This window comes from Paenibacillus sp. FSL W8-0187 (genome assembly GCF_037969755.1).
Taxonomy (GTDB): Bacteria; Bacillota; Bacilli; order Paenibacillales; family Paenibacillaceae; genus Paenibacillus_AQ.
Window position 1 is genome coordinate 4,373,000 of sequence record NZ_CP150206.1, and the last position, 115,343, is coordinate 4,488,342.

119 protein-coding genes, 1 pseudogene and 1 riboswitch (2 of these 121 running past the window's edge) are annotated in these 115,343 nt (G+C 47.6%); of the genes and pseudogenes, 21 read left to right on the plus strand and 99 right to left on the minus strand.

What is annotated here, in order from left to right; all coding sequences use genetic code 11:
* The 4 genes from MKY48_RS19470 to MKY48_RS19485 all read left to right on the plus strand — a co-directional run.
* A protein-coding gene (locus MKY48_RS19470; protein ID WP_215163014.1) for an ROK family transcriptional regulator crosses the window boundary here: on the plus strand, window positions 1–408 show its end. 765 nt of this gene lie to the left of the window's left edge; 408 of the gene's 1,173 nt are visible here — the last part of the coding sequence; the start codon falls outside the window, past its left edge; its stop codon occupies window positions 406–408.
* Between the two features lie 18 nt (window positions 409–426).
* On the plus strand, window positions 427–1,707 hold the full coding sequence (locus tag MKY48_RS19475) for a hypothetical protein (protein ID WP_339265617.1): 1,281 nt from the start codon (window positions 427–429) through the stop codon (window positions 1,705–1,707).
* Between the two features lies 1 nt (window position 1,708).
* Complete coding sequence (locus MKY48_RS19480; RefSeq protein ID WP_215163016.1) at window positions 1,709–2,890, plus strand: MFS transporter; 1,182 nt, start codon at window positions 1,709–1,711, stop codon at window positions 2,888–2,890.
* Window positions 2,891–3,116: 226 nt separating this feature from the next.
* The gene (locus MKY48_RS19485) at window positions 3,117–4,325 is read left to right on the plus strand and encodes a peptidase (protein WP_339290437.1); all 1,209 of its coding nucleotides are present in this window, start codon (window positions 3,117–3,119) and stop codon (window positions 4,323–4,325) included.
* Between the two features lie 121 nt (window positions 4,326–4,446).
* On the opposite strand, the gene MKY48_RS19490 is transcribed toward MKY48_RS19485, so the two are convergent.
* Complete coding sequence (locus MKY48_RS19490; RefSeq protein ID WP_076321809.1) at window positions 4,447–5,166, minus strand: YebC/PmpR family DNA-binding transcriptional regulator; 720 nt, start codon at window positions 5,164–5,166, stop codon at window positions 4,447–4,449.
* A gap of 509 nt (window positions 5,167–5,675) precedes the next feature.
* Here MKY48_RS19490 and MKY48_RS19495 point away from each other — a divergent pair.
* Window positions 5,676–6,881 carry an MFS transporter gene (locus tag MKY48_RS19495; protein ID WP_339265622.1) on the plus strand — a complete coding sequence of 402 codons (1,206 nt, stop codon included), beginning with the start codon at window positions 5,676–5,678 and terminating at the stop codon, window positions 6,879–6,881.
* 49 nt (window positions 6,882–6,930) lie between these two features.
* Here MKY48_RS19495 and MKY48_RS19500 read toward each other — a convergent pair whose 3' ends face one another.
* The 4 genes from MKY48_RS19500 to MKY48_RS19515 form a co-directional block, all read right to left on the minus strand.
* A complete protein-coding gene (locus MKY48_RS19500) occupies window positions 6,931–8,058 on the minus strand; it encodes a DUF4179 domain-containing protein (protein ID WP_339265623.1) in 1,128 nt (375 codons plus the stop codon).
* Window positions 8,051–8,602, minus strand: coding sequence for a sigma-70 family RNA polymerase sigma factor (locus MKY48_RS19505; protein WP_339290440.1), 552 nt, complete (start codon window positions 8,600–8,602; stop codon window positions 8,051–8,053). Before MKY48_RS19505 ends, MKY48_RS19500 begins: the two co-directional genes overlap by 8 nt.
* Before the next feature lie 155 nt (window positions 8,603–8,757).
* Window positions 8,758–10,476 carry an assimilatory sulfite reductase (NADPH) hemoprotein subunit gene (cysI, locus tag MKY48_RS19510; RefSeq protein ID WP_339265626.1) on the minus strand — a complete coding sequence of 573 codons (1,719 nt, stop codon included), beginning with the start codon at window positions 10,474–10,476 and terminating at the stop codon, window positions 8,758–8,760.
* A 37-nt stretch (window positions 10,477–10,513) separates the two neighbouring features.
* The gene (locus tag MKY48_RS19515; RefSeq protein WP_339265628.1) at window positions 10,514–12,352 is read right to left on the minus strand and encodes an assimilatory sulfite reductase (NADPH) flavoprotein subunit; all 1,839 of its coding nucleotides are present in this window, start codon (window positions 12,350–12,352) and stop codon (window positions 10,514–10,516) included.
* Window positions 12,353–12,597: 245 nt separating this feature from the next.
* Here MKY48_RS19515 and cdaS point away from each other — a divergent pair, with 245 nt between their 5' ends.
* On the plus strand, window positions 12,598–13,218 hold the full coding sequence (gene cdaS, locus MKY48_RS19520; protein WP_339290442.1) for a sporulation-specific diadenylate cyclase CdaS: 621 nt from the start codon (window positions 12,598–12,600) through the stop codon (window positions 13,216–13,218).
* A gap of 218 nt (window positions 13,219–13,436) precedes the next feature.
* Here cdaS and bshB2 read toward each other — a convergent pair whose 3' ends face one another.
* The 32 genes from bshB2 to MKY48_RS19680 all read right to left on the minus strand — a co-directional run bounded on the left by bshB2 (window position 13,437) and on the right by MKY48_RS19680 (window position 35,709).
* Window positions 13,437–14,093, minus strand: a complete 657-nt coding sequence (gene bshB2 / locus MKY48_RS19525) for a bacillithiol biosynthesis deacetylase BshB2 (protein WP_076321817.1) — start codon at window positions 14,091–14,093, stop codon at window positions 13,437–13,439.
* Between the two features lie 22 nt (window positions 14,094–14,115).
* Window positions 14,116–14,460 carry a YojF family protein gene (locus MKY48_RS19530; protein ID WP_076321818.1) on the minus strand — a complete coding sequence of 115 codons (345 nt, stop codon included), beginning with the start codon at window positions 14,458–14,460 and terminating at the stop codon, window positions 14,116–14,118.
* 102 nt (window positions 14,461–14,562) lie between these two features.
* Window positions 14,563–15,054, minus strand: coding sequence for a DUF523 domain-containing protein (locus MKY48_RS19535; RefSeq protein WP_076321819.1), 492 nt, complete (start codon window positions 15,052–15,054; stop codon window positions 14,563–14,565).
* A 184-nt stretch (window positions 15,055–15,238) separates the two neighbouring features.
* Window positions 15,239–16,033, minus strand: coding sequence for a helix-turn-helix transcriptional regulator (locus MKY48_RS19540; RefSeq protein ID WP_339265631.1), 795 nt, complete (start codon window positions 16,031–16,033; stop codon window positions 15,239–15,241).
* Between the two features lie 189 nt (window positions 16,034–16,222).
* The gene (locus MKY48_RS19545) at window positions 16,223–17,311 is read right to left on the minus strand and encodes a Gfo/Idh/MocA family oxidoreductase (RefSeq protein WP_076321821.1); all 1,089 of its coding nucleotides are present in this window, start codon (window positions 17,309–17,311) and stop codon (window positions 16,223–16,225) included.
* A 14-nt stretch (window positions 17,312–17,325) separates the two neighbouring features.
* Window positions 17,326–18,273, minus strand: coding sequence for an AraC family transcriptional regulator (locus MKY48_RS19550; protein ID WP_339265633.1), 948 nt, complete (start codon window positions 18,271–18,273; stop codon window positions 17,326–17,328).
* A 22-nt stretch (window positions 18,274–18,295) separates the two neighbouring features.
* Complete coding sequence (locus MKY48_RS19555; RefSeq protein ID WP_076321823.1) at window positions 18,296–19,297, minus strand: Gfo/Idh/MocA family oxidoreductase; 1,002 nt, start codon at window positions 19,295–19,297, stop codon at window positions 18,296–18,298.
* Window positions 19,298–19,454: 157 nt separating this feature from the next.
* Window positions 19,455–19,979 carry a YfiT family bacillithiol transferase gene (locus MKY48_RS19560; RefSeq protein ID WP_339265635.1) on the minus strand — a complete coding sequence of 175 codons (525 nt, stop codon included), beginning with the start codon at window positions 19,977–19,979 and terminating at the stop codon, window positions 19,455–19,457.
* 91 nt (window positions 19,980–20,070) lie between these two features.
* Entirely contained in the window at window positions 20,071–20,979 is a 909-nt protein-coding gene (locus MKY48_RS19565; RefSeq protein ID WP_339265637.1) for a hypothetical protein, read from the minus strand.
* The gene (locus MKY48_RS19570; RefSeq protein ID WP_339265638.1) at window positions 20,976–21,341 is read right to left on the minus strand and encodes a glyoxalase superfamily protein; all 366 of its coding nucleotides are present in this window, start codon (window positions 21,339–21,341) and stop codon (window positions 20,976–20,978) included. Before MKY48_RS19570 ends, MKY48_RS19565 begins: the two co-directional genes overlap by 4 nt.
* A gap of 173 nt (window positions 21,342–21,514) precedes the next feature.
* Window positions 21,515–22,150 (minus strand): DedA family protein, encoded by a 636-nt coding sequence (locus tag MKY48_RS19575; RefSeq protein ID WP_339265639.1) that lies wholly within the window; start codon window positions 22,148–22,150, stop codon window positions 21,515–21,517.
* Between the two features lie 18 nt (window positions 22,151–22,168).
* Entirely contained in the window at window positions 22,169–23,410 is a 1,242-nt protein-coding gene (locus MKY48_RS19580; protein WP_339290447.1) for a glycosyltransferase, read from the minus strand.
* Window positions 23,411–23,432: 22 nt separating this feature from the next.
* The gene (locus tag MKY48_RS19585) at window positions 23,433–23,969 is read right to left on the minus strand and encodes a phosphatase PAP2 family protein (RefSeq protein WP_339290449.1); all 537 of its coding nucleotides are present in this window, start codon (window positions 23,967–23,969) and stop codon (window positions 23,433–23,435) included.
* A complete protein-coding gene (locus MKY48_RS19590) occupies window positions 23,970–24,587 on the minus strand; it encodes a VTT domain-containing protein (protein WP_215162567.1) in 618 nt (205 codons plus the stop codon).
* A 332-nt stretch (window positions 24,588–24,919) separates the two neighbouring features.
* The gene (locus MKY48_RS19595; RefSeq protein WP_076321831.1) at window positions 24,920–25,567 is read right to left on the minus strand and encodes an HAD family phosphatase; all 648 of its coding nucleotides are present in this window, start codon (window positions 25,565–25,567) and stop codon (window positions 24,920–24,922) included.
* 31 nt (window positions 25,568–25,598) lie between these two features.
* A complete protein-coding gene (locus tag MKY48_RS19600; protein ID WP_144023430.1) occupies window positions 25,599–25,760 on the minus strand; it encodes a zinc ribbon domain-containing protein in 162 nt (53 codons plus the stop codon).
* Window positions 25,711–26,409 carry a YjjG family noncanonical pyrimidine nucleotidase gene (locus MKY48_RS19605; protein WP_339290452.1) on the minus strand — a complete coding sequence of 233 codons (699 nt, stop codon included), beginning with the start codon at window positions 26,407–26,409 and terminating at the stop codon, window positions 25,711–25,713. Before MKY48_RS19605 ends, MKY48_RS19600 begins: the two co-directional genes overlap by 50 nt.
* Before the next feature lie 86 nt (window positions 26,410–26,495).
* Window positions 26,496–26,744, minus strand: a complete 249-nt coding sequence (locus tag MKY48_RS19610; protein ID WP_339265647.1) for a hypothetical protein — start codon at window positions 26,742–26,744, stop codon at window positions 26,496–26,498.
* Window positions 26,745–26,753: 9 nt separating this feature from the next.
* Window positions 26,754–27,305 (minus strand): GNAT family N-acetyltransferase, encoded by a 552-nt coding sequence (locus MKY48_RS19615; RefSeq protein WP_339273577.1) that lies wholly within the window; start codon window positions 27,303–27,305, stop codon window positions 26,754–26,756.
* A 58-nt stretch (window positions 27,306–27,363) separates the two neighbouring features.
* A complete protein-coding gene (locus tag MKY48_RS19620) occupies window positions 27,364–28,020 on the minus strand; it encodes an HAD family hydrolase (RefSeq protein WP_339265648.1) in 657 nt (218 codons plus the stop codon).
* A gap of 52 nt (window positions 28,021–28,072) precedes the next feature.
* Window positions 28,073–28,552, minus strand: coding sequence for a GNAT family N-acetyltransferase (locus tag MKY48_RS19625; protein ID WP_339265650.1), 480 nt, complete (start codon window positions 28,550–28,552; stop codon window positions 28,073–28,075).
* 15 nt (window positions 28,553–28,567) lie between these two features.
* Entirely contained in the window at window positions 28,568–29,269 is a 702-nt protein-coding gene (locus MKY48_RS19630) for a class I SAM-dependent methyltransferase (protein WP_339265651.1), read from the minus strand.
* Between the two features lie 156 nt (window positions 29,270–29,425).
* On the minus strand, window positions 29,426–30,172 hold the full coding sequence (locus MKY48_RS19635) for a GNAT family N-acetyltransferase (protein ID WP_339265653.1): 747 nt from the start codon (window positions 30,170–30,172) through the stop codon (window positions 29,426–29,428).
* A 121-nt stretch (window positions 30,173–30,293) separates the two neighbouring features.
* On the minus strand, window positions 30,294–30,851 hold the full coding sequence (locus MKY48_RS19640; RefSeq protein WP_339265654.1) for a GNAT family N-acetyltransferase: 558 nt from the start codon (window positions 30,849–30,851) through the stop codon (window positions 30,294–30,296).
* Window positions 30,852–30,887: 36 nt separating this feature from the next.
* On the minus strand, window positions 30,888–31,355 hold the full coding sequence (locus MKY48_RS19645; RefSeq protein WP_339265655.1) for a hypothetical protein: 468 nt from the start codon (window positions 31,353–31,355) through the stop codon (window positions 30,888–30,890).
* A gap of 42 nt (window positions 31,356–31,397) precedes the next feature.
* Window positions 31,398–32,042, minus strand: a complete 645-nt coding sequence (locus tag MKY48_RS19650) for a hypothetical protein (RefSeq protein ID WP_339265657.1) — start codon at window positions 32,040–32,042, stop codon at window positions 31,398–31,400.
* Between the two features lie 133 nt (window positions 32,043–32,175).
* On the minus strand, window positions 32,176–32,721 hold the full coding sequence (locus tag MKY48_RS19655; protein ID WP_339265659.1) for a GNAT family N-acetyltransferase: 546 nt from the start codon (window positions 32,719–32,721) through the stop codon (window positions 32,176–32,178).
* 48 nt (window positions 32,722–32,769) lie between these two features.
* On the minus strand, window positions 32,770–33,111 hold the full coding sequence (locus tag MKY48_RS19660; RefSeq protein WP_339265660.1) for a DUF3139 domain-containing protein: 342 nt from the start codon (window positions 33,109–33,111) through the stop codon (window positions 32,770–32,772).
* A gap of 17 nt (window positions 33,112–33,128) precedes the next feature.
* Window positions 33,129–33,755, minus strand: coding sequence for a hypothetical protein (locus MKY48_RS19665; protein WP_339290456.1), 627 nt, complete (start codon window positions 33,753–33,755; stop codon window positions 33,129–33,131).
* Window positions 33,756–33,762: 7 nt separating this feature from the next.
* A complete protein-coding gene (locus tag MKY48_RS19670; RefSeq protein ID WP_339265664.1) occupies window positions 33,763–33,888 on the minus strand; it encodes a hypothetical protein in 126 nt (41 codons plus the stop codon).
* Window positions 33,889–33,941: 53 nt separating this feature from the next.
* Window positions 33,942–35,108, minus strand: coding sequence for a metallophosphoesterase family protein (locus MKY48_RS19675; protein WP_339265666.1), 1,167 nt, complete (start codon window positions 35,106–35,108; stop codon window positions 33,942–33,944).
* A gap of 199 nt (window positions 35,109–35,307) precedes the next feature.
* Window positions 35,308–35,709 carry a NusG domain II-containing protein gene (locus MKY48_RS19680; protein ID WP_339290458.1) on the minus strand — a complete coding sequence of 134 codons (402 nt, stop codon included), beginning with the start codon at window positions 35,707–35,709 and terminating at the stop codon, window positions 35,308–35,310.
* Between the two features lie 231 nt (window positions 35,710–35,940).
* On the opposite strand from MKY48_RS19680, the gene MKY48_RS19685 reads away from it, so the two are divergent.
* The 3 genes from MKY48_RS19685 to MKY48_RS19695 all read left to right on the plus strand — a co-directional run bounded on the left by MKY48_RS19685 (window position 35,941) and on the right by MKY48_RS19695 (window position 40,108).
* Window positions 35,941–36,951, plus strand: a complete 1,011-nt coding sequence (locus MKY48_RS19685) for an ABC transporter substrate-binding protein (RefSeq protein ID WP_339265669.1) — start codon at window positions 35,941–35,943, stop codon at window positions 36,949–36,951.
* A 114-nt stretch (window positions 36,952–37,065) separates the two neighbouring features.
* Window positions 37,066–38,754, plus strand: a complete 1,689-nt coding sequence (locus MKY48_RS19690; protein ID WP_339265671.1) for a helix-turn-helix domain-containing protein — start codon at window positions 37,066–37,068, stop codon at window positions 38,752–38,754.
* A gap of 175 nt (window positions 38,755–38,929) precedes the next feature.
* Window positions 38,930–40,108, plus strand: coding sequence for an MFS transporter (locus MKY48_RS19695; protein WP_339290461.1), 1,179 nt, complete (start codon window positions 38,930–38,932; stop codon window positions 40,106–40,108).
* 98 nt (window positions 40,109–40,206) lie between these two features.
* Here the strand turns inward: MKY48_RS19695 and MKY48_RS19700 are convergent, their stop codons facing one another.
* From MKY48_RS19700 to MKY48_RS19740, 9 genes are all read right to left on the minus strand, one after another.
* Window positions 40,207–41,190: an AraC family transcriptional regulator gene (locus tag MKY48_RS19700; protein WP_339265673.1), complete on the minus strand. Its 984-nt coding sequence runs from the start codon at window positions 41,188–41,190 to the stop codon at window positions 40,207–40,209.
* Window positions 41,191–41,265: 75 nt separating this feature from the next.
* Window positions 41,266–41,736 carry a hypothetical protein gene (locus MKY48_RS19705; protein WP_098746226.1) on the minus strand — a complete coding sequence of 157 codons (471 nt, stop codon included), beginning with the start codon at window positions 41,734–41,736 and terminating at the stop codon, window positions 41,266–41,268.
* Window positions 41,737–41,750: 14 nt separating this feature from the next.
* Window positions 41,751–42,290 carry a methylamine dehydrogenase gene (locus MKY48_RS19710; RefSeq protein WP_339265677.1) on the minus strand — a complete coding sequence of 180 codons (540 nt, stop codon included), beginning with the start codon at window positions 42,288–42,290 and terminating at the stop codon, window positions 41,751–41,753.
* 10 nt (window positions 42,291–42,300) lie between these two features.
* Complete coding sequence (locus tag MKY48_RS19715; protein WP_339265678.1) at window positions 42,301–42,828, minus strand: hypothetical protein; 528 nt, start codon at window positions 42,826–42,828, stop codon at window positions 42,301–42,303.
* Between the two features lie 22 nt (window positions 42,829–42,850).
* Window positions 42,851–43,486: a hypothetical protein gene (locus MKY48_RS19720; protein WP_339273578.1), complete on the minus strand. Its 636-nt coding sequence runs from the start codon at window positions 43,484–43,486 to the stop codon at window positions 42,851–42,853.
* 232 nt (window positions 43,487–43,718) lie between these two features.
* Window positions 43,719–44,321 carry a GNAT family N-acetyltransferase gene (locus MKY48_RS19725; protein WP_339265679.1) on the minus strand — a complete coding sequence of 201 codons (603 nt, stop codon included), beginning with the start codon at window positions 44,319–44,321 and terminating at the stop codon, window positions 43,719–43,721.
* Window positions 44,322–44,336: 15 nt separating this feature from the next.
* Window positions 44,337–44,921, minus strand: coding sequence for a DUF6320 domain-containing protein (locus MKY48_RS19730; protein WP_339265681.1), 585 nt, complete (start codon window positions 44,919–44,921; stop codon window positions 44,337–44,339).
* A 92-nt stretch (window positions 44,922–45,013) separates the two neighbouring features.
* A complete protein-coding gene (locus MKY48_RS19735) occupies window positions 45,014–46,285 on the minus strand; it encodes an alcohol acetyltransferase (RefSeq protein WP_339290465.1) in 1,272 nt (423 codons plus the stop codon).
* Between the two features lie 84 nt (window positions 46,286–46,369).
* Window positions 46,370–46,966, minus strand: coding sequence for a polysaccharide deacetylase (locus MKY48_RS19740; RefSeq protein ID WP_339265684.1), 597 nt, complete (start codon window positions 46,964–46,966; stop codon window positions 46,370–46,372).
* Between the two features lie 466 nt (window positions 46,967–47,432).
* Between MKY48_RS19740 and MKY48_RS19745 the strand changes: the two genes are divergently transcribed.
* On the plus strand, window positions 47,433–49,790 hold the full coding sequence (locus MKY48_RS19745; RefSeq protein ID WP_339265686.1) for an Ig-like domain-containing protein: 2,358 nt from the start codon (window positions 47,433–47,435) through the stop codon (window positions 49,788–49,790).
* Window positions 49,791–50,800: 1,010 nt separating this feature from the next.
* Here MKY48_RS19745 and MKY48_RS19750 read toward each other — a convergent pair.
* The 7 genes from MKY48_RS19750 to MKY48_RS19780 all read right to left on the minus strand — a co-directional run bounded on the left by MKY48_RS19750 (window position 50,801) and on the right by MKY48_RS19780 (window position 56,739).
* On the minus strand, window positions 50,801–52,264 hold the full coding sequence (locus MKY48_RS19750; RefSeq protein WP_339290466.1) for a glycosyl hydrolase family 18 protein: 1,464 nt from the start codon (window positions 52,262–52,264) through the stop codon (window positions 50,801–50,803).
* A 698-nt stretch (window positions 52,265–52,962) separates the two neighbouring features.
* Window positions 52,963–53,571: a YdcF family protein gene (locus MKY48_RS19755; protein ID WP_339290468.1), complete on the minus strand. Its 609-nt coding sequence runs from the start codon at window positions 53,569–53,571 to the stop codon at window positions 52,963–52,965.
* Between the two features lie 162 nt (window positions 53,572–53,733).
* Entirely contained in the window at window positions 53,734–54,276 is a 543-nt protein-coding gene (locus MKY48_RS19760) for a GNAT family N-acetyltransferase (RefSeq protein ID WP_076321860.1), read from the minus strand.
* Between the two features lie 220 nt (window positions 54,277–54,496).
* The gene (locus MKY48_RS19765) at window positions 54,497–54,919 is read right to left on the minus strand and encodes a hypothetical protein (protein WP_339290470.1); all 423 of its coding nucleotides are present in this window, start codon (window positions 54,917–54,919) and stop codon (window positions 54,497–54,499) included.
* Between the two features lie 41 nt (window positions 54,920–54,960).
* Window positions 54,961–55,551, minus strand: a complete 591-nt coding sequence (locus MKY48_RS19770; protein WP_339290472.1) for a 2-phosphoglycerate kinase — start codon at window positions 55,549–55,551, stop codon at window positions 54,961–54,963.
* A 33-nt stretch (window positions 55,552–55,584) separates the two neighbouring features.
* Window positions 55,585–56,079 carry a 2'-5' RNA ligase family protein gene (locus MKY48_RS19775; RefSeq protein WP_339290474.1) on the minus strand — a complete coding sequence of 165 codons (495 nt, stop codon included), beginning with the start codon at window positions 56,077–56,079 and terminating at the stop codon, window positions 55,585–55,587.
* A gap of 75 nt (window positions 56,080–56,154) precedes the next feature.
* Window positions 56,155–56,739: a DUF3267 domain-containing protein gene (locus tag MKY48_RS19780; RefSeq protein ID WP_339290475.1), complete on the minus strand. Its 585-nt coding sequence runs from the start codon at window positions 56,737–56,739 to the stop codon at window positions 56,155–56,157.
* A gap of 350 nt (window positions 56,740–57,089) precedes the next feature.
* Between MKY48_RS19780 and MKY48_RS19785 the strand changes: the two genes are divergently transcribed.
* Window positions 57,090–59,354 carry a PQQ-dependent sugar dehydrogenase gene (locus MKY48_RS19785; protein ID WP_339290476.1) on the plus strand — a complete coding sequence of 755 codons (2,265 nt, stop codon included), beginning with the start codon at window positions 57,090–57,092 and terminating at the stop codon, window positions 59,352–59,354.
* A 101-nt stretch (window positions 59,355–59,455) separates the two neighbouring features.
* Here the strand turns inward: MKY48_RS19785 and sulP are convergent, their stop codons facing one another.
* Complete coding sequence (gene sulP / locus MKY48_RS19790) at window positions 59,456–61,219, minus strand: sulfate permease (RefSeq protein WP_339290478.1); 1,764 nt, start codon at window positions 61,217–61,219, stop codon at window positions 59,456–59,458.
* Between the two features lie 158 nt (window positions 61,220–61,377).
* Window positions 61,378–61,713: a metalloregulator ArsR/SmtB family transcription factor gene (locus tag MKY48_RS19795; RefSeq protein ID WP_076321867.1), complete on the minus strand. Its 336-nt coding sequence runs from the start codon at window positions 61,711–61,713 to the stop codon at window positions 61,378–61,380.
* A gap of 192 nt (window positions 61,714–61,905) precedes the next feature.
* Here MKY48_RS19795 and MKY48_RS19800 point away from each other — a divergent pair, with 192 nt between their 5' ends.
* On the plus strand, window positions 61,906–62,544 hold the full coding sequence (locus MKY48_RS19800) for a hypothetical protein (protein ID WP_339290480.1): 639 nt from the start codon (window positions 61,906–61,908) through the stop codon (window positions 62,542–62,544).
* Between the two features lie 85 nt (window positions 62,545–62,629).
* Here MKY48_RS19800 and MKY48_RS19805 read toward each other — a convergent pair whose 3' ends face one another.
* From MKY48_RS19805 to MKY48_RS19870, 14 genes and pseudogenes are all read right to left on the minus strand, one after another.
* Complete coding sequence (locus MKY48_RS19805) at window positions 62,630–62,920, minus strand: DUF6886 family protein (RefSeq protein WP_339290481.1); 291 nt, start codon at window positions 62,918–62,920, stop codon at window positions 62,630–62,632.
* The gene (locus tag MKY48_RS19810) at window positions 62,865–63,017 is read right to left on the minus strand and encodes a DUF6886 family protein (protein WP_339290483.1); all 153 of its coding nucleotides are present in this window, start codon (window positions 63,015–63,017) and stop codon (window positions 62,865–62,867) included. The genes MKY48_RS19805 and MKY48_RS19810 overlap by 56 nt, the downstream gene beginning before the upstream one ends.
* A gap of 381 nt (window positions 63,018–63,398) precedes the next feature.
* Complete coding sequence (locus MKY48_RS19815) at window positions 63,399–63,824, minus strand: NUDIX hydrolase (RefSeq protein WP_339290484.1); 426 nt, start codon at window positions 63,822–63,824, stop codon at window positions 63,399–63,401.
* 357 nt (window positions 63,825–64,181) lie between these two features.
* Entirely contained in the window at window positions 64,182–64,994 is an 813-nt protein-coding gene (locus MKY48_RS19820; RefSeq protein WP_339290486.1) for a DUF2785 domain-containing protein, read from the minus strand.
* A 126-nt stretch (window positions 64,995–65,120) separates the two neighbouring features.
* Window positions 65,121–65,651, minus strand: coding sequence for a hypothetical protein (locus tag MKY48_RS19825; RefSeq protein ID WP_339290488.1), 531 nt, complete (start codon window positions 65,649–65,651; stop codon window positions 65,121–65,123).
* A gap of 277 nt (window positions 65,652–65,928) precedes the next feature.
* Window positions 65,929–66,111 (minus strand): annotated as a pseudogene (locus MKY48_RS19830) (GNAT family N-acetyltransferase); the annotation flags it as partial.
* Window positions 66,112–66,226: 115 nt separating this feature from the next.
* Window positions 66,227–66,721, minus strand: coding sequence for a GNAT family N-acetyltransferase (locus MKY48_RS19835; RefSeq protein WP_339290490.1), 495 nt, complete (start codon window positions 66,719–66,721; stop codon window positions 66,227–66,229).
* A gap of 162 nt (window positions 66,722–66,883) precedes the next feature.
* Window positions 66,884–67,774, minus strand: coding sequence for a GNAT family N-acetyltransferase (locus MKY48_RS19840; protein ID WP_339290492.1), 891 nt, complete (start codon window positions 67,772–67,774; stop codon window positions 66,884–66,886).
* 172 nt (window positions 67,775–67,946) lie between these two features.
* Entirely contained in the window at window positions 67,947–68,336 is a 390-nt protein-coding gene (locus MKY48_RS19845; protein ID WP_339290494.1) for an NUDIX domain-containing protein, read from the minus strand.
* Window positions 68,337–68,343: 7 nt separating this feature from the next.
* Window positions 68,344–68,916, minus strand: a complete 573-nt coding sequence (locus tag MKY48_RS19850) for a GNAT family N-acetyltransferase (protein ID WP_339293530.1) — start codon at window positions 68,914–68,916, stop codon at window positions 68,344–68,346.
* 456 nt (window positions 68,917–69,372) lie between these two features.
* Window positions 69,373–70,191, minus strand: coding sequence for a radical SAM protein (locus tag MKY48_RS19855; RefSeq protein WP_339290496.1), 819 nt, complete (start codon window positions 70,189–70,191; stop codon window positions 69,373–69,375).
* 90 nt (window positions 70,192–70,281) lie between these two features.
* Window positions 70,282–70,995: a 2OG-Fe(II) oxygenase gene (locus MKY48_RS19860; RefSeq protein ID WP_339290498.1), complete on the minus strand. Its 714-nt coding sequence runs from the start codon at window positions 70,993–70,995 to the stop codon at window positions 70,282–70,284.
* Window positions 70,988–71,536, minus strand: coding sequence for a methylated-DNA--[protein]-cysteine S-methyltransferase (locus MKY48_RS19865; protein WP_339290499.1), 549 nt, complete (start codon window positions 71,534–71,536; stop codon window positions 70,988–70,990). The genes MKY48_RS19860 and MKY48_RS19865 overlap by 8 nt, the downstream gene beginning before the upstream one ends.
* Window positions 71,508–72,119, minus strand: a complete 612-nt coding sequence (locus MKY48_RS19870; RefSeq protein ID WP_339265731.1) for a bifunctional transcriptional activator/DNA repair enzyme AdaA — start codon at window positions 72,117–72,119, stop codon at window positions 71,508–71,510. Before MKY48_RS19870 ends, MKY48_RS19865 begins: the two co-directional genes overlap by 29 nt.
* A gap of 189 nt (window positions 72,120–72,308) precedes the next feature.
* Here MKY48_RS19870 and MKY48_RS19875 point away from each other — a divergent pair, with 189 nt between their 5' ends.
* A complete protein-coding gene (locus tag MKY48_RS19875; RefSeq protein ID WP_339293531.1) occupies window positions 72,309–73,247 on the plus strand; it encodes a DNA-3-methyladenine glycosylase in 939 nt (312 codons plus the stop codon).
* Between the two features lie 96 nt (window positions 73,248–73,343).
* Here the strand turns inward: MKY48_RS19875 and MKY48_RS19880 are convergent, their stop codons facing one another.
* From MKY48_RS19880 to MKY48_RS19930, 11 genes are all read right to left on the minus strand, one after another.
* Window positions 73,344–73,817 (minus strand): DUF3574 domain-containing protein, encoded by a 474-nt coding sequence (locus MKY48_RS19880; RefSeq protein ID WP_339290501.1) that lies wholly within the window; start codon window positions 73,815–73,817, stop codon window positions 73,344–73,346.
* A 225-nt stretch (window positions 73,818–74,042) separates the two neighbouring features.
* Window positions 74,043–75,089: a hypothetical protein gene (locus MKY48_RS19885; protein WP_339290503.1), complete on the minus strand. Its 1,047-nt coding sequence runs from the start codon at window positions 75,087–75,089 to the stop codon at window positions 74,043–74,045.
* Window positions 75,090–75,128: 39 nt separating this feature from the next.
* Window positions 75,129–75,392, minus strand: a complete 264-nt coding sequence (locus MKY48_RS19890; RefSeq protein ID WP_339290505.1) for an alpha/beta hydrolase — start codon at window positions 75,390–75,392, stop codon at window positions 75,129–75,131.
* A gap of 140 nt (window positions 75,393–75,532) precedes the next feature.
* Entirely contained in the window at window positions 75,533–75,856 is a 324-nt protein-coding gene (locus MKY48_RS19895) for an alpha/beta fold hydrolase (protein WP_339290507.1), read from the minus strand.
* 99 nt (window positions 75,857–75,955) lie between these two features.
* The gene (locus MKY48_RS19900; protein WP_339290509.1) at window positions 75,956–76,912 is read right to left on the minus strand and encodes an acetamidase/formamidase family protein; all 957 of its coding nucleotides are present in this window, start codon (window positions 76,910–76,912) and stop codon (window positions 75,956–75,958) included.
* 437 nt (window positions 76,913–77,349) lie between these two features.
* The gene (locus MKY48_RS19905) at window positions 77,350–78,432 is read right to left on the minus strand and encodes a glycoside hydrolase family 172 protein (RefSeq protein WP_339265740.1); all 1,083 of its coding nucleotides are present in this window, start codon (window positions 78,430–78,432) and stop codon (window positions 77,350–77,352) included.
* 100 nt (window positions 78,433–78,532) lie between these two features.
* On the minus strand, window positions 78,533–80,215 hold the full coding sequence (locus MKY48_RS19910) for a ribulokinase (protein WP_339290510.1): 1,683 nt from the start codon (window positions 80,213–80,215) through the stop codon (window positions 78,533–78,535).
* A 148-nt stretch (window positions 80,216–80,363) separates the two neighbouring features.
* On the minus strand, window positions 80,364–81,371 hold the full coding sequence (locus MKY48_RS19915) for a LacI family DNA-binding transcriptional regulator (RefSeq protein WP_339290512.1): 1,008 nt from the start codon (window positions 81,369–81,371) through the stop codon (window positions 80,364–80,366).
* A 352-nt stretch (window positions 81,372–81,723) separates the two neighbouring features.
* Window positions 81,724–82,578, minus strand: a complete 855-nt coding sequence (locus MKY48_RS19920; RefSeq protein ID WP_339290513.1) for an aminoglycoside phosphotransferase family protein — start codon at window positions 82,576–82,578, stop codon at window positions 81,724–81,726.
* Window position 82,579: 1 nt separating this feature from the next.
* A complete protein-coding gene (locus MKY48_RS19925) occupies window positions 82,580–83,113 on the minus strand; it encodes a hypothetical protein (RefSeq protein ID WP_339290515.1) in 534 nt (177 codons plus the stop codon).
* A gap of 234 nt (window positions 83,114–83,347) precedes the next feature.
* Window positions 83,348–85,228, minus strand: a complete 1,881-nt coding sequence (locus MKY48_RS19930; protein WP_339290516.1) for a beta-L-arabinofuranosidase domain-containing protein — start codon at window positions 85,226–85,228, stop codon at window positions 83,348–83,350.
* A gap of 192 nt (window positions 85,229–85,420) precedes the next feature.
* On the opposite strand from MKY48_RS19930, the gene MKY48_RS19935 reads away from it, so the two are divergent.
* Window positions 85,421–86,281: an AraC family transcriptional regulator gene (locus MKY48_RS19935; protein WP_339290518.1), complete on the plus strand. Its 861-nt coding sequence runs from the start codon at window positions 85,421–85,423 to the stop codon at window positions 86,279–86,281.
* 26 nt (window positions 86,282–86,307) lie between these two features.
* Here MKY48_RS19935 and MKY48_RS19940 read toward each other — a convergent pair whose 3' ends face one another.
* From MKY48_RS19940 to MKY48_RS19950, 3 genes are all read right to left on the minus strand, one after another.
* Complete coding sequence (locus MKY48_RS19940; protein WP_339290520.1) at window positions 86,308–87,102, minus strand: SDR family oxidoreductase; 795 nt, start codon at window positions 87,100–87,102, stop codon at window positions 86,308–86,310.
* A 118-nt stretch (window positions 87,103–87,220) separates the two neighbouring features.
* Entirely contained in the window at window positions 87,221–88,066 is an 846-nt protein-coding gene (locus tag MKY48_RS19945) for an aldo/keto reductase (RefSeq protein WP_339265758.1), read from the minus strand.
* 125 nt (window positions 88,067–88,191) lie between these two features.
* Complete coding sequence (locus MKY48_RS19950; RefSeq protein WP_339265760.1) at window positions 88,192–89,397, minus strand: MFS transporter; 1,206 nt, start codon at window positions 89,395–89,397, stop codon at window positions 88,192–88,194.
* A 191-nt stretch (window positions 89,398–89,588) separates the two neighbouring features.
* Between MKY48_RS19950 and MKY48_RS19955 the strand changes: the two genes are divergently transcribed.
* Window positions 89,589–89,993 (plus strand): helix-turn-helix domain-containing protein, encoded by a 405-nt coding sequence (locus MKY48_RS19955; protein ID WP_076321900.1) that lies wholly within the window; start codon window positions 89,589–89,591, stop codon window positions 89,991–89,993.
* Between the two features lie 241 nt (window positions 89,994–90,234).
* On the plus strand, window positions 90,235–90,864 hold the full coding sequence (locus tag MKY48_RS19960; RefSeq protein WP_339265763.1) for a dihydrofolate reductase family protein: 630 nt from the start codon (window positions 90,235–90,237) through the stop codon (window positions 90,862–90,864).
* Between the two features lie 121 nt (window positions 90,865–90,985).
* On the opposite strand, the gene MKY48_RS19965 is transcribed toward MKY48_RS19960, so the two are convergent.
* From MKY48_RS19965 to MKY48_RS19980, 4 genes are all read right to left on the minus strand, one after another.
* Window positions 90,986–91,984 carry an ABC transporter substrate-binding protein gene (locus MKY48_RS19965; protein ID WP_339265765.1) on the minus strand — a complete coding sequence of 333 codons (999 nt, stop codon included), beginning with the start codon at window positions 91,982–91,984 and terminating at the stop codon, window positions 90,986–90,988.
* 31 nt (window positions 91,985–92,015) lie between these two features.
* Window positions 92,016–93,731 carry an ABC transporter ATP-binding protein gene (locus tag MKY48_RS19970; protein WP_339265767.1) on the minus strand — a complete coding sequence of 572 codons (1,716 nt, stop codon included), beginning with the start codon at window positions 93,729–93,731 and terminating at the stop codon, window positions 92,016–92,018.
* 94 nt (window positions 93,732–93,825) lie between these two features.
* Window positions 93,826–94,860 (minus strand): iron ABC transporter permease, encoded by a 1,035-nt coding sequence (locus MKY48_RS19975; protein WP_339290524.1) that lies wholly within the window; start codon window positions 94,858–94,860, stop codon window positions 93,826–93,828.
* On the minus strand, window positions 94,860–95,915 hold the full coding sequence (locus MKY48_RS19980) for an iron ABC transporter permease (protein ID WP_339265771.1): 1,056 nt from the start codon (window positions 95,913–95,915) through the stop codon (window positions 94,860–94,862). Before MKY48_RS19980 ends, MKY48_RS19975 begins: the two co-directional genes overlap by 1 nt.
* A gap of 232 nt (window positions 95,916–96,147) precedes the next feature.
* Window positions 96,148–96,208, plus strand: a riboswitch (Fluoride riboswitch).
* Window positions 96,209–96,283: 75 nt separating this feature from the next.
* Between MKY48_RS19980 and MKY48_RS19985 the strand changes: the two genes are divergently transcribed.
* Window positions 96,284–97,606: a voltage-gated chloride channel family protein gene (locus MKY48_RS19985; protein ID WP_339290526.1), complete on the plus strand. Its 1,323-nt coding sequence runs from the start codon at window positions 96,284–96,286 to the stop codon at window positions 97,604–97,606.
* A gap of 16 nt (window positions 97,607–97,622) precedes the next feature.
* Here MKY48_RS19985 and MKY48_RS19990 read toward each other — a convergent pair whose 3' ends face one another.
* Genes MKY48_RS19990 through MKY48_RS20000 form a run of 3 tightly spaced genes read right to left on the minus strand, consistent with a single transcriptional unit; the run spans window position 97,623 to window position 99,561 of the window.
* On the minus strand, window positions 97,623–98,306 hold the full coding sequence (locus tag MKY48_RS19990) for a hypothetical protein (RefSeq protein WP_339290528.1): 684 nt from the start codon (window positions 98,304–98,306) through the stop codon (window positions 97,623–97,625).
* Entirely contained in the window at window positions 98,303–99,193 is an 891-nt protein-coding gene (locus tag MKY48_RS19995; protein WP_339290530.1) for an ABC transporter ATP-binding protein, read from the minus strand. The genes MKY48_RS19990 and MKY48_RS19995 overlap by 4 nt, the downstream gene beginning before the upstream one ends.
* A complete protein-coding gene (locus tag MKY48_RS20000; RefSeq protein WP_339290532.1) occupies window positions 99,193–99,561 on the minus strand; it encodes a GntR family transcriptional regulator in 369 nt (122 codons plus the stop codon). Before MKY48_RS20000 ends, MKY48_RS19995 begins: the two co-directional genes overlap by 1 nt.
* Before the next feature lie 234 nt (window positions 99,562–99,795).
* Here MKY48_RS20000 and MKY48_RS20005 point away from each other — a divergent pair, with 234 nt between their 5' ends.
* From MKY48_RS20005 to MKY48_RS20015, 3 genes are all read left to right on the plus strand, one after another.
* Window positions 99,796–100,929: a phosphodiester glycosidase family protein gene (locus MKY48_RS20005; RefSeq protein WP_339290534.1), complete on the plus strand. Its 1,134-nt coding sequence runs from the start codon at window positions 99,796–99,798 to the stop codon at window positions 100,927–100,929.
* 190 nt (window positions 100,930–101,119) lie between these two features.
* Window positions 101,120–103,291: a restriction endonuclease fold toxin gene (locus MKY48_RS20010; protein ID WP_339290536.1), complete on the plus strand. Its 2,172-nt coding sequence runs from the start codon at window positions 101,120–101,122 to the stop codon at window positions 103,289–103,291.
* Window positions 103,292–103,310: 19 nt separating this feature from the next.
* Window positions 103,311–103,712 carry an immunity 7 family protein gene (locus tag MKY48_RS20015; RefSeq protein ID WP_339290538.1) on the plus strand — a complete coding sequence of 134 codons (402 nt, stop codon included), beginning with the start codon at window positions 103,311–103,313 and terminating at the stop codon, window positions 103,710–103,712.
* Window positions 103,713–103,869: 157 nt separating this feature from the next.
* Here MKY48_RS20015 and MKY48_RS20020 read toward each other — a convergent pair whose 3' ends face one another.
* The 4 genes from MKY48_RS20020 to pxpB form a co-directional block, all read right to left on the minus strand.
* Window positions 103,870–104,508, minus strand: coding sequence for a pyroglutamyl-peptidase I (locus tag MKY48_RS20020; protein ID WP_339290540.1), 639 nt, complete (start codon window positions 104,506–104,508; stop codon window positions 103,870–103,872).
* A 65-nt stretch (window positions 104,509–104,573) separates the two neighbouring features.
* Window positions 104,574–105,332 (minus strand): 5-oxoprolinase subunit PxpA, encoded by a 759-nt coding sequence (locus MKY48_RS20025; RefSeq protein WP_339290541.1) that lies wholly within the window; start codon window positions 105,330–105,332, stop codon window positions 104,574–104,576.
* A 6-nt stretch (window positions 105,333–105,338) separates the two neighbouring features.
* Window positions 105,339–106,340, minus strand: a complete 1,002-nt coding sequence (locus tag MKY48_RS20030) for a biotin-dependent carboxyltransferase family protein (protein WP_339290542.1) — start codon at window positions 106,338–106,340, stop codon at window positions 105,339–105,341.
* Complete coding sequence (gene pxpB, locus MKY48_RS20035) at window positions 106,337–107,056, minus strand: 5-oxoprolinase subunit PxpB (RefSeq protein ID WP_339290544.1); 720 nt, start codon at window positions 107,054–107,056, stop codon at window positions 106,337–106,339. The genes MKY48_RS20030 and pxpB overlap by 4 nt, the downstream gene beginning before the upstream one ends.
* A gap of 235 nt (window positions 107,057–107,291) precedes the next feature.
* Here pxpB and MKY48_RS20040 point away from each other — a divergent pair, with 235 nt between their 5' ends.
* On the plus strand, window positions 107,292–107,468 hold the full coding sequence (locus tag MKY48_RS20040; RefSeq protein ID WP_213644387.1) for a hypothetical protein: 177 nt from the start codon (window positions 107,292–107,294) through the stop codon (window positions 107,466–107,468).
* Between the two features lie 83 nt (window positions 107,469–107,551).
* On the opposite strand, the gene MKY48_RS20045 is transcribed toward MKY48_RS20040, so the two are convergent.
* The 5 genes in view from MKY48_RS20045 to MKY48_RS20065 are tightly spaced (at most 26 nt apart) and all read right to left on the minus strand, a layout consistent with a single transcriptional unit that may run on beyond the window.
* Window positions 107,552–108,763: a VWA domain-containing protein gene (locus MKY48_RS20045; protein ID WP_216532099.1), complete on the minus strand. Its 1,212-nt coding sequence runs from the start codon at window positions 108,761–108,763 to the stop codon at window positions 107,552–107,554.
* A 3-nt stretch (window positions 108,764–108,766) separates the two neighbouring features.
* Window positions 108,767–111,121, minus strand: coding sequence for a DUF5682 family protein (locus MKY48_RS20050; protein ID WP_339290546.1), 2,355 nt, complete (start codon window positions 111,119–111,121; stop codon window positions 108,767–108,769).
* On the minus strand, window positions 111,118–112,221 hold the full coding sequence (locus MKY48_RS20055) for an AAA family ATPase (protein WP_339290548.1): 1,104 nt from the start codon (window positions 112,219–112,221) through the stop codon (window positions 111,118–111,120). The genes MKY48_RS20050 and MKY48_RS20055 overlap by 4 nt, the downstream gene beginning before the upstream one ends.
* Before the next feature lie 15 nt (window positions 112,222–112,236).
* Window positions 112,237–114,099, minus strand: coding sequence for a HEAT repeat domain-containing protein (locus tag MKY48_RS20060; protein WP_339290550.1), 1,863 nt, complete (start codon window positions 114,097–114,099; stop codon window positions 112,237–112,239).
* A gap of 26 nt (window positions 114,100–114,125) precedes the next feature.
* Window positions 114,126–115,343, minus strand: partial view of an SWIM zinc finger family protein gene (locus tag MKY48_RS20065; RefSeq protein ID WP_339290552.1) — the 3' portion only. The gene runs 213 nt beyond the window's last position; 1,218 of the gene's 1,431 nt are visible here — the last part of the coding sequence; its start codon lies off the right edge, out of view — the gene reads right to left on this strand; the stop codon is at window positions 114,126–114,128.

A 115,343-nucleotide genomic window follows, 5' to 3' on the forward strand; every position in this document is an offset into this window, starting at 1 on the left:
GACAAGGGACACTTTGAAATTATATGTTCCGGTTCCGGTTTGGAAGCTGCTGCGCTTAAGATTTTCGATAAGAAGCTTACGGCTAAAGAAGTATTTGAGATGTCTGTGGAGGGAGATATCCAGGCACGTCATTTGGTTTCTAGATTCGAGGAGCATTTGGCCCTGGGCATTCTGAATATTATTTCCCTGCTCAATCCGGAGAAGATCCTGCTTATGGGTGGATTAACGCAATCCCTCTCGCTCGAAGGATTGAATGCCAAAGTGGGGCTCCACACTACGGACGTGACCGATGTTACGATCGAGATATCAACCCTACAGCATCAATCCGCACTGCAAGGCATAGCCATTCTGGGCTTAAAGCAAGCTTACCCGTCACTTCAATATATGAATGACAAACAACTCTACTAACAGGAGCGTGATTATAAAATGTCAGGAATCCAATTGCACCCGCATGATATTGTAGACGAAGGTATACCGCAGATTATGTCTTATATTCGTAAGCTGAAGGATGTCCGTTACATCTTCCCTGAAGTTAATACCATTTTCGAACGAAATCCGAACCCTGTTGGCCGTTTACCGCGAAACGCCGTGCACGAAGTTGTATTCGGTACGGGAACGATGCACGCCATCCTTCCTTCTTATGAGGGCTCTGGACTTGATCAGCGAAGAGAACTCACCCTCAGCCCGGATCAGGACCCTTTGATGATGATTAAAGAATCACTGCAGGACGAAGAGTACGAGATTATCCCGTGGCTGAATATTTTAAATGGCCATTTTGAAGGCCGTTTGCTCGCCAACAACCTAGTTACGGATATGGATGGACAAGTCATACCTCACTGGCTCTGTCCCAATGCCCCTGATGTCATCGGCTTCTGGGAAACAGCATTGCTCGACTTGCGCAAGCGCTACGGATACACCACTTACATGATTGATCGCATCCGGTATCCGGATTGGGGCGGCGAAGAAGTGAACCCGAAAGGATTGTTAACTTGCTTCTGTCCGCACTGCGAGAAGAAAATGCTGAAACAGCACATGGATGTAAGCGCCCTCAAGGATACGCTGAGACAATGGACCTCCCTAATTGCAGAGAAAAAATTCGAGGAGGCCGTAACGTTTGCCCAAAACCATGTGCTTATACAAGAATGGATCACGTTTCGTCAACGAAGCGTAACCGGCTTCGTGGAACGTCTCATCGATCGCGTAAGGAAAGTAAACGAAGACTTTACCTTGTGGCTGGACCTCTGGCCTCCTGCTTACAGCTGGATGCTCGGTCAGGATTATGCAAGCATCACGAAGTTTGCGCCCGCCTTGAAACATTTTCCGTATCATAAGCTGGGCGGCGGTGCGGACGTACAAGGACTGATTCATTATTTAGCGGATACTGCAGAGGAACAGGAACGTGCATTCCGAGCTTTTAAAAGATTCTTTGAGCTTCCGTACGACCTGTCCTATGAGACGTTTAAGCGAGAAGGGTTCCCTATTCAATTTGTCGCTGATCAGAACAACAAGGTGCGAAATCTATCCGCCCCCGATACGCGTATCTATAGCGGAATTCAGATGTGGAACATCTCTCCTCAGAATCTGATCGAGGCCGTGAAGGCCGGTGAGCGTAGTGCCGCAGATGAACTGCTGTACTACTGTTACGGCTGGGCTGCGGATGAACTGTTTGAAGCCATACAAACCTATCGAGAGAAAGGAATGAACTAGCATGCAAAAAATACAGCGCCCCATTATTTACTTTCTCATCTTTGCTACCATGTTTGTACTCGGCGGAATTCAGAACACCAAGGGGCTCATTCTGGAGAAGGTCCAGACCGATATCAATCTGGATCTCAGCCAAGTCGGCGTTATGGTATCCGTCTTTCAAGTAGGATTTTTGCTGGCAAGCCTTGTGGCCGGTATATTCGCAGACCGTAAAGGCATCAAGATTGTCATGACCTTCGGTACGGTTCTGATGATTCTCGGTTTAATCGGAACCGGCTCCTCCTATGCCGTGGCCTTCTTCCTCGGATTCTATCTGATTGTCGGTGTTGGTATCGGCTCCATGACAGTCTCTGTTGCGACGCTGATCCCCACCTTCTTCAAGGAACGATCCGGCGTGGTGTTCAACCTAGCCAACGCGTTATTCGGAGTTGGAATGATTGTTACTCCGCTCGTACTGAATGCGATTTTCTCTCACAACATCAGTTGGCGGATGTTCTATATCGGAGTAGCCGTCGTGATTGCCCTCATTCTGGCTGGACTTATGATGTTTAAACCGGAACGGAAGGTCGTCTCCGAAGGACAAGATAAAGTCAGCTTGATGTCGGTTGCAAGATTGTTTAAGGATCGCCAAATCTTATACGTCATTCTGTTCATTTTGTTCTATGTTGCAGCAGAAGCCGGATTCCTGAATTTCTTCCCTATCTTCTATACGTCGCTGGACATAGCCGGGATGGACGCGGCGCAGAAAGCCTCAACGGCAGCGTATATCATTGCCAGCTTTGCTTTCTTATTTACCATTGGACGTTTCGTGGGCGGGTTCATCATCTACAAGCTTGGCGAAAGACGCACCTTGATCGGATTCTCCGTATTCGCTTTTCTAGCCTTGATTCTCGGGCGGGTCCTAGTTGTGAACGCCAGCTATCTGATGATGCTGTTCGGACTTGCCCTGTCCGTATTGTTTCCGACGGCTCAGGGCATTGCTTCGAAACTCACGAAGCAGGCCGGGTCACTGCAAGGCCTCATCTACGTTGCCTCTGGTTTGGGAGGTGCCGTTGTTGGACTCTTGATTGGAGAAGTATCCGATTCCTTTGGCATTCAGCATGGATTTAATATGATCTTTCTTTTTACAGCAATTATTACAGTGTTGGCCCTGCTTATTCGCACCCCTGGACGGACAAAAGCCTAATCATTTCTGCATAATCATTACGCTCCCCAAGATCGCCCGCAGCATCGGGCGATCTTTTTATTTTTGGACTGCCACGATGCTCACAAGAGATTTTTCATCTTCTGTGCAACATTAGCACGTCCCGTCCGTCTATGGATATATAGCAGCAAGTACATATTACCAATTCATGATAAGACTTAGCTGAATCCTAGCGTTCTATGATAATCTACATTTGGAGGATACTACCATGAAAAAAATCTACAAAGTACTAACAACCGCTACAGTTCTAGCGATGGCGGCACTGCCGATAGCAGCGAATGCACAGGACGTCCCTCCTGCTTCAGCCCATACGGGACAAGGTAACATCATGAACCAGGTGAAGAAAAGCGTGCCTGGAACGATGGGCTACATAAAGGACTTCGTAAATGACAAAACAGGCACATGGATTACCGTAGCCGGCCGGGGGTTGGCAGCAACCGACCAACAAGAAATCAGGCTCTCCGTATCCAAGGATACTAAAATCATCGATGCCCAAGGGAACCAGGTCCAGCTGCAAACGATCGTGGATAAAAACAAAGCGATAAAAGCTTTCTATAGCCCAAACATAACGAAGAGCTTACCCGCTCAAGGTTCGGCGCTTACGATTATTGTTCAGGATCACGACTTTGCCGTTATAGATGGAACTATCTCCGAGGTTAACAAACAAGGTATCCTTGTGGAGGGAACCAATCTGTACAACGACAGCCAAGAGACCATTCTGCTTCATCTGGATCCAAAAGCAAAAATCATCGATCAAAATGGCAACACAATGAAAGCAAGCGACCTGAAAACCGGCATGAGCATTCGTTCCTTCTATGGACCTACCGTTGCGTTAAGTATGCCGCCTCAATCAACAACGAATTATATTCGGGTCAACGCGGATGCCGAGAATAACGATCAGGAGCAAGCAGCCGGCATTGACGGAATCCTTACAGAAATGAAGGATGGAAGAATTAGCGTTTCCGGTAAACCAGTTAAAGCAGGTGACCTCGAATACATCGTGCTCGCTGTTGATGGCGACACAAAGATTGTAGATGCCGAGGGCAAACCATTAACAGCTGAAGCCTTGAAATCGGGTCTGCGAATCGAAGCTGAATACGTGTCCGTGATTTACCCTGCCCTGTCGCATGCAGATAAGATCGTGGTCTCCGATACCTCAGCGCCCAAAGTCGAAGGCACGATAACTGCATCCGAACGCACTTCTAAGGATCAACTGTATATCAATGTAGGTTCAGATCAATCCACGGATAACGATATCATCATCACCATCTCCAAGGATACTCAAGTGATTGGACTGAATCCCGACGAGAAGCTGGAACCCGGCATGAAAATCGTGGTCTCCCACTCCCCGATCATGACCATGTCCATACCCGCATTCACTTCCGCCGAAGTGATTATGGTTCAAGCCGACAACTAAGCTAATGTTCTGGCTGCTTACCGTAGCTAAAATAAATCGCCAAAAAACAAAAAAACATCGTACTCAGGAATTCCTGAATACGATGTTTTTTTAATGTAGTAAGATATCAATCGTTACTTAACTATTCCTCAAATTCCACGTTGTGATACACCTGCTGAACATCCTCGAGGTCTTCCAGTGCATCGATCAGCTTCTCGAACTGTACCTGTCCTTCTTCCGGTAAGGTGACAAAATTCTGAGCCAGCATGGTAAGCTCGGCAACGGTAAACTCCGTAATTCCAGCGGCTTTGAATGCTTCCTGAACCGCATGGAACTGGTCGGGTTCAGCATAGACGATCACCGCTTCTTCCTCTTCCAGGATGTCACGGACATCCAGATCGGCCTCGAGCAGCAGGTCCATAACTTCCTCAGCCGACTTACCTTCAACGCCGATTACTGCGGTTGGATCAAACATATAAGATACTGAACCGCTGACGCCCATATTGCCGCCGTTCTTATTAAAGGCAGAACGTACAGCAGGCGCCGTACGATTGACGTTGTTGGTTAAAGCATCAACAATGATCATCGAACCATTCGGACCAAAACCTTCATAGCGCAGCTCTTCATAATTCTCATCCCCGCTGCCTTTGGCTTTATCCAAGGCACGGTCAATAATGGCTTTCGGCACATTGTATGTTTTGGCACGCTCAAGAACAACCTTCAGCGCACGGTTGGACTCGGGATCCGGCTCGCCTTTTTTGGCAGCAACATAGATTTCTACACCGAATTTCGCGTATACGCGACTTGTATTAGCATCCTTGGATGCTTTCTTTTCCTTAATATTATTCCATTTACGGCCCATACATTTCCGCTCTCTTTCATCATTGAATCTGTAGCCGGTATTCAATAAATACCCTTGTCCATTATATCTCTATTAAGTCCCTTGAACAAGGTTAAGAGCGTATATCCGGAAAATAGACACATCCCCGTAATCATCAATCCGTGATGATCGCCGACGAGTAAGCTATAAGGAAGATTTTATATTCCAACAAATGAACGAGAAATTCTTGAAGGAGGCTGGAATTGCCCCCAGATATGTATGCCGGGTTGACGAACCTCCGGCTATTGCAAGTCTTGTTCGTGCTGGTCTTGGTGCTGCCCTCTTCGAATGTCTCAAAGGCACTTCCTGCTCATGAACAAATGCGGGAAGCGCTTTTTTTACGAAAAAAGTAGATGAAATAAAAAAAACAGTTGATTATTTATAGACAAAATAATATTATGTCTATGTATCAAACAACGAAATGCGCATTCGCTTGTTTTTTACGATATCCCATCTGTTAAGTACAGATCCCGAAAGGAGACACCTTCATTTTGCTTAACAATCCCTATGTTCGAACGATTGTCTTGTCACGCATTCTCTTGAATCTTGGCATTTGGGTTCGTAACTTTGCCATTCTGCTATACGTTACCGACTTGACAGGCAATAACCCTGTGTATGTATCCCTCATATCCGTAGCTGAATTTGCGCCCATTTTCTTGTTTGCCTTCATCGGCGGTACTTTCGCGGACCGCTGGCGACCCAAGCGTACTATGGTCAGTTCTGATGCATTGTCTGCGGTATCGGTATTTCTCGTACTGATCGCCGTTCATAACGGGTCGTGGCAGGCATTGCTGGTACTTACGTTCGTCTCAGCTTCGCTGTCTCAATTCTCTCAGCCCTCAGCGATGAAGCTGTTCAAACAGCATGTACCCGCTGAACAGCTGCAATCCGTGATGGCCATGTTTCAATCGATGGTTGCCTTCTTTACGGTCATCGGCCCGATCGCCGGTGCATTTGTATATCAAACGTTCGGCATAGAAGTATCGCTGATCGTAACAGGCGCGTTATTCCTGGGTTCTGGATTGATTCTGACAATGCTGCCCCGTGATTTACAGGAAGAGACACAATCCAAGCAGCAGAACCTGAAACAAGAGCTTATTGAAGGCCTTCGTTATGTGTGGAATAATCAAACGCTTCGAACCCTTGGCGCGACCTTCGCCGCGGCTGGCTTGGGAGCGGGACTTACTCAGCCGCTCGCGATATTTGTGACGATTGAGAACCTCGGTCAGGATAAGTCATTCTTGCAATGGCTGTTAACGGTCAATGGGGCGGCGATGCTCGTCGGAGGGGGCTTCGTCATGGCATTTGCTAAGAAAATACCCCCTCAAACCTTACTTGCTCTCGGCCTGAGCGTTAGTGCTGTCGGGACCCTTGGTATCGGCTGGTCAACCAGCGTCATCTTTACGATACTGCTTCTAGTGCTTAACGGATTCTTTTATCCGACCATCCACATTGGAATCAACACCATGATCCTAAACAATACGGAGGGGCCGTATATCGGTCGGGTCGGCGGCGCCCTAACCCCCATCTATATGGGAATGATGGTGCTGGGCATGTCGCTGGGGGGATTGCTCAAAGACCAACTGTCCCTGTTCGCCGTTTATGCGGCCAGCACATTCTTATTCCTGACCGGTTCGGCGCTGCTGCTCCCTCTGTTGAAAAAGAAAACGAGCACCGCAAGCGTATTGGAGCAATGAACAACAATAAGAGCCGCCTCACACATTTCTAGAGGCGGCTCTTATTCTCTTATTTTATTTTGAACTCCAGCATATGTTTTTCTACTTCTTGTTCAGATGCATACGATGAACGGGATTCAGGATACAACTTCAGTACCATAGACTCTGGATCATCCAGCATATTGCTGCTGAACGTATACTGAGACCCATCCTCCGTTCCGTGTCCCAACAAGCTGGACAATTTATAAGTTCGCCCATCTGCCGTCTTCGATACAATTTCGAATGGTTGTACCATGTCACTTATCGAAAGCTTGGTTTGAAAATCAATTTTTTTCCCAGGATCGTAAGCGAATCTTACTTGTGTCATGAGCGGAGAAATCTCAACCTCAGATAACACAATCTGATGATCGCCTAGCTTGAATGTTTGATTTGGTTGATACGTCTCCGTCTTGATTGAAGCAAATTTCGGATCCAAGTTGAACTTAATTTTCATCCTCTCGGAGTAATTCATCTCTGACTTGACCGTTCCTGTCTTGGGATCAGACAGTTTGCCTCGATCTACGGATGCAATTTGAAAATCCACTTCAATGCTTCTAGGGAAAGGTTGGCTGCGATCCAACTTTAATGTTCCACGCCCTTGCCAGCTTTGACTCTCCCAGCCTCCTATTTTTGAGGTATTTCCTAAAGAACGGCCTGTTTGCGCATCCTTCATTCTAACACTGTTCACATCATAGATCTCCTGGCTGTAATCCGTCTTGGCTGAATATAACAGTATTAATTTGTTCTCGTCCGCTGTAACAGCATCGATGTTAATCTCGTAAAGTCCCGATTTCACCGACTTGTTGATCATCTGAATATAATTGTTTCTTATCGCCGACTCCAATGTACTTTGATCGATATCATAGTCCATTCCCTTAAACTTGCTCAGTGCTCCCCAGTCCAACGTCTGCTCCTTGGCTGCCTGTGGAGCAACGGTGTCCTTGAACGGACTGAGCAGCCACAAACCGGCAGCCATAATAGTTATGAGTGTGATAGCAGCCACTTTCAAAGAAAGATTTCGAGATTTCCCGCGCGTCCGTCCCATCGCCAACCCGCGCTGAATAGCGTATGTAGCATCGATAGCATGAAGCTGCTGCCGTTGTTCCTGACGGATCTGTTCCGCATCGGCAAGCATTGCTTGTTCTTCAGGACTAGTCATCCTGCCATTCCCCCCGATTATTCATTAATTTTCGTAAATGCTCCAGCCCCTTGTACTGCCATGTCTTTACTGTTCCCTCCGGCTTGCCGAGGATCGCAGCTATCTCCTTCAGTGTCATGTCATTATAATATTTCAATATCAGCACATGTCGGTACTTGGGCTTCACCTTTTTCAGAACGGGCCACATAGCAAGCCTGTTATGATTGAACCCTCCCAAAGCTGGTTTGACAATCGCTTTTTCCAGCTCATGATCAGGCACTGGGACAGCTCGCTTGCGACGTCTCTGTTCGTCAATACAAACATAGATCAAGATGCGGATGATCCAGGCTTTGAATGCTCTCCCTTCTTTTAACGTTGAACGCTTGACCCATGCTCTACACGTCATCTCCTGCACTGCTTCCAGGGCATCATATCGGTTGCACAAATAACTGTAAGCAATATGGATCAGTGTGTCCTTGTGTTCCATAATAGCCTGGTAAAAATCGGTTTCTTCTTCCGTTGTTGTCAGTACCACCTTTTTCATCTCTGCTTGGGAGCCCATCATGATCTCCTCTCCTTCTCTCTCTATATGATGCTCTATGGGTTAAGACGGACGAACTCCCAAAACGGTTTTAATTTATCTCAATCCCATGTGCAATAAACAAAACAAACCGAAGCTCTCCTCAAGAAGAACTCCGGTTTGTTTATAACTGAGTATCATTATGCATGAAATTGTTGCCCGTCTAATACTTCCTTCACGTAACCGGCACGAATAACAAAGTCACCGAAATGCTCGCCTTGCTCGCGTTCTTGTGCAAATTGCTTCATGATGGGACGAAGGGAATCCAAAATTTCGGCCTCACCGATGTTTTCCTTATAAAGCTTGTTCAGTCGGTGTCCGGAGAAACCTCCACCCAGGTACATGTTATATTTTCCAGGCGCCTTTCCGATAAATGCGATTTCGGCCAGCATCGGTCTGGCACATCCATTCGGGCACCCGGTCATTCGAATGACGATATCCTCTTCGCGAAGTCCGTTCTCTTCCAGAATGACATCGATTTTATCCAATAACGTCGGCAAATATCGCTCGGATTCTGCCATCGCCAATCCACATGTCGGTAGGGCTACACATGCCATGGAATTTCTTCTCAGGGCAGAATCATGATGACCGTCCATAAGTCCGTAACGCTTGATGAGTTCTTCAATCTTTTTCTTCTTGTGGCTGCTGATATTGGCAATGATCAGATTCTGATTGGCCGTCAGACGAAAATCTCCATTATGGATTTGAGCGATTTCACGCAGGCCTGTCATCAGCAGGTAATCGGCTTCGTCTTTCACACGCCCGTTTTGGATGAACAGTGTAAAATGCCATTTGCCATTGCTGCCTTTAACCCAGCCGTAGCGATCACCATTATGATCAAAATGAAACGGTTTTGCCTCCTCCAGCTTCCAACCCAGACGGCTTGTGAGCTCGCCCACAAACCAATCGATTCCGCGATCATCAATCGTATATTTGAAACGAGCATGCTTGCGCACCGCACGGTCTCCGTAATCACGTTGGATCATCACCGTCTTCTCGGCCAAGTCAACGATCTGCTCGGGTTTGCAGAAACCAATGACTTTTGCCACTTGAGGATAGGTTAACGGATCACCGTGTGTCATCCCCATGCCACCGCCTACCGAAACGTTAAAGCCTTTCAATTGTCCTTCCTCAATGATTGCAATGAGGCCAAGATCTTGGGAATACACATCAACATCATTGGAAGGCGGCACAGCCATCCCGATCTTGAATTTCCGCGGCAGATACACCGGCCCATAAATCGGCTCCTGCTCCTCCTGGAGGCTGTCTACAATCTTCTCGCCGTCCAGCCAAATCTCATGATACGCACGCGAGCGCGGATCGAGATGACTGCTAAGCATACGTGCCCATTCGTATACCTCCGAATGAATTTCGGATTGATAAGGGTTCGGATTGCACATCACGTTACGGTTGACGTCACCGCAAGCAGCCAATGTACTAAGCATGGCTTCATTCACTTCTTGAATGGTGCTCTTCATATTCCACTTCAGTACGCCATGAAGCTGAAAAGATTGGCGTGTGGTCAAGCGAATCGTTCCGTTGGCATACTTTTGGGCTACATGGTCCATCATCAGCCATTGCTCCGGAGTTACGACACCGCCAGCGGCACGAACACGCAGCATGAACTGGTAAGCAGGCTCAAGCTTTTGCTTGTGTCGTTCGTTACGCAAATCCCGGTCATCCTGCATATAACTGCCGTGAAATTTCATCAGCCGGTTATCGTCTTCGGGAATCGATGCCGTAATGCGATCCTCTAATGTCTCTACAAGACTGCCACGCAGATAGTTGCTTCGACGCTTGATGTCCTCAACATCACTATGCGGCGCACTATGGGGTGATACTAGATTATTATCAGACATGTTCCTTTTTCTCCTCTCGAAAACCACAGGGATGATCTCAATACACATCCCGCTGATAACGTTTCTGTTGCTGCATGAGCGTCAGATATTCCGCAGCTTCTTCCGGACTCATGCCGCCTTCTTGCTCGAGAATGGACCCCAGGGCGGAATGCACATCATGAGCCATCTTCTTCTCATCGCCGCAAACATAGACGCAGGCTCCTTCTTGGAGCCACTGATATAGCTCCTTGCTCTTCTCCAGCATGCGGTGCTGTACGTACACTTTTTGGTCCGTATCCCGAGAGAAAGCAACATCCATACGCGTCAGTACTCCATCCTTCAACCAACGCTGCCATTCAATCTGATAGAGGAAGTCCGTTGAGAAATGCTGATCTCCGTAGAACAACCATGATTTCCCTTCTGCCCCCGTCTCTTCCCGTTCCCCCAGAAAGGCTCTGAAAGGTGCCACGCCTGTACCAGGTCCGATCATAATGATCGGAGTGTCCGAATTCTCAGGCAGCTTAAAGTTCGGGTTATGCTGAATGTATACCGGCAGCGAATCGCCAGCTTCCAGACGCTCTGCCAATTGTACGGAACATACGCCGTAGCGATGGCGGCCATGTGCTTCATAACGGACCGTTCGAACGGTAACATGAACTTCATCGGGAAATGCTTTGGAGCTGCTTGCGATAGAGTAAAGGCGGGCCGGAATCTTGCGTAGTATGGATACAAAATCACTCGCCGCCACTTGCTGCAGACCATAATCCTGTACCAGATCGAGTAAATCCCGTTCCTCAATATAGGTGCGCAATTCCTGCTCATGACCTGGCTTCAGCAATGATTGTAGTCCTTCATTCCCTGAAATCTTAACCACTTGCTCGATCAGAGGTTTCGTGAGAACCGTGATTTCATAGTGACGGAGCAAGGCATCTCGAAGCGTTCGCGCTTCACCATGCTTATTAATGACAACCACTTCATCAGCATTCCATCCCATAGCAGCGATGAGATCATCCACCAGCTGCGGGTGATTTTCCGGATAGATTCCCAAGCTATCGCCCGGCTCATACTGCAAATTCGAACCTTCAAGAGAAATTTCGATATGGCGTGTTTCACGGTCGGATCCTCTTCCGTTCAAGTTCAAATTTTCGAGGATTTCCGCTTGAAATGGATGGCTTCTTGAAAATTCCGATTCCGTACTATCGCTCAGGGCTACCGCACTCCCATTTTCAACAACGGATGATCCCGCTCCAGCCTCGTTCAACGATAGAAGAACCTGATTCATCCAATCTGCAGCCGACTCATCAAAGTCCACATCGCAATCTACTCTTGGCGTCAGCCGCTTGCCGCCCAATTCCTCGAGCCGCTTGTCGAAATCTTTACCCGTTTGGCAGAAAAATTCATACGAGGTATCCCCCAGCGCCAGTACGGAATATTGAAGATGGTCTACCTGAGGTGCTCGCTTGCTATGCAAAAATTCATAGAATGGGATTGCATTATCCGGCGGTTCACCCTCTCCATGCGTACTGACGATAATCAGGAGATTCTGTAACTTCTTCAGATTATTCGGTTTAAAATCGCTCATAGAAGACATCGTGACCTGCAGGCCAACCTCTTCCAGCTTCTTCGATAACTTTTTCGATAATCCATGACCATTGCCTGTCTGTGATCCGTATAGGATGGTGACTTCTTTAGCAGCTGTTGCCACTGGCGCCGATACAGCGGCTAACGTGTTCGCTTGCGGTGCTGCCACAACTGCTGCTGCGGCTGCCGTTCCCTGTAATGCAGCGATAAATCCGCTGAGCCAGGTCCGCTGGGATTCTGTCAGTGTGGGCAGTAGGCGGTTCAGCAGCTCCACCTGTTCCTGATTAAAAGGACTGTTCATTACTTGAAGTTCCAACAATATCCACCTCTCAAAAGCGCACATTATTAATTCCTACTATTACGATACAATTAATTTTATTTCTCCTTTGAACCTATCACAGCTTACCTGGACCGGTCAATTACAATGTTCTTATAGCATTTATCAGTTTTACTAATAAATCGGATTTTCCGAGTTTAACTATAAGTGAAACTCCACCAGCTTTAAAGAATATCGATATCCCCGAATGGTAATGATACCAATGATAAGGAGGAAGATATCGGATGCAAAATCAGGATTGTAATTTTACGCCGCTGAAAAACAAATTAAAGGAACAGCTCTCGGATATCACCAGACAATTACAGCATATCATCGTCAATTTGGACCAGGATAGTTCATGTCTGCTGGGTGAGTTAGACCTTGTCAGAACTAAATTTTTGGAAGCTGAATCGATTTCATCAACGTATTATCTCAATTGTTTTCTCTTCCCCTTCACAAGCAAATACCAAGAAATCGCGAAATCCATATATCATCTCAGTCAAAAAAAACGGGGTGCGCTCATTGTGATTCAACGGGAAGATGGTCTGGATTCGTTAATAACGCCAGGGATTCCCTTGTCTGCAGAAATCACAAGTCCCTTGCTTGAATCCATATTTGTTCCCGGCAGCCCGCTGCACGATGGGGCTGTGCTCGTACGTAAAGAGATGATTATTTCCGCCGCAAACGTGTTGCCTTTAACAGCAAAAACCTATGGTGAACGTAAGCTCGGAACCCGTCACCGTGCAGCCATTGGCCTATCCGAAATCAGCGATGCCTTGGTACTCGTTGTATCAGAGGAGGAGACAGGCAAAACCTCCTTCTGTATGAAAGGAACGCTTTACCCCTTATCCATTAGTAGCCCCTAATTAGTCAGCACATGGATCTCGGCGTGGCCGGAATCGCTGCATCCTTCATCGTGCAATACTTAATCGATAAATACCGTATTTATATCCATCCGATTTGTTCTAAGAAGGCGGCACGTCGATTCATTCTCTCCGCAATGCATTAAGACCAAACCATGCAAAAAAGAGCCGCAGAATTAGCATCTGCGGCTCTTTTTATGGATCCATCCCATGTTGGAGATTTATTCAAATGTATAGGTCCAGAAACGTTCCGTCCCGAAGCGCTGCTCCACTTCCTTGGCCTTCATCTGTTTCTTGCCCAGCAGCTCCGCTGCTTGGAATTGAGAGCGATGGGCTTGAATGGAGTTCAGCTTCTGTACCATAAACATGGATACATCTTGATAAACATCCGGTTTACCCAATTCTTGCTCACAATTGTTGGAGAATGCCAGACATTGAACGACTGGTCGATCCCCGGCAGGCATACGCTGAATCGTGCGGATTACAGCCGCTCCCGTTGCATCATGGTCAGGGTGAACGCTATATCCAGGGTAGAACGTGAACACCAGCGATGGCTTTATCTCCTGAAGCAGGGAAGCAATCGCGCTATCCAGCTTATTTTGATCCTCGAATTCAATCGTTTTATCATGGAAACCAAGCAATCTCAAATCCTGTATGCCTATCGCTTTGCAGGATTCCTCCAGCTCTGCTTTGCGAATGGTTGGAAGCGTGATACGGTTTGCAAACGGGGGAATGCCCATATTGCGGCCCATCTCCCCAAGCGTTAGGCAAGCATAGGTCACATGAGCGCCTTCCATAATGTATTTAGCCAACGTTCCGGATAAACCAAATGCTTCATCATCCGGGTGCGGCAATATGACCAGTATGTTTTGCTCCATCAATCCTCGTCTCCTCTCTCTATTAAAAAGGCTCCCGGCTCAGCTGCAAAGCGACAACCAGTTTGCCCTGACTGTCATGACCTGCCATGATCAGCCGATCGGTATCACTCTGTTCGAAATGGGTGAGTCCTTCCGTATATACCCAGCCTTGACTCATTTTCAATCCAACCCGATAGGGTCCATTGCCGGATATAGAACCGTGGCTGTAACGAATGGTTGCATTCGTAATAAAGTTAGCCGCGGGGTGCTTCGTGCTGTCATAATGGGCAGCATAAGCGCCTGTTGTCATCTCAAGGTGAATATATAAATCCTGGTCCTTCAATTTATCAATCATTTGTTGTACTTCGGTTTGATTTATGAGTTCCATAATTCCCTCCAATATAAAGAATCACAACATGTAAGCAGTCGATATGATAATTCTATCATAATTATAGAGCAGGACGAAAATATATAAACGAAGACGTTTGATTTATCTCCCAATAAAAAGAGAGGCGTATTCCGGCTGTGCTGCATATACGCTAAGGTCGTGCTCTGAAATAACCTTATAACCTTCCCTGCGCAGCAGAGCCGTAGTTACGCCATAACCGGCTATCTTCTCATTGGCAAATTCTCCATTATAAATCATGGCACTGCCGCAGGAAGGACTGCTCTCTTTCAGGACGATCAGCAATGCTCCGAGCTCTTGTGCCACTCGAAGCGCTTGGTAGGCACCATTTATATACATCTCGGTCACGTCTTTCCCGGACAATTCAACCACTCTAGCATTCCCTGCCAGTACGTCATCACCGTTTCCTCCGACGATCTCCGCAGGCTCCCGTGGAGTTGAGAATCCGCCAAGAAGTTCGGGACATACGGTCACAGCTTTCTTCGATTTGACCAGCTGCTGAATGTTCGCATCCAAACTGTCCGTAGCGTTATAACGAACCTGCAAACCGGCTAAACACGAGCTTACAACAATCACAGGTGACACCTCAAATCTCTCGTTCTTACTTACAAATAACAATACTGCCTATGCCATTCGCCCTCATTTAAGTATCAGGAATCAGAATCCAAATGTCAACGAAATGCAATGAAGAGCTGCCATGGTGTGAGGTAGCCTTCAATGCCAAAAGTGTATCAACATACGAACCGATCCTCTCCAGGGCTCAACGCAGCATGGGAGCAACCCTTTTGAGAAAATGATTCATTAATAATGGCAAAGAAATCAGAATCGGCGGATCATCCAGCCGGGGAACATGCAATGTTACATGAAGATGCGGGGTCTTGAAGTTTGGGGTAACGATAATGGGTTCCTTCGAACGGGTACGCAGCGTGGTAGACTTAGGAAGCAGGAAATCAACCGCCTGCATGCCCCATGGGACCGAAGTGGCCATCAGATAATACGTTCCGGGTCTGACGTCGCCGAACCGAAACGAGCCGACGGAGGATAACAAAGTTCCGTATAACGGTAAACCTTCGGGAATCGGCTTGGCGAACAGCCCGATCAAGATGACACCCTGAAATGGAGCCGTTGCCTCTACCGTGCCCTCAACTGTCAGATTGGGATTCACAACCGGTATGGAGTCACGCCAGCTGTTCAGTTTCTGTAGGGATAACAGATGCTCGTCCGCCTCTTCCCTCGAGTTTCGAAACTGGGAAGGGGTCACTCCTACTCTTTCCGTAAAGCGTGTTGTAAATGTACCCAGACTCTGCTGACCGATCTCCATGGCGACATCCCGGATACTCAGATGTGTATGTAATAGCAAGTCCTTCGCCTTCTCCAAACGAAGCGAGGACACATAATATAATGGAGGCAGTCCGATTCGATCCTTAAATATACGCGAAAAATGATATGGGCTGTATCCTATGTAATCCGCCAGTGTCGATAACGGAAGAGGCTCATAAATATTATTGTGAATATACGCGATTACCTCATCGATTTCAGCATATCGATCAGTCATCAGGTCTGCACCATCCTTCATTCCGGATATTATGTCTGGGTCCAATCCAACTCTTCCGAGGAACAATTGTTCGCATTTATACTATCATATCCATCTAAAAAATGGAAGCTTTTATATGTTAAAAATATCACCTCACAAGTATAAACAATCACAAAAAAAAGCCGCGCTGCACGCGCGGCTTTCTTACCATCAATCCAAGTCCGGAATATGAATCTCAACCTCTTTTTTGCTTTGGGAAGACCGCAAGATGCCGTCCAGAATCGCTTGATTCCGAAGCACCTGCTCGCCCGGGATCGGTGCCGGCTTGCCTTCGCGCACAGCGCTTACGAAATCCTTGATTTTCTCCTCAAATACGTTAAGCTCATGGTGGACCAGCGGTATTGCGCTTTCGGTATGATGACCTTGGATATCATGGAACAAGGAGATCGATCCTACCTTCCCATCCCACACACCGCTCCAAGGGCCTGAACCTGCCGGTGTAATCTTCATGCCCGCATCCGTTCCAAGGAACATGGTCGCCCCCAAGGTATCCATATGCATAGCCCACGAAGTTTTAAAGTTAAGCACAAGGTCTCCTTCGAATCGTATCATCGCTACGCCGAAATCCTCGACGTTAAACGCTCCGGATTCGGAGTGATATTTGGGATTCGTGCCAAAATAATTCGATGTATACGCGGATACCGTCAACGGTTTGGGATATCCAAGTGCGTTCAGGGCCATGTCCAAGGAATAACAGCCAATGTCCGCCATGGCACCTGCCCCTGAAATCTCCTGTCGAACAAACGTGCCACCCGGCATCCCACGGCGGCGACCGCCTCCGGTTTCCACATAATAGACTTTTCCAAGCTCGCCGTTTTGGATCAGATTCTTAATGATGCCCATGTTCGGATCATAACGCGGCTGGAAGCCTACATTGAGCATATTCCCTGTCTTCTTCGCGATCTGGACCATCTCGATGGCTTCATCCAACGTGACCGACATCGGTTTCTCGAGCATTACGTGTTTGCCCGCTGACAGCGCATCAATCGTGGTACTGTAATGAGCGACGTTTGGCGTACAGATGCTTACGCCATCCAGGTCGAGATCCAACAATCTGCGGTGATCATCAAATCCGATTGCCCCCTGAAGTCCCCAGCGCTCAATAAATTGATCGGCTCTGCCGGGTAAAATATCAGCTACGGCAACAATCTGCACATCGTCAATTTGTTTATAATACTTTGCATGCTCCCCCGCAATGCCGCCGCTTCCAATAATTCCTATTCGAATGGTTTTGCTCATGGCTGATACTCCCCCTACAATTTCACATTCATTGCTCGATATGTTGATGGCGTATATCCATATCTCTTTCGAAACACGGTATGCAAATAACTTCCGCTTGAGAAGCCTTCGTGGATGGCGATTTTATCAATCGACCAATTGGTATCGATCAGCTTCCTGCATACGGCTTCAAGCCGGACATGTTCCAGTATTTCGCTGAAGGACTGCCCTTCCGCTTGCTCCTTGAATATTCGCTGCAGCTGCCTTGAGCTGATATGCAGCTTCTCCGCGACGTCATCCAGTACAACCTCTCCCGAAGAGTTTGCATGAATATACTCCAGGGCCAATTGATAGCGGTAAGCCTTCATATCTCGTGAAGGCAGTTCCGCTTCCGATGGCTCGGATTCATATGCGCGTACAGCGCGCAGCAATATCTGAATAATGCACTGCTTAATCGTTGTATACAGACCCGAATACTTCTCCTGAGAAGCCTGATAAGCCTCAAGGAAATAAGGCATCGCACGATGGATATCCATCGTTGGCTTCAGCGGTAATCCCCTCAGCTTCTCCATACAGTCATCGGCTTCCGCCATTTCCCATGGATCCGAAACAGGCAGCACCTGGCTCTCATGCTCGGATACCTCATCGCGTGGAATAATGTCCACATGCAGACATAATTCGTCCATCGGCTCCGCTGCATCCGCCTCCTGATAATGAAGCACATTCGGACCCGTTAAATAAAACATGCCTTCCCGCAGCGGATAAGGTTCCTCTTCCATAATAACGGTCCCCTTGCCGCGGGGTATGAAATGAAACTCATACTCCGCATGCTTGTGGAAGGAGACAATCTTTCCTGGCGGAAAGGTGGTGAGATGAAACCGAAGAACCCGGATCTCATAACGCCCCCAATAGACTCTCAGATCAAGTCGCTCCAAGGCATCCTGCCGATCTTTCATCAATTCGTATGGAAAATGGTTATTCATCCTGATGCATCATCCCTGTATCTTATGCTTGCAGTTCATCCAAACGAATGGCGCGATGCTCTTTGGCCGAACGGTTGGATGCTTCCATTAGTTTGGTTAGTTCAACCGCAAATGCGATATTTTCCTCTGCAATGGTATCCTCTTGAATATGGGAAATCCATTGTTCAAATGCACTTGCACGATTCGCCGGTACCGGCAGCTCAATCCAAGCATCCTTGTACTCTTCTTTTTTCGTTGAACGAATCAGAAGTTTGCTATCCGGCGTTCCGTACAGAATCGTTCCATCCGTACCATGAATTTCAATCGTAAATGGCGAGAAGCTGTTAACAAATCCGGCTTCAACCACACCGACCGCTCCCGTAGCTGTAGAAAGCGTAGCAACGGCGTTGTCTTCCACTTCCTTACCCGTGATGTATCCGAAATTCGCATTGACATCAACCGCTTCTTCACCCAGGAACAAGCGTGTCAAATACATCGGATGACATCCCAGATCGATTAAGGCGCCTCCACGGCACTGCTCCAGGCTGTAAAAATGCTCAGGCAGCCATCCGGCAGTCGCGCCATTATGAGACAAGCGTACACGAACAAGTGTTACGGTGCCAAGCAACTCTTGCTGCAATACCTCGCGGATCGCCAAAGTATAACCGTCATTCAGTCGCGGTAGCGATACCGTTAATTTGACTTGGTTCTCATTCACGGCATTGATGATATCATTGACTTCTTGCAGGGTGGCAGCAATTACTTTTTCCGTGAAAATGTGTTTGCCTGCTGCCGCAGCTTTCAACATCACTTCTCTATGCATGGATGTCGGAGCATCCACGATCACAGCATCGATATCGTCACTTTGCAGCATGTCATCCAAGGATTCATAAAAAGGTACGCCTTGCTTCTCCGCTGCTTCTCTTCCGCGCTCTGGGTTCTCATCCCATACCGCTACGATTTGAGCATCCGGATGCTCCTGCGCTTGTTTCGTATAATCCCACGCGTGCACATGCCAATAACTAATTTTTCCGATTCTAATCATTCTCGTCACCTCAGTATCTAATATTAGGACATCATGCCATTAATCTATCACACGAACCGCCCGATTCACAGTGTAAAATTGCGACAATCAAGTTAGATATCACGACACGGTGACACGTAAAAAACTCCGCCAGTTGACGGAGCAGGCTGTGCTGTATCTAAAATTTCAATCGTTCTTTTGCAGATGTGACATGTGCAGTATGGTGCTTTCCATGCCAGGCGTACATGCCCATGGCGTATTCCAGACTGGTTTTTCGCTGGTTCTCTGGGTGATAGAACGTTCTGAGATAGTCTCCGTTATCCATGATGTCTAACAAAGCACCCCATCTGGCATGCATGCCATCAAGCAAAACAAGCGATGCCTCAATGTCCAGGATCAATGAATCTTGAAGGGCAGCCCACTTCTGCTCGTCATAAGGCTTAATTGTTGGGTTGTCTTCCGTTAAAGCAAGTTTAAACCGAATATAGCTGTTCATGTGGCTATCTGCAAGATGGTGAACGACTTGACGGATCGTCCAACCTCCATCTCGATAAGATACATTCAGTTGTTCCTGGCTTAGCCCCTGGACTGCAGCCCTCAGTTTCTCCGGCAGGCTCTTAATCTCTTGAATCCAGAGCTCCCTTTGTTCAGGCGCGGAGTGCCCTTCCCATTCAAATTGCCCTATCGGGTATCTCAAATCCATGTTCCCTCACTCCTTGACCATCATTTTTTGTAAAATTCGTATGGTAATGATATTAGCATTTTACAACGAGTCCAGTATCCCTGATCCGATGTCAATCCACCGCAATCCGTTCAAAATTACGCAGCGTCCGAAGTGCATTCCATGTCAGAACGCCCTTCCATTCCTCCTTGGCCAACGGCCATACCTCTTCGTACTGGTACCAGCTCCAATTGGGCTCCCAGGCACCATCTTCCCCTTGATTCTCTATAAGCAAATCCAGTTCCAGCGGCAGAAGCTCTTGGTATTTAGCATAATAAGGTGAATTCGGAGAATCCATAATGCTGAGAGGCGTTGCTCCGTATCCCTCGCGGCTGCCAGGATCCCTGCTTATGCAATTATCCATGAAGACCTCAAGGGTTTCTTCGATCTCGGAAGCCTGTTCTTTCGGCAATCTTTCGTTCAAGCGCAAATAACAAAACAATTCATGCATTTCATGAAGATCGCTAGATTGTTTCAGGTAGTTCACAGCATAATCAATCCTTGATTCCAAAAACTCTAAAGGGTATAACTCCCGCTCGTCGATAAAATAGGCGGTGATATCCGCATTCGGATTTCCCCAATGATCCTTGAAGGCTCCGTACTGCCACCAGATCGCCCTCGGAGACTGCTCGGCTTCCTTAGGAATAATGTCCCACCCTGACCGTTCTGGCACATAGGAGTGCTCAAGATACTTTAACGTGGATATAACCCGTTCGCTGCGCTCCGGATGATCTGGATTTAACCGAAGAATCTCAAGCGCTCTGGTTGTTGCCAGAGCAGATGACTCCTTGCAGCGAAGATCGGGCTCAAGACCATGACCAAATCCACCGTCCTCGTTCTGATAGCTATCGAGCTCGGTTAATACGTCAGTAAACGACCCGTCCTCGAATTCGTACCGGAATAGTGCCCGTTCAAGGTCCCTGGCCTGGTGCAGCATATATTGCCTGGCTTGTTCAAATCGCATCCTGTTTAGCTTCTTCACTTGGATTCCAACTCCTCGTAGAAAGTGATTCGGTTGCCGAATGGATCAACGACACATAGTTCTTTGCTGTTCCAAGGTGCAGTCTCGATTCCAGGCCTGGAATACGGATAGTTCTGGCTTAACAGCTGTTCGTGAAAATCTTCAATCCCTGCCATCTCCACGCGAATGGCTGCTCCTGGGGAACAGTCTCCGTAATGCTCCGTCAAATGAATCGTTAACAAATCCTTTGTTATTTGCATGTAGAGCGGTGCCGAGTCATCAAACCGATGTTCCCAATCCAAGGTAAAACCAAGATATTGGATATAGAATTCCCTTGCCTTCGTTTCATCGAATACCCTGAATAATGGTATGATTTTGCTCATGATCTGCCCCCTACTACATCCTTTATTTTTCAAACTCCTTATGTATGTACTGCTGACTTATTTAGAATATATCATAAATTCTGTAAGGCTCGTCCCAAAAATAAAAACCCAGCACAGATACATAAAACCACGTTTGCTGGGCCAGCTTTGGCAAGTATTCTTTTCATTTATAACTATTCATTCCTGGTCACTTTGGGCAGCTTCTTGGCTTTCTCGCGTTTAACACGACTCCACACCAGCAGAACGAGAAATGAACTACCCAGGCAGACAAAGATCACTTTCAAATAATGCTCAACCACATTCAGAATGTACTGCCACTGTTCGCCGAATATAAAGCCTATGCTGAAAAAGACCAGCACCCATGAGGCTACCCCCGTGTACCCATATAGCCACACCGTTCGATAGGGAACCCGAATCATGCCGATAAAATACCCGATAAATTGCCTGACCCCGGGTATGAAAAAACAAATAATGAGCAGCTTATTTCCATACTTGTTGTAATAGGCCTGCGTTTTCTCTACAAGGGACGGCTTAATAAACAGCCATTTTCCATAGCGCTCTATAAGCGGCATCCCCAGCTTGTATCCCAGGATATAGGTAATGGTTAGCCCCATAGCCGCTCCCATAAAAGCAGAGCCAACGGCAGGAACCATATCGATGATTCCTTTATAGGTCAAAAACCCGGTATAGGTTAAGGTACTATTTCCAGGAGGAATTGGAAGAGCAATAAAATCAAGGGGAAGCCCAATCAATAACACCAGGTAGCCGTATTGTTCAAACAACTGCTCAACCAATTCAAACAAATTCATGGGGAAAACTCCTTCATCTTACCGATAACTGTCATAGTAGTGTTGTAGAGCATCATTTACATAAACTTCTTTGTTCAGCACCTCGTAGGGCACCGGATTCATATTTTCAGACCATTCACGAGAATGGCGCTGATTCTGTTGAATATCCATCAATCTTGTGAGGACTGTTAAAGCCGAATTTTTATGCGTGTTAATGGCCGCTCTTCGCTTCATTTCTTGCAATAAGGGCGGACTTGTAATTAATGTTAGCAATTGGTGCTGCAGTTCACCCGCCATGGCTTGCCGTGCCACGCCTATTCCAACCAGGTAGTCCGCATTATCCTGTTCTTGGCCTGGCAAGGGTTTCACTAACAGCATCGGCCGTTCCATCGTTAATGCCTCGGAAATCGTGAGGCCTCCCGGCTTTGTAATCATTAGGTCCGCTATCGCCATCAACTCATGCATACGATCTACGTAACCCATGACCGTGATTTGCGGATGCTCTGAAAACTCTTCCAGCAGTGATTGATATAATTTCATATTGCGGCCGCACACGACCATAAACCGAACACCCTGCGGGTATGCCCTTGATTTCAAGAGTTCGATTATTTCTTTATCGATCATCCCTTCTCCACCGCCCATAATCAGTACGACCTGTTCGGATGGACACAAGCCGTAATAGGCTCGGAGCCGTTCCGGATCGACAGGTTGACTATACAGCGGATTAACGGGTATGCCGGTCACAGAGATCTTTTCGCTTGGCACGCCTTTGCGCTCCAATGCAACCTGTACCACATCGGAACCAACCATGTAATAATCCGTATGAGAGTGTATCCAGTAGCTGTGATCCGTATGGTCCGTCATGACGGTTGCCGTCGGCACATTTGTGAAACCCATCGCTTTCAGCAGAGACATCCCCGCTGCTGCCGGCGGAAAGGTACTGACCACGACAGCCGGATTTTCCGTTTCCAGCATCGTGCTGAGCCTGTGAAGACTGAAGGTACTAAAGCGTTTCAGCATCTGGATGAGGGTGTTTTCCTCGCGCGTTTTCTGGAATAAGTATCCATAAAAGGATGGAAAGTGCTTCATCCATTGCACAAAGAAAAACTGACCAGCCACATGCAGACGTGGATGAGTTAACTCCATGTAATCAATGACTTTCACGCGCAGATGAGGGTAGTTTCTTTTTGCTGATTCCACAATGGCCTTTGATGCCTGGTTGTGACCCTCTCCCAGACTTCCGGTTAATATGATGATTTTTTGCTCATATATGGATCTCATGAATATTACTCCTTATCTAACGTTATGTGATTCCAATGACATGCATCAGGTAAACGACCAGCCATCCAGAACCGAATCCAATCAGACTGCCTGCCAGGCAATCAGTTGGGTAATGATATCCCCAATATATACGGGATAGACCGACCAGCGCAGCCAGGATAATTAGCAGTATCGTAGGCAGCGGAGATACCAGAAACAACAATGGTGTTATGACGGCAAAGATCGCCGTGGTGTGTCCTGACGGGAAGGAATAGTCCTTCAATGGAAAATTTCCAATCTTCACCTGCTCTAGAACCCGAAACGGACGATCTCTTCTGACGATCTTCTTGATGAGGACAACAATCAGATGGCTAACGGTTAAGGCAATGGCACTCTGATATGCCGTTATGTCCCATGCTTCAAATGCAGCCCAGGCGATGAGCAGTGCGCTCAGAATCGTAAAGGTGGCTCCACCGAGATGGGTAATGCCGCCGAACAGCCGATCAAAGGCTCTGTTGCTGATCGTCTGGTTGCACCAGACAAATATCCGGTGATCAAATCTTCGTAATCGCTCGATCATTCATTCTTCACCTGCCGTTACATCAACTGAATCTTTTGAACCCTGCACGACAGGGATTTCCGAACGTTTTTTCCTGCGTTTCTTGATAAAATGAACCGTCAGCCAAATTCCTCCAATCAGAGCACCTACGGACATCAAAATAATCGTAAGCACGCTGTCCACCATATTCTCTGCAGCACGGCCATATACGTAGAAGAGCACACCTACGGTATAGAACTTCACGGCGCGTCCGATCGCTGCGTAGGTGAGAAGTTTCCATAAGGGATAGCTCATGCAGCCGGATAGAATGGTGAAGATTTTAAAAGGAATCGGTGTAAACGCACCGACAAGAATTGCGGCTTCGCCATGCTTGGTAAACAAGGCGGTGGCGGAATCGTGCCATTTTTTCTTCATGACCTTGGTTAAGACCAAATTTCCGGAAGCCTTGCCAATTCCATAACCGATCGGCGTTCCGATCAAGCAGCCGACAAATCCGATCGAGGCGAGCCAGATCGCTCGGTCCGGACTCAATGCACTTAAAGACAATTGCGAGAAAAGTGCCGGAATCGGAAAAATAATCGCATCGATCATGGCATGAATAAATAATCCGATATCGCCTAAATTACGTAAAAAATCCATCAGGTCTTGTCTCCTCTGCTAGACTACACACTGGGCAATCCCTATACTGTGCGATATCGTGGGTCAAATTTATATCCGAAATCATCCGTTCACATTCCTCTCACATATCATGTTAATGTAAGAATATCATGATTGAAGAAAGATGACTTCCGTCTTCAGACGATAATCAACCTAGACTTAGGTCTAGATACTAATAGTAGATATAATATAGTAGATATAGTATAAACGAGTTTTATGATCAATAAGTTGAGTTTATAACCATTTGGACCATAAACAAAAAAAACAGCTTAGCCGCAATATGCGGCCAAACTGCCAAGCTCTAAGACCATGAACTATTCAAATTGACAAATTTGCGCGACCTCTCGGACCGAGTTCACCACATGATCGGCCTGCGATAAGTCCTGATTCCCCGAGTTCGGGTTCACGAAGCCTATGCAATTCATTCCAGCCGCCTTCGCTGCAGCAACGCCATGCCTTGCATCCTCAAGCACCATGCAATGCTCTGGATTCACTCCGAGCAATTCAGCCGCCTTAAGATACACATCCGGTGCCGGCTTCCCTTTCTCCACTTCTTCACCGCTCACAACGCATTCAAACTGATCCAAGAGATCGAACTTACGCAAGACGGCCGATATAAATACTGGTGGCGATGATGATGCAATAGCTGCCGGTATGTTACGTGCTTTAAGCTCCGCAAGGAGCTCCCGAATGCCATCTATAGGCTCCATTTCCCGTGAGGTGAGTATTTCAATTTTATTGGACAATTGGTATTCAATGATTTCCGAAACGGATTGAGCAAGCTGATGTTCATCTTTAATGGCTGCCCACATCTCCGGATTGGTCATGCCTACATACTTCTCCAGCTGTTCATGGGTTATCGCCGATCCGTAGTCGTTCATCACCTGAATATCGACTTCAAAGTGAAGCGGTTCACTGTCAATAATGACCCCATCCATGTCAAAAATAAATGCCTGTATCATGTTCATGCTCCTTTGTTGATATGTATTTTAGTTAACGCCAGATAATATCGAGTAACGTTCCCAGCACTCCGGTTTTATGGCCTCTGAGCACATCGGGATTGAATACTTCGACGAAACCGCATCGGGTACAGGATACAACAAGATCACTCAGATGAAATAATATCGTGCAGTTCCATAAGGGAATGGATCTCATACTTAGGTTGAATGGATGTCGGGTTTGGCTTGCGCAGTGGGTTATACCAGCAGGTATCAATCCCGTAATGGATGCCTCCTTGTATATCGGAAGTTAACGAATCGCCGACGATGAGAACTTCCTTCTTGTCGGGATGATTCAACTTATCGAATGCATAATCGAATATGCCTTCGTGGGGCTTCTGGGACCCAGCATCCTCCGAAACAATGATGCATTCAAAGGAATCGCATAACGGAGACCGGCTAATTCGGTTAAACTGCACTTCCTTGATTCCGTTCGTGATGATAGCCATTCGTTGGCCGCGTTCGGCCAGTTGACTGCACAGCTCTTCTGCCCCTTCCATCAGAAAGGAGCCTTGCCCTAGATATTTTATGTATATATCGCTAAAGGCATTGGCATCCAAGGCGCACTTGATGTTGTGTTCTGCCAACAGCCGGTCAAACCTGGCCGTACGCAAGTCACTTTGTGTAACCTTCCCCTGCTCGAAATCACGCCACAACTGCTGGTTAATGCGTCTGTATCTGTCTACGATGGCATCCGTGCACTCCTGATCAATCTCGCCAAAAACGCCGGACAACGCAAAAGCCTCCGATTTGGCATAGTCGTATAATGTTTCATCTGCATCAAATAAAATAACGTTGTAACGCACGGCTGCCCTCCTTCTCATGCTGCTTAACTTCAACGATTACCCTTCTGCTACCCAGCATATCATTTTATTCATTCTGACTCATCAAATCAATGCCCGGATGTCGAAGTTAATTTGGATTGTTGGTTCAATTCCTTAATCCTTTGCCTTTGTAGATGATCTAGACGATTTCTGTTACTCTTCACCAACTCTGTCAGACGCATGAAAATTAACAATAATATCGTAATGATTACACCTGCTGAGAACACCATCATTGCCCATTCGCCCACGCCCAAGAGCGTGATCAAAAGCAATTCCGTCACAATAAAGATTCCCGCTTCAAGGGCTAGCTGTTTCATATGGCCTCCCTAATTCTCATCGCATAAATTATAGTGATGATACCGTTCCTGCTCAAGTTCGATCTCGCCGATATAGGTAAACCCGCATTTTTGGATCACTTTATTGGAGGCATGATTATGAACGACGGCTAAAGCGCTTAGCTCGCGCTCGCTTGTATTCCGGAACAAGAACTGGATTAATGCCCGTACAGCTTGCGTAGTATATCCCTTATTATAATGCTGATTCGAGATTCCGTACATAATCTCTCGATTGGGCTGAGGCAGCTCTTCCTTAGGACCTGTATTGCACCAGCCGATACATTCGCCTGTTTCTTTTAAGACCATGGCTAGCCGCAGACGCAGCTTCCCCACGTCCCCGCCGTCATGAACGGTCTGCAAGAACTGCCGATTCTCCACAATTTCATAGTTGATTAACCATTCGAGCCGCTGTTCCCTGGGTACATCCCAACCGGGCAGGAACTGTCTGATCTCAGGTTCGTGCGTGATCTTAAAGATCGCATCAAGGTCTTCCACCATATATTCCCTGAGCAGGATGTCCTCACATTCAATTGTGAAGGGCATTCCTGGGGAATGGATACTTGTCTTGTTCAATATAGTCCTCCTGCATTCATTCGCTCGCTCATTTTCCCTGGCCCATGACGAGGGCTATTAACTGATCGGGCCGAGTATAAATATCATCAGGTTCAACGCTAAATTCTACGTTCTGTACGGTATCAAACCAATGCGCTCCAATGGTGAGCACCTGGGCTGATTTGCCTGCCGCTATATCGGCATCGCTGTCGCCGACAAAAACCACGTCCGATGTACTCAGACCGAGCAATTGAACGGCTTTGAATATCCCTTCCGGGTCCGGCTTGGAACGTTCAACCTCATCACCCGTGATAGTAGCGGCAAAAAAACCGTCCAGCTCCAGATTTCTAAGACAGATATCCAGGCACCTTCTGCTCTTGCCCGTAATAATGACCATGGGTATATGTAAATCCCACAACTTCGAGATTAGATTCTGGATCGATTCCGACACCTGTACATGCTTCTGAAAATCCTTCTCAAACACTTCGTAATAATATTCTACGGCTTCGTCAACATGGGCTGGGTTCGAGAGATATTTAGTTATAATCTCTTCCTCCGTTGGACCAAAGGTCTCCACGATTTCCGCATCCGTCAACGTTTTGCCTTCATATTTCAAGAAAACCGCCCGGAACGCTTTAAACGAAAGCGGCAACGTATCTGCTAATGTACCATCAAAATCAAACAGCACCGCCTGAATGGTGGACATACCTCGCTCCCCTTTCATCCTTTCCTTCAAGAACGACTATACACCATCCCACTCAGACTAAATTCATCCTCATCTGAATGGTAATCATCTTCTGATCATCATCTAACGTCGTAATACGGACATCGAAGGGCTCAAATCCAAGCTTATGATAAAAAACCAGCCCTCTGGAGTTGGTATTATGGCAGCTAAGAGAAAAGGTTGTCATTCCATATTTCTCTTTGGCTATATCCATCATGGTCTGTAACAGCTTCTGCGCGGCTCCCATTCCCCTATGCGACGGAGCAACGATAACATTGCCGAGCAGCAGAGATTGATCAACATCCTCATAAAAATTCGCATAAGCGACAACCTGCCCTGTAGATTCTTCAACAATAACCGTAGGATCATATCGATTTTCTAGCAAACTCAAGATTTGCTCCGGCGTCCAAGGAAACTCCGATCTGGGACTCACGTAAAACAGCTCCTCCGGCGTTTGAGGAAAGCTGCATATCGTTGATAAATCCTCGTCTGCCAGCGGCCTATGGGTGTACATATTACAAGCTCCTCCTTACTTCATATTTCGTGCAATATACATGCCTCTTCCAATCAAGCCTTGCGTATCATGCTCCACGTGAAGGCCCGCTTCCTGGAATGCCTTAATCATCTCATCCACGGTAAAGAGCCCCATACGATGCTCCTCCGTATAATGTTCAATTCCATGCTCGCTTCCAAACAAATACTCGAATTTCATGATCGAAATATTGCCTTCGCGGTCCGAATGGGACATCCTGCTGATATGGATCCCGCGACGCTCAGTCATGATCGCGTCCACTCTTCCGGCGGTCCAGACATCCGGTGTAAACCACGGCTCAACCAGAATGACACCCTCCTCGTTCAGATGCTCCTTAAACTGCGTAAGGGTCTGTACCAATAGATCCAGCGTTTTCACATAACCGATGGAGCTGAACAGACACAGGATCACATCATATTTCCGATCCAAGTGAAAACGGGTCATGTCGGCAACCGAATAATTTCCCTCAGGATTTTTTGACTTCGCTATCGAGACGAATTCGGGATTTAGATCAATACCATCGATTGCATAGAACTGCTTTAAGAACAAAGCATGTTCCGCAGTTCCACAGGCAACATCGAGCATGGTCCGGTAATTCTTGCCCTGTCCTTCAATATATTCCCGGACCAGGTGCGCCTCCTGCTTATAATCCTTAAGGCTGTAAATTACATCATAATATTTCGACGATAAATCAAACATGGATTCACCAACTTTCCGCATCGGATAACATCAACTCAAGCCGGGTCATCCGTGCCAGGCATCTTCCATGATTATACAACTGTTCATCAGATTGAGTAACCCCTTGTTCACATAAGCAGCGGATTCATCAATATCCATGATTTGGGTCGCATGTGCTTACCCTTCGATACGTTTGTGTCTGTACCAATAGGAATAAATCTCTTTGTACTGAAGACGATCATACAATCGGCTTGCAGCAAGATTACTCTGTACCACCTGTAAATAGCTGCTCGTGGCTCCATTCTTCTTGGCCCACTGCAGTATATGTAACAGTAACTGTTTGCCAAACCCGCGATTTCGACATGCCGGAGCCGTAACCAGATCATATATTCCTACAAAGCCCTGCTCCAAAGCTCCGATCCCGCATGCTACAGGTTCAGCTTGATCATATAGGATGAAGAATCCATACGGTATCACGGAATAGTTAAATAGCTTTCTTTTCACAGCCTTGTTTCTCTCGGAAATTCCGGTAACATCCCCGAGCACATTCAGCCATTCATTGGTTAGCTTTTCTTCGATCTTAACCTCCTCATGGGATGGAGGCTCAATATCATCCAAGTGATCCAACACTCTAAAGCTGGTAGGATCCTGTATGGTATATCCCCTGGATTCCAAAATAGGATCGAGTTCCTGCGGATTGAATGGTGTCATTTTAAATATGACGTCAAGCCCGGCCTTTACATATAAACGCTCACATTGTTCAATCTGGCCATAAAGGTCTATCGAAGGCTCTGTATAGAGAGCATGAATGGAGTTGGATCTCTTGGTATAACCGTCTGCAAATCGTAACAGCCATCCATGATGTGTCAAGGTTTGGAGCGCTGGCCAAGCGTTTAAGGTAAGCTCTTCGATTCTCTTATGCACGTATACCACTCCTACAACATGATAGGTATAAATATACGATAATACGAATTTTTACTCAATAAATAAAAATGTCTGCTTTCAACCAGAACTTCCACTTGGCTTCGATTGTTCGAATAACCGCCTATAATCTGAACAGAACAGGAACATCCACGAGCCTTCTTTTCCATATCATATGGTCTGCTCCGCTCCCCCAATGGTCCTGAAGGACATAATCGGGTTCACCTAGCTTCTTCTTCCAGATCTTCTGTGCTTGGGTGTATCCGCTATCCAAACAAAATTCGGTCATTCCTTTATTGAGAAGCGTAAGATACATGACATTTAACATTAAACTTCCGATCCCTTGCTGTTGGTAATCAGGATGAACAAATACCGTTCCGATTTCAACCACATCACGCCATTCACCATCAGTAGCTTCCCGGATCAATGCATTGGATGGTCCAAACTCGATGCAGCTCACAATGTTGTTGTCTAGCAGTCCGATGAGAAAGTATCTCTGCTCTCCGTGCGTATCAAAATCCGCGTTCAAGTACCTATTTTTGCTGTCGATCTCCTGCTCCATATCTTCAAGTAAATCTGATAAACCTTCTTTGGCAAAAGTATCGGTAATCACGAACCTGAAAAAATCATCCATGGCATCTATATCGCCGCGATTGGGTCGCCTAACTCCTACTTGAAGCATGAAAAGCCCCCCCTTGTACCTTCAATTACAATAGACTCACAGATTTTTGGTGTGTTTCATAACATGTGCTTTAATTTCATTCTTTTGTTCATCGGTTAGCTGGACGGGTTTCCATGTTTGGTCATCAGGGATGTGGATGGTTAGAGGCTGATCAAACTCCTGTTCGAGATTGTTTGTATCCTCCGTCTGTAGATTTTTCAATCGTTTATGACTCTGATCATATACCTTTGTTATAATAAAGTTACCATTGCTATCATAATAATCTTCAATCGCCCGTACTCGTGACTGAGTTTCCCCTCGATTGTCTTCATAATTGGTAATGGAATTCACTTTTTTATAACCTGCGGGTACAGAGAATCCATCTGCATTCATCATTATATTTTCAGCGATAAAAGCTTCAACATGCTCTACCTTTTCACCTTCGCTCTGACAGGAGCACAAAACCAATACCATCCAGACAGAACAGATCCATAAACCCAATCGAAGTTTATTCTTCAGAGCCACAACCTCCTATATATCCCTAAGTAATTGTATTTTCTTTTCAATTCAACCTCCATGTTCATGAATTCCCGATGGGATGAATAATGTGTTCAACTCGGCAGCTGTGTCCTGTATGAACGTTTCCACTTTATCTAAGGTAAAATAAATCAGCTCAACCTTCGGCTCATTACGTTCATCCAACAGCCACTCTAATTTGAGCGTTCGGTACTGCTCTACCTCTGACTTTTCAACAAAAAGAGGTATGGAATGTCCTGCCGAATCCTTAAGCTTATTCAAAATGGAGTCTGTCCAATGCTCTGATCGTTTCAATTCGAATTCAAGCTGGCTGACCTCCTGGTTGTATGTATATCTTATGTTTTCTTCGTCCTCTATGTTTTCTTGCTTAAAATCAGCGTACAACGACTGAACCCACCGTAAATCCGTGTAGATATGCGCAAAATAACCGTATATATATTCTCTCCAAGCCTTCTCCGGCTTCAGATTTAGATAATGCAGATAATTCTCCTTGATGAGATTTGCATCAGGCAGCCTTCCGTCATGTACCAGATGCGTAATCCCTTTCTGTTCTCTCGTGATCTTGCCTCTAACATGAATGGCATCCGGAGCGATGCTCCCGATCAGCAAGTACGGAGACGGCTCCGGTACGCCCAGCTGCTGGGCAACCGCAAAATGGACCATGGGCCACGGCATAGCGATAACCTCCTGAACTTATCGTAATTGTGAGAAAGACCCAGCGCCCCAAATGCTCCCATCTCAGGTCTGAGTCTTGATGATCGGTTTGTCTTATAAATCATTGTAGTATATACCTTTCGTTTCCATGCGTTTACTCCAAGCGTTCATTGCGGATAACCATATGTAGGTGGTCTTCCCAGACGCCGTTAATCTTCAGGTATTTAATAGCCAGTCCTTCTTCGTAGAAGCCTAGTCGTCTCACTACATTCAATGAAGCTTTGTTTCTTGGCATGATGTTAGCTTCCAACCGGTGTAACTCCAACGTATCAAAACAATAGGCGACCACAGCCTTTAGCGCTTCGGTCATATATCCTTTCCCCGTGTGAGCCTGTGCCAGCTTGTATCCCACATGTGCCGATTGAAAGACGCCTCGAACGATATTGCTGATCGAAATCGAACCGATGATTTCATCATCTTGATGCAGCCACACTTTAAACAGAGATCCGTCAGCTATGCTTCGACTCTCCGCAGCCAGAATCTCCGCCTGTTTATCGATGGTGTAGAACTCAGCTTCTCTAGCGGGCTCCCACACCTTCCAATGGTCATCGTTCTTGACTATAAAATCCACCACATCCGCTGCCCGATCCTGATCCACGGTCTTCAACTGCAGACGCGAAGTTTGTAGTGTAATGGACATGCAAAACTCCCCCTTGAACAGCTTAAACTGAAATCAGATCATACCATATTAGTCCCTTGGGATATAATGCCTTAGCTTTGATCGGGTAATTCCACGGGCTTTCCCCTCTGGCGTCAATCGGTATTCGAACTGCATAATCGTATCATGTGCAAAATAAATATATTCGACATCAGGCTCGTCCTTGAACACCACGACGACATAAAAGGGAGGCAGCTTAACGCCCCAGACGCCTTTTACCGACTGTATCTCATCCTTGCTGTAATGTTCTTCTTCTAGCAGGTAGGCATTCACCTTCTTAGCGTAGATCATTTTATTCGCCTGCACGTACACAAAGGGAGACAGAAGCACAAGAGCTAACAATACCAGTAATGCAATTCTGATTTTCTTCATTTTATTCCCTGCTATTTTCATAGATTAAAATGCCGTTTAACCTCTTCGTAGTTCTCCTGAATGCTTCTGCTTCCGTCCACGAAGATAACCTTGAATCCCCGATCCATGGCGTCCTGGGCCACATATGCCGCAAAGCCGATATCTCGTCCCATCCAATTCTGAAACGCGGTATCAGGATCATCACATTGATCCAGAATATCATGGATCCATTCCCGCTTCGCATAATGCTCCTTCTGGAAATCCGGTACCGGCACGACCCAGATCGCCTGATGAGGGCTGGATACCAGCTCTGCTACTTTTTCCGGCAAAAGCGCTGCACCCTCCACAATGATGGGGCTCGTATCCGGCATGGCCGATACATCATCCACAATCATCCGGAATTCCTCGCGATAAAACTCCAGTTCTTCATGAACCTGCTGCTCTACAGGTCGTGACCACAACGCATTCCAGGTCATATCCTTCAATCGGAACATGGTGGGAAACTCAGACGGATTGCTTGCGTTCACATGCTTCTCGTTGAACAAATCACATTGATAATAGGTGTAGCCATAATCTTTCGTGATCATTTCAGCAATCGTGGATTTGCCTGAACAGGGGGACCCCCCGATCCAATATACGTGGGAGTAGTCTTTTTTCTCGTTCATTATATAATCACGTCCCTCTGTCGCTATCTTGTCTTAACTCGTTTCGAATCTCCAGCAATACGTTCCAGATCGCCCTCAAATATGCCACAACGAATAAAAAGCCTACTATCAATATCAATGCGAGCATTTCCATCTTCACCCCACCTTACTGCTTGGACTGGAGACCTGCATTCAACCATATCTCTTCTATATGTAATCCCTCTTGCCTTCAGCGCTTTTTCGTATTCGCAGCGTATCAAACAATCGCCCTTCATCATCGATGGCGCGCACTTCCAAGCGATCCAACGTTACAACGACTTGCAGAAAATGAGGCACCGCCAAAGACTGCGAAGTATGCCATTCCCTCTTAGGCAGCAACCAGCCCGGCATGGCTCCGGCGCCGCCTGCTACGATGTACACGATGCCGTTGTCGTAATCCACGGTTCCTTGCGTCAATGGGTGGCTTCGCTCATATACAATCGTATGCGAGTTGATAACCAGATCCACGCCATACCGTTCAAATACCGGGCAAAGCTGCCGCAAATCCTCGACTTGATAGCCACCCGAAACATATGGCGGGTAGTGAAAATATACAATTTTCCACCTGCGATTGCTTGTTGAGAGCTCGCGTTCCAAGAAATCATACTGCGCATTTCCCGGACTCATTACGCCGGAGCTGCGAGGATAATCTTCTTTTCTGATCAATTCCGTGCTGTCCAAGCAGATGAAATGAGCGTCTCCGTAATAAAATGCGTAGAAATTCTTCGGTTCGGGAAAAGCAAACAGATCGTAATACCATGACGCGTTGTCCTCATGATTTCCCAGGCAACTGTAGATAGGTGTATCCACAAAAAAATCTCGTCCAGGCCCAAAGAAATACTTGTCCCAATCCTCAGCAAGCTTCCCGTCATGGACGACATCTCCTACAAACAAGGCGATATCGGGTCGATACTGCTTCATCCGGCTGAAAATTCTCTGATTTATACGTCCTCCCGACGAATCAAACCCGCTGTAACCCCCGGTTTCACTGGTCACTGTAAAAGAGAATGGCTCACCTTGTCCTGCTGCTGTCTTGAACATATAAAATCTTGAATCAATCTTATAGGATTCATGCTGGGTGTAGATCCTGTAATAATAGGTGGTTCCGGGCTCGAGACCCTCCACCGTTATTTGATGTATCCGTGTTGGAGACTCATTAGCGAAAGTACCGAATAGGTCAACAGGCTGCTTGTAGTTCCCTTGATGTCCGCTATGTATTCTCTCAGCAAGTAGAACATCTACCCTGGAAGTTGCAGGGAGAGACGTTTCCCACATCACGGTCATAGTGTGTTCGGTCGGGTTTTGCAGGTACGGCCCTTTCATAATGGAAAGCATGTTCAGCCTCCTTCGTTCCTATTTTTCGGGAAATTATGGTAGCACGATCTCACTTCCTCTCTAATTATAACTATCCTTTCAGCTAAAAAGTTACGCTAACCTTACATTCACGCCAATGTCCTACATAACGAAAAGAACCGGCAAAAACCCCCGGTTCTTAGTGAAATTTATGATAACCATACCCTCTTGTACCCTGAACTTAGCCTACCACAGCATCCAGTTCCGTCTCACGCTGTTCATGTTCGGGGACTAACACCTCGACCACGACTCTAGTCGGCACGCAGATGATCTGCTGGTAGGGTTCCGAAATAAATCCCATATCCAGTGCAATTCTCCTCGGGGCATCCGAGTATATCATCTGGATCCCGTAGTCGTACACTTTCAGGGTGTTGTGTCCAAACTTGGTCTTAATATCAATGATACGTTCGTCCCCGGTCAGTGGGACGGTTTCGTATTCTTTGCCATTCACCGTAATCAAGGCCTGCAGTTGTCCCTGCTGGTAATCCACATGGCTATGCTTCCACCATTGCAGACCCGTGAAGGAGCCAAGGATCAGGATCAAGGCAAACAGGATCATATCTCCGCGTCTTAATCTGGACAACATGCTCCCTCCTGACATGCACAGTCTTTGGAACCCAAGTATGAACGATGTGCAAAGCCATCGAAATGAATTTTGTCACATTCGTTATCCACTTCAAACGGCTTGTACAAACTGAAAAGGAACCTTTTCTTTTGTCCATTGAGTCCGGAACAAGCATCCGCTATGATGTTTTTAACGAGAATGATTATCATTATCTCTAATATTTTTGAAAACCGTTGTGGAGGAGAAACCATGAAACCTACTAAAAAATTGCCCATAACTATCAGCATCCTTGCATTGATGAGTCTCATGTTGATGGCATGCAATGGAAGCAGCCCCCCTTCTTCTATGAAGCAGGGAACGGCAGGAACTGCTATTCAGCCAACCGTCAGCCCTAACGACTCCCCCCCATCCGATACTGGCTCGGAAGATGCTATGCGTTCCTATACGGATTATAAAGGACACAGTGTTGATATCCCCGTATCGCCAAAGCGCATCATATTCTCCGGTGAAACTTTCAGCGATTTATTGGTCTTGGATGTCCAAGTAATCGGTACCGATATGAACCGGATGAAAGGGGCCGTTTATGAAGACAGGATTCAAAATGTGGAAGACATTGGATTTCCGACCAGCTTCGAGAAGGTGCTCGCACTCAACCCGGACTTGATTATCGTGGCGAACCCAGACGAGACGGCATACGAACAACTGTCCAAGATAGCACCCACGCTTATGTTTGATACATTTGCTCCTTTGGAGAAGCGTTTGCCGGAGCTTGGCGATATTCTCGGCAGAAAGGCGCAAGCTGAACAATGGGTAACCGATTATGAGGCTAAGGCAGATGCCATGTGGCAGCAACTGCAATCCGTCGGCATGAAACCCGATGAGACAGCCTCCGTCTTCACGTATTATCCGGGGGACCGGCTCTTTGTCATGGCCAGCACGGGCTTATCTCAAGAACTCTATCATCCTAACGGCTTTAAGCCCACGCCAAATATTCAACAGTTGCTGGATGAAGACAGTGGATTCAAGGAGATCTCGATGGAGAACCTTCCCGAGTTTGCCGGAGACAGAATCTTTATCCTGAATCCGGTTCAGCCCGAAGCTCAGAAATCCACACAAGACATGATGAACAGTCCGATCTGGGCTAGCCTTCCTGCTGTCAAGGATGGGCATGTGTATACCATCGACATTGCTAAATCCGGTAGTGACGCAGCTACAAGGGAATGGTTACTTCAAGAGCTTCCGAATATGATAACCGAATAACTGACCATCTGTATGAGACAGTTCAATACTTACCTATTGAATTGTCTCGTTTTTCTATTTACAATTATCGATATTGATTATCATTATCATTAAGATTATGGAGTTGTTGCCATCATGAAGGCGAATCCCTTTCAGATCCCCTATCGTTCCTTAACTTATCATTTAGTGGATGCGGATAGCCGAACGGAGTCCATCGGATGGACATCGGGTAGTTTGACGTCGAACTCCCATACCTTGTTAATCTTTGCCAAAGGTAAAGGCAGTCTGCATATCGATCAACATGTCCTCACGATTACGCCTGGCAAGTGTTATTTACTGTGTCCCGGCACCACTTATCAGGTTCATAACGGAACGGACAACGCCATTCAATACTCCACGCTTGCCTTCGCGGTCATTCAAGTTGGTGAACAGCAGCATACAACATACAAAGACGAACTCATTCCGGGGAAGTTTGAATTATGTGCGTATCCTAGTTCTCATTTGCTCCGGCTGATTGAATCGTTACATTCTAACGGTGAATATTCATCTAATATCCACTGGGTGCAGCAGCATGCCAAGTTTCACGAATTGCTCGTCTTTTTGCTTCAGCAAAATATTCAGGCAGACCGTGAACCAACCTCTGTGCAAGCCGTAGAGAGCGTTATTCAATATGTTGACGAGCACTACATGTATCCTGATCTGACGGTAAAACAACTGGCGGAGATGGCCGAATTATCGACCTGGCGTTTCACGCACATATTCCAGGAACGAACCGGGAAAAAACCTCTGCATTACTTAACCGACTTGCGCATTAATCGCGCCAAAGAACTTCTAGCGCAAAGGAATGAACCGCTGCGAAACATCGCCCAAGAGATTGGATACACGGATGAATACTATTTCAGCCGCCGTTTCCGCCAGATTACGGGGATGTCACCGAAGCAATTCGCCGAACGCATGGACGTCAGTAAACGCGTAAACGACTGGACCGGACATGAAGTCGATATTCCGTCGGTACCAAATCGCATTCTGTATTACGGCGAAACTTTCGGTGATCTGCTCGCGATCGGAATGCGGCCAATGGCAGGCAATTGCCTGACCAATACCCATAACCAGCAGGCTGATATTCAATATGCTCTTGATATAAGCCATCGGAAAAATTCGATTGAAACCATGGAATGGAAACCGGATTTGATCATTTTGGCCCATGCCGATGAAAAAGAATACCGATGGTTCTCCAAAATCGCCCCTACTGTCACATTCAATTCCTTCGCTCCTCTCGCCCATCGTTTGCATACGCTTGGCGATTGGCTCGGAAGAGCGCATGAGGCGGATCAATGGCTCAATTGGTATCGAACCAGGACGGATAACATGTGGAGGGAACTGCAGCAAGCCATGAAGCCTAGCGAAACCGCGTCCGTCTTCGTATATGACCATGGATCCCGTCTCTTCGTTATGGGAATGTCCGGTCTGTCAACAGGTCTATATCACGCGCGTGGATTTCAACCGCCGGAGCCTATTCGCAAGGTGCTGAACGACGGGTTGGGTTATAAGGAAATTTCGACTGAGGAGTTGCCCTTCTTCGCCGGTGACCGTATCTTTATGCTTATACCGGGCAATGCCGTATCCAGGCAAGCTGCGGAAGACATGATGCAGTCCTCGCTATGGGACAACCTGCCGGCTGTCCGGAACGGCCTTGTTCATGTGTTGGGGGCAGAACGCTGGAACTACGGAGATGCCCGAACGCTGGTAAAGCTTCTGAACCTGCTGCCTGAACTATTATTGTCTACGTCCACTTCTAAAAACCGCCTTATAGTTTCTCAATAAGCAATACATGGAAGTATACGAAAGCCATTCATCCTATCCCTTAAAATAATCCGTTCCGCCACAACTTCATCCGCCAGCAGGTAGCGAATAATCGCGAGTATACTTTAGGCTTATGAGTAGCAATGTTCACAACGTAATGTTGCTTCAAATAGGAACGATAGGAGGAAACAATAGAATGGCTAGAATCCGGATCGGCATGTTCTTCAGCGTATTTGTCGCCATGGTCGGATTAATGATCATCGCTCCCGTTATGCCGCCCTTGATCAGAGAATTGGGATTAAGCGAGACGCATTCGGGCTTGATCATATCCCTGGGCTCTATCGCAATGGCCGTCATGGGACCGGTATGGGGAAATTTAAGTGATTCCAAGGGCAGGAAGCCTGTCATTGTATTTGGTTTTATCGGCATGTTCGTCAGTTATATGTTATTCACTGCGGTTATGTACCTGGGTCTTCATGATAGAATCTCCGGTGCGCTGCTTATCCTTCTGCTCATTGTTACTCGGGCTATGGTGGGTTTCTTTATTCCGGCTGTTCCCTCTTCAGCTCAGGCGTATATCGCCGATGTGACCGACGAGAAAGGGCGCTCCGCCGGAATGGCACTTCTTGGCTCGGCTAACGGCTTAGGCTTAGTATTGGGTCCTGCTATTGCCGGCGGGTTTGCGCTCATCAGCCTGATCGCCCCGCTGTATGCTGGCGCCCTTCTACCGGTAATCGCTGTGGTTGCTGTACTTTACCTTGTCCCTGCCACAAAACCGGTCATTCAGCAGAAGGCCCCCCGTGTGAATCCGTTCCAAAAAGGAGTTTGTCTTTATTTATTTGCGGGCCTGGCCACCATGCTGGGCATCATTACGGTGCAAGTCATCGGCGGGTTTTATTATCAGGATCAGCTCGATCTGACGACCCAGGAAACAGCCCGTATGATCTCCCTCAGTTTGATGATTAGCGGAGTCGCCATGATTGTCACGCAGGGCCTGCAGATGAAGAAACTCAAATGGCCGCCAAAAGCGATGATTCTGATCGGCGCTGTACTGCTTATGGCCAGTATGCTGCTGCTGCTCTTCACCGGAAGCTTGATAAGCTACTTCATCGCATTCTTCTTATTCGGTGTGGGCACCGGGTTGATGATGCCGGGATTTATGGCAGGCGCTTCGCTTGCGGTTAGCCGCGAGCAGCAAGGCGGCGTAGCCGGCCTGGTGTCTGCCGTTCAGGGCATTGCTGCCATGATCTCCCCGATTCTCAGCACGACCCTCTATCGAGTGGACAAACATATCCCGTTTGCGCTGATCGGGATCATTGTCCTTCTGATGGCATTGGTTGTGCTTGGAACACGGGATCAGCCCCTCTGCGAATGATGCTTGATTCGACGACTTAAACAAAATAAGGCGTCCCCAAACGGGGAGGCCTTATTTCGATCACAAGAAAGTTAAACGAATTCGTGTAAATCTCTGTATCAGTAGTACTTCTTAACTTCAGAAGGGCTGACACCATAGGTTTGGCGAAATGTCTGCGAGAATGCACTCACATTGCGATAACCTACGGCCAAGGCTGCCTCGGTCACGTTAGCCTCCCCGCTATGCAATAATTCCATCGCCCGCTCCATCCTGACCTTCCGGATGAACCCATATACGGTTGTCCCGTAGCATTGCCTGAAGCCCATCTTAAGTTTATAATCATTCAGCCCAATTTCTCTGGCCAGCTCCAGCAACGAAGGCGGTGAAGCATATCTCGACTCCAGAATCCCATGAGCGAGGCATAGCTTGCGTACATCAGCCGCTGATAGCCCTTCAGGCAAGGATTCATGACCGAACAGCTGCTGGATCGTTCGATCCAGCAGTTCATAGGCTGTACCTTCAACAAGCAGCATGGATCGCATGGGCTGACAAACATCATGAATCAATCTCTTGATCAGTTCTTGTTCATAGGAGCTGAAAGACAAGTGGATTTTTTGAAATTCGGAAACATCCAGCAGCTGCCTGAAATGATTCTCTTCACGTCCTGCAGTCTGGGCCACCGCAAAATTAAACAGGGAGACAGGAATGCCAAGCGAGAAAGACTGATGCCGCTCTTGGTTCGGTAGCGCAAAGCGAACGTCAATATCCTCCATCAACAGCAGGGCGCTTGTCCCACGGTCCAGGGTGCGATCCTTTCCGCCAATATGGATATGCCGTTCTCCGCTAAAATTGAACTGAATCTCGATCATCGGCTCTTTCGATTGAAACCGGTTCGTAAACCGGCGATGATATTGATAATCCGAATAGCATATCTGTAGGCCGCTATAGGTCCGCAAGCGGTAGAAGCCACCTTCTCCCGCAGATGGAGCGAGCATATAGGCATTGCTGCCGGACTTTTGAATATTTAAAGTGGCAAAATAAGCATCATAGATCATCTGCAATGATTCCGAGCAGCTGGAAGCTGCCGAAAAATCCGGCTGCATACCGGGCACCTCCCACCTTGGATTACAATGTTGATTTCATCATGAATTGCATAAATCACATACCTTATTCTTCTATCAATACAGCTCCGTTGACCTGCATGCACAGATCACATACCGCCCATAGACTTGGGCTCCCTGATAACACCAATCTCGGCCGATATAAGGGTGCACATATTGCGAGATGCAATCCTGACACTTGGCTCGATGTCCTACTGGATCACTCGTATACCACCACCCGGAAGGATAAGGACATAGACCTTTGCAATCGTTAATCACCGTCTTGGGTGTGCAAATAATATAATCGGACGGACAGGAAGCATCTGCGCCGCAGCCCGAGCAATATTGTCCATGCGGAGGCCGGCAGGGCCCCGCAGCAAACGAGATTTTGACAATATCGTCATCATCGGGCCGGACCAATACTTTGGCAAGCGTCTCGGCCGTTTTTTGCGCAAATTTATTCAGTAGCGACTTCCGATTCATCTTCCGGGTAACCCGGCTGATCAACACCTGCGTCTCTTCGTCCTTGTTCTCCGGCTTCCGCCACATACTCTCACCTCATCTTAAGAAGCCCTTGATGCTTTCGCGTACGCTTCAAGTTGTTCCCGACTGTTGACCAATCCCTTATGCCGGATGACGCCGTTCATATCCACCGCATAGGCATAGGGGGTGACCTGCACATCCAGATGATTCGCAAACTCCGAACTTACGATCAGCACCTCATCGTCATAAGCCATTTTTCGGACATAATCCGATGCTAAATCCACGGACGAGAATAACAAAAGAATGGGTTTCACGTTATTCATCTGGGCGATCCGCCTAAAATCAGGCAAAATATCGGCGCATTCCTTACACGTCGGCGATCCGAACAGCATGAGGGAAGGCGTGCCAATCAGCTCGCTCGTGGACCACTCGGCTCCTTGCAAGGTCGTCGTTGTGGCCCCGGGTATTTTTTTGCCGACCGGAATGCCGGACTGATTCACGCCTCTCGCGGTACCCATCACCATAATCCCCAACTGCCGGAACAGGACCAGGTTCAGAATGACCAACGGTACGACCAGAATCCACAGCATGGTATATGAGATCCAGAAGAACGTGTCCATCGCGGCCTCCTTACAACCTTTTTATTTTGGAAATATGTGTTGCGGCAATCTCTCGGTACATTCGGATCGCGTGCAGCGCATCCGGAACGCCTATGATGATAAACAGCGATAGCAGCAACATCATCCCCTCCATAAGCAGGCCGGTAACAGCGAAAGAGTGACTATGCGCAAACCAGACAGGATGGCTGTAGGCCAATCCCATGAGACCCATCGCCAGATTGAACCCAATCAATGGAAAGCCAAGCTTGGAGTTGATCTGAGGTCCGAGGCAGCCGCAGTCCACCCTTCCTTTTTTCCGGATGAAATAAGCGACGCCCAAGCCCTGAACGAAATAGAGTAAAGAGATGCCCCGGAAGCTGAGCCGCGATGGAAAACAATATACCATGGTAACGGACAGGACTTGCAGTAGGGTGAGCAGAACATGCAGACGGGCACTTCCGGGGAAAAGATCGGGGTCACCGAATACACGGCTCCAGCCAAAGCTCACCACCGACAACAGCATGGGCAGAGTAACGGATATCGCGAGCAAATCGTACATGGGTCCCTATGCTCCTTTCTCTTCAGTAGCTGATGATCCAGATGATGGAACCGATAATCAGCAGCTTGGATACCGTTTGCCGCACGGCCGTGAGAAGCGTGAGGTTGCGTACTCTTTTTTCAAGCATACGGTACACGATGGATCGGATCAGCGGGAGGCTGAACACGGTACCGCGAACGACTCCAAACGTTGCGCCTGCCAGCAGGCTCAACCACCATGGAGCGGCGAACAAGGAGACCAGGATATAGGCGTGAAAGAGGACGCCCACCTGCAATGTGATAAAACCCAAGCCCAGAATCTGGCCCCATAATACCGCGGAACGGTACCCTGCGTGCTTGATCCATTCCGAGGGAACGATGAAATTGCCGGATGGAAGAATTCCCGTTTTCTGAATGAACTCCAAGCCCAGGAGTATGGCAAACAGCACGACAATAAAATAGTTTTGATATAAACCAACAGGGGTTAATTTGAGCAAAAGATTGATGAACCCGATCGCCAGTCCCGTCATAGCGCCGCCCAGGGTACAGGACACGATATACACCAGCGCATATTTGGATTTACTGACCTTCGTGCCCTCCAGACTGCCTAACACATTCAGCCCACAGGTGGTGTCCACGCTGGCCACTGCAGCACCGACGGAAAATATAAAGAGCAACATCGACAGCAAGTCATGCCACCTCCCCACAATCCCTAGGAATGAACCCTTCACTTCTTCATCTTATGAGTGACAGCCTGTCGATTATTTACACAAATATGCGATGGATATGCCCGCTACATGGCTATCTTATTGAGAAAAAAAGAAACCGTCCATGGACAATCTCCATAGACGGTTTTCCTGAAAACTATATTCTTTTCGATATGGAGTGCCGTAACGTATAGGGGCTCTTTCCCTAATAGCGTGGATCAGGCTTTCTCCATTCCATAAAGATACGGTCGTTGAAGCCTTTCTCCCCTGAGTCATCCTCGGATAAACGTTTAAACTCCCGGAATCCTAATTTCTGATATAACCGAAGCGCGACCTGGTTACTGTCGGTCACTTCCAGAACATAACGCTTGTATGGCAGCTCCTCCATGACATGCTTCATTAAAGCGGTGGAAACGCCTTTGCCGCGCGCTTTTGTGGTAGTTGCCACACATTCGATATAACCCGTCTCGTCATCATAGGGCAATGCCGGGTTAAATTCATTTTTCATGACGTTATAAGCAAGTTCCCCTGTCTTGTCTCCAAATGCTTCCTGAAGCGGAGCTATTTCGACCGGCATGGCCCGCTGCCCATGATGGGAACAGGCTAAAATCCCGATCATGATTCCCTGGACCTCTGCTACATAAAACACCTCAGGACTGAAGAGACCCCGGAAGGCTTTCTTCAATGTGCTTCGGTCCTGGGTGAAATAGGACAATTCGTTATAATACCCATCAACAAACACTTCCGCCACTTCCTCGCGAATGTCTCGTTCATAATCTGCCATTCTTCTAATCGTAATGGAGCACATGATGTTTACCTCCTGTCAAAAATGTAATCTGCGCTTCATATCCTTTCGAAATCCCTTATCTGCAATCAGGCACATCCCGCTAAACGTTAATAAGGCATATACGGCCGCCGCAACGGCTGTCCATAATACGTGCGACATGCCGATGGCGTACAGTAATAAGGGCACAAACCCAAGCAAGATCAGGGTTAACAAGTAACCTGCGAACTCGCGCCAGCGCATTTTTCTGGTGCAGCATATAACGGTAATCAGCAGGGTTGCCGCCATCATCAGGAACGGAATGACGTAGCCGGTCGACCAGTAATTCGTACCCGCTGCGACGTTGAGCCAAAGCAGCATGCCGGACAGCCCTAGCAACTGTACGACGATTTTGCCGCCGAGGTGCGACTTGGACATTAAGGTATGTCTGATGAACAGCCATGAATAGAGCACGCAGGGCATGAGGTACAGACTCCACCATACTTCGTGATTTCCCAGAATATTTATAAGAACGGATAAGCCGATGACGGACACGGCAATGAAGGTAAGCCACTTGGATAAAAGACTGCTCGCACGCTGCTCCTCAACAGCCTCATAGACGGGGTACCAAGAATTATCTCCCACAGATGGTGCGTTGCCCTTACCCTGTAAATTTCTCCGGCATAAGGGACATGTTGCGTGCGCCGGGTTTACGGATACCCCACAGCTCTCACATCTCATGCACCCATCCCCCAATCGTTGCTGACGATCCTTATATCCAATCCGCTTAAGATGGCAAGCTGACGAAAAAAGTGCCTGATCACATCGCTTTCAACGATATTCCTGGCAAAGGTGATGGTCAGCTGGTCATTGATCGAACTGACGGCACAGTTCATTGGACTCTTGGCCGTAGGATACATCGTGGTTTCCATCGACTCGATATGCGCAGCCATGCTCGCAGGGATGTCGACTCGGCCCAGATTGGTAAGCGTTAGCGTTTTGGCCTCTTCACCGAAATGGTCGAATCCATAACGAATCGCCATATCCTTCAGTTTCAGCGGCGTGAATCGGGATAACAGGTTCTTCTCGTATTTCATGCTGCCGGCCATCGCTTGGCTTAGATAAGACTTCGTCGTTTTCTCTTTCATCTGTGCATGCACGATACCTTGTACATCATCCAATGTCATGCCTTCCTTCATCTGTACGCCAATGTTGATGACTGCAAAAAAGTTGCGCAGGCTGCTCGAAGGGAAGATTTTTCGCAGGTTCACCGGCATGCTAATCACGATCGGCCGGTTCTCGTTGTTGAAAGGCAACGTGGTCTCATAAACCGCCATGATCAAAATCGCTGTCAGGTAAGCGGTGAGGGTCACTCCCTTCTGCTTGGCCGCCGCATTCAGGCGCGAGGCGTGAATCATGCCGTGGATGACGTTGTGTCCATAAGGCGAGAATCGGGTGCCGGGAATTTGCAGGGCCTCCGGCATTCTGGAATCGGCCGTGACCGAAGTATAATGAGCTTTAAAGCTGTCCTGTGCTTCGGCATAACGGGCAAATGAAGCGGGCGGCAGAATCAGACCTTCCTTGTCCTCCACGTTCTCACCGAGCAGATATAAATACTGGAACACCAAGGTTTTGAGGAACTCCAGAGCCCCACCGCCGTCTGTTAGCGCATGGAAAATCTCCACGCTGATTTTGTTGCCATGATATAAAATCCTCACCAAACTTCCGTTCTCCGTCGAGAGGGCTGCAGGAGCACAGGGATAGGTGGATTCCGGTTCCACCATCAAACGTGTCTCCTTCTCCCGTAGAAATTTCCAGAACAGGCCATTTCTAAGCTCGACGTTCAATAGAGGGAATCTCTTTATTACACTATCGAGCGCCTGTTGTAAAACTGATGGCTTCACGTGACTTGTCAGCATCATCGACAATCGGTAGGTTGATGAATTCTCCCTTCCCGCAACCGCGGGAAACAGCTTCCCGACGTGGTCAAGTTTATACCATTCTTCCATCTGTTGCTCTCCTCATTTCTTGTAGAACTCCCATTTAGCAGTTTATAACTGGATTACCTTATGTACGTCGCAATGCCTTTTCACTCAAGCTTCAAGCCCAGCCGATACCAAGACGACATGACCCTCTTCATGTGGAGGCCGCTTATCCGCCATTGAAAATCGCTTCATCAGCGATGAGCGGGTATGTATTAACATCATCGGAACAAGTAATTCGGTTCTTCGATCAATCCGGCTCTTCCCATCCGGGTGCATCACCGATAACAGCATTCGCAGGTAGGAAGTGGTCAGCTTCTGGAACAAGTCCGGTTTCATCGCTTGATGCTCAAAACCAAGCCCATGAGTTAATCCACGGTGCAGCAGTGTAATCCCGACCAACGCGCTCACCTCGCTGAACTCGGACTGGTCTTCATATGCACGGCTAATCTGCTGCATGGACTTTCTTGTAAGTCTTGCTATTTTCAAAGCCGCACGATCTGGCCCTTCCGATCGGATGAGTTTCAGAATCGTTTCATTATCCAAATGAAGCTCGCCTACCAGATCTCCATTCTGAATAACCGTCGAGTCCTCGCAGACGATGCACTCGCCTCGATGCTTCTTAATCATGACCGTGCATATGCCAAAGCGCGAGATATGCGAGCTGCGGAACCTGGAAATGAAGCTGAAGATACGTTCCCATATCATCCAGGAGCTTTGCATGACGGTTTTAAGTAATTTTCGCAGCAGTTGAAACACCTCACTATATATTTTATTGAATATTTTATTGAATATTTCATTCCATGATTCTCCAGTAAAATTCCGTTAATCTCAGCATAAAGCAGATCTGCACAGGTTCACACCGTCTCAGGTACAGAGTTGCTCTCAGTCTCAAGACGTAGATGCGGATAAAAAAAGTTGCCAATCCGAACGTTTTCGAGATGAGCACAGCTCTTGCTGAAATACTCAAAGACATTCCCCTATTCCAAAATAATAACCTGACACGTCCCTAATATCGGTTCTAATCGATTTTTTTCGTAATATTAAAAAGTAAGCGCTTCATATTTTTGCAAATGTATAGCCATTGTAACTGCCGGAGAGTCCATTAGGTTTACATCAAACTGACAAGGATGTGACTACGATAATGCTTTCACATTTACGTAGGTGCGGGCTTTTGTTTCTGGCGGCAGTGCTCATCTCTACAATCTGGGTTCCACTCCCACATGCCAAGGCAGCAGCGTTAATTACAATCGATTCCCATCAGGATGGGCAAACGCTTCAGCCGGGTGTGTCTGAGTTATTCGGGACCTACAATGGTGTGTATGAGCTTCAACTCATCGTAGACGGAGAGTTTGTAACGGATGTTCAGATGGATGATCCCAATGGCGATGACAGTGGGACCTGGTCCTACAAGCTCGATACGAGTCAATTGGACGGTTCAGTCGAAATGGTGCTGAAAGCAAATGACGCGGTTACGCGTTATGGAATCTGGTCTCCTTGGATTCACCTGAACATCGATAATCCTGCAGCTCATATTCCAGAAGTGGAGATTACCAGCCCTATTGAGTATACTTTGCAGCGCAACAAAATGGATATTAACATATCCGCAGCAGGTAAAAATCCGATATCACTGGTTGAGCTCCGCATCGATGGTGGAGAATGGCTGCAGGTCTCCCCTGCCAAAAACGGCTATAAATATACATTTGATTCGCGTCAATCCCCGCGACGGGTTCACAGTCTGGAAGCCAGAGCAGCCGATTCTTATGGCAATATAGGCTATAGCCTAACGGTCTATGCAAGAACAGGGGGGCAGCCACCGGTTAACCAAGGTAATCATCCCGCGACGGTTACAGATGCCGTTTATACGAATCTCTTCCACCCAACTCCCTTCAACGTAATTGAAGAAGTATACAGTCCCTCCGCGACGAACCCTGAAACGGTAACTAGCAGCACCTATAACTCAGAACCGCTGACAGATCAAGATCGTGCGATCTGGATCTGGGAAAATGCCTCCTACCCTCTCGTTCTGAATTCGAATTCCCGCGTTGTCCTCTTGTCCATGGCAAAGGATACCGCAACCTTTAATCAACGTCCGATTACGACGCTTTATTTGGCTGTAGGTCAATATAACGGAACCAAAATGCTGGAAGATCATCGTAGTAAGGTCCAACAATTCATCGAGTGGGCACACGCCGAGGGTTTTCGGGTTCAAGCGTTGATCGCCGGTGGTACCACCCCACCTTACTTCGGAGCCTATAATCGATATCAGTCTCATGCCGTAAGGGAATTTGAGCAGATACTGAATTACAATTTGGCCTCCGGCGAGTCTGCTCGTTTTGATGGCGTGAACTTGGATACAGAACCGTATATCCTGCCGGATTTCAAAACAGCAAAGCCTTCCGTCCAGGTTCAGTACCTGGATATGCTGCAGCTGCTGATGGAACGTAAGCAGGCATCGGGACTCGCCTTGTCAGTCGGCGCAGCGATTCCTAGATGGTACGACACTTCGGCCGACGCCAGCAATATTACATGGAATGGAAAGACGAAATGGCTGTCTGAGCATATTCAGGACACGGCCGATTATATTTCGATTATGAATTATCGCGATCAGGCCGATGGGAGCGCCGGTATTATCGCACAAGCGCTGAACGAGCTGGCCTATGCAAATACGATCGGCAAGCCGAAGTCGGTTGTGATCGGAGTCGAGACGAAAGACATCGCGGATGGCGGGGATCCGGAAACCATCAGCTTCCATGAAGAAGGGCGAACTTACATGGAGCAGGAGTTAAACAAAGTGTATGACGCTTTTCTGAACGATTCAGCGTTTGGAGGCATCGCTCTCCATCACTACTCCTCGATCGTTGATTTTCCAAGCGAATGGGGACCTGGCGGCTACGCATGGCAGCCTCCTGCTGATCATGAACCGCCAAGTACGGTTAGCGGGGCAACAGCTGCCACGTTTGATTTTCAACGCATTAATATAACTTACAATATGGCGATGGATAACTCGGCCGTGAATGCTTATCGGATCTACCGCGGGACTGAAGCCGACTTTGAGATCGGACCCGCTACTTACGCGGGAACCTCTAAAGGACTTTCCTACAAAGATGCCGGACTGCTGCCGAGCACCACCTATTATTATAAAATCACGGCAGTCGATATCAGCGGCAATGAAGGCGCTCCCAGCGCGGCTGCTTCAGCAACAACGGCGCCGTCCACCATGAAACCGATGGTTATTGATCAGATGACCATCACCTATTCTAATGGTGCCGCCAGAGTATCCATGCAGATGGTTGATATGGAAACAAGGCAGCCTGTTACGGCCAAGATCAGCGGAAGATTCACCCATATGGCAGGCAAATATGTTAATGCCACAACAAATGCGGAAGGCGTGTTCCAATCGCAATCCGAGCTCATCTCCGCATCCCGTGGCGAGATCGGTTTCCTGCCACGGCGCATCATGGCCGACTCCTATTACTGGGCCAGTGCTTGTGACCAACTCCCGTACCCAACGGTGATATGGGAGCCTTGAGGCTCAGTTTGATTGTACGTTACAGTCGCATTTAGACAAGATACGCCCAGGCCTAAGCCTGGGCGTATCTTGCTTCACTATTTTTGAAGGAATCGACATTCTCTCTATAGGATCGTACGGGAAATGATCGCACCTAGTTAATAGCAATATCCGCATCAACAAAATTGTTGGGCCATGTAGGTCTTACCTGTACAGCTATTCCCGCTGATTAATATGATCATGTATGCACCTCCCATAACGGCCATGTCTTAGCTTTTGTACTATATTTCGTACAAATGGGCATCATGCAAGCAACCAGACTCAGCATTTGTACGATATATCGTACAATTGGGCTTGCCGCAAGCAACCAGATTCAGCATTTGTGCTAAATATCGTACAATCGGGCTTGCCGTCAGCAACCAGATTCAATATTTGTGCGAAATATCGTACAAATGGGCTTGCCGTCAGCAACCAGACTCAGCATTTGTGCGAAATATCGTACAATTGGGCATACCGCAAGCAACCAGGTTCAGCATTTGTACGATATATCGTACAATTGGCATACCGCAAGCAACCAGATTCAGCATTTGTGCGAAATATCGTACAAATGGGCATACCGCAAGCAACCAGACTCAGCATTTGTGCGAAATATCGTACAAATGGGCATACCGCAAGCAACCAGATTCAGCAATTGTACGATATATCGTACAATTGGGCATACCGCAAGCAACCAGATTCAGCATTTGTACTATATATCGTACAATCGGCCTTGCCGTCAGCAACCAATCTCATATTTTGTTCGAAAAATCATACAAACGAACGCACCACGAACGTCTAGTTTCGGCAAAGAAACCAAACAGAAACCTCTCCATGTTAATGATGGTTTTATACCACCACATATCAAAGAGAGGTTTCCTATTTGATAACTATAATTTACTTAATGGTCGACAGCCATCCACACAGCTCTGGACCACGCAACGTGCGCACAAGGAGCAGTACACACGTTGTACTGATTGTACAGTATCCTTAAGTTAAGGCAGCGTGTTCAAGAATGGTCTTACCGTTTTGGCAAGCGTGTAATTCGTGGTCGCATCCCAGTTAATGGACCAAGTCATTGCTCCCCGTATATCAGGGTATTTAGCAACGGGCTTATAACTTCCACAGCTGTTTCCAGTTGCTAGACAATTCAGGGCATTATTTACGACCGTTGGAGAAACATATCCGCCTCCAGCTGCTGAAGAGGTAGCAGGTACTCCCAATCCCAATTGGGAAGGTGATACCCACTGCAGCGTTAAGTCTGAAAGAGCCGTCAGGAAATCAACAGTGCCTTGGGAATAGCATTTTCCGTCCCGACCTAGCATGCATCCGGAATTATAATACTGGACGTTAATTACGGTTGTCATATCCTTTAGATTGTTATAGAGCTTCATATAGGAGGTGTTTGGATTCTGCATGTCTATCGTTTGGGGAGCCATCGTCAGAACAAAATCATTTCCTACTTTTTGCTTCAGTTGGCGGATCGCATTGGTTAAGTTAGGTACATTCATGCCATGCTCCAGATCAATGTCTATCCCATCAAGTCCAAATTGAGTGATGATTCCGTACATGCTATTCACAAAGTTCGCTACATTCGGGGAAGGATTATTCAAATTAATGTTTCCCTTTTCCCCTCCAATGGATATAATGACCTTCTTGCCTTGAGCACGTTTAGCCTGAATATCCGCGATCAGTTCAGCATTTGTGTACCCACCGAGAGCAGCGGATAGCGCAGAATCTACATTGAAAGTGACACCACCAGGGTTAGCAGGGTCCATCTCGGCAAACGCTAAAACAATGATGTCGTACTGATCCGGTATATCTCTCACTTTCAATTTGCTGGCACCATTGACAAAGTTCTGCCAGTACCCTGTCAATATATGCTTCGTCGGCTGGGGACCTCCGCCTGGTCCTTCTGTAGTTGTTGCATTCACGGTCGCACTAGCAGGGGAAAGATTCCCGGCAGCATCCTTAGCAATGACCTTAAAAGAATATGTCGTTTTCGGTGAAAGACCCGTTATTGTCGCTGTCGTACCGGTAACAGATATGGCAAGGGCTGTGCCTTGGTATACATCATATCCTGTCACGCCTACGTTGTCCGTAGATGCTTGCCAGGATAAAGTAACACTTGAAGAGGTGACTGCGCTTACAGTTACATTCGTAGGAGTTGTCGGAGCTACAGTATCACCACCTCCACCACCTTGAACAAACTGCCACAATGCAGGAACATTAGGCGGTTCCCACCCGGGTAATGAGGTATGAGATTGAATGGCTTTATACGCTTTCCCATCGTATGTCACGTTGTCGTTTACGGCATAAGACACATTGGGTGCCCAAGCACCTCGTTCTGCTGCAGAAACCTCTAGGGGAAAAAAGTTCATAATCATAGACACGACGACCAATAAAGGCAACATCATCACTCTTGATTTGTTCAGCACTCTGGATAAACCCTTGTTCATCCATTAATCCCTCCTCAATAATTGATAATTAAGCTTTAGCCCTATCTTGCATAAGACGACAAACATCACCTCCTGTATAAAATACAATCATCCTGTTACATTCTCAAAAACCAAGATGATCCATTTCACTTACTCAATTTTGATTCATTTACATATTTCGCAAGTTGATTTATATGTTAAAAATTTACTTTATATGTTAATTATTATAAATAGCTCTGGAGGATCAATTTAGTCTATGTAAGAAGATTTTCAAACAAGATGCGCCCGGGCCTAGGCCTGAGCGTAGGGTTGCTTCCCTATTTTGCAAGATAAAAATAACCGTCCTCCTTGAAGTGTGTTCAGGAAAACGGCCGCTGTATGGTTAGTTTAGTTATGGGTTATGTTTCGGGATCTCCGGATAGATTTCGCCACTCTCATGACCGTATACAATGGTGATAAAAACCCAACTCTTTGTGAAGCAGCACTACGAATGCGGATCATACTTTCGATCCCTGTTACCCCCAGATTTCTTATTGTACTTCTCCAAGGTTGAAATCCGGGGCAAAGGGGACCGCTCTGCTTCTCCAGCATGCTTCCGCCTTCTCCGTTGGAGAATCGAAGACCCTAAAATGCGAATTATCGAACATGCTTAAATATAGTAAGTTCGAATCCTTGTAACGGTTAAAAACTGGATATACTCAGCGAAATCGTGATAATGTTCAAATTTCAATATCCGCATCAACAAAATATCGGCCCCTTACCCCGCCAATCACTTTGTTAAGCTCACTCAGTACACGCTTCTCTTCGATAGGATTGGTCCACCAATTGTCGCGCCTCCCTTGAGAACGATGGTCTGGGCACCACACATACTCATACCAAGGAGGCATAAAGGTCCTGAGCATCAGCTGGCATCGACGCATATGACCAGGTGCACTGACGAGCAAGAGTCGATGGATTCGTTGTAACCCTAATGCCCGATCAAGCACGGTTAGGGAAGCCATAATGTTTTCCTTCGTATGGTTGGACATCGTTTCAATAAAAATGGATTCTGGCGGAATACCCATTTTTGTCGCTTCATCCCGCATCATGACCGCCTCGGGTTGCTCCCACTCGCCAAATCGGTCTCCACCAGTTAATAATAGATAGGGGGCGCGACCGCTTTTGTATAATTCAACCGCTTTCCATACTCGATCCAGGTTTTTTCCGCCAAACACAAAGATACAATCTCCGGACTGCGTACCATCATCCACTTCCGTTTCCGCCCCGAATACCACCGTTGTGATCTGTTCTCTCGTTAATGTCTCCGGATTCATCTGTGAGATCAACAATACGAACGCCTCCCGTTTATCATATTCATCAAACCCAAGCAAAGCTTGGTCGACTTCAGTATCGATAAAATTGCAATAGCTTTGCAGCGTCTGGAGCCCTCATTGTCCCATTAACTTGGACTGAACGGCAGCAGCATCCGTTAGGAAACTCTATACTTTAATCTAATCTACAGATTTAACACGCTTTGCCATAATAATATCCGGTTTTCCTATTCCATTCGCATCTGGTATAACGCCGACGATTACAAAACCTAACTTTCTATAAAAGTTCGCTGGGTGATCTAGACTTTCAAAATTGGATAGATGGGCCGGAATATCATCATACAAATTCACGTTTGCTAGACTGGTTTGATTATACTCATCATCCGTACCCAATATGATGGTTATACCTCCGCGTTGGTAGACCTGACGTTCAAAATCGATCACTAATAACTTGCCAAAACCTCGCATTCTACTATCTTTTCTAATAACTAACGGATGCAGTTCCCACACATTACCGTCATACTGACTTCTCCCGCCAATCCACCCGATAACTTCATCATCCCCATTAACTAATACTCTACTAATTGAATCATCACTAAGAGATTCGAAAACTTCACGTATGGCAGAATCTATTGTGGGCCATGCTTCAAAACTCTCATGCAATAGCCTAGCTGTTTGATTTATCTTTTCTATGTCATTTTCTAACAAATCAATTATGATCATGCATGTACTCCCACCATTCTTTAGGTTCTATAACTTCATCTCATTCCTATAGATTATTCAAAAAAAGAAACATATTTTTATTTTGTTGGAGTCTTCTCTGTACTTGCTGCGCTTCTTCTATGGATAGTGCGGATAAATTTCGAAAGGGTCCGGCTTCTGCATCATAATAATGATATAAGAATAATTCCATAACTCCTTCCTTTCCTTGATTACAGCGATACTATTTCGCTCGTAGATTTAAAACCCACTCATGTTTCTCAGAAGTCTCTGAAGCGTCAAATGTCAGCCCGTCCATGGTCAACTTACCCTGATTCCATTTTAATCTGGATACATGTAGTTTTTGGTCTGTTGACTGCACATTCATGGAATGATCAGGAATCTCCATCTCAATCTCATGATCATTTATGATTCTGACCTTGGATTTATGAGAAGAAATGACTGGAAGTCCACTTCCATATATCATATAGAGACCATACTTTTGATTATTTTCTTCATAAAAATACACACCCGTCCCTTTTGCATCCCACTCCCGATTTACAATGTTCGTCCATATTTCATATTCATTCTTCATCCATTGATTAACATGAAATAATAAAAACATGGATAGGACCACTGCAAGGACAAGTACTAATTGTTTTTTCATAGGCTACTCCATATTATTAAATAGGGCACATCCTTTATATTTCACGACTTGTTATTTAATCGATTTCCACTTTCGATTTTCTGCTTCTCACTTTCGATGTAGTCATATACTTTTGTAATTTCTTCTTCGTAGTTCTCTTTAATTTCAAAATATGGGACAGCAGCAGAAGCTAAACACTTTTCACGGAAAGCATCATGCTCCTGTATATAATCTGTAACCGTTCCTTCTTCAGGATACATCCGAGTTTCGATAGCATTTCGATGTTGAATGATGTTGGATTGGAAGTTTTGCTGAATATACGTGGTTGAGAATCCCAAGAATACCGGTATGATGTGCTCTGAGTAGGATGGCTCGATATCCTGAAGATGGTGAGGCAGGATGTAGCAGCCCTCAATGATTAGATTCTGATTATTCTCGATGTTCGTCTTGATGATCCCCTTGAGGATCGGCCATAATTTTTCACCGATAAACTCTGTTGAATCCAGGGGGGTGAAGCCACAGTTCATATCCGCTCTGTATAATCCCATTTTCAAATGGTCGATCGAAAGATATGGAACGTGATACCTCTCCAGCAATTGTTGTGCCATATAGGTCTTACCCGTGCAGCTATTCCCGCTGATTAGTATGATCATGTTCGTCACAATCCTCCTTTAATGGCATAGGCATCAACTCGTTAGGCAAAAATCAGCCCTTTTTTTATATTTCTCTTTTTTATCCGCTCTATAGAACAAGCTGATATGAGTTGCTTGAAATTCTTGAACTAAGCTAACATACAACTCCAGCTCCTTCTTCATTTCGATGATCCAGTCAGAAACTACAGATTTTCGAGCAACCGTGATATGCGGTTTATATCGTTCTAACTCAAAACATTTCATGATTTGTTCCTGATTGGGGTTAAATATCGTTACAAGTCTCTTATGTAGTTCTACTAACTCATGGGATTTCACTTCTAAATAAAGGACATCCATATTCCCGAAAAATTTTAGGTCTCCCACACGTATTGGAAAATCACCAAATTCCGAAATCACCTTTTGACATGGTGGTAGCCACCCTATATCTTCCGTTAGTCCACACGATGCTTTTACCGTAATGTGGGGTCCGGAACTTTGATGACCGTTATACTTGTCTCTTAATTTTATAATTTTATCGTGAATATCCATGGGTGGGACAATTCCGAAGTAATACTCCAATGCAGCTACACCTCGCTTTATAAGCTATTGCAGACCATGATGATATTACTGCAAACGGTAGTATCCTCTACAAAATATACTATTCTTAGGTTTAATAAGAATTAGAAAAGAATTGATGATATCTGAAGATGATAGGACCATGTTAAACCAACAAATATATAACATGAGTGATTTCATGAATCCGCTCATACCTATTGAAGCAAAAGCTGGAACTATAGACAACATCATAAGCGGAAGACTCATGAATAACCAAAACCTCTTTTTTGATAGGGGAGCATCTGTATTAAGCCAAAAAAATATGCTGCTAAAAGTCAAACTTATATCACCAAGCTTATAGATAACTATAATGTGAAAGAACTCATGTATCACGAATATACAAGCACTAAATAGGATTAATGTTATATAAAACACAACACTACTACTGGTACTGCTAAATACTGGATTGGTTTCCGTAATCAATTGTGAGATTAAATCAACGCCAAAAACAAGGCCAGGTGCTAATGCAATACTTATCATTAACAAATATACAAACTTCATATAATGTGTTCGGAACCAAGGCTTTCGAATAAAAGGAATCCATGAAGAAAAATCAGTATCTGTTGCAGGAAGATTTTTAAACCATAAAATCATGTGTTAATTTCGCTCCTTTTCCAATTCAATCGGTACCTCTTTGATGCACGACCACTACATAGTTCCCGTTAATGATCAATCATATGTTCTTGTAGCGGGGCTTCTTCCATGATTATACATCTGTCCACAAGAAGGCGACAGCCAGAAATTACAGAAGAGATCAACTTCTCTTCTCAGAAACCATACATTGGGATTTTATTCAAAAAATTAAACCCTTTTTTATCCAAATGTGGTAAAGTAGAAGTCGAAAGTATAAGCGGTTTAACTTTTGGAAAGGAGGAATTCATGATTCATTGTTTGTCAAAGCCTTCCCCTGTTGTCATTCCAAAAATTAAAAAGGAAGTGTCGCGATGATCACACGAAGCAAAATGATGGTCTTAAGTCTCTGCATTTGTATGTTGATCACATTATTTCCTACCTCGGGCTTTGCTGAGGCAGAGGTTGAGGAAGAAACAGCAGCTGCTGCTGTGCCGAGTCCGTGGAAGCAACAAAATATCGGTTCACCGTCGGTGAAGGGCAATGCTTCTTATGATCCAACTGCTGATCAATTTTCCGTAAGCGGTGCGGGCAAGGACATCTGGGGTAAATCAGATCAGTTTAACTATGTGTACCAGCCCTGGACGGGAGACGGCGCAATTATCGCCCTTGTCTCTTCTCAAACCAATTCACACGAATTCGCCAAGGCCGGTATCATGATAAGGGAAACGCTGAATGCTGATTCCAAGCATGTCGATTTGCTGTTGACACCTTCGAACGGGTTCACATTCCAGTACCGGGCAGAAACAGGCGGAACTTCCCAAAGCGAGAAAATTGCATCGACCAGCCCAGCCTGGATAAAGCTAGAACGTAAAGGCAACGTCATTAAAGGATATGTATCCAACAACGGATTGAACTGGGGCGATTTAGGCAATGTGACTCTAAACATAAATGCCTCGTTGTATGTAGGATTGGCTGTCAGCAGCCATAATGAGTCTAAATTAAGCACGGCTATTTTTGACAAGGTGAAGGTAAATGCGTCAGGTGATGTATACCCGCCTACCGAACCGACCCACTTGCAAGCAACCAGTGTAACCGATACAACGGCAAGCATATCCTGGACTGCATCATTGGATGATGTTGGCGTGAAGGATTATGACGTGTATAAAGACGATGTGTTGGCGCAAGCGAATGTAACGGATACTTCCTACACCTTTACCGGTTTAACCCCGAATACCACATATAATTTCACGGTCAGGGCAAGAGATACAGCAGGGAATATTTCCAATGCCAGCAGTCCTCTCACCGTGAAAACGACGAACCAAACCGATACTCAGGCACCGACTGCCCCGACAGAACTTGAAAGCTCAAGCAAAACATCTTCATCAGTCCATTTGACCTGGACGGCATCGACAGATGACGTAGGCGTGTATGAGTACGATATTTATAAAAACGGCTCATTAGCAGGCAGCACGTCTGTCACATCCTTCAAGGTAACAGGACTAACGGCAAATACCACATACAGCTTCACCGTTAACGCCAGGGATTTAGCAGGAAATATATCTGAGGCCAGCCAAGCGTTGTCGGTTAAAACGAACCCTGCCTCTTCCGATCCATATATACCAGAAGTTGTCGCTAACAACTTGGAAACCCCATGGGCTATCGATTTCGCACCGGATGGACGGATCTTCTTCACGGAACGCAACAGCGGCAGAGTTCGTGTCGTTGAGAACGGGAATTTGAAATCAACACCGGTCATTACGCTCAGCTCTCCTTTTTATTATATGCCTAAGAGTGAAGGCGGCTTATTGGGACTGGCGCTTGATCCTAATTTTGCCACCAATCATTACATGTATATCTATCATTCCTACAAAACATCCGACAACAAAGTAGCCAACAGGGTTGTTCGTCTTAAAGAGATTAACAACAAGGCTACAATTGACAAGGTTCTGATCACTAATCTCCCTGGTGCGGTCTATCACAATGGCGGCCGCTTGAAAATAGGTCCGGACAACAAACTGTATTTCGGCGACGGCAACTACGGAAATAAAGATGATACACTCTCTTACCTCGGAGGGAAGATATTCCGCCTGAATTTGGATGGTACCATTCCTGCTGACAATCCATTTGGCGCCTCTTCTCCAATCTATAGCCGTGGACACCGGAACCCTCAAGGATTAGCATGGCAGCCTGGAACGAACCGTCTCTTTGAATCGGAGCATGGTGAATCCTCCAAGGACGAAATCAACTTCATCGAGCCCGGTAACAATTACGGCTGGCCTAAATATGAGGGCGGAAATCAGAATCAAACAGGCATTACACCTCCTCTGATTTATGCAAGCGGTACAACCTGGGCTCCCTCCGGCATGACCTTTGTAACTCAAGGGCCATGGGCAGGCAATCTTCTTGTTACCAACCTAAAAGGTAAACAGATCATCCGCATGGTCATTGGAGAGCAGAACGGAAAGCCGACGATCAACAGTAGTGATCTTAATTATCTGTTTGTGAATAAATACGGCCGCATTCGCGACATTGTCGAAGCGCCGGACGGTTCGCTTTATTTCGTTACCAGTAACAACGGCGACAAAAATGGTGACGGCTCTCCGGATAAACTTGTTCGATTGGTTCCTAACTTCTAGCGAATTTGAATCATGTTAATAGCTATACAAACCAGCGCGTGCCGATACCACATTGGCACACGCTGGTTTAAGTTACAGCTGAAACCACAGATCATATAATTTCATCGACTTGTTGTATCTAAGCAACGAGCTCCTTGTATAGCATCCTTTTGGAGCACCTTGTTCGATAATGTGGTACATTCGCGGAAAGCAAAATGTTTACATCCTAAACATTTGTTATGATCCAATCGGGATAATGCGTAATCAATCGCCTCACCCGTATGCCCAAAGAAGTGAGCCGCCCCAATAAAATCAAACAAGCCAGTTCTCTTCAATACTTCCATAGGCTGTGGTTGGACACCTGATATAAGAACCAACCCACCAAACTTCTTGAAGTGTTTAACTAAGCTGGTTAAATTGTGCTCCCCTGTTGTATCCATAAAGGGTACTTTCCCCATGCGTAGAAGTAAGACTTTAGGTCTTTGATGAATCGTATCCATGATCGACTTCTCAAACATGTTCGCGGCACCAAAAAAGAGCGGACCTTCAATTGTGTACATACCGATTTGGGGACAATCATGCCCCTCGGTTACCATGTGTGCCTTTACTTTTTCATGGTTATCAGTTGGATCGGGAAGCACTTTAGTTACTCTCAAAACGTCACTCATTCGTTTCACAAACAGAATGACAGCTAAGATTAACCCCACTTCAACAGCAGTCGTTAAATTCGTAAATACGGTTAGTATAAATGTAATGAGGAGTACAATGGAATCGCTCGTTTTGGTTTTCAAGACGTGAGCAAATTCTCTTCGTTCGCTCATATTCCAAGCAACCAGCATCAGGATGGGAGCCATACTGGCAAGTGGAATCTCAGATGCATAAGGTGCAAACAAAATGAGTACCAAAAAAACAACAATACCATGTATTATTCCGGACATAGGCGAGACAGCACCGCTTTTGATATTGGTTGCTGTCCGTGCAATGGCACCAGTTGCTGGAATACCTCCAAATAGAGGTGTCACCATATTCGCGATGCCTTGCCCAATCAGTTCACGACTGCTATGATGACGACTGCCGGTCATGCCATCGGCTACAACAGCCGATAACAAAGACTCAATACCACCCAACATCGCGATAATAAAAGCGGGACGAATCAGCATTTCAATACGGTCCCAGGTTATTTGCGGAAAATGGAATTGAGGTAATGTACTAGGAATTGCTCCGAATGATGATCCAATCGTTGCTACATCACCTTTGAAGAACACAGCCGCAACCACACTGGATACGACAAGCCCCACTAAGGAACCCGGAACCTTCGGCATAATTCTGGGTGTAAGGAGAAGGACAACCAAACAAACCCCGGCTGTTATGACGCTGTAGATATTCGTGGTTGTCAGATGCATCACAATTTCCTTCATGTTAGGCAGAAAATTTTCATGTTTCTCGATACCACTTAGACCCAAAAAATTAGCAATTTGTCCGCTGAAGATAATTACTGCGATTCCAGCCGTAAATCCAATGGTTACCGGGCGAGGAATAAACTTAATCAACGCACCAAGTTTAAATAATCCCATTAAGACAAGGATGATGCCAGCCATGAATCCGGCAATCAGCAAATTTTCGTATCCATATTGCATGACTATAGCGAAAAGGATGGGGATGAATGCACCGGTCGGTCCCCCAATTTGAAATTTAGAGCCTCCGAGCAAAGAAATTAAAATACCGGCAACGATGGTTGTATAAATACCATACTCGGGTTTGACACCAGCAGCAATAGCAAACGCCATTCCTAATGGAATGGCGATAATACCAACAATCAGGCCTGAAATAAGATCTTTACGAAATGCGGATGCATGATATCCCTCAAATCTTCCCGTCCATTTCATCTGCTTTACCTTCTTTTTTTCATATATTTGATTATTTGAATATATGTGAGATGTTACTCCTGCCAATGAATAATGTCAATCGCTAAAATCGTCTATTCTATAAACGAAAAAAACAAGGTGCTCCTGAGTATTGCTCACGGATGCCCTTGTTTTTTTAGTTATGGTTCATTTCGGATGACCTCAAGCAAAGAAATCGCATCAACGAGATGATTATCGAATATTTGCTTTGTAACAGCTAGCAATTCTTTAATCAACGGGTCACGTAAGGAATAAATGACCGATGTTCCGTCTTTTAAGCCAGTAACTACATTTTTATTTCGTAATACTGACAATTGTTGAGAAACGGCTGAACCTTCTGAACCCAAAATACTTTGCAATTCGTTGACGTTTTTATCCCCTTCGCTCAGCACCTCAAGAATTCGAATTCTCATCGGATGAGCCAGCGCTTTAAAAAAATCAGCTTTAAACTGTTGAATATTTTGATTTTGGTTCATGGCTATACTCCCTCAGTGGCTAAACTTTTGAATATATGAATATAATAACACAACCGTATACCAAACATCGCGTAAAAAAGAAGCGCCTGAGCATCGATTGTTATTTGGTTGCAACTATCGTATAATACCCCTTATATTCAAATTTTTGAATATTTGATTTTATACCATTAATAAATGAGGAGTGGATGCGAAATGTCAGGCTTTATGGTTAATGATCCATCACAACAAGATTCGCTATCCATTCACCCATCGACTTCGTTATTAAAAAAAGTGAGCAGACAAGCTGTCATTACGATTGGTATTCAGGCTCTGCATGAGGTCGGATCCGATCCTATTTGCAAAGTCTGCATTGCCAATGGAGGCTCCTGCTGTAATAGTTGCAGGCATCTTGCGGACGGAATTGGATGTCAGCAACGTAATACAAGTTGTACGGCATGGTTATGTGGGTTTCTTAAATTTTTGTTGTATGAAACAGGCCTGTTACGAGAATGGAATGACTTTTGGGACCAAGTACCGGGACAAGGTTTTCGTGAGGATTTCACCCCAGAAGTTTTCTTCGTAGAAAAGTCGTTACACCTTCCGGACATTCGAAATCTTAGCGAAGCTTTGGCTGCTGATCTTCAGGAGTTAGCCAGAACTCACATTGCGATTGGGTTCATACTCACACTTCGGGAAAAAATAGATAAAAATATTGACCAATTGGAGTATTTTGAACATGATCCAAAAAAGCAAATCAGCCTGAAAAGAAGCATTAAAATGTTATCAGGTCCTTTTTATCGTTTTCAAAAAGAACTACATGATTATCGTCAAAAATTTCAGAACACTAAATAACAACTGCAGGTTTTAGATCTGCTAGTTTACGGAGCATCTGCTAGTTTACGGAGCATCTGCTAGTTTACGGAGCATCTGCTCCCTCCTACAATTTCTTGGCATTATTAAACCTATGTATTCCATATCCCTTAAAATCTGAAGAAATAATTGTTTCCCTAAGAGGACATAAATTGGGTGTAAACCTTAATTCAATTCCCTTACTTAACAGTCTCTCAACCAGTCGATCAATCTTCTCTATACCCATTGGTTTTACGGTTTGATAGGAAATATAATATCCTGCAGTCTTATCAAAAACTTCAAACCCCTCGTCTTCAAATTGGTCATACGATTCGCGGACAATCCCTTGGGAAGTAATAGGAGAATTCATGTTCCTCATCTATTGCCCAAACGACTGCCGGAAAATCTGAACGATTCTGTTTTTCTCTTGGGATGAAGATTTCAATATCAGCCTCTTCGCTAAAATGAAAAAGCATTCATGCACCTCATTTTATATATGTATTTCAGTAATTTCCTTTACTTCTTAACGCCGTCTCTATCCCTTAATGTAAAGTGAAATAATCCATCCTTCAAATCCTTCATTTGAACAAGTCCCATTTTCTTCAGTAGCCTCTGTGATTGGAGATTTCCGACTTCAGTCGTTGCTTCAATGTAGTCTAGCTCCATATCTATGCTTAAGTCTGTAGCCTGTAACCGGATTTAGACGCAAATGATCAGGATCATCAATTTGTCTTGCCCCACGTTGCCTGCCTGATTCCTCTTCATCGAAATCCCTCGGGTAGACCAAGGGTACAACGTCCTGCAGCGTGAGCACATGGTTAGATGATGTATGCAGCGTCTTTATATACTCTATACTCTCATATATTCTTCTCGTCATTAAATTCAATACAAAACGGTTGCGTTTCTGGGCTTAAACAGCACTCAATTCTTTGTCTAAAATCTTTCCACACAACTTTTTTCAGTGCTTCTTCTATTGGAAAAAAGCCTGACTCCAAGCTCTCTGATGATTGTATTAATTCTCCACCTATAGGCTTCGCTAAAAATAGTGTATTGCAAATTGAATTTCCTACGTTCTGAAATATTCCACAGAATTTGATAATTTCTATGTCTATCCCTGACTCCTCTTTGGTTTCTCTTATGGCTGCGTGACTTAAAGATTCTCCTACTTCAACTTGACCACCAGGCATCTCCCAGCCTCTTCTTGGTCCTTTAATAAGCAACAATTCGTTTTTTTCATTTATTACAATGGCAGCTGCCGAAACAATATGCTTGGGTGGATTCATAAAAGTCTCTCCTTAATCGATTGATATAATTATGATCTAAGGTATTTTTGTTTCTAAATGCTCTTTCGCAGGTTTCGCCTAACTTTCTTGTATTCACGACGTCGATCTCCCATAGATCGTTCCTATCTTAGGGAGATCGATGTGTCCAGCTGATTCCGCCCTGTTATCTGAGCTTCGCTCCAGTCGAATCCTCTTCAACTCCGACCGGACCAAGGGGCATTGCCCCGATACGTGAATATGGTGTTGTATGACGTACGCAACTTCTGTGAGATTCTTTAACCAACTACTCGCAGCGTGAATATGTTGTTATCGGATGTTCGGGACTTCTTCGATTTAGCTAGAATTAGATTTGTTTTTTTAAAGCTGTTTTAATGTTTTTATTATTTCATTTGTTATAACTTCAGATCCGCTAATATCCAGTAATTTAAAATAGACACTTCGTAAAAGGTTTTTGGTATTTCCTCTTATAATCTCATCTTGAGGATATATTCCCAATCTTTCAAAGCCTCCAAGTTGTTGCACCCAGTTAATTATAATATCTTTCTTTAGAGTATTACGTTTTACAATTTGAAGAACGACTTCGGCTATCCTTTCATCTTCACCGTTTGTAAAATAATAGTTATTAACACAAGCCTTTGCCCCTACCAATTCTAAAATAAACAATATCTGTTCATGAGAATAATAGGTCGAAGCGACAATTGAATCTAAAGCATCAGCTGAATGTGCAATCGAATGTGCCCATCCCTTGTCAGACACATATCCTCTAAAATCCTTTTCAAATTCAAAATATAAAGTCACTCTAGAGTAAATATATTCATAATCTGTTTCAGTTAAATAATTGGAGATATCGTTGTAATGTAAAGCAAGTGGTATGAACAATACTGAAAAAGAACGCGTAAATACGGTATCTTGATCGTTATCCCCAATTCCATGGAATAAATGATCATCATCTAAGGTAACGTATAATACTTTTCTTACTGTTTCTATACTTAGTTCTTGAGTCATTATCCATTTACTTAAAGTTCCATAAATGAGCTGATCCCTTAATTCCTCATCGATCGACCCAATGTGTTGAATCATTTCTTGAACTACTTGATCAATATCTGTTCCCTCAGGAACCTTATAATTATTATCTCTTACATCTCTCAGAAAGCTTTTAATGTTGTTCATTTTTTTCTCCTTTTGTTTAGGGTTCAAGTACTAAGGTTGCGATATCTCCATCAGGAATACAGGACCGGGAAGCTATTTGCCCTGCTCGGGAACGTAATGTTAGACGATTTTATTAACCTTGATTCATTAACTGTCAAATAATCCTATGTATCGTTTTTCTAATTCCTTATTAAATAAATCTATAGGTCTAAGATATTCTCGTTGATTATTTAGATCTATCGATTTGTAAACTCTATCATTATTCCATCTATTTAAATCATAATAATTATCAAATTCTTTTCTTACTTCCTGCATGATTAGAACAATATCATTCAGTGTTCCGAGAACACTTCTATTGTTAGTTGTTGTATAAAAAGCTTCATTACACTCGTTTAGGTATTCATTAATTGTTGAATTGTTAATGTTTTCAGATATTAGATAATTCTTTAATTGTTCCTTGAATATATTCTCCAGGTTTTTGTATTGGGTACTTCTAATTCCTGCTAAAGTCAAACTCAATCTCGACAGATCATTTATTAAAACTATATGCTTCCGTTTGTTCACAAAAACGAGATTAGCATGCCAACTAAAGAACGGATCAGCTATGTCAATTGTGGTTATGGTTTTATCGATTTTCATATCCCTTAACAAATTCTTTGTTGATCGGATAACAAGCAAAATATCGCCTCTTCTTTGGTTTGATCTATTTATTATACATGGTTTCACCTAACGTTGTTGTGTTCTTGAGTCCGAGTGGCTTAAGGGAGCACAGCGACTAAGTGGCTTCGCCACATAGTATCCTCGCTTAATTGTATTACAGATCTCTCATATAACGGTCTGCAAGAAACCTCTTCCTCGAAGTCTCTCCAGCAGCCCACGGGCGTCAGCCTGCCCGCTGCGTAAACGCATTGTTATGCGATTCCCTTGCCCATCTTCCAAACTGCTTCAATCTTTATCAATCTTCAAATTTGTTATACCAGAATACTGCTTTTTCATTAGCTGTCGGAAATTTTGAATAAAGCATATTATCAACTCCACCGATAATAAAATTGTTCTTGGAGTAAAACCTACATGCTGAAATATTAACATCTTGAGTTTCGAGCATAAGACCGATAAGTTTATTCTCCTTTGCCCATTCAGGTCCAACGGACTTAGCCTCACAGGGGGTTCGCGAATCTACTTCTCTGCTCACTACTTCTTACAAACCAAGGGCAGAGCCCGTAGAGGAAATATGCTATTAAACGACGGACCTTTCATAATCTTTGTATACTATAAACTGCTTGTTCGGCACCAAATCTTATAATTCTTTTCTCCACTATCATACCTACTTTCTCTAACAACTTGCATGATCTAATGTTTGCCGTTTGTGTTTCTGCTACTAACTTCTGTATTCCTAGTTCATTAAAAGCATATTCAATTAATCTACTAATAACCTCTGTTGCAAGACCAACTCCCCAGTATTCTGGAAGGAACTGATACGACACTTCAATGTTTTCACCATCGTAATATTCGTCCAAAGATATCAAGCCGATAAATTCTTTGCTTTCTGACATTCTCACAATCCAATAACTTGAACTATCCTCATTAGATTTATTAATGATTTCAAAATATTTGATTCTCAGGGATTGTTCATCATCAGTTGTTCCGCCAAGGTAAGATCGAACATGCTCATTTATGTATAATCTCTTTACATTTTCATAATCACTTTCTTGAATTATAGAAAGTAGACATCGTTTTGTTGTTAACATGGAGAACCTCCATGGATCATCTTTTTAGTTTTTTAAAATCACGCTGGTTCACATAACGTTTGGTGTTCCCGACATTCAACTCCACTAAGCCCACAAGGGGGGAGTCGTAACTGTGGTTAGGGAGTTGAATATGGTTGCTGAGTCCGCTTCTTCGAAATGCTGCTAATACATCTCGTCGGGCGGTCTACTCAATCGGCTGTCCGGTCTATAATATTTAGTTACGATATGGTACAAGGATTTTTCCTTGAAGCCGAGACTCTCGTACAGCGTTTTCGCAGGATTGCCTTTGACTACCTCAAGCTTAACGATCTTTTCGCCACGATGCATCATCTCATTCAAAAGAAATGAAACGAAGGCTTTACCGTATCCACGAGATTGCATATCTGGCCGAACTGCCACCTGACGCAGCTCACAGCCGTCAATAACTCCACATGCCGCTATTTCACCATCGATATCCATTACAAATCTGTTGTTTCTATCTTTCAAAAAATTATTCCGTTCCCATTCTGAAGGTGCAATATAATACGATGGGAGAATACCAACTCGTTCACGCATTTTGTAAAAAGCCATTTCGCGAATAACATGCCACACAGGATAATCATCATCTTCATACTGCCTGATAGGAAAATGACTTTCAGGAAGAATTTCTCCTTCACGCACCATGATATAAGAAGAATGAAGTATGTGGTAACCGTTCTTACATACAAATTGCAGAGAAGACCGATCGCCGTCCATACATGCACCAATCGAACGTTCGACTGCCTCGTATTGATTAAGTAATTGTTCTGCGCTTTCAATAAGCTTGCTACCGATGCCTTTTCCTCTATATTCCTTTCTTACAAAGATTGTCATCTCGGTTCCTCTCCCCTTAAAACCGCTAAAGGAGAGAAATCCCACGGTCACATTGTTGTAACAAGCAACAAATATACCTTCAGGAAAATTGATTTCGGTCTCCAGAAACTTTTCCTTAAAGTATTCATCCCCAAACAACATGGCTTGGATAGCGGATATATCCCTTTCGGGTTTGTAGGGTTCTATTATTAGATTCTCCACCTTGATAATCCTTTCAATTAATAGTGTGTTTTATCCACTCGTTATAATCATGACATCAATGTATCGCCTGAATCCTATTCCTCGAACCATCTACGTCGACCAAGGGGCGAATGCCTCGCAGTAGGAACGTCATGTGAGTTGATGTAATTGCCATCTCCAAAATACCGTTAAATCATGTTTCCCTTATATGTACTTCTTTCTCTCCATCTTCCCAAACCACATGAATTTCGAATGTCCCATCTTGGAAAAAGTAGGGCATTCTTCTTCTGATAGATTGTTGCATAGGTAAATGTTCTAAATCTGAAATCTTCACCCACTCTGGTATACCTTCTGTGAAATCCGACAATAATTCTCCAGAAAAATCGTTTGTTAAGTAATTTAAAATAATGTGTCTATCATCGGCTTCTTCATTTACATACTCATAGATCCCTTTAAACCTCAGATTTTTAACAATAAGTCCTGTTTCTTCTTTTACTTCTCTGATCGCACCTTCAATTGGACTTTCAGGAAATTCCAATTTACGTTGCGCGAATTTTGTGTTATATGATGTCAAAGCCTTCATCGATTACTTACAAGTTCTTCTCATCAATCTTTGCAAAAATAAATGTATCTCTTAACGTACTCCCATCAACAGATGTATCTTCATTTCTTAGTGTCCCTTCTAATGTAAATCCTAATCTTTCTGGAATTGATCTACTCTTATCATTCAATGTATCGCATCGGATTTCCACTCTTCGAGCTTTTAATACATTAAATGCAAAGTCAGAAATACCCTGTACTGCTTCAGTCATGAGTCCTTGCCCACTATGTCGACTGTCTATCCAGTATCCGATCTCGAATTTAGGTATATTCCAGTTAGGATTATGTAGACCTGAAGATCCAATATATTGGTTAGTATCTTTATGAAAGATAAGAAATCTAAGATCTTCTCTCTTTAAAAATTTCAAATAAGCCTCTCTTAAGTTAGCTTCAATTATTTCCTCTGATTGTTCTTTCTGTGCAAAAGGAAGCCATCTTCTTAATTCATTTAGTGAAGCCATAATGGATTCATATACTATCTTTCCATCTCCAGGATATGGACTTCTGATCAGTAATCTATCAGTAAAAAATTGGCTTGGAAAATCTATTAATATCGGATTCAAAAAGTAGTCGCCCCTTTGTTTCTTTATTGTTTGCATTGATTCCATCTAACTCCATATCCACAAACTTCGCAAATCCCCACCACACACTGGAATATACGCTCCGGTAATAAACGACAACAAGTCCGAAGCCAGGAATGCCACGGCATTGGCAAAGATAATATGAGGCAGCGCGCCGAAGTGTTCAAGCACCGCATTCCGCCAAGGTTCTGACCATGACGCGGCCTAATTGGCCCGCAGCTCCGTAATTAACGCAATGTTATCAGTCAAATCCATCTTCATTGTGCATTCGCTCCTCTACCGTCTGACTGGTTATTTTCGCCTATCATACCATAATCATCTATCACGAGACATGACAAAAAAAGACCAGAAACGAACTCCTGGTCCTGGCCTAAACCTATCATAATCTATCTAATCCATAGATCACGCATCATCTTCTCAAACTTGCTAACCTAAACCTTAAGGTTCAAAACCCTTCTGGCTCACAAACAACTGCTCCTCCGGAAACTCCCTGCTAAATCGGTCATAGACCACCTGATAAGCAGCTGGATCGTACCATTCGTGCTCCCCAAGCTCCTCGTACAGAGCCTGAACCGGCAGTCTTTTTGTACGTTTCCCGCCACTGCCATCCCCCATAAAATAATCGTCGATGCACACGCGAGTCACGAGCGGCCGCAGGATCTGTGGGAAAGCCTCCGTGCTCGGAAGCACGGGTGCAATCGCTGCTTGAACGGGAATTCCTGCGTCTCTCAGGAGTGCCAGGACTTTCAGTCTCGCTTGGATCGGCGGGGCTGACGGCGTAAAATGCTTGCGCATCTCATCACGGTCCGTCTCGACCGTCATGCTTACCCGCACGCGTTCTCCTAACTGCTGCAGCAGATCAATATCCCGCTGGACCAACGGACTGCGCGTCTGTACGAGCAGAAAATCCGGCGGTTCGCTGACCATCACCTCAAGCAATGCACGAGTCACTTCTTCCTTGGCCTCAACCGGCTGGTAAGGATCGGTGCTGGAAGACATGAAAATCGTGACGGGTCCCTTGGACTTGGCACGCTTCAGTTCTTTACGTAGGATGGCAGCAGATTCGAGTTTAACGTCAACCCAGCTCCCCCATTCCTGATTGCGGAATATCGATACCGGCATTTGCCGGACATAGCAGTAAGAACAAGCGAAGGTGCAGCCCGTATACGGATTCAAGGTATGGGTGTACCCATTCAGGAATCCCGTTCCTTTATTGAGCAGGGTCTTCGGCGTTTTATAAAGCACTTCTTGTTTCACCTAACTCGGACACCCCATTCCAACACTTTCTCCTATTATACTATTTCTCTCCTCACATCCCATAATGAATGAGTAAACACACGCGCCCCTCTACTTTGCATCATGAAAAATAATCCCGAGGCTGTATCTGGTACCCGACGTAATCGTGCTGACACCATGCCGGAGCGTGGTCCGGTAATACCCCCGCGTTCCCTGAACGGGACGATGGTTGGTCGGAAAGATCAACCCCGCTCCTTGTTCCAAGGTGATTACATGGCCCTGGCTCTGTGCCCGCGGCCGCTGCTCGATAAGCAGAAACTCTCCTCCCGAATAATCGACTTCCTTCTCATTCAGAACAAACACCACTTGAAACGGGAAAAATTCATCTCCGTACAAATCCTGATGCAAGCAATTATAGCCGCCCTCTTCATATTTCAAAATCAACGGCGTCGAACGCTTTTGCCCCTGCGTATGGCACATCTTAAGAAACTCATCCAAGCTCGCCGGATACCTCTCCTCATGTCCAAGCTGCGTCAACCAACGGTTAGCCGTCAGCGCAAGCTCAGGATACAAGTCTTCCCGAAGCTGCTGCAGCGATTCTGGCAGCGGAGCTTGATAATACTTGTACTCTCCGAGCCCAAACCGGTGCCGAGCCATATTGATCGTGTTTCGAAACCGATCCTCTTCCGAATAGGTGTTGATAATCTCTGTACACTCTTCAGATAGCAGGAGCTTTGGTAGGACAGCATAGCCCTGTTCATCCAAAGCTCCTTGTATCCCCGACCAATCGAGCCCTGCTATGCGTTGCGGCAATGAATTAGGCATAATTCATCGTCTCCCTCATCCTGGCTCGCTCACCCTCAAGCTCCAGCAGCCGGGTCTTCATGGCAAGCCCCCCGCGATACCCCGTCAATGCGCCGCTTTTGCCAATTACCCGATGACAAGGAACTGTTATCAGCAGCGGATTAGCCCCAATAGCCGCTCCTACAGCTCGAACTGCTGCCGGCTTTCCGATCTGGTTGGCGATGTCAGAATACGTAAAAGTCTGCCCATACGGGATCTGGCATAGCGCATTCCATACCGCCATCTGAAAAGCGGTCCCCTTGTAATCCAAAGCCAACTCAAACCGATCGCGTTTCCCCTGAAAATACTCCATCATCTCGGCGGCATATGGCTGCATAGCTTCATCATTCTGCACGATTTCACAGCCAGGGAATTTTGCTTGTACCCAGTCCTCCAACTCTGTTAAAGGCTTATCCTGTGATCCGACGTAGCATAATCCCTGCTCCGTGGCCGCGATGTATACACTCCAGTTATCATGGCGCAGTTGAGTCCAGTTAATGGTAATCGAATGATTGGATTTCATGATCGTGCACCTCCGCACTCGTATTTTTTAAATATTGCCCGCGATAGCTAAGGGGGGTCATCCCCGTTTTCTTCTTAAACAGCGTGATAAAATAAGCCGTGTTCTCCATGCCCACTTTATGGCCGATATCCGAGATCGCCAAGCTGGAATTCGTCAGGAGCTCCTTGGCCTTGCCGATCCGATAATCCTGAATGTATTCCATCGGGGTCTGACCTTTGACACGCTTGAATATCCGGTGCAGATGGTACGGACTGCCGTGGCTCACATCGGCCAATACATCAAGTGATAAATGATCCATGTAGTGTGTATCGATATACTCGGTGACGAGTTCAATCCATTCGTGGTCCGGCAGACGTTCTCCCGTAGGCTTGCACCTTTTGCATGGCCGGAAACGCTCAGCTTTCGCTTCATCCGCCGATTGAAACACGCGCACATTTTCAAACTTCGGGGGTCTGGATTTACAGGATGGCCTGCAGAAGATCTTTGTTGTCTGCACCGCATAGAAAAACTTGCCGTCACTGTCCTTGTCGTTGTTGATAATGGCCTGCCACTGGGCTTCGGTCGGTTGTATTCGGTTTGCCACGTTTCCTCACCTCCGCTAACATTATAACCACAGGATAATCCTGTTGTACGCTTTTTGGAATAGAAGAGCAAGATAACAAAATTATACGGTCTGCATTTATGGTACAACTAGTATGGAAGAGTTCAGGAGCGAAAGGAAACGATGAAGATGCAGAAGCGAAACCAGATACATGACGATAAGCCCTATACTATGGAGAACCATCCCCCCCGGGACAGCTGGGAAGATCATGCCGAAGCCATAAGGCTGTTCGTACCGAAGGAGTTCAGTTTTACGGAGAACCTCAATTATTTGCAAAGATCGCCGAACGAATGTCTTTTTCATATCCGGAATGACAGCATCTACCGGGCTATCCCGCTTGATGGTGACATCGCTGTGATTGAAGTCAGTGCGGAGCCTCAAGAACAGGCGATCCTTGTTCGGTTTTTGGGGAATACCGCCCCCTCCGATCCCTGCAAGCGGTCGGAAGTAGCGGGTTATGTTCGGGACTGGTTCGATCTGAATACCGATCTCGTACCGTTCTATACGATGGCGGAAGCAGATCCATTACTCAGTCAAGCCGTTCAATCCTTCTACGGGCTTCGCAATATGGGTATTCCCGATCTGTTCGAGGCTTTGTGCTGGGGCATTCTGGGGCAGCAGATTAACCTCGCCTATGCCTATACGTTAAAAAGACGTTTCGTAGAAGCCTTCGGCCGCCGCGTGGAGTGTGAAGGAGAGATTTATTGGATTTTTCCAAGACCTGAGGACATTGCACCGCTGCGTGTTGAAGACCTGGACGGGCTTCGGATGACCGTGAAAAAAGGCGAGTATCTTATCGGAGTGGCCCAGCTTATGGTAGAAGGAAAATTGACCAAGGAGCAGCTGCTTGAAGCAGGCAGCTTGAAACAAGCGGAGAAACAACTGGTCAGCATTCGCGGGATCGGACCATGGACGGCCAATTATGTGTTGATGCGCTGTTTGCGAATACCGGCGGCTTTTCCTATCGATGATGTGGGTCTGCACAATGCCATCAAACAACTGCTGGGCTTGGAGGTCAAACCGACGAAGAAGGAAATACTGGAGCTGTCGGCAGCATGGGCGAACTGGGAATCCTACGCCACATTTTATCTGTGGAGGTTTCTCTATTAAAGTTCAAACATAATAAAGAGGACGTCTCCCTCTTCTGCCATCACAGACAGCAGGGAGACCTCCCCTATTTAGCAAACCCTTTGATCCGAGAATCAACTATTCGATGAAGTACAGTTTACCATCAACCTCGAGTGAGATCGCGGATTGCGACAAATCGTCTTTAAGCTTCTTCGCATAATCCACCACTTGATTAAGCGAGTCCTTGTCAAGCTTCTCGGCAAACGCGTACACGATCGTTACTTTTTCCTTGATCAGGGTTTTGTTATTGTCCACCCATGCCCCTTCACCCGGAATCGCCGTTGCTCCGCCAAACCAGCCGGACAGCTTTGTCAGTGTTTGGTCAACAAACTTCTGATGAGCTGCATCCGTCATCGGAATATCTCCCTTCACCGTTGAAGGCACGTAAATCTTAACGACATGATCCAAATGGAACTGATCGTTCAGAGCACTCTGTGTAATGGCGGTTGCCGTCGGATTGCCCTCTGCACTAAAAGACTGCTGAACCGGTACTACGATAAGTGTTAACAATAATGCCGCTGCAAAAGCGATAAGCCAACCTTTTCTCTTCATGTCCATTTCTCCTTTATGTATGGTCTCGTATCCCGTACAAGCATGGCATATCAGTTGTCCAGTGCAACCTTCCTGCCATCCGCACGATACAAACTAGCACATATTATATACTGGCCTTTGCTTATCAGCTATGGGACATACGGATTATATTATGCGGAATCATGTAAAAAAGCCGATATTCCCGATAAACAAACTGCGAGAATTCGACTTTTGATGATTACAGCGCTATTTTATCGATCCGATCCTGGATAAACTCTCCACCGAACGATGATCCATGCTGCCGTTCAAAATAGCTTGAACATCATGCAGCGTATCCTGCAAAGGCACCCGCTCGCCAGGTACCCCGGTGTAAGCCTCGGCAACGTAAAAAGGCTGCGTAAGATAAGCCTCAAGCCGTGCTCCACGCTCATAAACCTCCGTCTCGGATGCCGGAATGGCCTGCAATCCTCGCACTTGAACCAGCGAACGCAGCTCGCGATAACGGCGCAGCAGCTTCTGGGCCCGCTGTTGGACCGATAAGTGAGCCTGATCCAGGTGAACGCCTTCCAATACGGAAGATGTAGAATATAACGGGTTCACGGCAGGAAACATATGTCTGGCCGCCAGATCGGCATCGAAATACCACAGCGTCTCCAGCGGACCGTAAGGCATGTCTTCATCAACAACCGCACCTTTAAGGTCCACAAGAAAAGTCGTGACCTGCCTCAAACCCTCTTGTTGAAGACGTTCCTGGAGGTCGTAGATTTTGCCGGTCAAGACATGCTCCCGGTCCGCTGCAAACACAATCTCTTTATCGGTATTTGCATTCGTCACAATGGAATAGGTTTCTTCTATTGAATTGGCAACCCGTTCTACATCATTCAGCATATCCTGCAGCTCGAGATATTCGCCTTCCGGCTTCAGCAGAATCGTCATATACCCTTCCTGCTTGAAGTGATGAAACAATTCACCGAGCAGCACCAATTGGCCCATTCCGGGACGGGCGACCAGCCCGACGGTACCGCCTTTGGCCAAAGGAGCAAATAGATCAAGGGGCTTAATGCCCGTTTCGATCATCTCCACACTTTCCCCGCGCAGAATCAGTTCATCCAAACTGCATTTTGCCAGAGATGCCAATGCGGCAATGGTGCGGACTTCCGCCCGACCAACGGGAATTTTTCCTGTGCATAGGTTGGAGACCGTGGCCGGCCGTAATCCCACGGATTTGGCTGCGCTGGTCAGGTTCGGAACTCTTTGTCGTAAAAGTGATACATTCAGCTTCAGATTGTCCAAGTGCGTACACCCTTTTTAGTGATAGATTGATGGTTCTGCCTAATCTCTTTTTAGAAAAGAGTCTGCGGTGCGGACAAACACATCCACATCCGGTTCAAAAATATTATGATCATGCTCCTCGAACGCCACGATGCTTGCCTGAGGCAGCGACAGCTTATATTGTTCCACTGCTTCTAATGATAACCCGGGATGTGGTTTTACGCCACGGATAATAAGGACTGGGCATGTCAATCGGGTTAAGTCGTTCCACAATTCGACCTTAGCCGATTCCTGTTGCAGCGCCTGTAAAGCCGATGTTTTCATACGGTCGGACAGCTTCTTTCCTCTCCAAGGCGGTAGCGAAGCAAAGAATTCCACCCATCCCGCTGGCAGCTGGGTATGAACCGCGGGATAGTCTCCGATGATCAGGCCTTGAATGCGTTCCGGATTCTGAACCGCGTAGCCTAACTGATAGGACCCCCTCGGGAGTATCCCATGAGTACGAATTGCTCAAGTTCAAGATGACAAATAGCCGCATCAATGTCGCTGATATGGTCCTCGAGCGTATATCCCGAAGCAGGCGAATCACTTCGGCCCCGACCACGAAGCGTGATGACAACGATATGCCTCGGCGACAGCTTTTCCATAATGGTGATGTAATCCTCAGCCGACTCGGACAGTCCCGGGATGATGACCAATGAGTTTTGTTCATTCCTAAGCTCCCGATGTACCTCCGTCACATGAATATATACCCCTTGGTTATTGACCATTGTCTCGTATAACTGCATACATTAGACCTCCTTAAAAATGGACATTTATTTATGAAGTTTGATTATAGAGTTATCTCCTTTTTTTCATCCGTCTGAGCCATCCCCCTTAACTTCCTTTCACCTCAACGCCCCAAAAGGTAAAAATGCGTGCACGCCCTTAAGGATGTTCACGATCTGGGTTACCCGCAGATCCACCGTCAAGGTGGCGTAGGCGTACGCCTCCGTTCTTGAAATAGAGTAAAGCTCGGTCATGAGATCAAGCATCCCGCTTAAGGCCATCCACATGGCTTCGTCCAGATCCTCGTGGAACCCCATCGTAAGCCACCCGGTACTCGTCTTGGCTCTGGGCATCGTTATGGGCATGTCGTCACGGACATGAAAGGTTAGACACACCTTATCCATGGGGCATTCCAGGGCGGGACCGCTAACTTCGCCGTCGCCCTGAGCCGCATGTCCATCCCCTGTTGAGAACAGCCCGCCATCCACAGGAATCGGCAGGTACAACGTGCTGCCAGCTGTCAACTCTTTGCAATCGAGATTGCCTCCATATGGGCGCGGCACAAAAGTCGTATGCTTGCCTTTTTCCTTCGGCGGCATGCCCATAACCCCCATAAACGGTTTCAGGCCGATGCCGTACTTGAAATCTCCGAACTGACTCCTGCCTGTCATTGTCCCGGCATCCAATTCAAAATCCAGCGTCACTTCCTTGGTGTCGGTCATGCCCAGCTTCTCGTTCCAATAACTCGGAAAACCTCCGGCAGAGGTCCACCCCCACGATCCGGGAATTACTTCGTTGATCTGAATCTCCAATGTAAGTCCGGGTTTAGCCCCTTCAATATGGACGGGACCCATTAACGCATGCCCAAAATGCTCCTCCTGCCGCTCCGGCTTGCGCTCCGTAAACTTCGTTCTCGCCGCGCCCGGGGCAGCACGCTTCTCCAGTCCCCAACCCGCATCCAAGGTTTGATACACGACAGTATCCCCAGACTGAATGTATAGGGCGGGCTCCAGTTCCCTGCTGAAAAATCCATGAAGCGTATGAATATCCGGTTGCAGCATATGAACCTCTGACATCCATCTTTCTCCCTTCACAACCATAATCAGAGTGGTCATTTCATGTCTCATATTTACTCTGTTACTTTATAAGGTATTTTAAATTACTCTTAGAGTCAATAATTAATTACTCCATAACGTAATATTAATTACTCTTAATACATTTTGTTACTCATACCCGTTCGTACCAAAGTAGGTCGTTGCAGCACAAAAAAACCGTCCGCTGCGCAGCTTCACTGCGAGGGACGGTTCATCACTATGTTCAGTTAAATTTCATATCAGCTAACGATGGAGCGTTCATGGGAATTAGCCCGTTACTATACTTCGAATCATTTTCATTGCACTCTATCAGGTTTGATCTGGCGCATAGTTCATCTTTGGAAACGCCATGTGCACCCTTAAAGAGCTCCATTTATTCACACTATCACCTTACCGGCAGGTAAGCAATAACACCTCCTCTATATAACCTCCCGCTCATCATTATCCGGAAGCTCTGGGAATGGCGCATGAGGCTCGGCCTGATACCAGAACGCCGTCGATGCAATATCGCTCTGCTGCGGAAGATACCTTCCTCCCGACCTCCAGCCGAGATCCTGAATGGTCACGCGAAGATCGCTTTGAAAGCGGATCGGATCCATGACATGCCATCGATACATGCCAAAACGCTGCTGACTTCGATACAATCCGTCCGGCTTCAGCACTTGGTGCATCCCCAGATATGGCGTCGAGTAGGTTCTATAGGTACCCATCGGCTGCTCCCAGTTCCAGGCTCCGCCAAAATAATCTTCCGTTCCCGTACCGCATAGGGTCGGATAATCCTGATCCCCGTCCATATAGAATTTGATCTCGCCTTCGCCCCACCAGCCGTTATTGTTCACCTGCCAGGCGAGGTATGTCCCTACATAGTGCCCGTGTCCAGTCACCCCATCCAGAATGGTGTAAACCTCTTTATAAGGAACGGGATTCGTTCTCCGCCACTGCGCATGAAAATAAGCCTCATCTTCCGGGATGTCCGTCAGCGTATAGTCAATTTGATAGTAAAGGACTGCCTTTTCCGGCGCACGGTTCTCCATCGTCAATCGGGCTTGCTTGCGAAAGGGCATCTGCCAGTAGCTGTTCATGCCGCCGGCCGGATTCACGGCAACCGGAATCGAATTGACGTCGCTGCGCTCGCCCCATCCGTTACAGAACAAATCGCCGACGGGTACCTCAACCGAAGGGTCTTTCTCATCATCCCAATACATTCGGATAATCAGATTGCGCCACAGTGTTGGATGACAGGTAAGCCAGATATGCTGAATCGCCCCGGGGCCCTGAATGTCACCCATCGTAAAGGTTTCTCCCGGTAAAATCTCCACGGAAGGGGAGACCTTCCAGCCCACGCCTAAATCCCTGGAAGCCGCTGCACCCGTGCCATCGGTGGCCATGCCGCCCTTTCCTTTTTCACCGGTAAAATTCTCCGCGCTGATGGATCTCGTCTGCGCATTGGACAGCCGGGATAAATTTCCGAGGTGCATGTTGAGCCCATTAAAGTTCATCATCTGTTATCGCTCCCTTAGTATGTGATATCGTATCCGTACCGCTCTTTCATGACGAACGAGGCCTGCAAAGCGGCCATCCCGCGTTCATTTAGGTGTTCATTCATGCATTCATTCCGGGTTTACCGCTCCTTAATGCCTTCAAGCGTTTCAGCACCCCATTTTCGCCTCTGCCCAAATAATCATGAAGTCCTTTATATTCCTTGTATAATTGGTCATACACACGAACATGAGCTTCGTTCGGCTTAAAAGTGTCTTCTCGAACACGGGCCATCGCTTCCGCCGCCTCTACGATGCTCGCAAAGCCTCCTTGCTCTTTGCCTGCCACCACGGCGCCGAACATGGCTGCGCCAAAAGCAGCCGTCTGGATGGTATCCGCTACTTTGATTTCTTTGCCGGTAACGTCAGCATAAATCTGCATCAGCAGCCGGTTTCGCTGCGGCAATCCGCCGCAAGCATAAAGCTCATCGACTTCTACGCCGCTTTCGGTAAAAGCCTCGATGATCGCCCGCGTTCCAAAGGCAGTGGCCTCCAGCAGCGACCGGTATATTTCCGCCGGCTTGGTCTGCAGGGTCAATCCAAAGATGACACCGCTAAGATCAGCGTCCATCAGGACGGAACGGCTTCCATTCCACCAGTCGATAGCCAGCAGTCCACTTTGGCCAGGCGCATATTGCGCCGCTTCCTTCTCAAGCCACTCATGAATGCCAAGGCGCTCTTCGGCAGCCTTGCGCCGGACATATTCTGGCACTGCCTCATCCACATACCAGGCGAATATATCGCCAACGGCCGATTGTCCGGCCTCACACCCGTAATAACCGGGAATGATCCCGTCCTCGACGACACCGCAAATGCCTTCACCCGTCACTTCCTTGTCGCTTAAAACCAAGTGGCAAGTAGAGGTGCCCATGGCAAGCACCATCTTACCGGGGGTTACTGCACTGACAGCCGGCACCATGGCATGGGCATCGATGATAGCTACAGCTACCGCAGTGCCCGGCAGAAGCCCGGTTAAGGCTGCCATCGACTCGGTTAATCCGCCCGCTTTTGAACCCAGTGGCTTGATCGGGCCTCTCAGCTTCGTCTCCACAAGGGACCCGAACCTCGGATCAAGCGACTGCAGGAACTCCTTGGACGGATATCCCTCCCTTTTATGCCAATTGGCTTTGTAGCCTGCGGTGCAGCTGCTCCGTGCGAGCTGACCGGTCAATTGCATGACCACCCAATCGGCAGCCTCCATAAATAGTACAGCTTGCTCATACAGCTCAGGAGATTCATTCAGAATCTGTAAAGACTTCGCAAGCATCCACTCCGAGGACAGCTTTCCACCATAGCGTGCAAGGAATTTCTCCCCTCGCCGCTTAGCGGCTTCATTGATCAGGTTCGCTTCATCCTGCGCCGCGTGATGCTTCCACAGCTTTACCCAGCTGTGCGGATTGTCCCTCCATTCCTCCAGCAAGCACAGCGGAGTCCCGCCAGCATCCAGTGGCATCATCGTGCATGCCGTGAAGTCAATACCGATTCCGATGACTTGATCCGGTGATACGTTTGCCTCCGACAGCACACGCGGGATGGATTGCCGAAGCACCTCTATGTAGTCGTCCGGATGCTGCAGCGCCCAATCCTGCTCCAGCTTCAAACCCGAGTGGACCAGCACCTCGTCCATGACTCCGTGCGTGTACGGCGTCACATGGGTAGCAACTTCTTGCCCTGTCGTGATATCAACCAGCAGAGCTCTGCCCGATTCCGTACCGAAATCCACGCCAATGGTGTATAACTGTTTCATGTTATCTGCCTCCTATTTGTACAAAGGACCATAAGCTGTGCATGCCCGGTATTCGGCCGAGACCGGCTCCAGTCAGCCGAAAGCGGTCAGGCGCTTGGCCGGAATATCAGTGCCTCCTGTGCATGCATACTGGAATGCGGAGTATCAATCAATTTAATTGTTTCACTTCATTGCGGTATATCTCAAAAGCCGGTTCGGACAGCGGAGCTTCTTGGCGAATTCGGTGTAGAAGAATCTCTCCGGCTTTGATTCCCATGTCATAAGGATGCTGTTCCATGTAAAAGAGTCCCGATTCCTTAAGTAATGGACCGGCCTCTACCTCACCGAAAGAGGCTACAGCCATGTCGGTCGGAATCTTGAGACCGCTGCGTACAATCTCAAGCAGAACGCCAAGACTCATGCGGTTATTCAGGGATATAATAGCGGTTGGCCGATGCTCCGACCCCAGAAAATGCCGTACTGCTCGGATTCCGTCCTCTGTAGAAAAGTCACCGTTATACACCTTGGGTTCCTCATTCAACCCGTATTCCTTCATCGCCTTCCGAACACCGTCAAGACGTTCCCTGCCCGTGCTGGATCTTGTCGGACCGTTTACCACACCAATAACCGTATGCCCATCCTCAAGCAGCTTCCGGGTTAGGCGGGATGCGCTTTCGGTATTGTCCTCGGCTACCAGATCGAGATTCATCCCCGTTTCCGGAGAGTCCAGCTTCCGGTCTACGAGAACGATCGGCATTTTGGAATCCGCCAGCTGCTTGATCGCTGGATCATTACCGCCTGACGTCGCCAGTACGACAGCGTCCACGCGCTTTTCCTGCATAAGCTTAAGCAATCGTCTTTCCTTGTCGGGATTCTCATCCGAGCTGCAGAAAATAAGTTGAAAGCCCTCTTTGCCTACAATATCCTCAATGCCTCTGGAGATGCCCATAAAATAAGGGTTGGAAATATCGGGAACGATGACGCCGATCATATAGGTTCGGTCCTGCTTCAGACTGCGGGCGATGGCGCTTGGACGGTAATTCAACTGGTTCACCGCCGCCATCACTCGCTCTTTAATCTCATCGCTTACATAATCGCTGTCGTTCAGCACTCTTGAAACGGTTGCCGTGGATACTTCTGCTGCCGCTGCTACTTGTTTAATCGTTGCTTTTGCCAAACATTGTTCACCTCAAAACGTTATGATACCTATATGTAATCGATTACGTAAACGATTACATCCACAGAGTACAAGATGGGACGTGCTTATGTCAACCCTCTTTGTTAAAACTTCGGAGAGAAGTTTAATCGAGCTTTTTGTAGACCTTCAACTTATCTCAATCTTGGTGGATTGGAAGGCTTATCACGCTCAAATTCTAATAGAAAAAAAGCCCCGTGCCATCATGCAAGACGGTTGATGCTCCACTGCGGTCAACCGGATTAATTGATAGTATCTTAGGGGGCCAAGTGTACTGCTGCAAGATCCCACAACTGTCCACTTCTTATTAGGAACCCGGCTGGTTATTTGGGGATCAGACTTCAAGAGGCTTGAATTTTAAATACGTGTTGCTCTTCAATATCGACCTGACCCTTGAGATCGTATCCTTTCTAATGGGTAGGCGGGCCACTTTACTAAGCAAAACCCAGCGCAGACAGGCTATAGCTTCAAAAAGCTCGAGCTCATCCGCTTCGTAACGGTTCTCGGTACAAAATACAGCACGGTAGAAAGAAGCTCCCTTCTCGCTCACATATATCCACATTAAGAATATCGACCAAGCGATGTCATACCTGGGATCGCCCATTTGGACATTAGTCCAATCGATGACGGTCAACTTGTCTTCCATCTCAAGAATATTGCCCAGATGGTAGTCGCCATGGATGACACAATCTTGTTTCATGTTCGCACGCTGAACAAGCTCCATCAATGGCTGTTTGATATCGGGAAACTCATCAATTCGAGGATAAAAATAGGAGATGAAATCATATCTCTTCAACCCAGAGCCTCTCTGGCTATCCAGGGGAAGCTTATGTATATCCATTAGCATCTTAGCGAGTTTCATTAGTTTAGGCTGATTCACATTTTGAACGGGAGTACCATCGTAACTGGTCAGCAAAACTGGGTTGCCATTCCGGTCTGTCCCCCAGCCTAAAGGTTTCGAAACCGCGCTTCCATGCGTGCACAATGCATTCAATATGTGATATTGCATCTGAACGTTGGGCTTGGAATCTTTATTCCAAACCTTTAGTACATAGTCTGCCGTTAATGTGGTGATCATCATCACTTCTGCCTCCATCCCGGAATCTAATGGGACGGCATGGAATGAAGTTTCATGCTTGAGCAATGACTCAAGCGTCTCGTTTTTCTCCAACCAATTTATTTCTCGCAAATTACGTTCCTCCGTCATTATGCAACGACTCGATGGTCGCAAAAATATGGGAATAGACAGCCTGGATATTGGTCTCATTCATTACACCGTTGTATAAACCGTAACCCCAATGCGACGCATCCTTGCCGTAATATCCTGTTGCGTACATATCCGATGAAAGATCCGGAACCTCATCGTAGGACAATTCCTCGATCGTGAAGGGGACATGAGATTTTTTAGACTCGATATAGAAAAAAGGCACTTCAGCCTGATGATAAACTTTTGTATACTTGGGCTCAGAAGCTTCCACTAGATGTTCTTTGGTTATGAAAACAGCGTCAAGCTCCGCGGGAATGTCTAGATCCTCTAGCTGCTGAAACGTAACCTCCCTAAAACCCACATGCCCCTTCTCCCTAACTTGCGGTGTTTCTCCGATCACACCAATAACGAGGCTTCTGCCCTTATAAAGGGGCATATCGATCGAATCTCGTTGAGCATTGCCATTTATCAGAATAACAAATACAAGCAATAGGATTACTATTATTTTTCTTTTCATGAACATCTCCTTCGTCAATTTTCCCTTTCTCACCAACGCATTCCATGTCTCTTATCCCATTACTCTTTCTTTTTTTATACTTCTTCCTAGCGACAACAACATGCGTATTATCCAATAACTCCATATTATGTGTATTCCTGAGCTTCGTAAACATTTATCTTAACCTTTGAAAACATATCTGTATAACAAAAAAACCGCGATCCACGCGGTTTTTCGATGGTTCAATCCATTTAATTATTTCTTAGCGACTCTTCTCCGCTCCCCGATAAGAGGAAATTCACCGATCCGAAGCCTGGCGCTTCCGTACGGAACTAACTCCAATTCCGTAATGGGCTGTCCGTCCGTGTTCGGATGCAGCGGAGGGTTTCCGGCATTATTGCCTTCCATTTTCCAATCCCGAATCAGTTGACCTTTAACCTTCACCCTGACAGGTGCATCCTTCGCCAGGAACGGCTGGCGGACCATATCCTGCTCAAGTACCTCGAATGACGTATCGGCGACCAAACCGTATTTCCACGGGGATGCAGGGTATATCTCCCAATCGTGGAACATGTCGCGCTGCCGGATCATCTGCCAGTTCTCCTTTACGGGCAGCACATACACCAGCGGCCCTCTTTCAATGCTGGTAGCGTACATGCTGCGTGACACGGTCTTCACTTCCATGGGCAAATGAATGTCCAATCGGTCACCGTTCTGCCAGTTCTGCACGATTCTTGCATAACCGGACTCCACCTGGAATGGCAATTCGCGCCCATTCAGAGTTATACGGGGATCGTCGCACCAGGCCGGGATGCGCAGCGATAGAGGAAACGATACCGCGGATTCCAACGACAATTTGATTTGAACGCGATCCTTGAACGGATATTCGCCGGTTACCTCGACCACAGCCGGAACGCCTTGACGACCGGCCGTGGTCCTCACCGTGCATGGGGCATAGGAAACCGCAACAAGCCCGTCCTCCTGATCCTTCATCCACAGATGCGATGTCAGCTTGGGCCAGCCTTGATGCATATTGGCCGTGCAGCATCCGAAGTTCGGCTCCAGACCGAAGACGTTGGCGTCGGGGCCGTTGCTCCAGGCCCGTGGAGCGACATTGCAGATCATCTGGTTGACTTGCTGATCATACTGATGCGAGGTCCAATCCGGGGAGATGGCGGCAGGCAGTGCATTAAATGCAACCTTCTCCAAAATATCCCCGAAACGTCCGTCCCCGAAAATACGCGTCAGCTGCTCCATCGAGAACATATACTCCACGACGGCACATAATTCTACGCCTTGACTCGGATGGGTGCCGGATAACCATTCGTCTCCGGAGAACATGCCATGCGCTTGGCCGTGATACGTCATCAGGGAATCGATGCCTCGATGTACACTTTCCCGCTCCACCGGATTTCCGTTTAATTCATACAGCACGCCCGGCGTTTTGATTCCCATCGCCACATTCACGACATGGGTTGTCCAATCCCACTCTTCGACCTTTCGCCAGAACGGAAAATCATGAAAGATGTCGCTCCAGTCCGTTGTTTGTCCGGCAACAATATCCGCAAGCTCTAACAGAAAAGGTTGCTTCGTACGTCGATATAACCACACGATGCACAGCAGCATCTCCGCACCCCTGGTTTGGGCCCAGCCCCGCAGCGGCTGTTCCTCGATAACCGAATGGACATAAGTAAAAAACTTCGTCAGAAAAGGGATGATCCGTTCATCGCTCTTTGCTTCTTCATGCTGCATCATCACTTTCAACATGATCATGTAATGCCACCAGTCCTGCTCCTTATCGATATCCTGGTTCACGGAGGTAATGCGCACCGGACCGAACATGCCATTCTCCTGCTGGCTCGCAAGCGACCACTCGATCCACCGATTCGCTTTGGCAATCAAAGACTCATCTTCGAGCAAATAAGCTAACGGAAGCAAGCCGTCGACATAATACGGTCCCCGTTCCCAGCTCTCTCCCTGGCCTCCAAGCCACCCGTTCTCATCCCCTACGTCTTTCCACTGTTCTTCCAAATGTCCGGTAAACCCGCTTGCTTGAATCTCCAACTGACTCTTAAGCCAGCCAGCCGGTTTAATTGCTCCTAATGGCAAGCTGTTAAACGCAGTCTCATGCAGCATCAACTTCCACGCTCCTTGTTTCTGTCTTGTTGGTGCACACTCTGGTAGAAATATACCATCTGGGCCAGGCGTTACCCTATACACAGAAACAACATCTTTTTATCCGATTACAACATGCTGTCTTATTGAATCCGGAACAGTAAAACGATTATCATAGAGAAAAGTTCGTTTGAGGAGGAGGCCTGGTCGCAGATGATCTTCCAGTTCACAGCGCCGCCGCTACCGCACTATATGATTTGTGGAGAAGATACCTATCAGGTAGGAGACCAACATCCGGATCGCTATAACATTGGGGTCTTTGATCTGATTCTGGTGACAAAAGGGGCGTTATTTCTGGAGGAGAACGGAGTTGCTTACAGGGTAAAGAGCGGCTGTCACCTGATTTTAAGACCCGATGCCGCGCACCGTACGTATCTGCCCTGTCAGGAGGAGACCCACTTTTATTGGCTGCATTTTCAGACGTGCGGTCGTTGGATTGAAACGGAGGAACTGACCCTTTTTGCCTTATCGCAAACCGATCAGCCTATTGTACAGATCGAGAGTTTCTCTTTTTATATACCCAAGTATGGAGAGCTACCTTCGATAGAGCAAGCGAGACTCCTGATAGATCAATTGCAGAACCTTCAGCCATCGTCTTCTTCGGCGGCACGCTGGAAGCAGCAGCAGCTGCTGCATGAGCTGCTCCTGCTGTTTCAAGCCGAAGAGGATGGAATCCAGCATCAGAATCCTCAATATGCCATAGCCGAACGAACCGCCAACTATTTGAGACAACATTACAAAGAACCGGTCAGCTATCAGAGATTATCCGATGCCATGCACTTCCACCAGAACTATCTGTCGATCTGCATGAAAAAAACGTTCGGCTGCACGCCCCTGGAATATCTGACACGGCATCGGATCGAACAAGCCAAGCGATTATTGATCCACACCAACGATCCGATCGGACGCATTGCCGAAGAATCCGGATTCGGCTCTTTTCCGTATTTCATTCGCTGCTTTATTCGTTATACAGGCTTCAAACCCAAATCCTTTAGGCAGAAATACCGTTCCTAACAGAGCGTTCACAGCACCTCGGTTGCTTAGAATACGCTTCGTACCAAGCCCCCGTCGATGCGGAGAGCTGAACCGTTAATCGCCGAGGATTTGGGACTGCTGAGATATGTAACAAAATCCGCAACCTCCTCCGGTCGGATCAATCGCTGAATAATGGAAGTCGGCCGATTCTCCTTCATAAACCGCTGCTCGGCTTCTTCGATCGATAGATCCTCATCCGGATAGAGCGTATTCAGCATCGTTTCAACGCCTTCCGTAAGAGTGGATCCAGGCATGACGGTATTCACCGTGACGCCGGTTCCTGTCGTCAGCTCGGCCAAGCTCCGGGAAAGGGACAGCTGCATCGTCTTGGTTGCGCTGTAATGCGCCATCTCCTGAGACGGCATGACGGCTGCTTCACTCGCGATAAAAATAATTCGACCTTCATTGCGATTGATCATGTTCTTCAAATAGTGCCGGGTTAACCGAACACCGCTCATAATATTGGTCTCGAAGAACCTAAACCACTCCGCATCAGGGATATCGAAAAATTCAGCAGGCTCAAAGATCCCTAAATTGTTGATCAGAATATCGACGACCGGAGCAGCTTCCCTGACCTGATGACAGCCCTCCTCCGTTCCGAGATCCGCCACGGCAATACGCAGCTCGGCGTCCGGATGCACAGCGTGAATGTCATGGATCGTCTGCTTTACTTTGTCCTCATGTCTTCCATTTATTATGACGGATGCTCCCTCGGCTGCAAGCGACATGGCAATCGCTTTGCCAATGCCGGATGTCGAACCCGTTACCAATGCGACTTTTCCCTTCAGATCCAAATTCATTATACTCTCTCCTTCCGTTATGTAGGAATGGACCCTCCTGATTCCCGTCGTTACCGCCCGAGGTCCAGGAGAGTCACAATATTTATTACACTACTATCCTTGCGTAAACGCAGATTTTTCAGAAATCAAAATGGTCCGGGTCCGGTCCCACTCTGTGATTTTGATTCAAGCTGTCGATGCGCTGCATCTCTTCATCGGACAATTCAAAATCAAAGATTGCCGCATTCTCCGCAATCCGATGTTCTTTGGTCGATTTCGGAATCGTGACAACGCCGTTTTGTAAATCCCAACGAAGAATGATCTGAGCGATGGATTTATGATGCTTTTCTGCAATTTGCTGAAGATCCTCTTGATCCAGCAGCTTTCCTTGCATTAATGGAGACCATGCTTCGAGCTGAATTCCATTCGTACGGCAGAACGCCTGCAGTTCTTTTTGCGTTAGTCTTGGATGATATTCGACCTGGTTCAACATCGGTTTAATTTCCGTTTCCTTCATTAACTTCTCCAGATGATGGATTTGGAAATTACTCATGCCAATGGCTCTCACGCGTCCTTCCTTGTACAACGTTTCTAACGCCTTCCACGCATCTATATATTTCCCTTCAACCGGCCAGTGTATAAGGTACAGATCCAAATATTCCAGACCCAGCTTCCGAAGGCTCTCCTCGTAAGCCTTCATAGTCGATTCATAACCTAGATCGGCATTCCACACTTTGGATGTGACAAACAGATCTTCCCGCTTGATACCGGCAGCTTCCAACCCCTCGCGAATGCCTTGTCCGACGCCCTCTTCATTGCCGTATATGGCGGCCGTGTCCACGCTGCGATACCCATACTGGATGGCCGTACGGACGGCATTCACCAGCTCCGGTCCTTCTTCTACCTTAAATACGCCTAATCCAAACCAAGGCATGTTGACGCCATTATATAAAGTGGTTGTGTCTTGTAAGTGTTGTGCTGTCATGTTGATAAACCTCCGAACATTTTTTTGGGTTGTGATGTTGTGATGAAAGTTAACCTATATTGAAGTATCTCCGATAAAACGCTTTGACATCACCTCCCTTCACCATAAAATAATCATTCAGGCATTCAGGCCGCTTGCTTTTCCGGCTTCTCCGAGTTCTTCCGTTCCAGCTTCAAGCTCCATCCGGTGAGAACGACCGCGCCGAGCACCATCAGTGCCCCGATCCATGCCGTATGAATCAGGCCCATGGAGTTCGTGATCAAGCCGCCCAGAAAAGCGCCGATGGCGATGCCGGCATTAAATGCGGCAATGTTCAGCGCGGAAGCCATATTCACTGCCCCGGGTGCAAACCGCTCAGCCAGCATTACGACATAAACCTGTAGTCCCGGCACATTCATGAAAGCCAGAAATCCCATGAGAATAATCGTGATCAATCCCGCCACTTGATACGGTGCGGTAAACGTAAGCGTGAACAGCACCAGCGCTTGCGCGATGAACATATAGAATAGTGCTCGAAGGGGGTTGCGATTGGCTGCCTTCCCGCCGATCACATTACCGACCGCAATGGCGATCCCATATACAAGCAGGATAATGGCCACCGTATTTTCCTTGAAGCCTGTTATATCCTGCAGCAATGGGGATAAATAAGTGAAGACCACGAAGGTCCCGCCATAACCGAGAGCCGTAATCAGGAGCATAAGCAGCAGTCTTCCATTCGTCAGCAATTTAGCCTGGTCACGGAATGAAGTTCGTTCTCCCCTAGGCAAGTCCGAAGGGACCAGGATACTGTTCGCGATCAGCGCAACAATACCGACCACAACAATGGCGACAAAAGCAAGTCTCCATCCCCATTGTTGACCTATAAACGTTCCAAGCGGAACGCCGGTAACCGTAGCTACCGTCAGCCCCGTAAACATAATGGAGATTGCGGACGCCCTGCGGTTCTCAGGCACCACGTTTGCGGCAATGATCGAGCCGATCGACATAAATACGCCATGCGAAAAGGCCGAAAGCACGCGTGCTGCAAGCAGGATACCAATGGAAGCTGCGCCCGCTGCCAAGCTGTTACCAATAATAAAAATGATCATGATCCAGAGCAGCAAAGTCTTCCTGGACATCCTTGATGTCAGCGACGTAAGGATCGGCGCACCGAAGGTAACGCCAAGCGCATACATCGAAACGGTTAATCCGGCTGTCGTCACCGATATATTCATATCCTCCGCAATCAACGGCAGCAGCCCTACGCTGATAAATTCCGTTGTTCCGATGGCGAAGGCACTGATTGCAAGCGCCAGCAGCGCCAGCAAACTTCTTCTTTTATCTATCATCATGGTGTTGATATTTCCCCCTATCCTATTCTCTTGCTTGTATATTGTAAAAATATTGAGTATGGTTTAATCCAGCCGGCAAATGCTATTATGATCTATATCATTTATTGTGTGAAGAACGTACTTTTTTGTAATGTAGGTACCTGATAGTACCCTAGATACTTTTTAGTGCCTATTAAAATAGGAGGATGAATATGCAAACGAAGAAATACAACATCGCCGTCGAAGCGACATTGGAAGTGATCGGGGGCAAATGGAAATGCGTGATCCTCTGCCATCTGACCCATGGACGTAAACGAACCAACGAGCTGAAGCGTCTCATGCCGAACATTACGCAAAAAATGCTGACGCAGCAGCTGCGGGAGCTCGAGGACGATGGCGTGATCAATCGGATTATTCATAATCAAGTGCCGCCTAAAGTGGAGTATGAGTTGAGCGATTACGGCATGAGTTTGAGTGGAATTCTCGATATGCTCTGTGCATGGGGCGAAAAACATATCACGAAAGTATACGGAGACAAATTCAGCGTGCTTGAGGACAGTATCCTGAATGATAAACTGAAAGTCTCGGACGAGCCCACAACCACAGATACACGCTAGACCTGATTTATAAGCAATACTGATACAAAAACAATGGCAAGGTCCGTGATCACGGACCTTGCCATTTTCATATACACCCTCTTCTATGACATCTTCGAAGATAGCAAATCATAAGAAATTTAGACATATCGTGAATGCTATACTGATCCCGGAATAACGTTTTTCGTAAATACGAGTCAATACAGGGAACTAAAGAAATATAGGCAACAAGGAAATTTCCGGATGGAAGGTGAACCAATCCATGTCTCAAGTTATTGCTGAAATGTCGATGTCATTGGACGGATATATTACAGGCCCGAATCATAGCGCACGGCTGCCCCTAGGCAAGGGAGGTGAACGACTGCACGAATGGATCTATGAGCTCACCAGCTGGCGCGAACTGCATGGCCTGGCCGGGGGCGAGTTTAATCAAGACGCGGAGTTGATCGCCGAATCCAATCGCAGAACGGGCGCTGTCATCCTCGGCCGTACGATGTTCGATCACGGCCATCCATTTTGGGGAGATACCCCTCCATTTCATATGCCGGTGTTTATACTGACTCACGAAGCTCGCCCCGCAGAAATCAAGAATGGCGGCACGACTTATACCTTCGTTACGGATGGAATCGAACGCACATTGGAACATGCCAAAGCTGCGGCGGGGAGTAAAGACGTTAAAATTGCCGGAGGCGCCAACGTGATACAGCAATTTATCGGAGCAGGTCTGCTGGATGAGCTCCTGATCACGCTGGTACCGATCCTCCTCGGCAACGGTCAGAAATTGTTCGAACATATCCACTCGCCGAATATCGAATTTGTTCGGACCGCTGTCATCGAATCTCCGAATGTCACGCATCTGAGATTCCGACTGTTCCATCACACGAACGCATAATAGCGGCCCGTATTCCTGGCACTGAACTAATATTCATGAGAACACAAATGGCAGACCGCTCTTGTTCAGGGTCTGCCATTGCCGTCCATCACTATCCGTGCGGTATCACCGAGCTCGCTGGTTATTTCGCGTTTTCCTTCTCTTTTTGGCTGACGATCATTTCCGTCACTTCCTCCGCCTGAGCTAGGACAGCAATCGGATCAAACGGCCAAAATCGTTTGGCATCGAGATAAAACACGCGATCCTGCTTCACCGCTTCAATCGAAGTCCACACCTTGTCCTTCTTATCCATCTCGGCGCCGTTAGACTCATCAAAGAAGATATAATCGCCTGCATAATCTTTGAGTACTTCCATGGAAACCTCTTTGTAAGTCACGTTAGCATCAATCAATTCTTTTTGGATCGTTGCCGGAGGCGTTAGCTGGAGCTCCTTGTAGATCGCCAAGCCTCCTCGATAAATGCCATCTCCGTAGAGATAGAAGGTTTTACCGAATGCGCCAAAGATCGAGAACGTCTCTCCCTCTTCCAACACACCGCTCACTTTTGTGCGCAGCGCATCTATTTTTTCATCGAAACCGGCGAGCCATTCTTTTGCTTCTTTTTCTTTGCCCAGTATAGCACCGAGTCCCTCCACTTCTTCGTGCACGCCTCGATAGGTTTCATAAGGGAGAATGACCGTCGGTGCGATTTTGGACAATTTCTCGTATAATTCCGGGTCCGAGTTAGCGCTGATAATCAGGTCTGGGTTCAATTCCACAATCTTTTCCGGAGCGCTTTCCCCCGTGTTCTCTATGCCCTCAATCATGTCTTGAATATGGACGTTCTCGAGATCCGTCGCTGTCGCGCCGACCGGCTTTTCTCCGAGCAACAGCAGAGTTGGCAGGTAGGCATCAACTACAATTCGCTCGGGAGCGGCCGGAATTTCGATTTCTCCGTTAATCGTATCCACCTCTCTAGTCGTGGGCGCTGAGGCCTCAGTCTGGGGCTTGTCCGTGCCCGCAGCTGTTTCACCGGCAGAGCCGCCATTATTCACGGTATTCCCATTCCCGCTGCATGCCGAAATAACGATCGAGCATAAGACGAGCGTGGAGAGCATGACACGTATTTTAGACTTGAACATGTTTTATCCTCCTATAAAATGATAGCTGGATTTAAGCCCCGAATTGGGCTCGATGTAATCGGCTGTATATGCCGTGCGCCGCGAGCAGTTCTTCGTGGATGCCTTGTTCGGCAATGCCTTTGTCAGCAACAACCACAATCCGATCTGCGTTCTTGATGGTAGCGAGCCGGTGTGCAATTATAAGTGTCGTCCGACCTTCCGACAATTCGGCCAATGCCTGCTGAATCGCCGCTTCGGTCTCCGCATCCAATGCGGACGTCGCTTCGTCCAGAATAAGAATCGGCGGATTCTTGAGGAACATACGGGCTATCGACAGGCGCTGCTTCTGTCCGCCGGACAGCTTGACGCCTCTCTCGCCAATTAAGGTGTCCAGCCCATCCGGAAGTGAAGCGACCAGCTCCTCAAGCTGGGCACGGCTCATGGCTTTCATAATATCGCTATCGTCAGCGTCAAGTCGGCCATAGGCAATATTTTCGCGAATGCTGCCGTCAAACAGGAATACATCCTGCTGCACGATGCCAATATGGGAACGAAGGGATTGCAGCGTCATGTCTCGGATATCGATCCCGTCAATCGTAATCCGGCCAGCGTCTGTATCATAGAAACGCGGCAGCAATGAACATAACGTTGTTTTGCCCGCTCCGGACGGCCCCACAAGCGCAACGGTTTCACCGGCACTTATGGACAAACTGACATCCTGCAGCACTTGATCTTTGTTCTCATACCCGAAGGATACCCCGTGAAAGGCAATGTCTCCCCGCAGACCGTGAACCGGCTTTGCATTAGGCGTATCCGCAACGTCCGGTTCGCTCTCAAGCAGCTCCAAATAACGCTTAAAGCCGGCGATTCCCTTCGGATACATCTCAATGACCGCATTAATCTGTTTAATCGGGCCGAGGAAGACGTTGGACAGCATGACAAAAGCGATGAATTCCCCGTTGGTCATCCGGCCTTCGATCACGAACCAAGTACCGCACACCAAAACGAACAGGGAGATGAATTTCATCAGGATAAAGCTAATCGAAGAGTTCCACGCCATAATGCGGTAGGCAATCAGCTTTGTCACGCGGAAACGGTTGTTGTTCTCGGCGAAACGAGCCATTTCATGCTCCTCATTCGAGAAGGCTTGAACCACGCGGATACCGCTGACGTTGTTCTCCACCCTTGCGTTGTAATCGGCGATATCGGAGAACATGCGCTTGAACGCAGCCGACATTTTTCCACTGAAATAGAGTGATAAATAGACCATCAGAGGTACTATCACAAACGTCATCACCGCAAGCTCCCAGTTAATCCCGAGCATAATGCCCAAGGCTCCGGCAAGCGTCATAAGGGCAATGAACAGATCTTCCGGACCGTGGTGGGCAATTTCCCCGATATCCATCAGGTCGTTTGTCATCCGCGAGACGAGATGTCCCGTCTTGTTGTTGTCAAAAAAACGGAAGGATTGCTTCTGAACCCGATCAAACAGCTTTTTGCGCATATCCGTCTCAATGTTGATGCCGAGTTTATGCCCCCAATAGGTGACCACGTAATGCAAGAAGGAACTGACAACATAAATGCCGAGAAGACCCAAACAAGCGTATAAGATCCACTTCCAGTTACCACTCGGCAGCAAGTCGTCAATCACGCGGTTGACGGCAACCGGGAATATCAATTCAAGTAAAGCCGCAAAGATAGCGCAGCAAAAATCCAGGATGAACAGCCTTTTATAAGGCTTGTAATAGGAAAAAAATCGACGCAGCATAAGGACCTCCTTAATCCGTAATTCCATTATAGAAATGAGCAAGTCCTTTCCTTTAATAAAGCGCACATTTTAGATCAGTTACGATCTTATCCTGTTACGCTCTCGACCTGGATAACAGGTACAGGAAATAGGGAGCACCAATCACCGCAACCACGATCCCCGTCGGAATCTCAGATGGTTGGATGATCCAACGTCCCAGAGTATCGGCTGTGATGACCAGCAGTGCACCGACCAGCGCCGTTACCGGCAGCAGCATCTGATGCTTCGCACCGACCAACCGTCTGGACAGGTGGGGCGCGATAAGTCCGACAAATCCAATTCCGCCGCTTACCGCAACGCATGAGGCTGCCAAGCCCACCGCCGCTGCCAACAGCTTCAGCTGCTCCCTTGTGACGGAAGCACCGAGTCCCGTCGCCATCGGTTCTCCAAGATTGAGCACGTTCATCACCTGCGCTTTATACATGACGAAGGGCAGAAGCACAAGGATCCATGGGAGCAATGCCAATACAAACTTCCAGCTGGAACCCCAAATGCTGCCCGCTAGCCAAGTGGCAACAAACTGATATTTTTCAGGACTCAAGCGCAGCGTTAGCACGATCATAGCCGCACTAATGCCCGCCGCAACGGCAATCCCTGTTAACAGGAGCCCCGTCGGCTTAAAACCCTGATTTTTCTTATAGGCCAGCACGCATATTAATGCAGCGGTTAAGCTGGCCCCAATCAATGCAAGCACCGGCAGTAGATAGACAGGGGCCGCCGTCGTGCTTGGAAAAAATGAAATGAACAGCATCATCATCAAGCCTGCTCCTGCATTAATCCCCAAGATTCCCGGATCCGCCAGCTCATTACGGGATATTCCCTGCATCACACATCCCGATATCGCTAGCCCGGCCCCAATAAGCAGCGAGATGACGATCCGCGGCAAGCGGAATTCGAACAGCACCAGCTCCTGCTTATCCGTCCCGCTGCCAAACAAGGTTTTGATGACCTCAAGTGGCGATAAACGAATGACTCCCGTGTTCATACTGATCAGAAATACCAAAACGATCAGTGCAGCCAGCACAGACAGGGTTATGATTTTGCGCTTCTTGTCTTTTCGCCCATGCATGGTGTTTGTGATGGTCTCCATTACAGTTCCCTCCTTTCTTTGCGTGCCAAGTAGAGGAAGAAGGGCACCCCGATCAACGCGATGATCGCGCCCACCGGTGTCTCGTAAGGAGGGTTCACCATTCTTGCTGCTAAGTCGGCAATGACGACCAGCAAGCTCCCAAGAACAGCCGAGCAAGGAATGATGAGGCGATAATCCACACCGACCAGCTTGCGCGTGACATGCGGAATCATGAGACCGACAAAGCCTACCGCACCGACAACCGAGACGGCAGCCCCTGCCAGCACCAGCACGATCACCGTTCCGGCCAGCTTGACAAGTCCCGTTCGCTGCCCGAGCCCGCGGGCGATCTCATCGCCGAGGCTGAGCATGGTAATGGAGCGTGACAATGCAATAGCTCCCAATATAGCAGCGACGATCCACGGCAGCATAATCTTCAGATGGATCCACTTAATCCCCGCCGTCCCGCCGGCATACCAGAACGCCATGTCCTGTCCGACCTGAAAATACAATGCGATACCTTCGCTAAGCGCACTTAACAGAGCACTAAGCGCAGCACCCGCTAGAACAAGACGTACCGGTGTCAGACCGCCTTTTGCCATGGAACTGACACCATACACGAGGACCGCACCTAATCCTGCCCCAAGGAATGAGAACAGAATCAGGTACATATAAGGCAGCCCTGGAAAAAACGAAAAACAGAGGGCAATGGCAAAACCCGCTCCCGCATTTAATCCGAGCAAACCTGAATCAGCGAGCGGATTCCGAGTCATTCCCTGCATGATCGCGCCCGATACCGCAAAGCAGGCACCCACCATCGCTCCACCGAGGACTCTCGGCAAGCGCAGTTCCTGTATGATCTGATGCTCCGTCACATCGGGATTAAAGAAAAACACCGCCTCCCATACATTTCGCAGATCAATCTCGGCCGCTCCGAGCGATATCGATAGAGCTATGCCAAGCACCAGCGCTGCCACGCCTCCGGTAAGAATCAGGGTCGCAGCCCATGGCCGCCCCTTGAGTTTAACGTGGGTCTTGGAATCTGTAAGACTTGGATTGGACGTGTTTGATGACATCATTTTCCCCTCAATACTTTGATATTGATTCTCATTATCATCTGTAACTATAAAATAAAGGTCTTTCCTGCGTCCATGGACATCTTGAATTTCTCATCTGAAAAAAGTCCATGCCCAAGTCAAGCACTTTTTTCCAAATAAAAGCGATATTTCTTTGGGCTTAATAAAAAGCTCCGCTCCTATGGATTGTGCCATTGACAGTGAAACCTCTATTCCATTACAATAAATGCTAATTGAATGAGGCGATGGAGTTCGCCATAACCGCTTCAATAGCTAATGACTCCTACCAGAGGTCGCTTTCCTGGTAGGAGTCTGTTTGTGTATTGAAGAAGGGTTAGCGGCGAATATATAGAAACGGGTGAATTTGCATGATTAAAAAATGGTTTGAAGGTACCGAAAAATGGCCATACGCCTTGTTGTCCGGTTACTTCATCAAATGGATCGTTCTGGGAAGTGTTGTTGGATTGATGACGGGCAGTGCTTCCGCCTTCTTTCTTTACAGTCTGGACTATGTAACCTCCCTTCGCATGGAGAACCCTTGGCTGCTGTTCTTCCTTCCCTTGGGAGGAGCCGTGGTCAGCCTCCTCTATTACAAGTTTGGCAAGAGCAGCACCAAGGGGAATAATCTCATCCTTGAACAAATCCATGGCGGTACGGAATCCGTTCCATTGCGAATGGCACCTTTAGTTCTAATCGGAACATTAATCACGCATCTGTTTGGGGGCTCTGCAGGACGTGAGGGTACTGCCGTTCAGATGGGAGGAAGTTTATCGGAGTGGTTCGGGAAGCTTATCCGCGTCACGCCGGCGGATCGAAAAATACTGCTGATCTGCGGAATTAGCGGCGGTTTCGGATCCATCTTCGGCACGCCGCTAGCGGGAACGCTATTTGGACTAGAAGTCCTTGCCATCGGACTGATCTCGCATCAAGCCCTATTACCTGCATTCGTAGCCAGCTTGGTCGGGAATCTGATCGCCACCTCCCTATGGGGCGTCAGCCATCTGCATTATCCGATCGGAGAAATTCCGGCTTTGAGTTTCCTGGTGATCCTAAAGGTGATTTTCGCCTCGATACTCTTTGGTCTGACAAGCCGACTATTCAATGAGCTAACCCATTCCTTGAAGCGGTGGTACAGTTATTTCTTCCGCAATCCGATGATCAAAAGCGCTGTCGGCGGCATCATCATCATTGGGCTGGTTTATCTGCTTGGGACACGCGATTATTTGGGACTGGGTCTCCCCCTGATAGAAGCCTCCTTCACAGACGAGGTATCACCTCTCGCCTTTCTCGGCAAAATCATCTTTACCTCGCTGACGCTCGGGGCAGGGTTCCAAGGTGGAGAAGTAACCCCGCTGTTTGCCATCGGGGCAACGCTGGGTAACGCGTTATCGGAATGGATCGGATTATACGCCCCGTTCCTGGCTGCATTAGGATTTATTGCTGTCTTCTGCGGAGCAACGAACACCCCGATTGCTTGCTTTATTATGGGAATCGAACTGTTCGGCAGTGATGGCGCCGTGTATATGTTTATGGCCTGTGTGATCAGTTACCTGTTCTCCGGGCACTCCGGCATCTACACCTCCCAACAAATCGGCATATCCAAACACCTGCTCCTCTCGTTCCCGCTGGGCACCACGCTTGCGGGAGCGAAGACGTTAAAAAAACAGAAGCACAAAAAGACGTCCGAGTAATCGGACGTCTTTTGCCTTACACCGAGCTTTTACGAATCGAGCGGTAGCTGACGAGTGCGAGGATAACCGAGATGGGAATGAGCCACAGGGACAATTCAAAGGCAGTATGTTTGACAACCCAGTCAATCACTTGCCCCCACCAGCCGTATTGGGTAACCAGAACGCTGGCCCCCGACAATATAATGAAATAGGCCGCAAACATGACAAAGGTCTTAATGCCGCGATGACGAAGATAGAACACGCCGATTCCTATCCCGATAAAGGCAAATGTAAGAAGCAATATGAAATAAATGATGAATTGTTCAAATAACGTGCCGTCATTCAAATACGGCAGTTTGAAGAACGATATCCGGTCTCCCCAAGAACTCGTAAAGCGTTCAATTTCGGCTAATGCCAATAATATAATCGACGTTATGACGCTGTACGCTACCACCATCAGAACAGAGCCCAGATAGAAGTCCGTTCTTCGAATGCTGAATCCGAGGGAAAAGGGGAACAGCTGCAGCACCGATACAAGAGCCGCGATAAACACATAGATAAAGATTGTTGCCAATCCCCCGGCATAGAACGCTTCACCATTAACCAACACGCTGATCATGTAGTTGATCAGAAAGCTGAATGCCGTGATGGCCCAGGGCAAATAAAACCAGGATAGTTTCTGTCTCGAATAAATATGGATTACGCCAGGAATTCCGTTCATGGTTGGATCCCCACCTTTTCGCGCTTAGTTAAATATACGATCAATTGTTGAAGGGAAACGGGGGTTGTTTCTAAGCCCAATTCCTCCGCCTCTTTATGCAACTTCGTTGTCGCGCTGCCTATCACCGTGACGGATAACATGGAAGCAAACGACTCCCGATGTATCACTTCCAGCCCTTGGATAAACGATTCAACCGTTCCGGAGGGACCGACGATCTTAAACGCACGTCCCCGCAAGTCATCCGTAGCATCGTCAAGTAAAATTCGGCCGGAATCAATAACGATAATATGCTCTAACAATCTGCTAACCTCATCAATCAAATGCGTGGACAGAATAATCGTACGCGGATGATTGGTGTAATCCTCGATCAATTGATCATAGAACAGCTCTCTAGCCACGGCATCCAAACCTAGATAAGGCTCATCAAAAATCGTAATGGGTGCGCGGCTGGCGAGTCCGACAATGATACCGACCGACGACAGCATGCCGCGGGACAATCTTTTCACGAGTCGTTTCATGGGCAGTCGGAATACCTCGATCAGTTCCTTGGCATATTCCGCATCCCAGTTCGGATATACATTCGCTGCAGTTTCCATCACATCCCTAACCGTAAACAGATCAGGATACTTCTGGCCTTCCTTAATGAAGCATACCTGCCGGATCACCTTCTGATTTTCGTATGGATGCTCTCCGAATACGCGAATCTCCCCTTGGCTCGGGAACAGCTGCGCCGTTATCATCTGCATGATGGTCGTTTTGCCCGCGCCGTTCCTGCCCAGCAATCCATAGATCTTATTCGCCTCGATGGTAAAGCTCACATTATCGACAACCGTCGCATCCTTGTATGCCTTACTCAAATTCTTGACTTCAATCACGGTTTGGCTCATCAGTCTTGCTCCCCTCTGCGGATCATTTCCGATAATTGATCTTTGGTAATCCCAAGCTTCGCCGCTTCCTTAATCATGGCGACAACGTACTGCTCATAAAACTCCGTCTTGCGCTTTTCCATCAGCAATTCACGAGCCCCTGAAGCTACAAACATGCCAATCCCCCGTTTCTTGTACAAAATCCCTTGATCCACCAGCAGATTTACGCCTTTGGCAGCCGTTGCCGGATTGATCTGGTAAAAGGCTGCAAACTGATTCGTTGATGGTACCTGTGTCTCCTCAGGCAGCCGGGCTTCGATGATGTCGTCTTCAATTTTGTCGGCAATTTGCATGAATATCGGTCTGCTGTCATCAATCTGAAATGCCATTTACCTCACCAACTTTCATTTATAACATTCATTGCATCATCGGTTAGTTACTCATGTAATTAACCATATAAGAGATGAGGTTCATTGTCAATGGGTTATCGGAATTTATTTACAAAAACAAGACAGGAATTGGACTTTTGTCCTAAATAAATAGTCCTTATCTTCCGATAAAGTATAGGCACAAATCCTGCGTTGCCCAATACAGATAAAGAGAAGAGGAGCTTGAGAGGAAACATGAAAAGAATTATTGCAATCGTTGTACTAGCCATGCTGACGGTAATAACGCCGCTGTATGCCGCATCCGCACCCAAGAATTTGGCTTATGTGGATAAGAACAGCCAATCCTATATTTCGATTGGGGTACTCAAGACCTATGACGGCGTAAAGGTGGCGTATACAGCCGCTGAAAAAAAACTCACTATTACTCGCGAAGATACAGCTCTCACGCTATACTTGGGCAGCCTCAATGCCTATGTAAATGGCAAGAAAGTTCAGGCTAAAGCAGCCCCGTTCTCCGAGAACGGCTCCACCTATGTACCGCTGCAATTTGTCAGCCAACATCTGGGCTTACAGCTATCCTGGAGTCATAATAGATCCACCCTAAAAATCACGGATGGGAATGTATCAAACACGCTCCCTGTTCTATCGGGAACATTAATATCCAGCCAAACCAAGCCCGTTACGACGGCTAGGAAAAACTTCAAGGTGGGCTCCCGTTCCTTCAGTGCGCAGGTGGTTACCGTTTCACTTCTCCATCCGAAGGTGGAACTGGACGTTGTTCTGGCAGGCAATAAAGCAGGGAAGGTCGAGGATTTGCGTAGTATAGCCAAGCGTAGTAACGCCGTAGTGGCTATAAACGGTACGTTCTTTGATGCCTACACTTCCGGTGCATACAAAGCGCCTTACGGCTATTTGGTCAGCAAAGGCAATATTTTGCACAAGGCTTCGGGAGATAATCGGACGATCTTCACCTATGACAGCAACAATCTGGCCACCATGATTCCTGGACTTGATTTCAGATCCGTATATGATGCCGGGCATTTGGAAGGGGCACTTCAAGGTGGCCCGCGTCTACTGACTGACGGCAAGGTAACCCTGGATGTCAAGAAGGAAGGCTTCAAAGATCCAAAGATTCTAACAGGCGGCGGCGCACGAAGCGCGCTCGGTATCACGAAGGATCATAAGCTGATTTTGTTAACGACAGGCGGAGCAACCATTCCACAGCTTGCTGAAATTATGAAACAAGCTGGGGCGTACCAAGCGATGAATCTGGATGGTGGTGCCTCCAGCGGCTTGTATTATAATGGATCTTACTTAACGGCCCCTGGGCGTCAGGTCAGTAATGCCATCGTCGTAAAATATAAATAGTTACCTCCTCTCCCCTGGTTATCCGGATATTCTGCCGGCTGATCAGGGGTTTTCTTTTTAGGCAGCACTACCTTTGCTTCGAGCCGCATATGCTTATCAAGAAAATGTTTCACGATGAGGACCCATTGTGTAAATATATAGCAAACTGTCTTTTGTGAACGTTCTAAGCTAATGGTTCATTCAGCGGGGGGTGGATTCCATTACATCGTCTATTGCGGTCATTCGGACGAGAATTAGAGACACGGTGGAGGGGATATATCGGGTTTGGAGGGAATGGATTGGGAGATACCCTTTCATTGCCAAAGTGTATCACTTATTTTCCTGGCTTTCCCTGCTGGTGCTCGTTTTAAGTCTGATTCTGATTGAAGAATCGCGGACCATGCTTGTTCAATATTTGTGGTCTTTCTACGTACTGCTGCAATTTTGGCTGCTCAGCCGGAGCAAAACCGTTACCTGGAAGCAGGTCAGCTTGTTTGTTCTCTCAGGGATTCTTTTGGTCATTCCCTTGACCAATGGGACCATGCAGGGACTTCATTTGATCTTTGGAGGACGGACTAACGACACATGGTCATTCGCCGTCATGACCCCAGTCGTTGAGGAAGTCTACAAGCTATTGCCGCTGGGACTGTATTTATTTTTTTCAAGAAGAGCTACTTCGTTAAGTCTGAGCGATTATGTTGTATTAGGGGCTGCTCCCGGCATTGGCTTTCAATTTATGGAGGAGCTGTCGAGGCGCTTAGTCCAAAGCAATTACGGGGTGTCTTTTCTCGGCGGCAAAACGCTCCATTGGGAGTTCTTCGATTTATTTCCGGGCTACTTCGAGGAAAGCTTTATTCCGACCATGATGAATGTTACGCATCCTGTACATAGTGCCATGATCGCACTCGGAATCGGCATCGCTTTCCGGTACGCCAAACGCCTCTCACGCTGGGCCTATGCATTTCCGGCTGTCCTTCTGTTATGGGCTATCCTGAATCATGCAGCCTGGAATGGACAGAATCGGCTGCCGGAGTGGGTGCTGACTATTCATGAATGGACCGGTGAGGGCTACCGAACCGAAGGCTTCTTCCTGGTCCTGCTGGTTGTAGGGTTGTTCATCGACTATTTCGATTTGCATCGAATCCGTGACCGTCTCCCGGTTCTGAAGGGTGAGGCCCTCATCAATCCATTAACGGAGTGTTGGCAGATGACGCGGGCTCTCTTTACGGACAGGAAACGCCTCGGTTACTTGATTGGATTCTACCGAGAACGACGCGAGCTCGGATACTCGATTTTGTATGGCAATCTCGAAGCAGCAGGCCAAAGGGATCAGGTCCAGGAAAATGTTAGAAAGTATACTGCCGTTCTGGGAGCCATCGGCATTCTCATGCTTGCTGCCGGGATCCTGTCCAATATCGGAGCTACGATGATAGCCGGCGATTCCTCTTGTTTCGCGTGCTTGTTCGACTCACTCCAGAACTGGTGGGATCGGCTTAGCGGCTGGGAACAAGCGGGTATCATATTGGGAGCCTTTGCCCTTTCCCTGCTGTTTGTCAGCTTCTGGCCCGCTCTTGGTATTGCCATGACAGGTGCAGGCATTGCCGGTGGCGGACACGAAATTGCCGGATACATCCGCGACCCAAAGAAGCTGTTATCCCCGCAAAATGCGGCCGCTGCCGTGTTAGCCGTTATCCTCAGCCGGATTCCGATAGGTAAAGGGGTATCTTGGCTGTCCAATAAGCTGGGTCCCCGTGCAAGAAGGTGGCTGGATGCGCTTTCCGAGAAAGTCGGTTTGAAAACGCGCGATGAGCCGGATACTCCCTCTGGCCGATCTCGCGATGATCGAAAGCCTGACGGTACGAATGAACAACCGGAAGAGAATCCGCGGAAGCCGGATGATGACCATGAGAATAAACCTGATGATGATAAGCCGAATCCAGATAAGCCTGACAGCGAAAAGCCGGAGGAAGAAAAGCCAAAAGACAAACCCGAAGATGAAAAGTCTGACGAACCAAACGACACACCGCAAGGGATGCCGAGATATTCCGGAGAGCTGCAGAAGGTTAACAAGCCGGATGCTGCCGCGGATGCGCTTGCGGAGCGACTTGGTGGAGAATCGAGAATGAAGTTTGATTCCGACCCGATCGGGCGGGAATTCGACGCGGTTAGCGATGAATATATTGCCCAGACCAAGCCCGCCCTGCAGCAGGTTAACAAAAAGGTCCGTGATCAGATGAAAGCGACCTTTGAAGCAGCGGAGCAAACCGGCAGAAAAGTCTATTATCATTTTGAAGGGGAGCCTGCCCAATCGGTTATTGACAAATTACATGAATACAGCCAAAGATATGGAATAGAAGTCCACATTGATACCGATCCATTATAACGACAAGGAGTGAGCATTCATGTATGAATTTCACGGCTGGGCTACTATCCAGGAAAATCCTGCGGAAGCGGATGCCGGGCAGCTCGACATGATTATTCAGAAAATACAGCTTAAGATGACCGAATTTGCATGGGGCAGCGGCTTGCTATCCTTAAATGCGGCTAACGGCTTCTATTACCTTCATGTCGGAGGTTTTACGAACCGCAAGGGAGCCGAAGCTGACGAGATCGTGGCGCTGTACCAATTGATTGGCGAAATCGCTCCCGGTTCATACGGTCTCCTGTATACCAGAGATGATGAGAATCTGGAGGGTTATGATAACGAGTTCCGGGTTCAGGTGCTGGCACGCGGACAATTACGGGAACAACGCGATCCGTTTCTCTCCCCTTGCGTCCCGGTAATCGAAGATGCAGTCGATTAATGACATGATGTATAGAGTTAGAAAATAAAAAAAGATCCCGTTACTCGCTATGTCATGATATTCTCATGGATGGCGGGTTACGGGAGTTATTGTTTGATAATCTTGTATTCGATCATGTTATCTACCACTCATTGCGTAAGGGCTGAGCGACCGTGACTTAAGCTCGTCCGTTCAATTCATCCATCGTGGCCTGTACGATGATCCGCAGGCCTTTCAACATCGTTTCATGGGATAAAGTCGGCAAGGATGGCTTCTCCACGGCCATCTCTATCGAAGCCGGAAAATGCACAAATCCGCCAATGGCAGATTTTTGCTTAAGGCGAATATCGTTCAAAATCGCATACATCGTATTATTGCAAATATACGTTCCGGCTGTATTGGATACCGTAGCTGGAATTCCCGCTTCCTTCAACCGGTTGACCATCAAACGGATGGGAAGGGTTGAAAACAGTCCGTCCGGTCCGTCAGCGTCTATGGGATCGTCTTGAGGTCTTACACCCCGATTATCCGAAATCGTCGATTCCGGTGGTATATCCTTGATATTAATGGCGATCCGTTCCGGTGTAATGGCGGTCCGCCCACCCGCTACGCCGCAGGCAATGACCGCATCGGGCTCGTAGGCCTTCATCTGTTGCAGCAGTATTTCCGCACACTCATCATAATGTACGGGAAGCAGCAGCGTTCTGATCTCTGCACCGGGGAAGGATTCGTGCTTGATCTCCTCAACCAGTCTCTCCGTTGGATTGATAGAGCTTCCGCCAAATGGTTCAAAGCCTGAAATTAATATTTTCAACATAGGTCATATCTCCTGTACTCGTTTATGTAAGCTGCCGGGTCACGAAAATAGCATCCTAACTTTTATTATAGCAGCGCTTGAACGCTTATGCCTTCTGCTTCAAGCCGTGATCGCAAGGTGCTGGCGAATAACGATGCATGCGCGCCATCTCCATGAATGCAGACGGTATCTGCCGTAATGGGAATCACCTTGCCGCTCAGAGAAACTACCACTCTGTCTTTCACCATCCGTACGACTTGCGTAACCGCAGCTTCGGGATCCGTTATCATGGCATCCGGCAGATGTCTCGGCGTGAGGGTGCCGTCATCCTGGTAGGTACGATCCGCAAACACTTCGCTTGCTGTGCGAAGCCCTGCCCTTTCCCCCGCCGCGATTAACTCGCTGCCCGCCAACCCATACAGAATGAGTGTTGGATCGATATGCTTGATCGCCGATGCAATCGCATCCGCAAGGGGTCTGGAGGTTGCTGCCATATTATACAGAGCACCGTGAGGTTTTACATGCTGCAGCCCAGACCCTTCCTGTATCGCAAAAGCCATCAGGGCTCCAATCTGATAGGTTACCATGTCATAAGCTTCGGCAGGCGTTATCTCCATTCTTCTTCTTCCGAAGCCAGCCAGATCGGGCAAGCCAGGGTGCGCGCCGATTGCGGCACCGCTCTCAATCGCTTGACGGACCGTTTCCCTCATGACCGCCGGATCACCTGCATGAAATCCGCAAGCAATGTTTGCCGAAGTTATACAGCGAAGAAGCTCCGTATCATGGCCTAACTTGTAAGCACCGTAGCTCTCTCCCATATCGCAGTTCAGGTCCACTCGAACCATGCTGACTCACCACTCCTTTAATTTATGCTTGATCATGGCCTCCAACATTCGAAACTCTCGAACGTGAGCCGTATAAAGCTGTTCTGCTTCTGCCAACGAAATACCCGCAAAACGAATTGCTGCCCCAGGAGACAGCTGAGCGATCAGCGAAATATCAACGGTCGCCACTTGCGCAATTTTGGGATAACCTCCAAGCGTCTGCCGATCCGCCATTAGAATGATGGGCTGGCCATCTGCGGGTACCTGTACCGTTCCAAGGGCTACCGGCTCGGATATATATTCCTTTGCATGGCTTAGTTGAAGCGGCGGACCGGACAACCTGTAGCCCATACGGTCCGATTGCGGAGTTACGGTGAACTGTTCTTCGAACAGCGCCTGCTTGCTGATGGCGTCAAAGTCATCATATTGACGCCCTTTCAGCACGCGTATCACCGCCTCCTGCCCTGAACCAGGATACCCTTCAGCAGAGACGGCCCAATTCACGGTGAGGAAACCGCCGTAATCATCAAGGTAGCGTTCAGACATGACCAGAGGAAGCTGAGAAGGATGAGCAAATAGTGAATCTCCTTTCTTCAACGGCCTCCCTTCATATCCTCCGATTCCGGCCCTTAAATACGTACTCCTGCTGCTCATTACCTGGCAGACATCAAATCCGCCCGATACAGCCATATAAGCGCGGCAACCCGTTACCGGCTGTTGAAAGCTCAGAACACGGCCCGCTTTGATCAGCACGGGACGCCACATGGGAACTTTCACACCTTCAATCGAGGGTGATAGATCCCCCCCTGTAATGGCAACCCACCGATCGCTATGAAATTCAACCGCGAATCCTGACCATGTAATTTCCAGAACGGCCTGTTCATTCTCATTGCCAACCAGTCGATTGGCGATCCGATAAGCGGAATTATCCATTGCTCCTGCCGTGATAATCCCGTATCTGCCGTAACCCCGTCTTCCCGCATCCTGAAGAGTAACAAGAAGTCCTGACTTTAGTACGGTTATACTCATAGGCCCACTTCCCTTAACCGTTCAAATTCCTCAACTTGAATAGGCCGAAACCGGATATATTGCCCGCTCTTCAACAGCGTTGGCGGCTCGGCTTCGGGACGAAATAAAACGAGCGGCGTCCGGCCGATAATCTGCCACCCGCCCGGCGTTTCGATCGGATAAATGCCGGTTTGCGTGCCGGCGATTCCTACGGATCCAGCCGGGATTTGCAGCCGGGGAGTCTGTTTCCTCGGTGTCGCAATCTGCTCCGGGATACCTCCGACATAGGGGAAGCCGGGCGCGAATCCGATCGCGTAGATTAAGTAATCCTGCCCGGAATGAATACGAATGACATCCCTGGGAGATAGGTGGTTCTGCTGAGCCACTTCGTCCAGATCCGGCCCATAGTCGCCCCCATAACAAACCGGAATGTCAACAACCTCATATTTCGTGATGGTCTTCTCGCAAGCGCACGCCTCCATCCGCTGCTCCAGCATCGAACAGACGTAAGCAAACACGGTATCGAACCTATCTGGCTTGCCGATCTTATCATAATCATAGTAAACCGCTACGCTCGTATACGAAGGGATGCATTCGATCCAGCCTGGAAAAGGATTCTGTTCCATTCGCCTCGTCATAGCTGTGACCTGGCGATGCACCTTCTCGCTCACGATGTCTTCGAATTGAACGAGAACAGCCGAATCCCCTAAAGGGAAGAACGAATAAGACTTGCTCATAGTACATTCTCCGTTCCATATGTACTGCGGATTATCGTCAAACATTGAACGATTATTCCTATGATAGCAGAGAAACAGGCATCCGTTGAATATGAAGTTAAATATTTGACGATAGAATCAGGAACAGCTGGCTCTCTTCGGATCATGCCAAGCGTTAATGCCGTTTTTCTGCATAATTTTAGGGAATGGTTGGCAAAATACAGAAGACGTACTTTGATAAGGAGGTGCCGCCAACATGAGCCAACAAAACCATAACAGTAACGAACCGACAAAAGCAGAAGTTCAAACCACGAAATTGAACAAAATGCCGATTCCAGGTGAATTTGACACCGAAATCTCCGCAGAAGAAGCAGCCGAGGTATTTAAACAGCAGCAGCCAAACGCTGGTCATAGCTCCGAGAATCAACAATAATACAAGTAGAAGACCTCACGGAAGATCCGTTGTTTACAGGATCGTCTGTGAGGTCTTTTTCGCGCTCCGTTTATACTTCCGATTCATATCCCCTTGGTGCCTAACCTCTTCGCTAATTCTGCCAGATCATGCCCTTTAAGGGCGCCTTCCACCAGCTGCGGTAGAAGTGCAGGGGTGCACGCAAAGCAAGGTGTCCCGTCTCTGGACAGTAATTTGGCTACCTGCTCATCATAGAACGGTTTTCCCTCGTCGGATAATGCGAGGAGACACATCGTCTTGACTCCCGCTTCCCGCAGTTCACGCATTCGCCGGATCAGCCCGGCTTGATTGCCGCCTTCATACAGATCCGAAATAATGATAAACAGAGTCTTTTTCGGCTCTTCAATAAACTGCTCGCAGTAAGCGACCGATTTATGAATATCCGTGCCGCCGCCCAGCTGGATACCGAATAACATATCCACCGGATCATTGGCACACTGCTCCGTCAGGTCAACGACCTCCGTATCGAATACGACCACACGGGTGTCGAGCGAGGGTATGCTTGCAAATATGGATCCGATAACGGAAGCCCAGATCACGGATTCCGCCATGGAACCGCTCTGGTCGATATCCACGATAACGGTCCATTCTTTGCTCCGTCTTGCCCTGTCAAAATAATAAAAACGCTCCGGCACGATCTGCTTGCGGTCCGCATCATAATTTTTCAGATTTCGCTGTATCGTCCGCTTCCAGTCAATACCGCTGAGCGAAGGAAGCGGTGTATGCTGTCTGCGGTTCAAGGCACCTGTCACAGCCCGGCGAATATCTTCCTGCAGACGCTGGACAAGCTCATCCACAACTGCCTTCACCAGCAGGCGCGCCGTATCCTTGGTTTTCTCGGGAATCTTGCCTTTCAGGGACAGCAGCGTGCCAACCAGCTGTATATCCGGCTTGACGGTAGCCAGAACCTCCGGTTCAAACAGCAGCTGCTTCCAGCCCTTTCGTTCCATGGCATCATTCTGGATAATGGACACCACGTCTTCGGGAAAAAAGGAGCGGACATCCCCCAGCCACTGCGCAAGCCGGGGAGCCGACTTTCCTTGCCCGGCTGCCCGCTGCCCCGCGGCCGCACTTCCGGCTTCCGCTCCGCCGTCCGTATTATCATAAATCGCGGCCAGCGCACGGTCCATAATCATCTCTTCCTCCGACAGCTGTATGCTCCCTCCGGGGCTGTAGCCCGCCAGCTGAGGTTCAGCCGACTGGCCCAGAATGAGCCGCCAACGTGATATTTGGTTTGGTTCCGGTATGCAGCTCATCGCCTAAAAATCCTCAAAGTCAAAATCATTCAAATCGTCAATCATCTTCGCTTCTTCCTCCTTCAGGTCACCGGTCAAAATCTCGGCAGCCTGCTCTGCATTCACGCCCCATAGCTCGCCAAGCAGCTCGGCAATCATCGTCTTCTCCTTCGCCGAAAAGCTGCTGAACGCCCGGCGCAGAAAAACAAGCGCACGAGTGAATTCATCATCCTCCAGGGACTGGATATATTCATTCAGCTGCTCCCACAGACTTAACCGGGAGAGAAGGGCATACCGGTTCCGCATCGATAAGCCTTCAAACCATCCTGCTCCCAAATCGGCCGGAATGCCGGGGGATAATCTGCGCGAAACTTCTTCGGCACACTGCCCGGCGGAAATTGCATTCCGCTCCATCAAAACCGCACACGCATATCCTGACAACCGGGCGTTCAAGTCATCTCTTTCGGACAAATGCCCGAGCTCTTGCAGCCAAAGTTCCTCATCCACCTGCTCCGCATGCTCCATGGCGACACTGTTCAGCTCATTCATGGCGGTTATCATCGGGCCTGATACCTCGTCGCTGCACTGACTGCAATCGAGCAAAAACAAGCAAGCGCGCATAAAGAGCTGCTGCAGCAGCGGTACTAGCGGCTCCGTATCCATCCGCCTGATCCCGCCGAAACGGATCAGCACGGATAACTCCCGGGAAGCTGCCGCAATCTGAACGACATCGCGGCTGTCCACAGCAAGCTTTTGCAGGGTCTGCCGACCCGCTTCCATCTGATGAATCATCCCGCATTCATAGGCGATCCGGATAAGCGTAGAGGCTTCGGCAATCGAGCTGCAGCCCGCCAGCTTTTGCTGGAGCATATAAGCGGCAGCCACCTCTACCGTCTCCCCCAGCAGCGTCGATTCAACGACCTGAATTTCAACCTCCGGTGCCCATTGCACAACCCAGTGCTCGGCCCACGCACCTTGCTCCTGCCCGCTGGGCCTGGCTTTAACAAAATCAATTCCCAAGAGCTTCAAGCGATGAAACAAAAAGGACCGGTTCAAATCGAGATACGCGGACTCTTTCGAGGTTACTCTCCGGTTCTCGCGCAAATCCAAGATTAAATCGTTGGCAACAACCGATTTATACTTCTCCAGCTTCAGCCTCTTCAGCTGACGGTTCAGGTCGTCCTGGATCGGGGTCTGGCTGACGCCTTCCGCCAGTTCGCCGATCGCCGTGCCGATCTCCACACGTGCAAGCTCCTCTGCCACGACGGCAAGTTCGCCGCGCCCAAGCAGCGTCTGGGCCGCATCCCGCAAATCCCGCAGTGTCGGGAGACCGCCCCCGTGGAGCGCTGCCAGCGACTCCGCCAGCCGGACGGCTTCGATCACCTCCGCCGTGGAGCGGTGGGTACCGTTCTTTCTCATCGAGCCCGCCACCATGGATAAATAATGATGCGGCAATTCCGCTAAAGAGCCCTCCTTCATTCGTTGCCACATCATCTCAAAATAATGGGGAGCGATATTTCCGGCACCATAACCGGAAATGGACGACAGCTTATAATAGGAATATGGCATTAGCGTCAGCTTGGTTATCCGGGAAGGAAGCTGATTCAATTCCTCGTCGCTCATCGGACTGGACAAATCGCTAAGGGCCGAGGCATGGTAAGCCCCGCACACGACTACAATGCGCTCGGGGTTATGCCCCGCCGCAATCGCTTCAACAATCTGACGGCGCATATACGACTCCCGGACGGCATTGTAGGCGTATTCCACAGTATCCTCACGCCGCTCTTTTTCCTCCGACAGTTCTCTCATCTGCATGGAAAAAGCCGATATGGATTTCCGGTAAGATCCTTCGCTCAAATTATGTTCGTAACTCCGCTCCCAGTACATATCGTAATCGTATTCGCCGGCAAGCTCGGCAATCCGCTCATATACGGATTTTTCATCCGTCCGGCTCTCGTCCATCGGCTCAGCTGGTCCCGAGCCGGATCCATGATCCTCGCCTCCAAGCTCTTCCCCGTCCGCTTCACCCTCCGAGCTGCGGCGCAGCGCCTGCATGCAAACGGCTGTGGATGAGGGCAGATCGATGAATGCCGCATAAGCTCCGCGCTTCTGCGCCCATCTCATGGCCTGATATTCCGGGGAGTATACCGCAAAAGGCCACAAAATCGTTCGTACGGGCAGTTCTTCGGTAAACGCCAATATGGCTATCGGCGGCTTCGTTGTTGCCTGGGTCAGATGACGTATTTCCCCGCTTGCATCCGCCGGCCCTTCGATGAGCACCGCCGTAGGGTTGATCTCATCCAGAAAATCCAGTACATGCTTCGCACCGGCGGGCGACAAATGCCGAACTCCAAAAACATGTATGCCGGCAGCATTCACTGGTTGATCTCCTTGCATGCGTTATATAAGCCCCGCCACTCGGTCCCGCGTTTCTTCATGATATTATCAAGATATTCCTTCCATACGAGCCGGTCTTTATCATCATCCTTAACAATCGCCCCTTGAAGTCCCGCTGCCAAATCCTCGTCCGTCAACTCACCGCTGCCAAAACTCGCAGCCAGCGCCATGCTGTTTGTCAGGAGCGAAATCGCTTCGGCCGTCGAGATCACCCCGGCCGGGGACTTCACCTTTTCCTTTTTATCCAGCGTCATGCCGCTGCGCAGCTCACGAAAGATCGTCACAACCTTGAGCAGTGCTTCATCTGCGGGAGCAGCAGCCTGCAGATCATAAGAGGAGGCAATCTCCGACACCCGTTTCTTTACGATTTCGATTTCGGTATTCAGATCCGCTGGAGCGGGAAGAACGATAATATTGAAACGGCGCTTGAGCGCCGTTGACATCTCATTGACCCCGCGGTCTCTTGTATTTGCAGTGGCGATAATAGAGAAGCCTTTCCGGGCGTTCATTTCTTTACCGAGCTCAGGCACCGATATCGTCTTTTCGGACAAAATGGAGATCAGCGCATCCTGTACCTCCGAAGCGCAGCGGGAAATCTCTTCAAAACGGGCTATCCCTCCCGATTCCATCGCCCGCATGATCGGACTCTGCACCAACGCTTCGGGAGTCGGGCCTTGTGCGAGCAGCATGGCATAGTTCCACGAATACCGGACATGCTCTTCACTCGTTCCTGCCGTTCCCTGAACGACCAGCCCGGAATTCCCGTAGATCGCTGCCGCCAGATTTTCGGACAGCCAGGATTTGGCCGTACCTGGTTCCCCGATCAATAATAGAGCACGGTCGGTTACCAAGGTAGCGACCGCCATCTCGATCAGCCGCTTGTTCCCGATATATTTAGGCGTGATCTCCGTTTTGCCTGCCTTGCCGCCGACGATAAATTTGAGTACGGATTGCGGCGACATCTGCCATCCGGCAGGAATGTTCCCGGAATCCTCCTTACGCAGCGCTTCCAGCTCGTGACGGAACAGTATTTCCGCGGGCTGCCGCATGATATCTTGTAATTGCTCTTGGCCTGCTGCCATGGGTGTTTCACTCCTTTAAATGTCTTGTTCCTTCATCATCCGAAGGATGTAACGAAGCTGATCCTCGGCGTTGTCCCGATAGTTGCCCAGCGCCGCATGAACGCGGTCATAATACCCTGCAGGCAATCGGCAAAGCTGCTTGAAAATAAATGGTTCAATCATGTAACAGTCGTGATTGCGCTTATCTTCCAGTGCGGCCACGATAGCTTCAAATAACGCTTCATCCTTCATGCCGGAACGAACAAGCCCCATGATGATCAAATTGGCAAAACGGTTGCGGAATTCCGGAGAATTCTTCAGCTTCGCCTGTAAATAAGACTCGGCTTTGTGATGTCCCCGGCGGGCGAACGCACTTACCAGCGCAAGCTCATCCTGCTCGATAAACAACTCCAGCCATCTGTCATCCCAGCTTGCTTGCAGCTGCTCCTGCGGGAGCATTTCCACGTAATACGTGTAGCTCTCCTTCCCCGTAAACGGCATGACTTCCTCATATGGTTTATACTGCCGATGGATAACCATATCCGACAGGGTGTCCAAAAGCCTTTTTCGTTCTTTGGCCGCGTTGCCAAGCGACGAGGAGGCGAAGCCTTGCATCAGAACGTCCTTGTATTGTTCATATACGCGGTCCGGCGGCAGCACGCGCGCGGCTTTTTGGAATACCTCGCGGACATATGAGCTGCTATGTCTGTATTGCTCCAAATCGTTCTCCGCGTTTTGGCGAAGCAGTTCCCTGGCTTCCTCGGAATCCACGCGATTCATGTAAATGACCGCTTCATTTATAAGGTATGTCCAGCCCAAAGACTTGATATATAAGGAATATTGCTGAAGCACGTTCCGGTATAGCTCTTCGAGCGCCGGACTTTGTTTGTCGTGCAGTGCCCACAAGCAGCGCTTCACCTTGCTCCAGCTCTCCTCCAGCTTTTGCTTGTCATCCGGAAATTCGGAAACCGCTTGAAGCTCGGCGGACATATCTCGTACAAGCCAATCCGTCAACAAGACGGAACGGCATTTGCCCAGGGCAGGGTTAACCAGCTCTTTGTCTTTTCCTTGAGCGGCTTCATACAATCGCTCCACAGCCTGATCCGAACCGTTCTCGGCCAGTGCGCCATAAGCCGCTTCTCGGATGACTTTCTTCTTGCTCTTGCTCCATTCCATCAGATCAGCTTCATACTCTTCGTAGCGGGCAAGCAATTTAATCGCCATGCACCGCACCTCATCGCTGCCGGTCTCGGCCGCTTGGCGAATCAGTTCCGCTATTTCCTTGCCGCCAGTTTGCGCCATCACCTTCAACTTGCGCGACTCCTGCTTTCCGCCCGCCGGATTAAAGCTTTCCAGCAGAAACGGAACGATTTCCGGGCCAAACGACGGCAATATCTCATTGGCCGCAAGCTCTCCAATCTCCACATAAGGGTCATTCAAGGCTTCAATCGCAAGGTATACCAGCCGGAAATCCCGGAACAAGCCCTCCTTCCATGCTTCTTCTATGATCTCGTAACGACCGCCGCCCGTTGTGGTCAGCGCTGTCTGTACAGCGGAAAGCTTGCGGAAAGATAAATGGGATGACAGTGAAACCGGATGATGCTCTACCGGGTGGAGCTCTCCTTCAGGGGCTGTCGTTCCTTGCGTATGCAGCACGGAGCTCAACAGCTGGTTCAAATCCTGAAGCAGCTGTGCCGACGGAGTCTCCTTCCCGGATTCCGGTTCGATTAAAGCGCTGATTCCTTCACCCAATCTCTTGAACACGGTAGCGCGCTCTCCAAGCTGCTGAAACTGCGGCACCAGCCGCTTGAGGCGAAAGTCGCCGGCTGCGAGTTCGCTGCCGGCAATATATAAACGCCTAACCTCCTGGTTAAGCTCCTGCAATAATGCCGTACTCATGGTCGTTCCTCCTTCGTTAACCCTGCTCAGTACAACAGCCGGATGATTTCGTTATTCGTAATTATGGTCAGCGGCTGCGCCAAGAGACGGCCCGTCGTCAGGCTGTGCTCAAACATAACCAGCATGGAGACGCCGCTCAGCTTCTCCTCCGGCAGATACCGCAGCATTGGTACCGTCGATTGTAAGAATACGTCGCCAAGTGCAATCGATTGTCCGGCTTTATCCGTGATGGCATAATGGCCTTCGTCGTTCCGGCTGATCCGGGAAACATGAAGCAGTATCACGGGCTGACTGTCAGCGAGCGGATTTTTCAGCTGGTTCTTTACTTTTTTAACGGCTTCAGCATAAGAACACGCTGCATATTCGTGAATCCAAACCAAATCCTCCCCGGTCACCGGAGTTGAAGCCATCTCTTCAAAGCGGACCCGTCGGTTCATGTCCCCCGGATAACGGTAAAGCACTGGGATTCGGGCTTTTTCGAAAAAGCTGTCTTCCTCACGCATCAGCTTGGCGGCCTTATAGGGACGGTACTGAATCGTTCGGTGAATTTCGCCGCTGTCCTTTTGAATCCAGTACCCGATATCCACATGCTCCAGCCGTGCATCGTCGGCATAACTCAGAAAGGAAAGCTGTATCAACTCGGCCTGTTCGCTTACGAGTCCGAAACTTTGCAGCTCCGTCAGCTGCCAGGCATGCCCCAGCCATTCCTCAATCGTCGACTCATGGTCCAGCGCCATATCCGGATCCTCAAGCTTTGAAGCCAGGTATTGCCTGCCTTTTTTAATGATTGCATTCATAACGGCAAGCTGCTCAACCGCATATGTATAAGCTTTCTCCTGGTCTTTGTCCGACAACACCAGCGCCAAGCGGCGAAGTTCCGACTGAGCACCCGATAAATAATAGTTGCCCATCTGCTTTACATGTTCCTGGATCAGCTTTTGTTCCTTTTTATCCAATGTTCCTAATCCGTTCCGGATCAACGAGTGGATCAGCTTCTCCAATACGTCCAGACCTTCCAGCTGCGCATTGATTTTCTTTTTTAATGCCGATTTGTTGACCTTCTTCGGTTTGGGCGCTGCCCCTTCGGCAGATTCTTTGAGCTTGCGCTCTTCCCGCTTCTCCGCTTTCTCCCGCTTGGCGGCCAAATCCTCCGGTACCTCGGCGGATGAAAACGACGCTCCGCCCGCATACGCATAAAGCAGTCCAAGCACATGCTTGCACGGAAACTGCCGGCTCGGGCAAGT

Bases quoted from the DNA above. Each gene is read 5' to 3' on its own strand.
- MKY48_RS19475 (WP_339265617.1), top strand. From the start codon at position 427: ATGTCAGGAATCCAATTGCACCCGCATGATATTGTAGACGAAGGTATA.
- MKY48_RS19480 (WP_215163016.1), top strand. From the start codon at position 1,709: ATGCAAAAAATACAGCGCCCCATTATTTACTTTCTCATCTTTGCTACC.
- MKY48_RS19485 (WP_339290437.1), top strand. From the start codon at position 3,117: ATGAAAAAAATCTACAAAGTACTAACAACCGCTACAGTTCTAGCGATG.
- MKY48_RS19490 (WP_076321809.1), bottom strand. From the start codon at position 5,166: ATGGGCCGTAAATGGAATAATATTAAGGAAAAGAAAGCATCCAAGGAT.
- MKY48_RS19500 (WP_339265623.1), bottom strand. From the start codon at position 8,058: ATGACTAGTCCTGAAGAACAAGCAATGCTTGCCGATGCGGAACAGATC.
- MKY48_RS19505 (WP_339290440.1), bottom strand. From the start codon at position 8,602: ATGATGGGCTCCCAAGCAGAGATGAAAAAGGTGGTACTGACAACAACG.
- cysI (WP_339265626.1), bottom strand. From the start codon at position 10,476: ATGTCTGATAATAATCTAGTATCACCCCATAGTGCGCCGCATAGTGAT.
- cdaS (WP_339290442.1), top strand. From the start codon at position 12,598: ATGCAAAATCAGGATTGTAATTTTACGCCGCTGAAAAACAAATTAAAG.
- bshB2 (WP_076321817.1), bottom strand. From the start codon at position 14,093: ATGGAGCAAAACATACTGGTCATATTGCCGCACCCGGATGATGAAGCA.
- MKY48_RS19530 (WP_076321818.1), bottom strand. From the start codon at position 14,460: ATGGAACTCATAAATCAAACCGAAGTACAACAAATGATTGATAAATTG.
- MKY48_RS19540 (WP_339265631.1), bottom strand. From the start codon at position 16,033: ATGACTGATCGATATGCTGAAATCGATGAGGTAATCGCGTATATTCAC.
- MKY48_RS19545 (WP_076321821.1), bottom strand. From the start codon at position 17,311: ATGAGCAAAACCATTCGAATAGGAATTATTGGAAGCGGCGGCATTGCG.
- MKY48_RS19550 (WP_339265633.1), bottom strand. From the start codon at position 18,273: ATGAATAACCATTTTCCATACGAATTGATGAAAGATCGGCAGGATGCC.
- MKY48_RS19555 (WP_076321823.1), bottom strand. From the start codon at position 19,297: ATGATTAGAATCGGAAAAATTAGTTATTGGCATGTGCACGCGTGGGAT.
- MKY48_RS19560 (WP_339265635.1), bottom strand. From the start codon at position 19,979: ATGGATTTGAGATACCCGATAGGGCAATTTGAATGGGAAGGGCACTCC.
- MKY48_RS19570 (WP_339265638.1), bottom strand. From the start codon at position 21,341: ATGAGCAAAATCATACCATTATTCAGGGTATTCGATGAAACGAAGGCA.
- MKY48_RS19575 (WP_339265639.1), bottom strand. From the start codon at position 22,150: ATGAATTTGTTTGAATTGGTTGAGCAGTTGTTTGAACAATACGGCTAC.
- MKY48_RS19580 (WP_339290447.1), bottom strand. From the start codon at position 23,410: ATGAGATCCATATATGAGCAAAAAATCATCATATTAACCGGAAGTCTG.
- MKY48_RS19585 (WP_339290449.1), bottom strand. From the start codon at position 23,969: ATGATCGAGCGATTACGAAGATTTGATCACCGGATATTTGTCTGGTGC.
- MKY48_RS19590 (WP_215162567.1), bottom strand. From the start codon at position 24,587: ATGGATTTTTTACGTAATTTAGGCGATATCGGATTATTTATTCATGCC.
- MKY48_RS19595 (WP_076321831.1), bottom strand. From the start codon at position 25,567: ATGATACAGGCATTTATTTTTGACATGGATGGGGTCATTATTGACAGT.
- MKY48_RS19600 (WP_144023430.1), bottom strand. From the start codon at position 25,760: ATGAGATCCATTCCCTTATGGAACTGCACGATATTATTTCATCTGAGT.
- MKY48_RS19610 (WP_339265647.1), bottom strand. From the start codon at position 26,744: ATGAAACAGCTAGCCCTTGAAGCGGGAATCTTTATTGTGACGGAATTG.
- MKY48_RS19615 (WP_339273577.1), bottom strand. From the start codon at position 27,305: ATGCCCTTCACAATTGAATGTGAGGACATCCTGCTCAGGGAATATATG.
- MKY48_RS19620 (WP_339265648.1), bottom strand. From the start codon at position 28,020: ATGTCCACCATTCAGGCGGTGCTGTTTGATTTTGATGGTACATTAGCA.
- MKY48_RS19625 (WP_339265650.1), bottom strand. From the start codon at position 28,552: ATGTACACCCATAGGCCGCTGGCAGACGAGGATTTATCAACGATATGC.
- MKY48_RS19630 (WP_339265651.1), bottom strand. From the start codon at position 29,269: ATGTTTGATTTATCGTCGAAATATTATGATGTAATTTACAGCCTTAAG.
- MKY48_RS19640 (WP_339265654.1), bottom strand. From the start codon at position 30,851: ATGCTTCAAGTAGGAGTTAGGCGACCCAATCGCGGCGATATAGATGCC.
- MKY48_RS19650 (WP_339265657.1), bottom strand. From the start codon at position 32,042: ATGCCGTGGCCCATGGTCCATTTTGCGGTTGCCCAGCAGCTGGGCGTA.
- MKY48_RS19655 (WP_339265659.1), bottom strand. From the start codon at position 32,721: ATGTCCATTACACTACAAACTTCGCGTCTGCAGTTGAAGACCGTGGAT.
- MKY48_RS19660 (WP_339265660.1), bottom strand. From the start codon at position 33,111: ATGAAGAAAATCAGAATTGCATTACTGGTATTGTTAGCTCTTGTGCTT.
- MKY48_RS19665 (WP_339290456.1), bottom strand. From the start codon at position 33,755: ATGAACGAGAAAAAAGACTACTCCCACGTATATTGGATCGGGGGGTCC.
- MKY48_RS19670 (WP_339265664.1), bottom strand. From the start codon at position 33,888: ATGGAAATGCTCGCATTGATATTGATAGTAGGCTTTTTATTCGTTGTG.
- MKY48_RS19675 (WP_339265666.1), bottom strand. From the start codon at position 35,108: ATGCTTTCCATTATGAAAGGGCCGTACCTGCAAAACCCGACCGAACAC.
- MKY48_RS19685 (WP_339265669.1), top strand. From the start codon at position 35,941: ATGAAACCTACTAAAAAATTGCCCATAACTATCAGCATCCTTGCATTG.
- MKY48_RS19690 (WP_339265671.1), top strand. From the start codon at position 37,066: ATGAAGGCGAATCCCTTTCAGATCCCCTATCGTTCCTTAACTTATCAT.
- MKY48_RS19695 (WP_339290461.1), top strand. From the start codon at position 38,930: ATGGCTAGAATCCGGATCGGCATGTTCTTCAGCGTATTTGTCGCCATG.
- MKY48_RS19700 (WP_339265673.1), bottom strand. From the start codon at position 41,190: ATGCAGCCGGATTTTTCGGCAGCTTCCAGCTGCTCGGAATCATTGCAG.
- MKY48_RS19705 (WP_098746226.1), bottom strand. From the start codon at position 41,736: ATGTGGCGGAAGCCGGAGAACAAGGACGAAGAGACGCAGGTGTTGATC.
- MKY48_RS19710 (WP_339265677.1), bottom strand. From the start codon at position 42,290: ATGGACACGTTCTTCTGGATCTCATATACCATGCTGTGGATTCTGGTC.
- MKY48_RS19715 (WP_339265678.1), bottom strand. From the start codon at position 42,828: ATGTACGATTTGCTCGCGATATCCGTTACTCTGCCCATGCTGTTGTCG.
- MKY48_RS19720 (WP_339273578.1), bottom strand. From the start codon at position 43,486: ATGTTGCTCTTTATATTTTCCGTCGGTGCTGCAGTGGCCAGCGTGGAC.
- MKY48_RS19725 (WP_339265679.1), bottom strand. From the start codon at position 44,321: ATGTGCTCCATTACGATTAGAAGAATGGCAGATTATGAACGAGACATT.
- MKY48_RS19735 (WP_339290465.1), bottom strand. From the start codon at position 46,285: ATGGAAGAATGGTATAAACTTGACCACGTCGGGAAGCTGTTTCCCGCG.
- MKY48_RS19740 (WP_339265684.1), bottom strand. From the start codon at position 46,966: ATGATATGGGAACGTATCTTCAGCTTCATTTCCAGGTTCCGCAGCTCG.
- MKY48_RS19750 (WP_339290466.1), bottom strand. From the start codon at position 52,264: ATGAACAAGGGTTTATCCAGAGTGCTGAACAAATCAAGAGTGATGATG.
- MKY48_RS19760 (WP_076321860.1), bottom strand. From the start codon at position 54,276: ATGATCATAATTGATTTGTTAGAAAATGACATAGAAAAGATAAATCAA.
- MKY48_RS19765 (WP_339290470.1), bottom strand. From the start codon at position 54,919: ATGAAAAAACAATTAGTACTTGTCCTTGCAGTGGTCCTATCCATGTTT.
- MKY48_RS19770 (WP_339290472.1), bottom strand. From the start codon at position 55,551: ATGATCATACTAATCAGCGGGAATAGCTGCACGGGTAAGACCTATATG.
- MKY48_RS19775 (WP_339290474.1), bottom strand. From the start codon at position 56,079: ATGGATATTCACGATAAAATTATAAAATTAAGAGACAAGTATAACGGT.
- MKY48_RS19780 (WP_339290475.1), bottom strand. From the start codon at position 56,739: ATGATTTTATGGTTTAAAAATCTTCCTGCAACAGATACTGATTTTTCT.
- MKY48_RS19785 (WP_339290476.1), top strand. From the start codon at position 57,090: ATGATCACACGAAGCAAAATGATGGTCTTAAGTCTCTGCATTTGTATG.
- sulP (WP_339290478.1), bottom strand. From the start codon at position 61,219: ATGAAATGGACGGGAAGATTTGAGGGATATCATGCATCCGCATTTCGT.
- MKY48_RS19795 (WP_076321867.1), bottom strand. From the start codon at position 61,713: ATGAACCAAAATCAAAATATTCAACAGTTTAAAGCTGATTTTTTTAAA.
- MKY48_RS19800 (WP_339290480.1), top strand. From the start codon at position 61,906: ATGTCAGGCTTTATGGTTAATGATCCATCACAACAAGATTCGCTATCC.
- MKY48_RS19805 (WP_339290481.1), bottom strand. From the start codon at position 62,920: ATGAGGAACATGAATTCTCCTATTACTTCCCAAGGGATTGTCCGCGAA.
- MKY48_RS19810 (WP_339290483.1), bottom strand. From the start codon at position 63,017: ATGCTTTTTCATTTTAGCGAAGAGGCTGATATTGAAATCTTCATCCCA.
- MKY48_RS19815 (WP_339290484.1), bottom strand. From the start codon at position 63,824: ATGAATCCACCCAAGCATATTGTTTCGGCAGCTGCCATTGTAATAAAT.
- MKY48_RS19820 (WP_339290486.1), bottom strand. From the start codon at position 64,994: ATGAACAACATTAAAAGCTTTCTGAGAGATGTAAGAGATAATAATTAT.
- MKY48_RS19835 (WP_339290490.1), bottom strand. From the start codon at position 66,721: ATGTTAACAACAAAACGATGTCTACTTTCTATAATTCAAGAAAGTGAT.
- MKY48_RS19845 (WP_339290494.1), bottom strand. From the start codon at position 68,336: ATGAAGGCTTTGACATCATATAACACAAAATTCGCGCAACGTAAATTG.
- MKY48_RS19860 (WP_339290498.1), bottom strand. From the start codon at position 70,995: ATGCCTAATTCATTGCCGCAACGCATAGCAGGGCTCGATTGGTCGGGG.
- MKY48_RS19865 (WP_339290499.1), bottom strand. From the start codon at position 71,536: ATGAAATCCAATCATTCGATTACCATTAACTGGACTCAACTGCGCCAT.
- MKY48_RS19875 (WP_339293531.1), top strand. From the start codon at position 72,309: ATGGAGAACCATCCCCCCCGGGACAGCTGGGAAGATCATGCCGAAGCC.
- MKY48_RS19880 (WP_339290501.1), bottom strand. From the start codon at position 73,817: ATGAAGAGAAAAGGTTGGCTTATCGCTTTTGCAGCGGCATTATTGTTA.
- MKY48_RS19890 (WP_339290505.1), bottom strand. From the start codon at position 75,392: ATGAAAACATCGGCTTTACAGGCGCTGCAACAGGAATCGGCTAAGGTC.
- MKY48_RS19895 (WP_339290507.1), bottom strand. From the start codon at position 75,856: ATGCAGTTATACGAGACAATGGTCAATAACCAAGGGGTATATATTCAT.
- MKY48_RS19900 (WP_339290509.1), bottom strand. From the start codon at position 76,912: ATGTCAGAGGTTCATATGCTGCAACCGGATATTCATACGCTTCATGGA.
- MKY48_RS19905 (WP_339265740.1), bottom strand. From the start codon at position 78,432: ATGATGAACTTTAATGGGCTCAACATGCACCTCGGAAATTTATCCCGG.
- MKY48_RS19910 (WP_339290510.1), bottom strand. From the start codon at position 80,215: ATGAAACAGTTATACACCATTGGCGTGGATTTCGGTACGGAATCGGGC.
- MKY48_RS19925 (WP_339290515.1), bottom strand. From the start codon at position 83,113: ATGAAAAGAAAAATAATAGTAATCCTATTGCTTGTATTTGTTATTCTG.
- MKY48_RS19930 (WP_339290516.1), bottom strand. From the start codon at position 85,228: ATGCTGCATGAGACTGCGTTTAACAGCTTGCCATTAGGAGCAATTAAA.
- MKY48_RS19935 (WP_339290518.1), top strand. From the start codon at position 85,421: ATGATCTTCCAGTTCACAGCGCCGCCGCTACCGCACTATATGATTTGT.
- MKY48_RS19940 (WP_339290520.1), bottom strand. From the start codon at position 87,102: ATGAATTTGGATCTGAAGGGAAAAGTCGCATTGGTAACGGGTTCGACA.
- MKY48_RS19945 (WP_339265758.1), bottom strand. From the start codon at position 88,066: ATGACAGCACAACACTTACAAGACACAACCACTTTATATAATGGCGTC.
- MKY48_RS19950 (WP_339265760.1), bottom strand. From the start codon at position 89,397: ATGATGATAGATAAAAGAAGAAGTTTGCTGGCGCTGCTGGCGCTTGCA.
- MKY48_RS19955 (WP_076321900.1), top strand. From the start codon at position 89,589: ATGCAAACGAAGAAATACAACATCGCCGTCGAAGCGACATTGGAAGTG.
- MKY48_RS19960 (WP_339265763.1), top strand. From the start codon at position 90,235: ATGTCTCAAGTTATTGCTGAAATGTCGATGTCATTGGACGGATATATT.
- MKY48_RS19965 (WP_339265765.1), bottom strand. From the start codon at position 91,984: ATGTTCAAGTCTAAAATACGTGTCATGCTCTCCACGCTCGTCTTATGC.
- MKY48_RS19970 (WP_339265767.1), bottom strand. From the start codon at position 93,731: ATGCTGCGTCGATTTTTTTCCTATTACAAGCCTTATAAAAGGCTGTTC.
- MKY48_RS19975 (WP_339290524.1), bottom strand. From the start codon at position 94,860: ATGGAGACCATCACAAACACCATGCATGGGCGAAAAGACAAGAAGCGC.
- MKY48_RS19980 (WP_339265771.1), bottom strand. From the start codon at position 95,915: ATGTCATCAAACACGTCCAATCCAAGTCTTACAGATTCCAAGACCCAC.
- MKY48_RS19985 (WP_339290526.1), top strand. From the start codon at position 96,284: ATGATTAAAAAATGGTTTGAAGGTACCGAAAAATGGCCATACGCCTTG.
- MKY48_RS19990 (WP_339290528.1), bottom strand. From the start codon at position 98,306: ATGAACGGAATTCCTGGCGTAATCCATATTTATTCGAGACAGAAACTA.
- MKY48_RS19995 (WP_339290530.1), bottom strand. From the start codon at position 99,193: ATGAGCCAAACCGTGATTGAAGTCAAGAATTTGAGTAAGGCATACAAG.
- MKY48_RS20000 (WP_339290532.1), bottom strand. From the start codon at position 99,561: ATGGCATTTCAGATTGATGACAGCAGACCGATATTCATGCAAATTGCC.
- MKY48_RS20005 (WP_339290534.1), top strand. From the start codon at position 99,796: ATGAAAAGAATTATTGCAATCGTTGTACTAGCCATGCTGACGGTAATA.
- MKY48_RS20015 (WP_339290538.1), top strand. From the start codon at position 103,311: ATGTATGAATTTCACGGCTGGGCTACTATCCAGGAAAATCCTGCGGAA.
- MKY48_RS20020 (WP_339290540.1), bottom strand. From the start codon at position 104,508: ATGTTGAAAATATTAATTTCAGGCTTTGAACCATTTGGCGGAAGCTCT.
- MKY48_RS20025 (WP_339290541.1), bottom strand. From the start codon at position 105,332: ATGGTTCGAGTGGACCTGAACTGCGATATGGGAGAGAGCTACGGTGCT.
- MKY48_RS20030 (WP_339290542.1), bottom strand. From the start codon at position 106,340: ATGAGTATAACCGTACTAAAGTCAGGACTTCTTGTTACTCTTCAGGAT.
- pxpB (WP_339290544.1), bottom strand. From the start codon at position 107,056: ATGAGCAAGTCTTATTCGTTCTTCCCTTTAGGGGATTCGGCTGTTCTC.
- MKY48_RS20040 (WP_213644387.1), top strand. From the start codon at position 107,292: ATGAGCCAACAAAACCATAACAGTAACGAACCGACAAAAGCAGAAGTT.
- MKY48_RS20045 (WP_216532099.1), bottom strand. From the start codon at position 108,763: ATGAGCTGCATACCGGAACCAAACCAAATATCACGTTGGCGGCTCATT.
- MKY48_RS20055 (WP_339290548.1), bottom strand. From the start codon at position 112,221: ATGGCAGCAGGCCAAGAGCAATTACAAGATATCATGCGGCAGCCCGCG.
- MKY48_RS20060 (WP_339290550.1), bottom strand. From the start codon at position 114,099: ATGAGTACGGCATTATTGCAGGAGCTTAACCAGGAGGTTAGGCGTTTA.